We start from the raw sequence: 115,343 nt of genomic DNA, 5'->3' as shown, positions 1-115,343 counted from the left end.
GCAGGTATAGAGAGTCTGGTAAGCACTCAGCTTATCCTCGCTCATCTCCTTACCCCAGAAACGTTTACGGTTCAGACGAACGTACCAGTTAGAGAGGTCATCGTTTACGAATGCATCGATGAGACGGCCTGCGCGGGTTGGATCATAGCCAGCCAACTCTCTGTCAACGCCCTTGATGAGGGTATTGAGTGAAGAGAGAATCCAGCGGTCAATCTCTGGGCGCTTCTCAAATGGCACCTGAGCAGCCTCAGCATCGAAACCATCTACATTAGCGTAGAGGGCGAAGAAGCTGTAGGTATTATATAAGGTACCGAAGAACTTGCGACGGGTCTCATCCACACCGTTAGGGTCGAACTTGAGGTTGTCCCAAGGCTCGCTGTTGGTCATCATATAGAAACGAACAGGGTCGGCACCATACTTGTCAATCATCTCGAATGGGTTAGTCACGTTACCCACGTGCTTACTCATCTTGTTACCCTTGGCATCGAGAACGAGACCAGAAGAGATTACGTTCTTGAAGGCTACGCTATCAAATACCATGGTAGCGATGGCGTGCAGAGTGAAGAACCATCCACGGGTCTGATCCACGCCCTCGTTAATGAAGTCGGCTGGATAGAACTTAGGAGGAATAGCATATCCCTCGTAGGTGCTGTGGATGAGTGCATCGCGGTCTGCCTCTGTGCCACGTACCATCTCACCCTCGAATGGGTAGTGGAGCTGGGCGTAAGGCATTGAACCTGAATCGAACCAAACATCGATGAGGTCGCTCTCACGATACATTGGCTTGCCCTCCTCGTTAACCAATACAATCTTGTCAACGTATGGACGGTGGAGGTCAATCTTATCATAGTTCTCCTGACTGTAGTCGCCAGGCACGAAACCATTCTCCTTCAATGGGTTGCTCTGCATGATGCCTGCAGCCACAGACTTCTCGATTTCAGCATAGAGTTCCTCAAGGCTGCCGATACACTTCTCGCCACGGTTCTCGTCACGCCAGATTGGCAATGGAGTACCCCAGAAGCGGGAACGTGAAAGGTTCCAGTCGTTCAGATTCTCGAGCCAGTTGCCGAAACGGCCTGTACCGGTGCTCTCAGGCTGCCAGTTGATGGTCTTGTTGAGTTCTACCATGCGCTCCTTGCGGGCAGTATCCTTGATAAACCAGCTATCCAATGGATAATAGAGGATAGGCTTGTCGGTACGCCAGCAGTGAGGATAGTTGTGCACGTGCTTCTCGCTCTTGAAAGCCTTGCCCTCCTGCTTCAACTCGTAGCAGAGTACGATGTTCAGGTCTTCAGCCTTCTCAGAAGCCTTCTTGTCCCAGACACCATCCACATTAAACTGTGGGTCGTAAGCATTCTTCACGTAGTCGCCTGCGTGATGAGCGTATGCCTCCTTGTTGACGCAAGCGTTCACAAAGTTGGCATCGAGGTCTTCGATGAGATAGAACTTACCCTGCAGGTCAACCATTGGACGGGTCTCGCCCTTCTTATTAATAAGGTATAGAGCTGGGATGTTGGCATCCTTAGCCACCTTGGCATCATCGGCACCGAATGTAGGAGCAATGTGCACGATACCTGTACCGTCATCGGTAGTAACGTAGTCGCCGAGGATTACGCGGAAAGCCTCGCTATCCATCTCTACGAACTGATCGCGACCATCCTCAGAAGCGAACACCTTCTCAGGATGAGCAGCAGCATATTCTGTTACGAAAGCCGGCGCGAAGAGATCAACCTTCTCGCATGGCTTCACCCAAGGAAGGAGCTGCTCGTAGTGCATGCCTTCGAGGTCTGTACCCTTCATGTGGTCGATAATGCGCCATGGGCACTGCTTCTTCTCCTTGTCGAATGGCAGGAGATCGCCTTCCTTGCACTCCTGGTCTGCCTTCAGATATGAACCTACCAAAGCCTCAGCCATCACGAGTGTCATAGGCTCGCCATTGTAGAGGTTGTAGGTCTCGATGGCTACATAGTCAATCTTAGGACCCACACAGAGAGCCACGTTTGATGGCAAAGTCCAAGGTGTAGTGGTCCATGCGATGAAGTATGGCTTGCCCCACTTGGTCCACTCAGCCTTAGGATCCTTGATGAGGAACTGGGCTGTGGTTGTGAGGTCCTTAACATCGCGATAGCAGCCAGGCTGGTTCAACTCGTGAGAGCTCAAGCCTGTACCTGCACCTGGAGAGTATGGCTGGATGGTGTAACCCTTGTAGAGCAACCCCTTGTTGTAGAGCTGCTTGAGGAGCCACCAGAGAGTCTCGATATACTTGTTATCGTAAGTGATATAAGGATGATCGAGATCTACGAAGTAACCCATCTTCTCGGTCAACTCGCGCCACTCAGCGGTGAACTTCATCACGTTCTCGCGGCACTTGTGGTTGTAATCCTCAGTAGAGATATACTTCTCTGAAGCCTTGTTGTCGATATCCTTCTTGGTGATGCCGAGTTCCTTCTCGACACCGAGTTCAACAGGGAGTCCGTGGGTATCCCATCCCGCCTTGCGGTGAACCTGGAAACCCTTCATGGTCTTGTATCTGTTGAATGTATCCTTGATACTACGTGCCAACACGTGGTGAATACCCGGGTGGCCATTAGCTGATGGAGGTCCCTCGAAGAAGATAAACTGAGGGCAGCCTTCACGCTCGTCGATAGACTTGTGGAAGATATCATTCTTCTCCCACGCTGCGAGTACGTCATTGTTGGTCTGTGTCAGATTCAGACCATTATGCTCGGCAAATTTCTTAGCCATATTATCTTATATTTTTATAATGTTTTTACTTTTGGGCGCAAAGTTACAAAAAAAAAAGGTTTTACCCAAAATCTTTAATATATTTTCTACTTATATATACAAAAAAGACTCCTAAATGGCTGAAAATTTGTTCTATTCAAGCCATTTAGGAGTACTTAAACCTAAAATAAATGAAATATGATAAACTAAATGTTTCTAAAAGTAATGGCGGCTAACCATTGGCTACTTGATAACAAACTTCTTGCCATTGCAGATGTACATACCTGGAGCCAGAACGTATTCTGCATCAGAAACATTATTCACTTCGGCAACCTTCTGACCGTTGATAGAGTAAATCTTCAACTTAGCAGGAGCCTTCTTGCTACCTACCTGGTTGATACCTGTTGAGATAGACTCGTTGGTCTTACCGTCACGGTTATAAACTGCACCGTTTTCGAATTTCAAGTCCTTTGTCTGCTGACCACTGCCGTTGTTGAAGATGATCATAGTAGGAGCAGTTGTCAAATCGCCATCATACTTCCACATCCAAACATCAAGACCATTCTTCTTCATGTTAGTCTTGGTACAGCTTACACCTGGCCAGTTACCACCGGTAAAGTTGTCTGTATCATTCCAAGCCCAGCAATCTACCTGACTCCAGTCTGAAGGAGCGAGGAAGTAAGCGAAGATACCTGTTGGAGTAGGAATAACTACCTCTTTAATCTTGTTGAAGGTTGCAGAACCAGTCTTGGTTTCGTTATCTGCATTGGTTGCACTCCAAGTTACAGTCTTGCTCTCGCCTTCCATCATGTCAGCACCGAGTGTGAATGTAGCAGCCTTACCAGGGGTAAGAGCCACCTGCTCACCATTACCGATCTTGTACCAACCGCTCTTGGCATTGTTGCTCAATGTGGCTGTTACAGTGACAGTTTTCTCGAAGTCACCACCGTTAGGGCTGAAAGTAACCTTGGCTGCAGTATTGACAGGAGCGTCAATCTTCTGAGCATTTGCACCGCCGTCATACTTCAGGTAGATATCACCTGTGATACCAGAGATTTCACCAGACTGTGCACCGCTATTATTATTCAAGATGACATTGAAGTTATCTACGCCATCAAAAGCGTAAGTCCAGTACTTTTCGCCATTGATTTCTTCAGACTCTGTCATCTTTGTACCAGGCCAATCGCCTGTCAATTTCTTAACAGAAGAACCTTTTGACCAAGCATAGATAAAAGGAGCATTTTCTGCCTGTACGTAAACCATGATAGTAGCATTAGGGTCCACCTTCTTGAAGGTCAAGCTACCGCTCTTTACTTTACCGTCCTGGGCCTCTGCGCTCCACTCAATAGTCTTGGTGTCGCCAAAGTTCATACCTTCGCCTATGGTAAGGTTCTCACTCACACCAGGAGTCAAGTTCACCTTATCCTGACCTTGTATCTGATACCAACCAGACTTAGCGTCTTCAGAGAGAGTAACTGTCAGGTTAATAGTCTCAGTACGGAATGATCCACCTGCCTGTGAGAATAAAACGCTTGCTGGCTGAATAGGGCCCTGCTCGTTCCAAATTGTACCAGCCTCTTCATTACCATCATAAGCCTGACCGTCCAGAGACTTAGCTGTAGTATCGTAGATGAAAGCACCATCCTCACCGATCTTGCCATCCTTCCAGTCCTTTACGAGAACACGGAGCTGACCCTGAGTAGAAGGAGCTTCTACTTCAATAGTAGAACCTGTATATGTCTTACCAGTTACCACGTCGGTATAAGTACCAGCTGGGCAATCTGTGAAGGTAGCACCACCATTGAGGGCTACGAGCGCATAGCAATCCTTAGTAGCACGCTTGAAAGCGATACCATTCTTACCTGTTGCCTTACAACCGTCTGTTGTCCACTGACCCTTACGGAGAGCAGGCACAGCCTGACGGATCTTGTTCAAACGGATGAGGTGCTGAGCTACATCGTGATTCAAAGAAGCAGCTACGTTACCTGTAGCCTTATACTCACCGAAGTCTGTTGCTGTTACATCACCTGTGATATAACCACCGAAGTAAGCACGACCAGTTTCTGAAAGAGGACCGTTAGGACCTGGGTCGATTCTTACACCACGACGGAAACCAACCTCAGAACCATAGTAGATACATGGAATACCACGGAAGGTAAACAAGAGAGAGAGGTTCTCAGCCCACTGAGCATCTGTACCACCGAAACGGTTGAGATCGTTTGGGCCTGGACTGTAGTCATGGCTGTCAATATATACTACATTGTATGTAGCGTCATTATAGAGTTCGTCTTCCGCTGAAAGACGGAATGCATCTTTAGCTGTATTGTAGCTATAGTGCATTGGGAAGTCGATGACATTAAAACCACTTGCCTCAGAATAGTCTGGCTCATGCCATGCACCATTGATCATCTTAGCATTTTCGCTCTTCTTGTCACCAAATGTTTCCTTACCGCAGAGTGCCTGAGGACCGATAGGTCCAGAACCCTCTGGCAATACCTGACTGTCCCAGAAGCTTTGGCTTCCATCCCACTGGTTCATCAAAGACTCATCAGACTTCCATGTATAGAAGTAGCAAGAAAGATTGGCCTGACCTCTGTAGGTTGCTTCGTGACCACGGGTACAAACCTCACCATACATAAAGAAAGGAGCCTTGTTCAATCGCTTATTCTCGTACTGCTTACCGAGGGCAGCAAACTGTGGAACGAACTGATGGTTGAAAGTGAGTCGTGAGATGTGACCGGAGGTATCGATACGGAAACCATCCACACCCATCTTGATGAACTGACCATAGCAATCTACGAGATACTTAGCTACCTCGTCGTTCTCTGTATTGAGGTCAACACAGTCACCAGCAATCTGACCCCACCAACGGGATGGATCATCCCAACCGAACTGACCGTAATGGTGCCAGTAGTTGTGAATATCACGGTTCTGACCATCCATATTCTTCATCATGGTAAGACGACGGTGGTATTGATCTTTTGGAAGGATGGTCAGGTAGTCACTACCCAAAGTTTCTGTAGGGGTCATACAAGCATCGATGTAAGCTTGGTTGCGAAGTTGTGTGTCACGATCGAACAGCTTGCAGAGCTTCTCCTCACCGAAGTTACCGGTATGGTTGAGCACGATATCGAGGATAATCTTGATACCCTTGGCATGAGCCTTATCGATGAGTTCCTGGAACATCACGTCACCACTCTTACCATCACTGCTCTGATAGCGGCAGTCAACATGCTGGAAATCCATAGCATGATAGCCGTGGTAGTCATAACCGGATGCGTTCTGTACGACAGGAGTAATCCAGATGGCAGTGAAACCAAGCGCCTTGATATAGTCGAGCTTATCAATGACACCCTGGAAGTCACCTCGCCAGCAAGGGTCTTTTGTTTCAATCTGCGCTGCCTGGTTGTCCCAGCAGAGCACATTGTTTTTAGGATCTCCATCGTAAAAACGGGTGGTGATCATGAAATAGATACTTTCGTCTCGGAAGTCAGTACGATCGTTGGTAAACGTTTCCGTTGCCATCGTCTGCAAGGAGACCAACATGAGCATAAGAACCGCCCATAATTTTGCGGCAAGTTTTTTCATAATGAAATTGTTAAGTTTAAAATTGAATAGTTGAATAATTACACCGCAAAATTACGAATTCTTTTTATAAATACTATAAGATAATTCACTTTTCTATTGTTTCTTCTGTGCAATCGATTTCGCAACAACAAAGAAAAAGAGGCTGAATTTCGCAAAACGAATATTTGCAAAATTCAGCCTCATTCAGAGGATATTATGTACATAAACTGCTAACCACACGGGGACAAACTCACACTACCCGCTTACAGAGCAGGCGAAGTGCTTGTTTAAGTCCCAAAGTAGCGGTAAGTTTATTTGATAACAAACTTCTTGCCATTGCAGATATACATACCTGGAGCCAGAACGTATTCTGCATCAGAAACCTTGTTCACTTCGGCTACCTTCACACCATTGATAGAGTAAATCTTCAACTTAGCAGGAGCCTTCTTGCTACCTACCTGGTTGATGCCTGTTGAGACAGACTCATTGGTCTTACCGGCAAGGTTATAAACTGCACCGTTTTCGAATTTCAAATCCTTTGTCTGCTGACCACCGCCGTTGTTGAAGATGATCATGGTAGGAGCAGTTGTCAAATCGCCATCATACTTCCACATCCAGACATCCAGACCATTCTTCTTCACACCGGTCTTGGTACATGCTACACCTGGCCAGTTACCACCGGTAAAGTTGTCTGTATTATTCCAAGCCCAGCTATCGACCTGATTCCAATCTGAAGGAGCGAGGAAGTAAGCGAAGATACCTGTTGGAGTAGGAATTACAACCTCTTTAATCTTGTTGAAGGTTGAAGAACCTGTCTTAGTTGTACCATCAGCATTGGTTGCACTCCAAGTTACAGTCTTGCTCTCGCCTTCCATCATGTCAGCACCGAGTGTGAATGTAGCAGCCTTACCAGGAGTAAGAGCCACCTGCTCGCCATCACCGATCTTATACCAACCGCTCTTGGCATTGCTGCTCAGCGTTGCAGTTACAGTGATTGACTTCTCAAATTCACCACCGTTAGGGCTGAAAGCCACCTTAGCAGCAGCTGTCGAATTTGCTGGAGCAGAAATCTTCTTGGCACTTGTACCACCATCATACTCCAAGTAGGTATCACCTGTAATACCAGTGATGTCACCAGACTGAGCACCGCTACCATTACTCAATACTATATTGAAGCTCTCAACGTTATCGACATCATAAGTCCAGTATTTAGCACCATCAATCTCCTCAGGACCGTTCATCACCTTACCAGGCCATGCACCTGTCAAATTCTTACCGCCAGTACCTGTTGTCCAAGCATGGATGTAAGGAGCCTTGTCTGCCTTTACATATACGGTGATAGCTGCGTTAGGATCTACCTTGGTATAAGTAACCTTACCAGTCTTCTCGCCTTCAGAGCTTGTAGCGCTCCAAGTCACAGTCTTGGTCTGATTGAAGTTCATGTCGTCACCGATAGTGAAGGTAGCAGGCTTACCAGGGGTCAAAGCTACCTTGTCCTGTCCCTCAATCTGGTACCAACCAGACAAAGCATCTTCTGAGAGTTCAGCAGTAACTGTTACCGTATTGGTGCGGAAACTTCCACCAGCTGGAGAAAGAGAAACGCTTACTGGCTGAAGAGGAGCCTCGTCAACCCAAGTTGTACCAGCTTCCTGATTGCCATCATAGTCCTGACCACTCTTATGCTGAGCAGCAGTACCGTAGATGAAAGCACCATCATCAATGAGCTTTCCGCCCTTCCAGTCTTTCACGAGTACGCGAACCTGACCCTGATTACTAGGAGCATCAACGGTGATAGTAGGACCTGTGTAAGTCTTGCCTGTTACCAAGTCTGTATAAGTACCAGCTGGGCAACCTGTGAAAGTAGCACCACCATTGAGGGCTACGAGTGCATAGCTGTCCTTGTAAGCACGCTTGAAAGCGATACCGCCGTTAGCAGCACAACCCTCGTCTGTCCACTGACCCTTACGGAGAGCAGGAACAGCCTGACGAATCTTGTTCAGACGGATGAGGTGCTGAGCCAAATCATGATTCAATGTAGCTTCCACATTACCAGAAGCCTTGTATTCACCGAAGTCTGATGCTTCTACATCACCTGTGATATAACCACCGAAGTAAGCACGACCAGTGTTAGAAAGAGGACCATTAGGACCTTTGTCAATCACAGAACCACGACGGAAACCTACCTCAGAACCATAATAGAGACATGGGATTCCACGGAAGGTAAACATCAGAGAGAGATTCTCAGCCCACTGAGCATCACTACCAGAGAAACGGATACCATCACTTGGCTGAGGACCGTAGTCATGACTGTCTACATATACTACATTGAAAGTAGCATCATTGTATTTCATATCACCAGACTTAGCCAAGCCGTATGCACTTCCTGCATTAGAGAAGTTGTAGTGCAATGGGAAGTCGATTACATTGAAACCGCTTGACTGAGAATAGTCTGGCTCATGCCATGCACCATTCAGCATAAAGGTATTATTGCTTTCAGGAGAATCAGCATTATCTTTCTCGCAGAGAGGCATCAGCTTAGCATCATAACCTGTACCACTGTCATAGATTTCCTGAGTATCCCAGTATGACTGGCTGCCATCAAAGCCATCCATCAGTTCCTTTGGAGCCTTCCATGTATAATAATAAGGTGAAAGATTGTCTTGACCACGGTACTGCACACTACCAAAACGGGCACAAACCTCACCATACATGAAGAATGGAGCCTTGTTCAATCGCTTGTCCTCGTACTGCTTACCGAGGGCAGCAAACTGAGGAATGAACTGCTTGCAGAAGGTAAGACGTGAGATGTGACCGGATGTATCAATACGGAAACCATCGACACCCATCTTGATGAAATTGCCATAGCATTTGACAAGATAATCAGCCACTGTATTATTCTCAGTATTGAGGTCCACACAGTCGCCTGCAATCTGAGCCCACCAACGATTAGGTAAGTCCCAGTTGAAGTTACCGAAATGGTGCCAGTAGTTGTGAGTATCATGATTCTGACCATCGGTATTCTTCATCATGGCAAGACGACGCTGATACTGATAACCAGGCTGAAGACCTGGATAGTCACTACCCAATGTTTCCAAATTAGGAATCATACAAGCATTGATGTCTGCCTGGTTACGAAGACGAGTATCACGGTCGAACTCCTTGCAAAAATGCTCCTCACCGAAGTTACCGGTGTGGTTGAGCACGATATCGAGGATAATCTTGATACCCTTGGCGTGAGCTTTGTCGATGAGTTCCTGGAACATCACGTCACCACTCTTTTTGCCGTCACCGCTCTGATAACGGCAATCTACCTTGGAGAAATCCGAAGCATGATAGCCGTGGTAGTCATAACCGGATGCATTCTGTACGACAGGAGTAATCCAGATGGCAGTGAAACCTAACGCCTTGATGTAGTCGAGCTTGTCGATGACACCCTGGAAGTCACCTCGCCAACAAGGGTCCTTGGTACTCTTCTGTGCTTCCTGGTTGTCCCAGCAGAGCACATTGTTACTTGGATCACCATCGTAGAAACGAGTGGTCATCATGAAATAGATACTTTCGTCTCGGAAGTCAGTACGATTCGATGTAAACACATCGGTAGCCATCGACTGCAAGGAGACCAACATGAGCATAAGAACCGCCCATAATTTTGCGGCAAGTTTTTTCATAATGAAATTGTTAAGTTTAAAATTGAATAGTTGAATAATTACACCGCAAAATTACGAATTCTTTTTATTAATACTATAAAACAATTCATTTTTCTATTGTTTTTCCTGTGCAATCGATTTCGCAACAACAAAGAAAAAGAGGCTGAATTTCACAAAACGAATATTTGCAAAAATCAGCCTCTTTCAGAGGATATTATGTACATAAACTGCTAACCGTATGGGGACAAACTCACACTACCCGCTTACAGAGCAGGCGAAGTGCTTGTTTTAGTCCCAAAGTAGCGGTAATTTATTTGATAACAAACTTCTTGCCATTACAGATATACATACCTGGAGCCAGAACGTATTCTGCATCAGAAACCTTGTTTACTTCGGCTACCTTCACACCATTGATAGAGTAAATCTTCAACTTAGCAGGAGCCTTCTTGCTACCTACCTGGTTGATGCCTGTCGAGACAGTCTCATTGGTCTTACCGGCAAGGTTATAAACTGCACCGTTTTCGAATTCCAAATCCTTTGTCTGCTGACCATTACCGCCGTTGTTGAAGATGATCATAGTAGGAGCAGTTGTCAAATCGCCATCATACTTCCACATCCAGACATCCAAACCATTCTTCTTCACACCGGTCTTGGTACATGCTACACCTGGCCATTTACCACCGGTAAAGTTCACGTTCTCAGAATCATTCCAAGCCCAACAGTCTACCTGACTCCAGTCTGAAGGAGCGAGGAAGTAAGCGAAGATACCTGTTGGAGTAGGAATAACTACCTCTTTAATCTTGTTGAAGGTTGCAGAACCAGTCTTAGCCTTATCCTCTTCATTAGTTGCACTCCAAGTTACAGTCTTGCTCTCGCCTTCCATCATGTCAGCACCGAGAGTGAAGGTAACTGGCTTGCCAGGAGTAAGAGCTACCTGATCGCCATTACCAATCTTATACCAACCGCTCTTAGCATTGCTGCTCAGCGTTGCAGTTACAGTGATTGACTTCTCAAATTCACCACCGTTAGGGCTGAAAGCCACCTTAGCAGCAGCTGTCGAATTTGCTGGAGCAGAAATCTTCTTGGCACTTTTACCACCGTCATACTCCAAGTAGATATCACTTGTAATACCAGTGATGTCACCAGACTGATCACCGCTACCATTATTCAATATTACATTGAAGCTCTCAACGTTATCGAAATCATAAGTCCAGTATTTAGCACCATCAATCTCCTCAGGACCTTTCATTACCTTACCAGGCCATGAACCTGTCAAATTCTTACCGCCAACACCTGTTGTCCAAGCATGGATGTAAGGAGCCTTGTCTGCCTTTACATATACGGTGATAGCTGCGTTAGGATCTACCTTGGTATATGTAACCTTACCAGTCTTCTCCTTGCCTTCAGAGCTTGTTACACTCCAAGTCACTGTCTTGGTGTCATTGAAGTTCATGTCTTCACCGATAGTGAAGGTAACAGGCTTACCAGGGGTCAAATCTACCTTGTCTTGTCCCTCTATCTGATACCAAGCAGACGTAGCATCTTCTGAGACCTCAGCGGTAACAGTTACCGTATTGGTACGGAAAGTACCACCAGCTGGAGAAAGAGAAACGCTTACAGGCATAAGAGGAGCCTCGTCAACCCAAGTTGTACCAGCCTCTTCATTACCATCATAGGTCTGGTCACCCAGAGACTTGGCTGTTGTATCGTAGATGAAAGCACCATCATCAATGAGCTTGCCACCAGTCCAGTCTTTCACGAGTACGCGAACCTGACCCTGATTATTAGGAGCATCAACAGTGATAGTAGAACCTGTGTAAGTCTTGCCTGTTACCAAGTCTGTATAAGTACCAGCTGGGCAATCTGTGAAAGTAGCACCACCATTGAGGGCTACGAGTGCATAACTGTCCTTATAAGCACGCTTGAAGGCGATACCACCATTGGCAGGAGTACAACCATCGCTAGTCCACTGACCCTTACGGAGAGCAGGAACAGCCTGACGAATCTTGTTCAGACGGATGAGGTGCTGAGCCACATCATGATTCAATGAGGCAGCCGCATTACCTGTTGCTGTGTAGTCACCGAAATCTTTGGCTTTTACATCACCTGTGATATAACCACCGAAGTAAGCACGACCAGTTTCAGAAAGAGGACCATTAGGACCTCTGTCAATCACAACATCGCGACGGAAACCTACCTCAGAACCATAATAGAGACATGGGATTCCACGGAAGGTGAACATCAGAGAGAGATTCTCTGCCCACTGAGCGTCTGAGCCGCCAAAACGAGACCCTGACCCAGGACCATAGTCGTGACTGTCTACATATACCACATTATAGGTAGCGTCATTATATTTCATATCACCAGACTTAGCCAAGCCGTATGCGGTGGCTGCATTACCGAAGTTGTAGTGCAATGGGAAGTCGATCACATTGAAACCGCTTGACTGAGAATAGTCTGGCTCATGCCATGCGCCATTCAGCATAAAGGTATTGTTGCTTTCTGGAGAATTCGCATTATCTTTCTCGCAGAGAGGCATCAGCTTATCATCATAACCAGAACCTGTGTCATAAATTTCCTGAGTGTCCCAGTATGACTGGCTGCCATCAAACTGATCCATCAAGTTCTGTGGAGCCTTCCATGTATAATAAAAAGGTGAAAGGTTGTCCTGACCACGGTACTGCACACCACTGTAACGGGAACAAACCTCACCATACATGAAGAATGGAGCCTTGTTCAATCGCTTGTCCTCATACTTCTTACCGAGGGCAGCAAACTGAGGAATGAACTGCTTGCAGAAGGTTAGACGTGAGATGTGGCCGGATGTATCAATACGGAAACCATCGACACCCATCTTGATGAAATTGCCATAGCATTTGACAAGATATTCAGCCACTGTATTATTCTCAGTATTGAAGTCCACACAGTCACCTGCAATCTGAGCCCACCAGCGATTAGGAAAGTCCCAGTTGAAGCTACCCAAATGGTGCCAGTAGTTGTGTGAATCATGATTCTGACCATCGGTATTCTTCATCAGGGCAAGACGACGCTGATACTGTGCCGCAGGCAAAAGACTTGGATAGTCACTACCCAATATTTCTGGATTAGGAATCATACAAGCATTGATGTCTGCCTGGTTACGAAGACGTGTATCACGGTCGAACTCCTTGCAAAAATGCTCCTCACCGAAGTTACCGGAGTGGTTGAGCACGATATCGAGGATAATCTTGATACCCTTGGCGTGAGCCTTGTCGATGAGTTCCTGGAACATCACGTCACCGCTCTTTTTGCCATCACCGCTCTGATAACGGCAATCTACCTTGGAGAAATCCGAAGCATGATAGCCGTGGTAGTCATAACCGGATGCATTCTGTACGACAGGAGTGATCCAGATGGCAGTGAAACCTAACGCCTTGATGTAGTCGAGCTTGTCGATGACACCCTGGAAGTCACCTCGCCAACAAGGGTCCTTGGTACTCATCTGTGCTTCCTGGTTATCCCAGCAAAGCACATTGTTTTTAGGATCTCCATCGTAGAAACGCGTGGTGATCATGAAGTAAATACTTTCGTCTCGGAAGTCAGTACGATTCGATGTAAACACATCGGTAGCCATCGTCTGCATAGAGACCAACATGAGCATAAGAACCGCCCATAATTTTGCGGCAAGTTTTTTCATAATGAAATTGTTAAGTTTAAAATTGAATAGTTGATAATTACACCACAAAATTACGAATTCTTTTTATATATACTATAAAACAATTCACTTTTCTATTGTTTTTTCTGTGCAATCGATTTCGCAACAACAAAGAAAAAGAGGCTGAATTTCGCAAAACGAATATTTGCAAAAATCAGCCTCATTCAGAGGATATTATGTACATAAACTGCTAACCGCACGGGGACAAACTCACACTACCCGCTTACAGAGCAGGCGAAGTGCTTATTTAAGTCCCAAAGTAGCGGTAAGTTTATTTGATAACAAACTTCTTGCCATTGCAGATATACATACCTGGAGCCAGAACGTATTCTGCATCAGAAACCTTGTTTACTTCGGCAACCTTCACACCATTGATAGAGTAAATCTTCAACTTAGCAGGAGCCTTCTTGCTACCTACCTGGTTGATGCCTGTTGAGACAGACTCATTGGTCTTACCGGCAAGGTTATAAACTGCACCGTTTTCGAATTCCAAATCCTTTGTCTGCGTACCACTGCCATTGCTGAAGATGATCATAGTAGGAGCAGTTGTCAAATCGCCATCATACTTCCACATCCAGACATCCAAACCATTCTTCTTCACACCGATCTTGGTACAAGCTACACCTGGCCAGTTACCACCAGTAAAGTTGTCTGTATTATTCCAAGCCCAGCAGACAACCTGACTCCAGTCTGCAGGAGCGAGGAAGTAAGCGAAGATACCTGTTGGAGTAGGAATAACTACCTCTTTGATCTTGTTGAAGGTAGCAGTACCAGTCTTAGCCTTATCCTCTGCATTAGTTGCGCTCCAAGTTACAGTCTTGCTTTCGCCTTCCATCATGTCAGCACCGAGGGTGAAGGTTACTGGCTTACCAGGAGTAAGAGCTACCTGATCGCCATCGCCAATCTTATACCAACCGCTCTTGGCATTGTCGCTGAGGGTTGCTGTTACAGTAATAGTCTTCTCGAAGTCACCACCGTTAGGACTCAAAGTAACCTTGGCTGTTGTGTTGACAGGAGCATCGAGCGTCTTGACATTTGAACCACCGTCATACTCCAAGTAGATATCGCCTGTGATACCAGTGATGTCACTTGACTGCTTGTCATTACCATTATTCAGAACCACATTGAAGCTCTCTACTCCATCGAAAGTCTTGTACCAGTAGTTGACACCACCAATCTCTTCAGGACCATCCATGGTATTACCGTGCCATGCACCTGTCAACTCCTTTTTTGGAGTACCAGGAACCCAAGCATAGATAGTTGGAGCATTGTCTGCCTTTACATATACGGTGATAGATGCGTTAGGATCCACCTTGGTGAAGGATACAGAACCATTCTTCTCACTCTTGTCGTTCTTAGCATACCATGTTACAGTCTTGGTCTGCTTGAAGTTCATACCTTCACCGATAGTGAATGTCTTGGTCTCGCCAGGAGCCAACTCTACCTTGTCCTGACCTTCTACCTGGAACCAGCCTTCAGTAGCCTTACCGCTAAGGCTTACCTCTACAGTAACAGTATTGGTGCGGAAAGTACCACCATTCTGAGAGAACTTCAAACCAAACTCATTAGTCTGTGGCTCAACCCATGTTGTACCATCTTCCTCATGACCATCATAAGCCTGATCAGCCTCTGACTTAGACTTAGGAGCCTCATTATAGATGAAAGGACCATCCTCACCTATCTGACCGCCCTTCCAGTCCTTCACGAGAACACGGAGCTGACCCTGAGTAGCAGGAGCATCAACGGTGATAGTAGAACCTGTGTAAGTCTTGCCTGTTACCACGTCGGTATAAGTACCATCAGGGCAATCTGTGAATGTTGCACCACCATTGATGGCTACGAGTGCATAGCTGTCATTCTTATAAGCACGCTTGAAGGCGATACCGCCATCAGCAGGAGTACAACCATCGTCGGTCCACTGACCCTTACGCAAAGCAGGAACAGCCTGACGGATCTTGTTCAGACGGATGAGGTGCTGAGCGACATCATGATTCAATGTAGCAGCCACATTGCCTGTTGCCTTGTAGTCACCGAAATCCTTGGCTTCGACATCACCAGTGAGGTAACCACCGAAGTAAGCACGACCAGTTTCAGAAAGAGGACCGTGAGGACCTCTGTCAATCGGAGCACCGCGACGGAAACCAACCTCAGAACCATAATAGAGACATGGAATACCACGGAAGGTAAACATCAGAGAGAGATTCTCTGCCCACTGAGCATCATCACCAGAGAAACGGAATTGGTCGTTGGTTTGCTGAGGACCGTAGTCGTGGCTATCAACATATACCACATTATAGGTAGCATCATTATATCTCTTGTCACCTGACTTTGCCAAACCGTATGCGGCGGCAGCATTACCGAAGTTGTAGTGCAATGGGAAGTCGATCACATGGAAACCACTTGCCTGAGAATAGTCTGGCTCATGCCACTTACCATTCACCATAAAGGTATTGTCACTTGTTGGTGTTGGGGCATTGTCTGACTCACAGAGAGCCATCTGATGGTCATCCACACCTGTACCGCCATTGGCTTTATCAAAGAGTACCTGTGTATCCCAGTATTTCTGGCTACCATCCCATTTGTCGAGCAAGTCCTTTGGAGCCTCCCATGTGTAATAATAGCAAGAGAGGTTATCCTGACCACGGTATGTGACATCACTGTAACGGGCGCAAACCTCACCATACATGAAGAATGGAGCCTGGTTCAATCGCTTGTTCTTATACTTCTCACCAAGAGCTGTAAACTGAGGAATAAACTGCTTGCAGAAGGTAAGACGTGAGATATGACCGGAAGTATCGATACGGAATCCATCGACACCCATCTTGATGAAGCTGCCATAGCACTTTACGAGATAATCTGCTACGTAGTCGTTCTCGGTATTCAGGTCAACGCAGTCACCTGCAATCTGAGCCCACCAGCGATTAGGATAATCCCAGTTGAAGTCACCAAAGTGGTGCCAGTAGTTGTGAACATCCTGGTTCTTGCCACGGATATTCTTCATCAAGGCAAGACGACGCTGATACTGCTCATAAGCGACACTTGTAAGGTAGTCGGAACCCAACTTCTCCTCATTAGGAATCATACAAGCATCAATCAGTGCCTGAGTTGCCAAGTCGGTATCACGGTCAAACTCCTTGCAGAGTGTCTGCTCACCGAAGTTACCAGTGTGGTTGAGCACGACGTCGAGGATGATCTTGATACCCTTTTTATGTGCCTTATCAATGAGTTCCTGGAACATGGCGTCACCGTCCTTGCTACCATCGCTGCTCTGATAACGGCAGTCAACATGCTGGAAATCCATGGCATGATAACCATGGTAGTCGTAACCGGATGCGTTCTGCACTACTGGTGTAATCCAGATAGCTGTAAAACCCAATGCCTTGATGTAGTCGAGCTTGTCGATGACACCCTGGAAGTCGCCTCGCCAGCAAGGGTCTTTTGTTTTGATCTGCTCTGACTGGTTATCCCAGCAGAGCACATTGTTTCCTGTGTCACCATCGTAGAAACGCGTGGTCATCATAAAATAGATACTTTCGTCTCGGAAATCAGTACGATTGCTAGTAAACGTGTCTGTAGCCATCGTCTGCATGGAGACCAACATGAGCATTAAAACTGCCCATAATTTTGCGGCAAGTTTCTTCATAATGAAATTGTTAAGTTAAAATTGAATAGTTGAATTATCTTCCGCAAAATTACAAACTATTTCTATCCGCGCAACAAGATATTTCACTTTTCTGCTGATATTTTTGTGCAATCGATTTCACAAATATTAAGAAAAAGGGGCTGAATTCTGTAAACCAAATATTTACAAAATCCAGCCCCTTTAAGAGTATATAATTAATATAACGGGCGCGCCAGAAAATAGAAAGAATATTGTACTTTTGGCTTGTCCGAAATCAATTTCAGAGGTTTTCAGCCTCTTGCAGCCAGATGGCAGATGCAGCATCACTAGGCATACGCCAGTCGCCACGAGGACTGAGGCTTACGCTACCTACTTTCGGGCCGTCTGGCAAACAGCTGCGCTTGAACTGCTGATTGAAGAAACGGCGCACGAAGGTCTTCAGCCACTTCTTAATGGTTTCCTCATCATAGCTGTCAGGATCATTATCACTGATCTTTACACGCTCCAGTTCGGAATCAATAAATGCCTTCTTTGCCAACATGTAAATCTTGGAAGGGCGGAAACCGAAACGCAGGAAATAGTAGAGGAAGAAATCATGCAGTTCGTATGGTCCCACCAAATCTTCCGTCTTCTGCTTGATATTTCCATTCTCATCTGCCGGAATCAACTCTGGACTGATAGGAGTATCGATGATATCACGAAGAGTGATGCGGCTCTGTTCGTCTACCCCACTCTCTGCTACATGATTTACGAGATGTCGGATCAGGGTCTTAGGAATGCTGGCATTCACGCCATACATGCTCATGTGGTCACCATTATAGGTAGCCCATCCTAATGCCAACTCTGAAAGGTCGCCGGTACCGATAACCATACCACCCATCTTATTGGCTAAATCCATCAGAATCTGGGTACGTTCACGAGCCTGGGAATTCTCGTAAGTCACATCATGCACACTAGCATCCTGACCGATGTCCTCAAAGTGCTGGGTTACAGCCTTGGCGATGCTGATTTCCTTAATGGTAATACCAAGACTCTGCATCAGCGAGATAGCATTATTGTAGGTTCTGTCTGTGGTTCCGAATCCCGGCATAGTGACACCTACAATACCCTTTCGGTTCATTTTGAGTTTATCAAAAGCTTTTACACAAACGAGTAAGGCCAGCGTAGAATCCAAACCGCCGCTAATACCGATTACTACGGTCTTGGCATGGGTATGAACGATACGCTTGGCTAGCCCCATGAGTTGGATATTGAAAATTTCCTCGCAAGAGGCATTCATATCGCTGCTGGTAGGAATAAACGGATGAGGATTCACCTCACGTTCCAACACAAAATCGCGTTCATTTTCGGTAGGATCGGCTTCGATATTACGGATATTGAACTGACCGCCGAGAACAGAATACTTAATATTGCGCTGGGCATTTACATAAGTAGAATTCGTACGACGCTCAGAGCGGAGTTTCTCTACATCTATCTGTGAGATAACCATCTGCGGTTCAATAGAGAAACGTTCACTCTGTGAAAGTAAAACTCCATTCTCATAAATCAGGGCATTTCCACCATAAACCACATCCTGCGTACTCTCACCGAATCCGCAGGAACTGTAGATATATCCGGTCATGGTACGGGCACTCTGCTGGCTGAGCAGACTCTTCAGATAATGATGTTTTCCGATGAGTTCGTCGCTTGCAGAAAGATTGAAAATCAGGTCTGCTCCTGCTAGCGCCAGTTTGTTGCTAGGAGGAGCCGGAGCCCATACATCTTCGCAGATTTCCACACCAAACTGTACGCCATCGAAAGTTTGAAAAATCTGAACATCAGGCGTCAGTTTCACCTTATGTCCGGCATAACGGACTTCGCAATCTCTCAGGTCCTGAGCTGAGGCAAACCAGCGTTTCTCATAAAACTCGCTGTAGTTTGGAAGATATGTCTTCGGTACAATACCGAGAATCTGTCCATGCTGGATAACGATACCACAATTGAGCAACAAGTCGCCCGCTATCACCGGCGCACCCACGATAGAGATGATATCGAGTTTGCGTGTGAAATCGAGCAACATCATCACCGCCTGCTCAGATGATTCGAGAAGCATCTGCTGACGGAAGAGATCCTGACAGGAATAGCCCGTAACAGAGAGTTCCGGAAATGTAATGATCTCTACACCCTTTCCCTCAGCCAGCGCAATCTGTTCCTCTATCTGCTGGGTATTGAAAATGACATCACCCACCTTTACGGCAGGGATGGCACTAGCTACCTTAATAAATCCGTACTTCATAATAAATTACTTTATTGTTACCTGTGTCGCACCATAGCCATACTCCTGGAAAGAAGCATCCTGATAGGTGCAACTCTTATAGCGATAGTTCAACTCATGAATGAGAGTCTGGCGCAACACACCTTCGCCCTTTCCATGAATAAAGATAATTTTCTGTCCCTTCTTTTTCTTATATTCCTCCATGGTCTTCTTGAAGATATCCATCTGATAATGAAGAATATCTGCAGAATTCATTCCAGCAGTTGTTTCAAGCACTTCATCCGCATGAAGATCTATCACAAGGGTTCCATCATCCTTCTTGCTCTTCTTCTTGCTGGTGTTGGCAACAACCTTCTCATCCTTATACATCTGCTCTTTCAGACGCTTGGAATCGATAACCAGCGGACGGGCTATTTCATCGTTCTCTACAATCGTAAAGAGATAGGCTGGAGTCTCGAAGAAATCGTTCTCCTCGAAAAGATGAAGCTTGTAGAATTTCACAGGATCGAGGCGGAACTGAACATCTGTTGCCGGCTTCAGAAGGAATGGCTTGTCCTTCTTGTAAGCTATCATTTGGATGGCGATATGCTCCATCTCGTTCAGAGCCTCACGACCGAATTCCTCGATGAAGAGTTTGGTGTTCGGTTCTATTTCTCCCTCTGCTTTCAGAGTCCATGCATTTCCCTCAGCCACGAGATAGGTATAGCGGAGATAGTAGTTGCTGTCATTCACCATATAGGTCTCGAAACGGGTATTGGTTACGTCCTTGATGTTGATAGGTACAAAGGCGAGATAAGCACTGAGTTTGTTGCCACCCGTATGTTCCTGAACCGGTTTCACAAAGGTTATCTCACGGTCGGCAGCATCATATTCCTCTACATCCATATCCACGTCATCGTGATCATTCAAGATGGCCTTGATACTCCGGCTGTCCTGATGCAGTTCGGTATTGGCATGCTCCTCAGCCTTCTGCTGCGCATCCATTTTAGCCGAAATCATCTTGCCCATGGAGTATTCATCCTGCTCCACCACAACTACCTCGTTGATAGGCATCGGAATCTCAAAACCATCCTCATCCTCAACGAGCACAATATTTTTACCTTGGAAGCCGGCAACCTTTCCGCCACCCACTTCGCTCAAGAATCTGACTTTATCTCCTTTTTTCATAATCTATTAATAATTTGTAATTGCAAAGATACAAAAGATATTGCAAAACAGGGCTTATTTTAATATTTTTAATGCTACAGATAAAAATAATCCTGTAAAAGATGCACCATGTTAGATATTTTTCCGTATCTTTGCAAAGAAAAAGAAATAGTAACGAACCCTTTAAACTGAAAAGTTATGATTACATTTCCTTGCGCCAAGATCAATCTTGGTTTAAATATAGTTATTAAGCGGAAAGATGGATACCACAATCTTGAAACGGTGTTCTACCCTATTCCGCTGACCGATGCACTTGAAATCAAGCTCATGGGCGATGAATTCCCTAGTGATGTTCCTTGTGATCTGAAGATTACAGGTAACGCAGTGGATTGCGACGAACAGAACAATCTCGTTGTAAAGGCTTATAATCTCCTGGCTGCCGACTTCAGGATTCCACGCATCCATGCTCACCTGGTGAAGCGTATTCCTTCGCAGGCAGGTTTGGGTGGCGGTTCTGCCGATGCAGCCTTCATGATCCGTTTGCTTGACGAGCGTTTCCGCCTCAATATCGGTAATCCGGAGATGGAAAGATATGCTGCCAAACTGGGCGCAGACTGTGCCTACTTCATTTCTGCTGACCCCGAAGATGGTGACACTGCATGCTATGCAGAAGGTATAGGCGAAGAACTGATGCCGGTAAGTGGTCCTGGCGATAATCTGCGGGGCTATCATCTGGTTGTGGTGAAGCGCGATGACATTGCCGTCAGCACCAAAGAGGCTTATGCAGCCATCACCCCACAGGCTCCAGCCAAATGTTGCCGCGACATTGTACGCCAGCCTATCGAGACTTGGAAAGAGGAACTTGTCAACGATTTTGAGGCACCTATCTTCAAGATGCACCCGGAACTGGCAGAAATCAAACAGAAGCTGTACAACCTGGGTGCCGTATATGCAGCGATGAGTGGTAGCGGAAGTGCCATCTTCGGTATCTTCAAGCATAAACCTGCAAATATAGAGGAACAGTTCGAAGGAATGTTCTGTAAAATAATGAAACTTTAATTTAGTTAATAGTTTACTCAAATTATAATGAACGAAGAAACACATCAGAAACTGATGACTATCAAGCGAAGCTTCCGCTTGCTGATGAACGGTCCGGGATCGCAATCTATGCGCGATAAGGGACTGGGATATAAACTGAATTGGGGCGTACCATTCTATGAACTGAAAAAGATGGCTGAGGAATATGGTAAAGACTATGACCTCGCCATCGAACTGTGGAAGGAAGATATCCGGGAATGCAAGATTCTGGCTACACTCATCATGCCTGCCGATAAGATGCTTCCGGAAATCACAGATTTATGGATGGAACAGGTACAGAGTCAGGAGATGGCAGAGATGCTTGCCTTCAACCTTTTGCAGCACGTAGATTATGCGCCTGTCATCGCCTACCAGTGGATAGCAAGTGATAAGCCGCTCTATGAGATTGCCGGTTTCCAGCTCCTTGCCCGTCTTTTTGCCAATGGGAAAGAGCCTAACGAGCGTGGCATCAACGAATTCCTGGATCAGGCTGCCGCAGCATTGCAGGGTGACAACATGGGAATAAAACATGCTGCCTCTAATGCGGTTCTCCGTTTCTGCGACTTCGGTGAAGATTTCGAGAAAATTGCAAGAGGCGCACTCAAGGGTATATACGAGATTTAACGCTTCTGCAGATGCGGTCAGAAACAGGCCACGACCCTGCTGAAATTACGTCCCGACGTAGCATGGTGCTGCGTCCCGACACACAAAAAAATACGTCCCGATGCAGCAAATGCTACGTCGGGACGTATTTTTATGGCTATTTTCGTCATTACATGAAATACTTCTGATATTCGTTTTCGAAATTCGGAGTGAAAACACCCTTGCCGATGTTTTCACTGATTTCATCCTTGGTCCAGAATCTGCCACCGGCCAATTCTTCCTGGCTCGGTTTCACCTCGCCATCATATACACAGCGATGTACATAAACCAGTTCCTTTTCCCGCTGACTCTCAAAGACATAATGCCCAAGAGATTCCGGTTCAAAATCGGTGATACCCAATTCTTCCCTTACCTCGCGATGCAAAGCCTGACTCACACTTTCGCCTAAATCTACATGACCGCCGCAGGCTGTATCCCATTTATCCGGCTGGATATCCTTCCAGGCTGGACGATGCTGCAGATACAGATCACCCCGGCTGTTGAATACATGCAGATGAACAACCGGATGCAATATCTTGCTTCCGTCATGGGCATGACCGCGGGTAACAGCGCCCAGAATGTTGCCCATTTCATCTACTATCGGAAATTCCTCGTTCTTATTATCTATCATCGTTTCTCTTATTACAAAGTTCCGTATTCATCAGAGTAGCGCAACATCTGGTCAACATAGCTCTCCTCGTAATCCAATACCACGTCTGTAATTTCGCCTTCTTCATCCATCTCCAGCGTCATCTTCGGATTGATGAATCCCTTGTATGGAGCGAGATTCAGTTTCTTGTATCTTGCCAGGATCTCGCGATGCAATTCCGGATCAATATTCACGGCATACTTCTCTACCAACAGGCGGGCAGCCTCGAAATCGCCCTCACTCTTGATGCGCTGAATTTCAGCAAGCAACTCGCCGAAGAGATGGCGGAGCTTGGCATAATCATTAATCTTCACATAAGTCTTCGTCGTAATGATATTGCCCTCACTGTCCTTCAAAGCATCCTCGGCAGAAGCATAGTTCATATCCATCTTCACCAGTTCCACAGCACCCTCGGCATGCTCCATCACCCACCAGGCTATCAGCGCACGGTTGCGCATGTGGGCTTCCTCTATCTTGTCGCCTTCCTTGATGCGGATGGTCTGGGTGAGCAGACCGTTCATCAGATAACCGTAATACTGAGCCTTGTATGCCTCATCATTCGGAGTCAGACCCAGTTCTACCAATTTATGGTCGGCTACATAATAGAGTCCGAAAAGATCGGCTCTCGCCTCTTCTATCGTACTGCCATACGCCTTCAGTGCATCAGGGTCGGTACCAGGCAAAAGCTGTCCGCTACCATGTCCCAGACACTCATGCAGGTCGGTATGCAGATCATCTGTAATATCCTCGTACTGATTCATCAGACTGATGGTATCCTCGTCGATAACGAATTCATCGCGGAAACCATTGCCTTGAGCTGCCTTGTTATATGCCTCGGTCAGGTTACCGATGGTCACACTCTTAGAACCATATTCCTGACGGATCCAGTTGGCATTCGGAAGATTGATGCCGATGGCAGAAGCAGGATATTCCTCGCCACCCAACATCGCAGCACAGATGACATTGGCTGTAACACCCTTCACCTCCGGCTTGCGGAAACGTGGGTCTACAGGTGAATGGTCCTCAAACCACTGGGCATTCTGACTGATGGTCTGGGTGCGCTTCGTTGCTTCAAGATCCTTATATTCTACGATGCCTTCCCAAGTACCTTTCAGTCCGAGCGGATCGCCATACACTTCGATAAATCCGTTGATGAAATCAATCATTCCCTCGTGCTGCTGCACCCAAGCAATGCTGTAACGGTCGAAATCCTTGAGATCGCCTGTACGGTAATACTTCACCAGGAGATCGATAAGATGTTTCTGTTCCTCATTTTCTGCATATTTCTGAGCACGGAGCAACCAGGAAACAATCTCCTTGATAGCTGCACCATAGAGGCCGTCTTCTGTCCATTTCAGCTCCACCAGTTCACCATTTCGCTTGGTCAGTTTAGAGTTCAGTCCATACGAAGGTGCCTGTTCGTTGCCCTCTTCCTTCATCCTGGCATAGAAACGTTCAACTTCTGCCTGAGAAACATTCTCATAGAAATTGCAGGCTGAAGTCTGTACCAGATCCTCGCCATCCGTCTGATTCACGCGCTTAGGCATAACTTCCGGATTGAAGATGACAGGCACCAGAATGCCCAACAGGTCTTCCTTGCTCTGTCCCTTGGAAAGAGGCAGGTATTCATCGGCTACAGCCCCAACCATCTCATAGAAAGATTCCTCTGAAAATCCTGGCACAAACTTTTCACATCCATAGTGATGATGGATGCCGCTGGCAAACCAGACACGCTTCAGGTAAACTTCGAAAGCCTTGAAATCTTCGCTTTCGCGATTACCCTCGTAATGAAGGTATACAGCCTCCAGGGTTTTACGGATGCGCAGGTTGTATTTGCCCTGCTGGTCGAAGGTGATATCACGTCCCAAGAGGGTTGCCTTCGACAAGCAATAAATATAAATTTTCTGTGTGAGCGACAGGTTTTCGAAACCCTTCAGCTCATAACGGAGCATCTGGATATCGGCAAATCGCTCTTGAGTGTTTACATTACATTTTGCCATTTTTATCTGTATTTACCATGCAAAAGTAATACATTTTTTCCACATACCAAACTTTTCCTCCTGTTTTTCGCTCTTTGCAAAGTTTTTTACTTGAAATATGCACTTTTTCTTGGAGAAAACTTTTATTTATGCAGATTATTCATTACCTTTGCATGAAAATCAAAACAAAAACATGCCGGTAAAGGCAGAAATCATAAAACGGCAATCATGCAGATAAACGAGATATTAAAAAGCTATTTTGGATACGATTCCTTCCGCCCCAACCAGGAGGCGATTATCAGAGAGGTAATGCAGGGACACGACTGTCTGGTTCTCATGCCGACAGGTGGTGGAAAGAGTCTGTGCTACCAGGTTCCCGCATTAGCGATGGAAGGTACCGCTGTGGTCATTTCACCGCTCATCAGTCTGATGCACGACCAGGTGGAGGCGCTCAAGGCAAACGGTATCCCGGCAGAAGCACTGAACAGCGGAAACGACACGACCGATGAACTCATCATCCGCCGCCGATGCGAGAAGGGAGAACTGAAACTCCTTTATGTTTCGCCCGAAAAACTCATCAGCGAGATACCTTATTTATTCAGCAACATCAAGATTTCGCTCTTTGCCGTTGACGAGGCCCACTGCATCAGCCAGTGGGGACACGATTTCCGTCCGGAGTATTCGCAACTCGGTATGCTGCACGAAAATTTCCGCAATGTCCCGGTGATGGCGCTCACAGCCACAGCCGACAAGATAACGCGCGAAGATATCATACGCCAGCTTCATCTCAATGGGCAGACGTTCGTAAGCAGTTTCGACCGCCCCAACCTCTCCCTCACCGTAAGACAGGAGAGTACCAAAAAGGCAAAGCTCCAATACATCACCCGCTTCATCAGTAATCATCCGGAAGAAGCGGGCATCATCTACTGTCTCTCCCGCAAGAACACCGAAATGGTAGCTCAGGAACTTATCGATCTGGGTATCAATGCCGCAGCCTATCACGCCGGAATGACTGCCCAGACCAGAGCATCAGTACAGGAGCGGTTCAAGATGGACCAGATTCAGGTGGTATGTGCTACCATCGCTTTCGGAATGGGCATCGACAAGAGTAATGTGCGCTGGGTAATCCACTATAATATGCCTAAAAGCATTGAGAGTTTCTATCAGGAAATAGGTAGAGCCGGTAGAGATGGAGCACCATCAGATACCGTGCTGTTCTATTCGATGGCCGACATCATCACCCTCCGTTCTTTCTGTGAAGAAAGCGGACAGCGTGATGTGAACATGGAGAAACTGCGCCGCATGGAGGAATATGCCGAATCGAGAGTATGCCGACGACGCATTCTGCTGAATTATTTTGGCGAGACATCATCCTGCAACTGCGGCAACTGTGATGTTTGCAAGAATCCTCCACGCACCTTCGACGGCACCATCAGAGCCCAGAAAGCCCTGAGTGCCGTGGTCCGTTCGGGTGAGCATATTGCAGTAGGTACCTGCATCGAGATTCTGAGAGGCATGCATTCTTCTGCCGTTGTGAAAAACAAATACAACGAGATGAAAACCTTCGGTGTGGGCAGGGATACAACATCTAAGGACTGGAATGCTTATCTGCTGCAGATGCTACAGATGGGATTCTTCGAGATTGCCTACAACAACCACAACTACATGAAGGTTACCGATTTAGGCTGGAAGGTACTGAAGGGAGAACATCATGTTTCGCTGGCTTATATAGAAGAAGACGATAAAGCCACCCGCCCAAAGAAAACGGTACGCAACAGGAAGGGCGCCATCGCCCAGCCGGGAAATCTCATTCCTGAGGTGCATGCCGAACGTGTCATCTTCCAGGAAGACTCGAAAGGCGTGGAAGACAAAGGGCTCTTTGAACACCTCAGAAAGATACGCAAGAACCTTGCCGACGAACAGGGTTATCCTCCATATATCGTACTCAGCGACAAGAGCCTTCATGAACTTGCAAGGATGAAACCTACCACCAAGAATGCCATGAGCCTGATCAGTGGTATCGGAGAATTCAAGCTCAATAAATATGGCGATACCTTCATCAAGGCTATCAGGAAATATACAGGACTATAACAGAAAATTTCTGCATTTTCAGCTTGTCTTGCCTCAAGATACAATCCTGTCTTAAGATACAATCTTCCATTCTAAGCTGTTCACCTCGTCCTTCACCGAGAAGTTCAAGCCTATCTTCACCACCTTCTTGCCGCTCATCTTGTAGGCATCGGCATAGTGCTTTGCCTCTATCTGGGCGAGAGCCTCCTCAGCACTCTTGTTGAATTTCAGTTCCATCACGTAGATGGTGTCGGCGGTCTCCATCGTGATATCGATTCTACCCATCGACGTATGCGGTTCCACTAGGATGCTATAGTTGGTGAGCAGGGCAAACATGATGTAGAGCGTCTGCTGCCAATGCCCCTCGTAGTTGGTATTGTCGCAGTAAGGCACAGTCTCCAGAAAGTCGTTCAGCAGGCAGAAGGCTGCATCCATATCCCCCTTCTTCACCAATACCGACATCTTGGCGATGGTCGTGTTAGCCTTCGCCGACTTGTCCGTCAGATAATGAGGCAAAAGGCTTCCATACAGCCCCACCCTTATCTCCTGGTTAGGCAATGCTAACTGATACAATTTTGTAGGCTTGTCATATCCCTTGATGGTGACGTATCCACTCTGATAAAGCAAAGGTATGATGGTGGTCATCGTTTCGGTGGCGGCATCAAAGTCCTTCTTGCCCACCTCTATGGTCTCGCCAAGGTCTGCAGGCAAGAAATCATACTTTCTCATCATATTGATGAGATAGGTAGGAGTACCCGATCCGAACCAGTAATCATCCACTCTGCCATCAGCAAAGCAATTGAGCAGACTGTAAGGATTGAAGACATCAGGCGATGGCCAGCAGAAGTGATAGCCATCATAATGATCTTTGAGTTCCTGTATGGTCTCCTCCCTGCTCAGTTTCAGATGCTCGGCAAGAGCGTCGATGTCATCACTCATCTGTGTAAGCATTTCCTCTTTGGTGATGCCGCAGATGCCGGCATAAGGTTCGTCCATGCTCACATTTTTGATATTATTCAGCTCGCTGAAGATGCTGAGCTGTGAGAACTTCGTGATGCCCGTAAGGAAGACGAAGCGCAGCAATGGCTCGCAATCTTTCAAGGGACTGTAGAAATTGCGCATCGTATTGCGCAAAACATCGAGTTTTTCCTTCTCGTGAGCCACATCCAGCAGCGGTGCATCATATTCATCGATGAGCACCACCGCCTGCTTGCCTGTCTGTGCAGTAACTGATTTTATCAAGTTGAGCAAACGGACGTTCGGATCTGGAGAATCACAATCTACTCCAAACCTATCCTCATTTTCCTTTAATATATATAAGAGGTATCGATCCAGCTGTTCCTTCTCCATATGTTTGCCTCCAGCCAAACTGAAGTGCAGCACAGGATACTCGTTCCACTCCTTCTCCAGCTTCTCGACGGCAAGTCCCTCGAAGAGATCCTTTTTGCCCTCAAAATAACTCTTGAAGGTGGAAACCAGCAGCGACTTGCCGAAACGGCGTGGTCGGCTCAGGAAGAAATACGTTCCATCGGTATGTGTCATACGATAGATGTATTCCGTCTTATCTACATAGAACATATCCTCCTTGCGGATCCGTTCAAATGTCTGAATTCCTATAGGATATAATTTTCTTGCCATAATCAAACGCTGTCTAATGAATTGCAAATATACATCAAATCCCCGAAACAACCAAGCATTTCTACGATTTTAACAAAAAAATAATCCCGACCCAGAGATTCCTTTTTGAATCTCCGAGCCGGGAATAGCATAGTTTTAAATATAGAGGATTAAATATCCATTTCCGCCCTCCTGGTGTGTAGGATGACATCCAGCACCAGGTGGAACACTATCCATACAGCGATGTCGATGGCCAGGATATACGTGATGTTCACGTGGCCGATCATCAGGAAGTTGAGCAGGATGAACATCAGCGAGAGCACGCAGATAGCCACCATTACCTGTCTCACCCTCAGTCCGCATCTCAGCAGCTTATGATGGATATGGCTCTTGTCGGGCAAGAACGGATTCTTCTTGTTTCTCAGTCTGTGGGCCACCACTCTCACCACGTCGAGCAGCGGCACCAGCATCGTGGTAAAGGCAAACACCATGTTGTAGTCAGACACCACATGTGGGCTCACATCCACCGTGCTCAGGTGAATCATCAGGAAACTGATGATGTAGCCCAGCGACAGCGAACCCGAATCGCCCATAAAGAGCTTCCTGCCCCTCATGGCATTTCCAAACACGTTGTAGAACCAGAAAGGGATGATCACACCCAGCGCCGCAATGCAGAGCAGGGCGAAGGAAAACAGATGGAGCCAGATGTGCAGCCCCGCCAGCGCCACCAGCGAGATGCCGCAGAGTCCGGAAGCCAGTCCGTCGATGCCGTCAATCAGGTTGATGGCATTGGTTACGTACACCACGATGAGCACGGTGAAAGGCATGCCCACCCAGGGCGACAGCTGATAGATTCCGAAGAGTCCGTCGAGCGACTTGATCCACACACCCGAAGCCACGAGCAGCGATGCCGCCACAATCTGCACCAGGAACTTCTTCTTGTACCCCACTCCAATCAGGTCGTCGGCGAGTCCCACCAGGAACAGCATCATGCTACCCACCAGCAGTGCCAAAAACTCATAAGGCACCTCCCCGTGCATCGATCCGCTGCTCAGTCCCATCAGATGGTATATCAGCACCAGACCGCCCATGGTAATCAGCATCACTGGGAAGAACGAGAGTCCGCCCAGTCGCGGAATCGGCGCATGATGCACCTTTCTCTTATCCGGCATATCAAAGAGTTTCTTCTTATGCGAGATAAGGAGGATGTTAGGCAGCACAAGCATGGCGATGGTGACAGACACAACAAGTGCTACTAGCAGGAAAATATAAATTGGTTGAATCATCATAATTCTATAAATTATTAAATGTTGATAGAACAAATACTTGTTATCTTCTTAATAGTCTCGTATATATTAGAGATCTTAGAGAATTTGGAATGATGCGGGCAGTAAATCTGATGCACACATTCATTACGAAACGAGGAAAAGAGATAAAACCCATTTTCAGAATATGATACTGCGTGATAGCCTCGTCACAAGCATATTTCCATCCTCCTCTTCTCTTGAATGTTTCCGGTTCATACCTGAACCAGAGAAGACTTTCCTGCATATTATAGACTTGACATCCAGCCATCAGCATCTTAATCCAGAGGAAATAATCCTCTGGGAAATATTGAGTTTGATAACCATCCACCTTTAGCACCTCAGACTTTCGATACATTACAGTAGGATGATTCACCGGACACCGCTTCTTTGCGTATTCCATTACCTCCTTGGGATGTTCAGGCACCTTTCTCACACTCTCTATCTGATGAATATCAGTGATGAATTCATCTATCCAAGAGCCTATCATACCGATTTCAGGATGAGCCTGCATAAAAGCAAACTGTTTCTCCATACGATGCGGCTTGGCAATATCATCGGTATCCATACGTGCCACAAGCTCATGCTTGCAATAGGTAAGACCATCATTCAGTGCGAATCCAAGTCCTCGGTTCTTTTCGAATCTTACTACATGGAGCTGAGGATACCGCTCCTCATACTCCTTCACTACATTCTCCAAAGCATCTCCTAGCCTGCCATCTTCTACCAGAACCACATCATCAGATACAAGAGTCTGATTAAAGATGGAATCTAACGATACCCTTAAATACTCCGGCTTCTCCTTATAATACAAGGAGAGTAAAACTGAATATTGTGTATCCATAATTAAACTATATCCGCTTCCAACTTGTACAGATCGGATCGACTTTGAGATCTATATTCATCCACTTTTTGGGAGCTATTACAATTTTATCTTCATTAGTATTCAACCACGCTCCCCACCATGAGAAAGAAGAGTTAGCTATAATATTATATTTACATCCACTCATCAATTGCATATCGATATAACTATTACTACCTGTGTTCCAATCTACATAGATTACTTGAACATCATTCAACAAACTCTGCAAATGATTTCGACACCACTCGGTATCATTAGAAAATACTAAGAAGACATCAGGTGCCACCACGTCCTTCAAATATTGAATCGCTTTATGGTAATAATCCAATTCGCAGATATCCTTATAATAAGGATGATTGAGATAATCTCCTCTCCTCACATGAATAGAAGCACTATTACTTTTTTGAACAACTTTCCAAATCTCTAAATTTTTATCTTTCAAAATTGGAAAAGTAAAAGCCTTTAATATCACACTTCTTATATCTTTAAAATATTCCTCATGTTGCCAATATCCGTCATAAAAACAATCATGTTGAATATCAAAAATATCTTGTTTTAAATCCATATTTTTGGGTTCTATACACATTGTTTTTCTCCTTGGCAAAAAACATTTCCCAATTTGCCAACAGCGATAATTTAAGTATGGATATGAAACACGAACTAAATCCTTCCAATTAGCAAATTCACAATCTACCTGAAAAATTTTATCCAATTCAAAGCCATTATGTAATGGATAACCTTTAAAACATGACCTATCAACTTTTACAACTTCATTTTTAAACTTTTCTCGCAATGCGAGATAAAGAGCATACTGGAACATTTGATTACCTAATCCACCCAATATATTTACGATTTTCATTTTTTGCTTATAATTTGCCAAGAAGAACTTTGGCTGTGATTTTATTTTTCTTCAAACCTTCTACGATGCAGAACGTCAGAAACAAGCATAACACAAAACTAAGACCGACAATAACAGCATCGCTTCCTGTAGGCAATAGTTTTCTCACCCCATATACGACCCATCCATTGATGGTAATATGACAAGTATAGTAACCTAGCGATACCATACCTATCTCACATAGGAACCCATTCAATCTACATGCAGCATTCAAAAACTTGGGAGCCATCCCCAACAAGAACAAGATAGCCAGCAACGCAGTCACACCTCGATACGCATATTGCAACAAGGAACTCGCTATATGCGGTATGGCAGGTATCCACATTGGCAATTCGTGCATATTCCATGACCAGGCTAGCAGAGTCCAACATATCAACAACGGTCCAAGCACCACCCCATTTCCAATCTGCAACCTCGGAAAAAGGTGGATACAATAGCCCATAGTATAAAACACGAAATAGTAAGCGATAAACTGAAAGCCGAACATACGGATTTCCATTCCTACCATGATGCCCAGAAGCAGCAAGCTTGATAGTGCTATCATCACCAGTTCATCAATATTTAATTTCGATGCTAACCATTGGCTGAAGATAAAGATTAAATTGATAAAAAACAACACCCATAAGAACCAGAACGAAGTATCTGGATAGAGTACCATATTCACCACTCTTATCAAGGTATAATCACCTGATATTCCATACTTTGTAGCCGACCATGCCACATACGGCATCATCAGTTGAAGGAATCGTCTAGAGCACAGCGATTTGCCCCCCCCCATATCTATGCACCCGACAGGCGAAATAGCCACTTACCGCCATGAAAGCTGGCATGTGAAAGGAATAAATCATGTTCCATAAATGGTTGTGAAAACACCCATCTGGCATTACCGATTGCATGGCATGCCCGAAAACTACAAGTATCATGAGCCATCCCTTGAGAGAATCGGCCCATAGCAAACGTTTGCTTTGTATCATTTTTCAAAGATTCTGTTAATATTTTCCTTGTTTAACACCTTGTCTATGTCATATTTGCATACATCCTTTTGAACAGCCATAGACATAGACGGTATTCTTGAAGGGTTTTCTATGAATCCAAGCATTGCTGATTTCAAACTATCGACATCTTTTGGCTTTACGAGCACACCTAATGCAGGGTTTGAAATAACATCTGGATTGGCATGGAAATCTGAAGCTATCACAGGAAGACCAGCCTTGAACGCATCAATCAACACACCAGGAAATCCCTCACCCTCAAAATATGTAGGGAAGACCATCACGTCATATTCAGAAAGTTGTTCCAATCCCTCTTTCGACTTTAAGTTTAAGAAGCCACCATACGAAATGTTATCACAAGCTAAGGTATCAAAATATCCCTGTGAATATGTATTTGTTTGCGAGCCGTAAAAAGTCACTGAAAATTTCTTGCCATATTCTTCATACAATTTTCTTGAAGCATCTATGAGCAAGCCAACACCTTTCTCCTCTATCAAACGTCCTAGAAAGACGAACTTAATGCCCCCAGTTGGGCGATTTCTTTTCGCAGGCAACTCTCCTATCGGCTTAAAGTTAGGCAAGACTTCTACATTGCTCAGCCCCACATTGTTAAGCTGAACCTTCATGTAATGTCCCTGTACTAAAATCTTATGAAATGATTTTAATACAGGGACATTATTCAAATGCCCCTCTACTTTTTTTCCCAAGTCTCCTCCAATAACAAAGTAAATGACTTGTCTATGAACATGCAAGATTTTCAAGATCTTGCCTAACCACAAAGCACCACGCCCAGAGATAGACAACACGCATTTACACTTATAAAGAATTACATAAACTAGGGCAGACAACAAACAGACAATAGAACTCTTGTTCCAAGTATCAAAGAACCTCACGTCATAATACTTTTTAAGATGTGCCAACAACAATTGATTTTTGACTTGCGCCCCACCACCAGTAGGAGGTTCTCCATATTGAATGGAAGCAATAAAAAGCAACTTTTCCATCAAGATTTGATTAATAAATAACTATATTTGATTTTCTCTTTACGAACTAATGCCAGAATAGTCAAAGAAACGACATAGACCAAAGAAAACAGTAACATACTTGCAAACAGATTATAAGCAAGAATCATAAAAACAGAGGTCAGTATTTCCATGCAAATTACAAACCTATCCAATTTAACGTTCAAATAACGATATAGATAAAACTGACACAAATAACTTCTCAACATGATACTAACCAACATACCCACAACAAGCATATTAATACAATTCACCACATTCGAAGACAGATAATAAAAGAAAACAGCAAACAGCACTGAAGCCAAATTGATTTTCAACAATACAATTTGCTTTCTGAACGTCTTGAAATAGGTACCAAAAACCAATACCATCCGCGTCTCAAAAAGAGCTATAGGACATAAAATCATCAAATAGCTCAGGCTGTCCACATACTTTGGTATCCAAGTCTTTATTATCAATGACAGAGGAACGAAGCCGATAAAGCAAACCATCGCAAAGAGTCCTATAACAAAAGTTAGCATATCCAGCAGCTGCCTTTGTCTATCCTTTTCCATACTGCAAAGGTATGGGAACAAAACTAACCCTATCTGTGAAATGAATGTCAAAACGAACATAGACAAAGATACTGCAAACGATATCTTGGCAAAAACAGAAATACCCCAATTATGCTCTACAAAGAAACGACCAGAGCCTATGATGAAGGTACTCAACAAATTGGAAATTGTCAACGATATTCCCACTATCATATTTCCACATGTAGCACGTAGATTATTTCTGGCAAACAAATTGGATGTGACTGTGAAATCGAAGACTCCCCCAAAGCAAGTGGAAACAAATGCTAGGGCTATGAAACGGGCACAAAGATAAGAGAAAATAACATTGACAAATGAATCTTTGTTAAAGAGAACCAGAAACACAAACAAAAGCCCCAAGAAGGTCACCTTGTCTATTACAACAGTCTTGGAATAATAACGCATTTTATCGGTTGCCATCAAGACAAACGACAACAACTTATATACATTCTCAACAATGATATAAACACCGAGGAAATAAAAAACAACCTGATAAGCGCCTTTCAGAAACAGGTACGAATATAGAGCAACCAATAAGGCTATGACCATTTGAAGAAACGACACCAACAGCAATTGGGGATAATACTGTTTCCTGTTGATTTCGGAAAACTTCTTACCGCCCAAAGCCAAATATATACCATCACTAAAGCCGAAATGAAGAAGCCCTACATAACTACTACACAAGAAGAAATATTGCCAATAACCAAAATGTTCGATTCCTAAAATTTTTGGAAGCAATAAAGATGTAACTAGCCCACAACACAAGGATACAACTTGTGAAAACACGGCATAAGCAGAAGTCTTAAGGAAACTTTTTTTATTTGAATTCATAAACTTAACATTCTATTCAACCAACTTGCCATTTTATACTTCTCAACGATAGCGTCACTTAATTTTACATAAGGAGATTGAATAAAAGCCTTAAAACCAGATTCATCATCCTTACCTAGAATAAAAATATTATGAGAATTGTAAAAATCGTAATTGACAATATGTTGGTTGTTGGTGACTAATTTCTTCTCATAAAACATAGATTCAAAAGCTCTCAAAGAAATTCCTTCTTGTCCTTCCTGAAGAATCTCAATAACAGAATTGCTTGCTTGAACATTTTTGCATACTACATTATAATCAATATGCCAAGAATATCTTCTGCTAAACAAAGCCTTACGGTTATTAACTAAAATAATTCTCGACTGTAATCGGTTCTTCCTATATAAACTTGCAACTTTATAAAGCATTTCTCTTCTCCCCTTATCTTGCCCTATGAAAAGCCCATCCCATTTAGTTGTTAATACGTTTTCTGTTAATACGTTTTTGAAATAAAATGAACCTACATAAATGAATCCAGCACAAGCAGCATCTTTTTTTGAAAAAGTCGCTTTAATCCACCTTTCACTTAATCTAGAATGAGCTTTAGACTCGCAGAGTGGATTCCAAGAATAAAATATTAATCTTGCAGTTGGACTACAAACTCTTTCTATACGTCTAGCTACCTCGTCATAATTCTTTCGTGTGTCAAATAGAATGATAACATCCATTTGTTGGATCACATTTTCCAAATTAGGATTATCTTCCAAATATAATTTATGTGTAAACAAGCTAAGAAGTCTCTTCCATATAGGTGGAGGTAAGAAACTCGAAACGCAACTCACCTGACTGCTGTGCGTATATTTAGCAAAGCTAAAATCTACTAACAATACATGCTGTTTCATTATTCGTGCTTTAATCGATTTAAACGTTCTTGATAATAAATATTCTTTCTATGGTTTAACTCATCATAAGAAATATCATCAAAAATTGAGTAATATGGGTAATATCTTTGGTAAAAATAATAACCATGGGAAGTAGAACTTACCCAGTCTGATACATCTCTTGCCTGATTTTTTACGACACCAAATATAAAATTAGCATATAAGGCAAAAATTAATATTTTCTTCGCTCCATAGTGGTTCCAGATAAAATCACCCAATAATATTAAATAATATATCTGAAAGTAATTTGCAAAACGAGTGGAAAAAATAGGTAGAAAAAGTCCTAAAGTCTGTGTCAGTAAATAAAACTTTGCTCCTACAATAACTGTCGCAGACATATTGCTATTAGCTGTCTCATACTGTTTCACTATATAAGCTACTAATAACACAATCAAACAAGACCTAATACTACCAAAAATAGTTGCCCTTTTCATTTGAGAATATTCCTCAAAAGAATCTGAAAAAAATGGCAAGAAACTTCCTACAATATGTTTAAGCAAAAAACTACTGAAAATAAAACCAACAATCAACAGAATTAGAAGTTGTTTATAATTAATAGTTGATGCAGAATACCTATACACAAAAGGGATTACCAATAACACTATGCCAGACTTGTGAAAAGACAGAGCAAACAAGCTCCAAGAGAAATATTGCAACCATCTCTTTTCTTTATAATGATTCATTGCCAGTAAGCCACAACTAAGACTGAGTGACTCTCTGAGAATCTCACAGTTGAAATAAAGCAATGTCGCAACAACATAGAAGAAAATTACCGTAAAACGATACTGACAATACTTACTAACTATGTAAAATATGACACCATTAACTAATATTGCATGAAATATTTGGAATGAATAGAAATTAAAATTGATGGTTTTACAAAAACTGTTGGTTATATACCACATAGGAGCATACTTGGCGTGCAAAAAGTCAAATTTAGAAAGTCCTTCCAGAAAAGGAATCTTTTTCCACATATCCATATAACCGATTGTATCGCCACCAACATAATTTCTCAGTCCCAAGAACAACACGACCACAATATAAAGAAAAAAGTAATATCCTTTATATGTATTCCCTCTCTCATAACTGTTCCCGTAATTCCACAATTTATAATCACAAGCATATACGGGAAATAGAAACAATAATATAAGAATTAAATAAATCATTTGCTACTTTATCAAACGGTTTTCCTATCCTTAAATCCTTTGTGGGAAATAATTCGAGCAGGAACACCTGCCAATACGACATTCTCTTCATCAAAAGACTTAGTAACTACAGCATTAGCACCAACTATAGTATGGTTTCCAAGATGAACTCCTATTAAGATTTTTGCGCCAGCTCCAAGGTAACAATGTTGCCCCCCCAGACCTTATCGGAGACATTAACACCATTCTGAATGACACAATTATCTCCAAAACGAACGGTACCATTCACTACTATAGCACCATAATGAGGAATATATAAACCTTTGCCAAAGGTGTTAGGAGGTATAGAGATTCCAGTTAAAACACTAAGATTCCTAAACTTGTAACGATACCATAAGAGTAATATTTTGGACAATTTTCCTTGTCTACAATTGGTAAGATATTCTATCTTCCTCATATACTTTAAGTAACGCCATGTCTTATTAAAAAACAAAGACAAACCGGAAATATGGTTTGCCCTTCTATCCGCATCTAAATATATTTTTAAATCTTGTTTTGAAGCAATCATAAAAATCACGTAATTAGTGTTCAATGAATATATTTATTTTAACTATATTTTCTCACATAATATCTCTTGTACCACTGTGCAAACGCCCTAAGTCCCTCTCTAAGCGACGTATCTGGCTTATACCCAAAGTCTTGCTCCAATGGTGTAGTATTAGCGTAGGTTACAGGCACATCGCCTGGCTGCATTGCCACCAGCTCCTTATGCGCCTCGAAGTCATAATCCTTAGGAAGCACACCAGCACGAATCAACTCTTCCTGTAAAATCGTAACGAAATCTAAAAGATTCTCTGGGTGACTGTTACCTATATTATATACCTTGTATGGAGGGATAGGCAGACCATCCTCACCATTCTGTTTCTCCGGCGCATGCTGCATCACTCTTACAATACCCTCTACAATATCATCAATATAGGTGAAATCACGCTTGCAATTACCATAATTGAAAATCTTGATAGTTTCACCTTTTACCAGTTTATTCGTAAAACAGAAATATGCCATGTCTGGACGACCAGCAGGACCATAAACGGTGAAGAAACGCAAACCAGTGCTTGGGATATTATAAAGCTTAGAGTAAGCATGAGCCATCAACTCGTTACTCTTTTTAGTCGCAGCATAAAGACTTACAGGATTATCTACCTTGTCATCAGTAGAATAAGGAACTTTTTTGTTGCTTCCATAAACTGATGAAGAAGAAGCATAAACCAGATGCTCTACCTCGTGATGGCGGCAAGCCTCCAGGATGTTATAGAATCCTATGAGATTGCTCTGAATATAAGCATCAGGATTCGTAATACTATAACGTACGCCTGCCTGAGCTGCAAGATTCACCACTACAGAAATCTTGTTTTTTGAGAAGATTTCCTCTACAGCTTCCTTGTTGGCAATGGAGTCATGAACGAATGTCCAATCCTTACCTAAAGCTTCAATCTCCTTCAATCGCTCATACTTGATGTTCACATCATAATAATCCGTAATGCTATCAATACCGATTACCTTGATGTTCTTAGCATCATTAAAAAGGCGCATTACAAGATTGCTGCCGATGAATCCGGCAGTACCTGTCACCAAGATGGTCTTACCATCTAGACTAATATTATAATCTACCATAACTAGTCTCTTCTAAATATATCTCGTGTATATACCTTATCTTGTACATCATCCAAACAAGCATCATAGCGGTTGGCAATGATGGCTTGGCTCTGTGCCTTGAATGCTGCCATATCATTTACTACTTTGCTTCCAAAGAAGGTACTGCCATCTTCCAAAGTTGGCTCGTAGATGATAACCTCAGCACCCTTTGCCTTGATTCGCTTCATAATGCCCTGTATGGCAGACTGGCGGAAGTTATCGCTGTTACTCTTCATCGTCAGGCGATAAACTCCTATCACACAGTTGTGCTCCTTGCTTGCATCATAGCTACTATTCTCATTATAATAGCCAGCCTTTCTGAGCACGGCATCTGCAATATAGTCTTTTCTTGTACGGTTACTCTCAACAATTGCTTCTATCAGATTCTCAGGAACATCGGCATAGTTTGCCAGAAGCTGCTTGGTATCCTTTGGTAGGCAATAACCACCATAGCCGAAACTTGGGTTGTTGTAATGGGTTCCAATACGTGGGTCAAGACCTATGCCATCAATGATTGCCTTGGTATCCAAGCCCTTGACTTCGGCGTATGTATCCAATTCATTGAAATAGCTTACTCTTAATGCAAGATAGGTGTTGGCGAATAGCTTCACGGCTTCCGCCTCCTTCATGCCCATGAATAGAGTATCGATATTCTCCTTAATGGCTCCTTCCTGAAGCAAAGCGGCAAAAGTCTTAGCTGCTTCTTTCAACTTTTCTACATCAGTAACCTTCAAGATTGCCTCATTTTCTTCTGAGAACTCAGGACGATCTATCAGCTTAGGATAACCTACGATGATGCGGCTTGGATAGAGATTATCATAGAGTGCCTTGCTCTCTCGGAGGAACTCCGGGGAGAAAAGAAGATTGAATTGCTTCACTCCCTTCTGGGCATACTTCTGATATAGGCTTCGAGTGTAACCTACAGGGATGGTACTCTTGATTACCATCACTGCATCGGGATTAACCTCCAGCACCAAGTCGATAACTTCTTCTACATGAGTGGTATCGAAGAAGTTCTTCACTGGGTCGTAGTTCGTTGGTGCTGCAATAACTACGAAGTCTGCATCTTTATAAGCAGACTTGCCATCCAATGTGGCAGTGAGATGCAGAGGTTTCTCTGCCAGATATTTTTCGATATACTCATCTTGTATCGGAGATATATGATGATTCAATTTATCTACTTTCTCGGGAATTACATCTACTGCTGTTACCTCATGGTGTTGGGATAAAAGCGTAGCAATACTGAGTCCTACGTAACCGGTTCCGGCTACGGCAATTTTTAATTGATTAAAATTACGCATTGTTTTAAGTTTTTGAATAATAAGCATCCTGAGCCTCTTTCGGTGGGTCAGTTTCCGAAAGAGAACTACAGGATGCGTTGCGGGTGATTATGTAGCGCCCACACTACTAAGCTACTTCTCGTTATATATATTTTTTGTTATTTCTAACAATATAATTGGTTCGTATCGGAAATGAAGGACATAGAGTCCTTACCAGATAAGAATTGTCTTTAGGGTATTCTTACCTGGATATTGATTGAGTAAAAAATAGTCTGAATTTGATATTATAAGAGATTTTTCGACTCCCCTGTCCCCCTCTTGCAAAGAGGGGGTCCTTATCCCACTCCCAAGCCCTTCAATAGTCTTTACGACCCCTTCGGTTCCCCTTGTAGGGGACAGAAACCCTTAGCATAAGGGCAAGGGATGTAGCTGGCGATGCTATAGCTCTGCCAGAGTTTTGGTCAGCCAGCGGAGCCTGTGCCCGCAAGGGGCTGGCTGAGAGTGCTTACGCAACAGAGTTGCGATTGTTTAACGCCTAATCGGCGAGTGTTTGTCGGCTAGCGCATTGTAGGGTTCTCATACGAAAGATTCTGTTTTATTGCTCTTTGATGATGAATACTATATGAGAATTGTACTAATGCTATTTGATACCAAATACACCAAAGAATTCGGTTACCGTATAAACAGGAACCGAAGAATCTTTGAAATCTTTCTTGTTGCGAGTTACAATACAATCTGCCTCCGCCCAAATTGCAGAGGCATTTTGAGTCGCATCCTCATAATCTTTCCAATCAGAAGAAAGCATATCAACAACTACCTGCCCACGTAGGTCTACAACGTCTACAAATGAAGCCACTTTAATAAGGCATTCCTCAATGTCATTATGCTTAAATTTATGACCTATATACACAGCATTGACAATAGACAAAGCAGATGTCATTAGTTCATATTCTTCCATATAACCATGAGCAAAAAGCTTCTTGGCCTCTTCGACAAAACCCTGGCGATTGCAAACAAAATCCACCAAGACATTTGTATCTACATAAACTTTCATAGGCTATACTTCTCTTCTGTCAAAATATCCAAACCGTCAGCATCTGCTGGAACTGGCGTTCCTCCCTTCACCATCATCGTATCCATAAGAGCCATAGCCTGATTAAGTTTGGCTGTTCTATCAGTCTTCTTAACCTTGCTTACGATTTGCCATTTCATTCTTTCTGCCAACTCTGTAAAGAATGACAAATCCGACTGAGGGATGTAATAGCTTGTGCCATTTGATAATATTGCGGTACTCATAATTTTATCTCCTATTTATTTTAACTTGCTGCAAATATAAGGGAAATATCTGAAATTGCCAAAGAATTTCTGGTTTTTAACATTGTCCCACTGATTGCACAGATGAACACAGATTTTCTGAGACCTGTCCGGTCTTGAATAAAGTCACGCAGATAGCGCAGATGATGCAGATTTTCCTTCTACTATTCTTATCCGCAGATGAGACCTATTCGGTCAGATTTTCACAGACTTTTACGATCACTACTTCTCGTTTGTATGTTTGGGTGGGTGTGAAGGGGGTGTATAAGAACTTTTGTATATACATCGTGCGCAAAAGATAAAGAGAAAGGGTATCAGATAGTTATGCCTTCTTTTTAACACTCTTTTCACGCTAAAGTTCATATACCCCCTTCACACTTCACAGTTTGTTTGCTAATCTAAAAATCGCTCATTTCGGCGACAATGGTTCCAGCAACCCGTCAATCAGACGAAGCAGCTCGTCTCTGTGAGCCTCGCCAACCAACGACTCCATCCAACGTATCGCGCCCCAGTAGTCGTCGATGGAAACATCGCGGTCCATCGCCTCCAGACTCTTGGTGTACGCATCAGACAGCCGGAACTCCTTGCGGATGGCTGACTTGGTGGAAGCCCAATGCTTCTCCTCCTCAGTAAGACCACCCTCAAAACGGTCTTCCTTCAGTTCTTCACGCATAGCCCAGAACACGTTGTGGACTAAAAGATTAAAACACTTGTGGACAGAAATCATGTCCGTCTGTAGTCGTAGGAATCCTTGATTCCCATGACTTCACTTTTGATTTTTTTGAAAAACATACTGAAAATTTTATGTTATGTTCCAAAATCGGAACTTTTTGTTTTCAATGCCAAATTTTATGCTTAGCTTTGCGGCGGAATCTGTATGATTCAATTTTACATCAACTTCTAATCATTGGCTTAAAAATGACAACAAAAGAACAACAACAAAGACAGGAAATGGTATTACCATCTTTCTTCTATGCTATCGCCTCCAGCGAAAGCAGACAACTCATCAGTCTTGATGAACTGCAGCGAATCATCACCCTCGACGCCATGACCCAGGCTCGTACCGAAGACTACCGCAAGAACATGCGCATCAGCAGCGAGCTCGCTCATCAAACCAAGGTGATGATGCCAGGCATCACTACCTCCGTGCTCATGGACGGACGGGGCAAGGAACTGCGCAACGTGGTGAAGACCACCCAGATGATCGCCGTGGACATCGACAAGATTCCTGCAGAAAAGATGAAGGAGGTCGTACAGAAGGCGGACGCCGACCCTCACACCATGATGAGGTTCATCACCGTGAGCCAACGGGGCCTGCGCATCATCTCCAGATACCTGCCCATAGATGACGACGAGGTGACCGCACTGGAACTTTTCGATGTGATCATACGCAAGGCGATGAGCTATTACAGTAAGTTGCTAGGCGTGCCTGCCGACGAGCAATGCGTAGACATCACCCGGATGTGCGGACTCGCCCACGACCCTACCGCCTACTTCCATTGGGACGCAGAGCCTTTCGGCTTGAACACCCATGACCTGAAGGCGCTCTATACCAAGAAGGCCAACGAGGCGAAATATGCCAAACGTGCCAGCAAGCGCAAGCGAAACAGCCAGAAGATGGTGGCACTGGGCAAGGGGGTTCCCTCGATGGACGAGGCAGCGCAGCACATACTGAACCTACTCGACACGTGGGGCTACAAGTTTGAGAGCGGTGCCCACAACGAGTATGTGCTCCACTTCGGCAAGGTGTGCGTGCGCTATGGCATAGACAAGGAAGAGGCAATGACCTACGCCAAGAGCAACTTCAGCTCCGACTATCCCGATGCTGACAGCGTGATGAAATCATGCTACAAGCACACCGAGAAGCTAGGCACCTGGCACTTCTACCGCAAAGGCGAGGGCTTCTCGGGTAAGCCGACTGTCAAGGTAATCAAGCAGTGGCTCTCGATGAGATACGAGTTTCACCACAATGAGGTGACAGGATTCCACGAGGTGCTGAGCCGCGATATAATCAAAGGCAAATACCATAAGTGGACCCGCATCGACGACAACATAGAGAACACCATCTGGACCCAGATGGACGAGATGGGACTCGAAGTGACCGCCATCAAGCTGCACGCCATCATCAACAGCGACTTCAGCGAGCCTTGGGATCCCTTCGACGAATATCTCAGGAGTCTGCCCAAATGGGACGGAAAGACCGACTACATCGACGAGCTTGCCAACCGGGTAACCATCAACTATTGTCCTGGCTACCACCACTCACAGGAAGAGTTCAGATACTTCTTCAAGAAATGGCTCGTATCGATGGTGGTGGCATGGGTATCGCCGAGAGTGGTGAGCCAGACCATCCTGATATTCATCGGGAGGGGTGGCATCAACAAAACCACATTCTTCTATTATATCCTGCCACCATGCCTGCGCCAGTACTTCATCAACGAGTCAACCGCCAACTATACCGACAAGGACTTCATGGAGGCTTTCTCAAGCAAGGCACTCATATGCCTCGACGAGCTGGAGTCTACCTTCGGCAAGGGGCTGAGCGCCCTCAAGAGCAACGTCACCAAGCTGGTGTTCTCCATCCGCCGCCCCTACGACAAGTATCGTTCAGAACTGCTGCACCGTGGTGCCCTCTGTGGCACCAGCAACAGCATACAGATCATCACCGACGAGGAGAACCGCCGCTACTCACCATGGTTCGTAGACAATATCGAGAGCCCTAGGGAGACACCCATCGACTACCAGCACGTCTATGCCCAGGCTGTAGCTCTGGGACAAGAGGTAACCAATCGGGTGAAGAACCAGGAAGAGGGATGGGTATACTGGCTCACCACCGTCGACATAGACGTAATGAGGGAGCACAACGGCATGTTCATGGTTTCCAACTTCATGGAAGACCAGATACTGCGCTTCTACAAGGTGCCGAAATCAGACACCGACCCTCAATATGTAAAGTTCCGCTATTCATCGGAAATCATGGAGCGCATAGGCGGAAGTCCCGCCCTGAGCCGCAACATGAGTCACCAGAACCTGAGCGCCGTGATGCAGCGACTGGGCTTCAAGAAGGTACACCGCGCCAAAGGTAACGGATGGCTCGTGATAGAGAAGAATCCGGGAGAAATCAACACCGAGGCGATCTGCAGTCCAAACGAATGCGCAGAAACGTACTTGAAACCATACAGAACCATAGCTACGGATAGCCAGAATGGTTCTGACCAACAATAAGCAGCATTCTGGCAAGTGCTAACCAGCATTGCCAGCAACGCTAAGTATCATCAAGAGAAACGCTAAGTATTATTACCGCGATTCATAAAAGTCAAATCTATATGAAAATCAAGATATACAAAAAATTCGAGCTTGCCAAGCTCTACTTTCCGGAGCAGTCGAAACACGTGGCACTAAACCACCTGATGCGAATGGTAAACCACTGTCCGCCTCTGCTTGAAGCCTTGCGAAGAGAGGGCTACGAACGGTTGGCGAAGACCTTCACCATGCGCCAGACGCTGCTCATCTATGAGTATCTGGGCGAGCCATAATACTGAGTTTTCCAGTTTTATGCCCCATCGTATCCCTATCTCACCCCTATCGTACAGAAGCCTCTTATGAAAGTCGTATCTTTGCAACCGTAAACAAGAAACAAGCACTGCGCAGCGCTTTAATACATGAAACACGAACCATAAAACAATTTATTAGCCTTATGATTGAGTACGATTTAAAGAAGAACAACAACAAGAAGAACGTGAAGGCTTATGGCAAGTACTACGCCAAGCCCCACATTAGTGAAACTGTAGATCTCGATGAGCTCGCCGACCACATGCATGGTCACAACTCTCCATTCTCAGCCGGGACCATCAAGGGCATCCTCATCGATGCCGTGACCCACATCAAGGAGCTCCTGCTCATGGGCAAGAATGTAAAGCTCGACAACCTCGCCATCTTCTACATCAGCATCAAGAACAAGATGGGTGCAGAGAACGCCGACGACTTCAACGTATCTAAGAACATCGAAGGAGTAAGAATGAAAGCCCGCGCCACGGGCGACTTCCGCTCTGTGAATCTCAACCTCGACGCCAACTTGAAGAAGTATGGTGCTAAGAAAAAGAAGTCTTCGACCACCACCGATTCCGAAACGACTACGCCATCGGGAGATACTGGGAAGAGCGACTCTGGCTCTGGTTCCAACACTAACCCAGGCAGCGATTCGGAATCCGACGGACTTGAGTAACCGGGATAGCATATCCCCGTTATCTCTTAACGGGGATTGCAAATCCCCTTAACATGTTTTTTTTAATATATTGACCGAAAATGACACAAGATCGATTTCCGATGACAATTGGCGGCGAGGAGGTGCTCAATGAGCATCTCCTGCTCGCCTACACAGAGAACGGCGAGATGATGGACTCACCTCTGAGCGTCCGTTTTCTCGTAATTCATTGCTCGGCAACACGTGCCGACCGTAACTACACCGACAAGCAACTGATGCGCGACCACAAGAAGCGTGGATTCCGCACCGTGGGCTACCACTTCTATGTCCACAAGGACGGAAGCATCACGCAGTTCAGAAAGCTGCTGGAGGTGGGCTCACATGCCCGCCCATACAACCGCTGCTCCATCGGCATCTGCTACGAGGGCGGGCTGGATGACGAGGGGCGTCCTGCCGACACCCTTACCCGGGCCCAGTATGACACAATGTGGAATCTGCTGCGCAAGCTCAAGATTACGTTCCCACAGGCTAAGATAGTGGGTCATCGTGACTTGCCGGGCACCACCCCGAAGGCATGCCCTTGCTTCGATGCAGCGAAAAAATTTCCACTTTAATGCTTCATGTTAAATGTTGAATTTTTAATTTGAACTATGAAAAAAGAAACCATCAAGAAGGTGATCAATTTCATCATCACCGTACTTACCGCCGTAGCTAGCGCATTCTGCGTACAGAGCTGTCAGTAAATTCTCAGTAACTAAACCTTAAGTTCTAATTCTACCAGTATTGCCAGAAGATGCCCAGGCGGTGCAAGTCGCTGCCCACGAAGTCGTACATATCGTTCTTCATGAGCCACTTGCATCGTTTCTGCACCTTCTTGCCATACTGTCCATCTATCGAGAACACATTTCGCTGGAACTTTATGCCCATCAACTTGAGCTTCTCGTAATCGCACTTCTCCATATAGAGGTAGCGCTCAGGATGGGCAAGCACGGGCGTGTAGCCATTGTTCTTGATGCGCTCCAGGAGGGCATGAAAATTCATCGGGGCAGAGAAGATGCTCGTCTCCACCAACAGGAGCTTGCCATCCTCGCCCAGCGGCAACAGGTCGTTTGCCTTCAGGCGCTTTTCGAAGAGCGCATCTAGCATATTTTCGGCTGCGAGATGCAGCCGGAGCATTTTTCTGTCAGCAGGGTTTCGCTCGGCGAAGTCCTGCTGATATTGTTTTTGGAAGTTCGCAAATACTTGGCGCAAATGGGTGGTCTCGTTGGGTACGTCTTCCATAATATGAGGCGTAAGCCAGACATCCCTCATGCCTGCGCCTTCGTAAAGGCACAACATTTCCAACGACTTCTTTACCTCTTGAAATCCGTCGTCCACACCGGGCAGGATGTGGCAGTGCCAGTCGATGCCACCGGGGAGTCTCTCTGATGGTGCTTTCTTGCTTGCCGTCGGATTGCAAATCCAACGGAACGCCTCACGGAATATATTCATATTTTCCTATTTTTTTATCCAATTTTCTACTTTCCTATTTTTGCCCCCATTCTTGTCGGAGCCGTAGTGGTAGCCGTAGCCATAGTGGTAGCCATAGCGATAGTAGTGGCCGTAGCGGCCGCCCTGAGCCTTGGTTCCGTTCAGAACGAGCGACATATTCTTGAATTTCTTGTCCTTGTAGAGCTGCTCAATATCGCCCAGCATACTGCGCTGCATCAAGCCCGAGCGTACCACGAAGATGGTGCGGTCGGCAACTTTCTCTATAATCTGGGTATCTGCCACGATTTCCACTGGTGGACAGTCGATGAACACATAATCGTACTCACCCCTCATCTGCTTGATCATCTTCTCCAGACGGTCGGTGAAGAGGAGCTCCGTAGGGTTAGGCGGCATGGTACCGATAGGCAGCACGTCGAATTCCTTCACCAGTCCATGCTCCTCGCCATGGCAGATGATGCCCTCCAGGTCATCAGTCCTGCCGTTGAGATAGTCGCTGAGTCCCTCGCCAGGGCTGTCCACGAGCATGGATGTGGAACCATGGCGGAGGTCACCATCGATGACGAGCACTCGTTTCTTCTTGATGGCGAGCGACATGGCGATGTTGCCTGCCAGGTGACTCTTGCCCGAGCCTGAGTTGAAAGACGTAAGGATGATGACGTTCTGCTCGGGATGGGTGCCTATCATAAACTCCATGTTTGTGCGCAGCACGCGGAACGCCTCGTTCACGATGTCGCGCTTGCCTGCCTCCACCACAATCTGTCGCGTCTCCTTCGGCTTCTTCCAGAACTGGATGCGCTGCAGAAGAGTTGGTCTGTTCTTGCGACTGATGCTGTATGGTATTTCACCGAGGAATGGTATGGTGATGTTCTTGAGGTCGTTTCTGCCCCTCACCGTCGTGTTCATGTTCTCACGGATAAAGATGACTACCACAGGTATCAGGACTCCGAGAACGAAAGCCACGAGAATGATGTTGCGGCGCACAGGCTGCACTGGTTTGATGTCGCCCGTAGGAGGGGTGATGATGCGCGTGTTGTAGGCGGTGAAAGCCTTGGAAAGCTCGTTTTCCTCTCTCTTCTGCAAGAGGAAGAGGTAGAGCGCCTCCTTCACCTTCTGCTGGCGACCCACTGTTTGCAGGTACTTTGCCTGGCTAGGGTTGCTGGCTATCTGGCTGGTGGTCTGCGCCTCGCTTGCCTGCAGGTTGCCAAGCTGCGAGTTGAGTGTCACCACGAAGTTGTCGATACTGGTTACGATGCTATGGCGCATGGAGGCGAGGCTCTGGTCATAGTCAGCCACCAATGGGTTCTGCTCGCTGGAGTTAGCCACCAGGTTGTTGCGCTCCAGCTGCTGCTTGTTGTATTCGGTAATCTGCTGCTCGATGCCCGGGCTGTCGATGCCGATATTGGCTGGCAGGAGCTGGTTCTTGCCCACCTTGCCCGTCAGGAAGTTGCGCAGGTAGCGTGCCATGGAGAGGCGTGAGTTCAGCTCGAGTATCTGCTTGTCTACGTCGCCGCTCTTCTGCATGTATTGCTGTGCGGCGGTCTCTACGTCGGGCAGCAGATTGCGGCTCTTGAACGAGGAGATGTCCTTGTCTACGTCGCCCAGTTCTCGCTCGATGACGCCCAGGCGCTCGGTGATGAAATGGGAGGTGGAGACGGTCATCTGGTTCTTGTCCTCCATCCAGTTCTTGCGGTATACGGAGATGATGGTGTTCAGCACGTCCTCGGCGCGCTGGGTGAGCTGGTCCTTATAGGTCAGGTCGATAACTGTTGCCTTCTCCTCGCTGATGCTTGCCGAGAGCGATGCCTTGATATGGTCGGTCATGGCATAGAGGTTGGTGCGAGTCACATGCAGTTTCCTGCTCTCATGTCCATTGACGAAGGCTGAATAGCCCGATGCCTGGTCTACGCATACATAGCCCATCGCCGTGCGGACGGTCTGGCCCAGCTTGCCCTGTACCTCCTCGTCCGATTCCACTTGGTTTCCAGCCTTGTCGGTGCCACTCACATGTACGATAGAAAACAGGTTGCCATGCTTTACCTCTACATCCAAATTGGCGCTCTGCATATCGTTCAAGCTATAGAAATGAACGGTTACAGGCAGCGTTCTGCCATAGAGAGCCACAGGATGGAAGGTACCGTCTTCACTGTAGTTTACGTCGAGTTTGAGCTGCTTGCCTGCCTCCAGCAAGACGGCTGGCGACTGGATGGCAATCAACTCGTTGTTGACGTTCGACTTGCCTCCCGAGAGTCCCATGTCGGAGAACATACTGGCCACATCGCTGTTGATGCTCTGGCTCTTGCCGTCTTCCTTGATGAGGATGGATGCAGTGCGCTGATAGACACACGGCGTGGAGAGGAGGTAATAAGTGGCTATGCCTAGGGTGACGACGAGCGAGATGACAAACCATCGCCAGCGCACAAGGCACAGATACATTAAGTCTTGCAGACGAATGAAGTCTTCTGCCTGCTGGGGGCGACGACCCAGAGCATTCTGCATCGTCGCTTGATTATTCTGAATCATTGAATTTGAATGTTGAATGTTGAATGTTGAGTGTTGAATGTTGAGTGTTCACTCTACTCTTACATTATTTCTTGATAAGTACTGCCACGCTGGTGGCAAGTGAGGCAAGGCTAATCCAGAAGCCCGTGCTCCTGACATTGTTGCCATTGACCGTGCTCTGGCGAGCCTTGGTCTTGTTGGGGCTGATGTAAACCACGTCGTTCTGCTGCAGGTAATATACCGGACTGTTGAACACGCTGTTTCCCGAGCAGAGATTGATCTTGTATATCTTCTGGTGGCCGTTTTCCTGGCGCAACACCATCACGTCTTCACGGGTGCCATAGATGGTCAGGTCGCCCGCCTTGCTAAGGGCATCGAGAATAGTCACTTTCTCGTCCTCGATTTCATACTGTCCAGGGTGTGCCACCTCACCCATCACCGAATAGTGGAGATTTGTCAGGCTGACGGTCACCACGGGATCCTTCACCAAGTTGCGCTCCACCAGAACTTTCTTGATTTCCTCGGCAATCTGCTCTCGGGTACGACCTGCCACATGCAGGGTGCCCAGCACAGGAAAGTCGATGTTGCCCTTGCTGTCTACCGTATAATAATAGGCATCCTTGGCGATGGTCGACGTAGAGTAGCTGGTGGCGGTTCCCGTAAGATTGAAGAGCTGTGTGATCTGTGGATCCTTGCTCTTCACGCCGATGTAGAGTTTATCTGTTGGCTTGGCGGTGATCACCGCACTTTTCAGATTAACCAGCGTATCAGGATTTTGGTTAAAATCCTGGAAATACGCTATTTGTTTTGGGGTTCCACAAGCTGACAGGACAAGAAGTCCCGTGCAAATAGCTCCAGAAAGCAATGATTTACGATATTTCATATTATTTATATTTTTTCTAGAAAACATCTTGGTATATAAGTGGTGGCGACGGCACAGATTCCCTCTATCGACACGATGAGCCGATGGTCGCCATTGATGCGCTTGATTTCGCCCTCCAGACCTTTGAACCTGCCGTCGATGACCCTGACACGTTCACCTTTCTTCCAGTTGAAGGCTCCATCCTCGAAATATTCCAGCCCCTTCTGATCGCCCGACGAAACCATCATGAACATCTGCATCTGTCGCTTGGGAATGGCGATGGGCTGTGGGTCGAAGTCCACCAGCTGGCGATATAGCCTTGCCTTGCCACACAGTTCCCGCTCCAGGCATAGCGCCTGTCGCTTGTTGCTGCGCATGAAGAAAAGCGAGGGTATGAGTGGGCGCTCCACCACAATCTTCTTGCCTTGGCTGTTTACATGTCTCTCTTTTACGAAGGGGGCGTAATATTCCATCACATCGCCCATCATATCTTCGGGGAATGTGTTTTTCATCTGGTCAGGATCCTTAAGCACGTTGTTGAACAGGTTGAACAAGTCTCGGCAAAGCGCCACTTTGTTCATGAACACGCGCATGGCATACCATGATGCCTCTGTCTTGGCTAGTTCGCCAAGAGTCTCGGCTTGTATGCTTAGAGAATGATTGATATCTTTTATTGAATTGTCCATTCTTTCATTTTAAGTATTCTTATACAGACACATTTTCTCTTCCCCCTTATGTCGAAACGAGTCGTCACAAGCAGCAAGGAGATTGAGACAGTATACTTCTCGTAAAGCTTCTGTCGTTCGGAGCAACCCTGATCCAGGCGATGCTGTACCCGCAATCCCATTTGGGTAACTAAGCCTCATATTTCCTGGTTTAGTTCTCAAACGCGCCGCAAAGTTAACAAAAAAAAAAAAAAACGAAAGAATGTTAGTACAACTTTAGCTAAAATTAGTTTTTTAAGCTACTTTCTTAATATTCGTTAATTTTACTGTTTTATTTGCATACAAAACATAAAATCGGGATAAATCTCTTTCAATAAGTGATTTACCCCGATTAAACATTATACAGATGGAAGGAAACTTAGTTGTTTACGCTACCTCCCACAATATCAAGCAATTCATTGGTAATGGCCTGTTGACGACTCTTGTTGTACTGCAAGTTGAGTTCGCGCAAGAGTTCATCGGCATTATCCGTAGCGGTCTGCATGGCCACCATTCTGGCAGCATGCTCACTCGCCTGGCTATCCAGCAACGCTGTATAAATCATCAGACGAAGCTGCTTAGGAATCAAGACTCCCAAAACAGTCTCCAAGTCTGGTTCTACAATGAAGTCATCATTCAGAGGTTTTGCCTCAGAACTCTGGCGTCCGTCAGCTTCAGCCTGCTTTTGGCGCAGATATTCCTGAGCCTTTGCCGTAGCCACATTAGAGGTAAGGTCACGATCGTTGTCCACTCCTATCGACTCAGTGCTGAGGTCAATAGGCAAGAAAGTCTTGCGGGTCAGAATCTGTGAACCGGCACTCTTAAAGTGATGATAAATCATCTCCACCTTATCGAGCTCACCAGCAGCATACTGCTTGGCAAGTGAATGGGCGATATCTGCACAGGCGCTGGCATGAGGATGATCGGCAAGATCATTAAAATTACCGCCAATCTTCAAACCCAGTTTCTGTGCCTTCTCTGCCACTTTTCGTCCGATAGGATATACCGTGATGTCGTCAATGCCTTGAGCCTTATACTCGTCCACCGCATGCATCATCATCTTGATAACGTTGGAATTGAATCCACCACACAAGCTGCTGTTAGAACTGTATACCACAAGAGCTACACGCTTGGTTTCCTTGTGCTCCAACTGCAACGGATGGTCGACATTCGGAGTACTTACCAGGAAACTCTTGAGGATATGTTCCAGCATATTTCCATAAGGCAGCATATTCTGGATAGCTACCTGAGCATGATGCAACTTACTGGAAGCCACCATCTTCATCGCACTCGTAATCTTACGGGTACTGTTAACGCTGGCTATGCGAGTTTTAATCTCTTTTAATGACGGCATAGGCTATTACGCTTTATATTGTCCTGCAACATTAGCCATGGTCTCCTCGACTGCCTTAATGGCATCGTCGGTGAGTTTACCATCGCCCAAAGTCTCAATCACATCAGCGTGCTGGCTGCGCATTGCATCGAGGAACAGATCCTGACAGTCGCGAACCTTATCCATTGGCACGTCGTGCATCAATCCGTGAACACCACAATAGAGAATAGCTACCTGCTCGCCTACCGGCATTGGGCGGTACTGAGGCTGAACCAGCAACTGGTCGTTCTTACGGCCACGGTCCAGAGTCATCGCTGTTACGGCATCCATATCGCTAGAGAACTTAGAGAAGGCCTCCAGCTCACGATACTGAGCCATATCAATCTTCAGTGTACCAGCCACCTTCTTCATACTCTTGATCTGGGCAGAACCACCTACACGAGATACGGAGATACCTACGTTGATAGCTGGACGGAAGCCCTGGTTGAAGAGGTCGGTCTCAAGGAAGATCTGACCGTCGGTGATGGAAATCACGTTGGTTGGGATGTATGCTGATACGTCACCAGCCTGTGTTTCGATGATAGGGAGGGCTGTCAAAGAACCACCACCCTTAACGTGACCCTTCATGCACTCTGGAAGGTCGTTCATCTGCTCGGCTACCTCCTGCTGGTCGTTGATACGAGCGGCACGCTCCAACAGACGAGAGTGGAGATAGAAGACATCACCAGGGTAAGCCTCACGTCCGGATGGACGGCGGAGGATCAGAGATACCTCACGGTAAGCCACAGCCTGCTTACTCAAGTCATCGTATACGACGAGAGCTGAGTAACCACGGTCGCGGAAGTACTCACCGATAGCTGCACCGGCAAATGGTGCGTAATACTGCATGGCTGCAGGATCGGCAGCGGTAGCACTTACGATGATGGTATATGGCAGGGCGCCATGCTCCTTGAGGTTCTGTACCAATGCTGCAACGGTAGATGCTTTCTGACCGATAGCTACATAGATACAATATACTGGCTTGCCAGCCTCATAGAAACTCTTCTGGTTGATGATGGTATCCACTGCGATGGCAGTCTTACCGGTCTGACGGTCACCGATGATCAACTCACGCTGTCCACGACCGATAGGAATCATAGAGTCTACCGCCTTCAAACCAGTCTGAAGAGGTTCCTTTACTGGCTGACGATAGATTACACCAGGTGCCTTACGATCCAAAGGCATCTCGAAAGAATCGGTGAGGTCGATGTCACCCAGACCATCAATAGCCTGACCCAGAGGGTTTACGACACGTCCGAGGAAGTTGTCGTTTACGCGGATAGAAGCGATACGGTGTGTACGCTTCACGCTCTGTCCCTCCTTGATGCCAGCTGTAGGACCTAAGAGGACACAACCTACATTGTCTTCCTCCAAGTTCATGACGATAGCCATGGTTCCGTTCTCAAACTCAAGAAGCTCATTAGCCTCGGCATTGCGCAGACCATAGATACGAGCCACGCCATCGCTGACGGTAAGCACAGTACCCACCTCGTCAAACTGCTGAGAGCCATTAACCTCCTGGAGCTGCTGCTGAAGAACCTCAGACACCTCACTTGGTTTAATTTTATCTGACATTGTTTATTTACTTTAATTATTTTTACTTTTTGAGCTGTGTCAGAATGTTGTTGAGCTTAGTCTTTACGCTCGCATCCATTCTGTAAGTATCATACTCAAGGATGAAACCGCCAATCAGTTCAGGGTTCACCTCGGTCTTGAACTCCACAGTACCTTTCGTTCTCTGCTCCACCATCTTGCGCATCTTATCCTCAGTAGAGGCGTCAACGGCAGTGGCGGTGATCAGCTTACCGCGGATGATGTTCTTCTGTTTCCTGTAAAGAGTGATATACGAAGCAGCCATGAATTGCAGGGTGCTCTCCCTATCCTCTTTCAAGACGAGAGCGATAAACTTCTTGCTCAGTTCCGTAGGCTCCTTGCCCAGGGCTGTAATGAGAAGTGCCTCTTTCTTGTCTTTGGAAAGCATAGGGTTGTCTATCGTAAATCTCAGTTCAGGCACGTCGATGTAGCTCTTAAAGAGCGTCTGCATCTCCTGGTAGACCTGATCTTCGAGCTTCATGCCGAGTGCAGCCTTGATGAGGGCACGGGCATAACGCACCGATATTACACCTATATCCATAAGCTTTACTATTTGTTGTCAGAAGAAACCTCGTCCAGCAGTCGATTTATCATATCCATCTGTGCCTTGTCGTCAGAGAGCTTAGCCTTGAGCACCTTCTCTGCAATCTGAACAGAGAGTTCGGCTACCTGGCCTCGGATTTCACGAATGGCGTTCTGCTTCTCGGTCTCAATCTGCTTCTTGGCATCAGAGAGGAGACGTGCGCCTTCTTCGCGAGCTTTATCCTGTGCTTTCTCTACAATGGCATCGCGGGTTTCGGCAGCCTCCTTGAGGAGGGCAGCCTGCTTCTCGCGAGCTTCCTGCAAGATGGATTCACCTTCTTTTTGGATATTGGCAAGCTTCTCGTTGGCTTCGTGAGCCTTCTTCAGACTATCATCAATGAAAGCCTTGCGCTCGTCCACCATCTTAATGATGGCTGGGAATCCAGCCTTCCAAAGAATGATGAAGACGATGATGAAGACCAGCGTCATCCAGAAGAGCAAACCGCTATCAGGAATTAATAAATCCATATATACTGGTTAAAGTTTTACTTAAACGTTTTATTTTAACTAACTCTAGAATCATCTCTATCATGCCCCGGAAAGACATCAGGCTGATGCCTGAGACTTCCTTTTATCGGGGCAGATGATAGTGACAGATGAGATGATTACATAACGATTGCCAGGATGGCGATGATGACAGCGAAGAACGCAACACCCTCAACCAACGCAGCTGCAATAATCATAGAAGAACGGAGGTCGCCCATCTTCTCTGGCTGACGAGCCATAGCGTCCATAGCCTGGCCACCAATGCGACCGATACCAATACCTGCGCCAATAGCGGCCAAACCTGCACCTACTGCGGCACCCAACTTTGCAATCTCTGCTGCTAATAAAAGTGATAACATAATCTTAATAATTTAAGTTGTTAATATTTTCTTTGTTTATTATCTGAATGAAATTAGATCCGTAATCTATAAGCTATAAACTACTTCACTACCTCTGGCTCAGCCTCATGAGACTTTACATGAGCCAGCGAGATGAATACTGCACTCAGCATGGTGAATACCAATGCCTGAATGTAGCTTACCAATACTTCGAGGAGCATCATAAAGGCGCTCATCGCAACACTTACTATTGTCATACCCGTACCTGCCACATAGTTGGCGATAGCATTCTCACTGATGTTGAACATAATGAAAATGATAGCCGCAAACGAAAGTGCGATGGCGTGACCCGCCATCATGTTGGCGAAGAGTCGGATAATCAGAGCCAGCGGTTTCGTAAAGATTCCGAAGAGCTCGATGAATGGCATCAGTGGCACAGGGACCTTCAACCAGGTTGGTACCTCCGGCCAGAAGATATCCTTCCAGTATTCCTTGGTACCGGTGAAGTTGGTGATCAGGAATGTCGTTACACCGAAGAATACGGTGCAGGCGATATTACCCGTCAGGTTACCACCACCTGGAGGGAATGGTACGATACCCATGATGTTCGCCACGAAGATAAAGAAGAAGCAAGTAAGCAACCATGGTGCGTACTTTGGCGCCTCCTTACCGAGCGTAGCCTTGATTACATCGGTATATACCGACATGATGAACATGTGCATCAGTCCCACAAATCCCTTTGGTGCAGGGTCATCCACCTTGTGCTTCCTGCACCAGCGGGCTGGTATCAGGACACAGAGCAACAGGATGATAGCATCAATGAAGAGCACGCAAACGGTCTTCGTGATGGAGATGTCAAGCGGACGAACCTCCTGGCCTCCCACCTTCTCTACTATCTTGTTGGGATTCGCCTGCGCATCAGCGTTCTTGATCACCAGGTTGAAAGGTCCAGGACGGTCTCCATTGGCATCCTTCTCTTCCGAGAATTCGCTGCTGCAGAACACGTGCCAGCCCGAAGTGGTGTTAACGATGATTGGCAGATGAATCACTACGGGATGGTCTCCCACCTTGGTGATATGCCATTCATAAGAATCCTTGATATGACCCCACAATATCTCTTTCACATCGATGTTCTCCTTAGCCGATACCTGCAGAGGTGCCAGCGTAAAGAGCAGCATCGCCATCAAGAGGAATTGCTTGAGATGTTTCATATTCTTTAATTCTTACTTTTGTTTATTAATTATTTGTTTCAGAACCGCTTATGAAAGACGGTTCTTTTTCTCTACCCGAGCGAAGTAGATGCAGTCGAACACGAGAAGTACGACATAGAAAAGGGCGAAGATGGCGGTAAAGCCCAGAATGTTCTGCTTGTCGCATACCAGCACATAGATGAGGAATACCAATGTACCAGCCATCAGTTTCAAGACCAGTGCCGCCAGATAGAACTTGGCGAGATTGGCTGGCGATGACTTTGCAACAGCCTTCCATGCTTCACCATAAGCAGTACTTGCAACGAGTGAGAATATCGCACTCACTACCAACGGGTTAACTACCTGGGGTATCATATCATCGCATTGAGCAGACAATCTGCAGGCAAAGAGCACGGCAAGAGCCACTGCTGCTGTAAGCCACAAAGAAATCTGCTTATACTTGATACTCGCCTGTCTGATAGTCTGCAAGCGCAACTTTTCGTCTTTTTCCATTATCTAATAATTAATCACTTATCTAAACTTCTACGCAAAGGCTTACTTCGTTTTTCTTACATTCCACGAATCCGCCCTTGATGTTCATTACCTGCTTGCCTTCCCTGGTGGTGTATTCCACCTTGCCCACTTCGAGCGAAGAGATGATAGGCGCGTGATCCTTGAGAATCTCGAACGAGCCGAGGGTTCCCGGAACCAGTACGCTCTCTACCTCACCCTGGAAGACTACTTTCTCAGGAGATACTATCTTTAGCTGTAACATAAGCCGTGGATTTAAAGATTACGCCTGTGCTGCTGCGAGCAACTGCTTAGCCTTCTCCTTGGCATCCTCGATAGTACCTACGTTGAGGAAAGCCTGCTCTGGCAGGTCATCTACCTCACCGTCGAGGATGGCGTTGAAGCCCTTGATAGTCTCTTCGATAGGAACCATCACACCCTTCAAACCGGTAAACTGCTCTGCTACGGTGAATGGCTGACTCAGGAAACGCTGTACACGGCGTGCACGGTTCACGGTCAACTTATCTTCATCAGAGAGCTCATCCATACCGAGGATGGCAATGATATCCTGCAACTCGTTATAACGCTGCAACAACTGCTTTACTCGCTGTGCACAATCGTAGTGCGCCTTGCCCACAATCAGCGGGTCGAGGATACGAGAGGTAGAACCCAGCGGGTCTACGGCAGGATAGATACCGAGAGATGCAATCTTACGGGAAAGCTCAGTGGTAGCATCCAGGTGAGTAAAGGTGGTAGCTGGAGCAGGGTCGGTCAAGTCATCGGCAGGCACATAAACGGCCTGTACAGAGGTGATGGAACCATTCTTGGTAGAAGTGATTCGCTCCTGCATGGCACCCATCTCAGAAGCCAGCGTTGGCTGATAACCTACGGCTGATGGCATACGACCCAACAGCGCAGATACCTCAGAACCAGCCTGGGTGAAACGGAAGATGTTATCGATGAAGAACATGATATCTGCTGCCTCACCATTCTTACCTCCGTGATCACGGAACTCCTCAGCTACGGTCAAACCAGAGAGAGCTACAGAAGCACGTGCCCCAGGTGGCTCATTCATCTGACCATATACCAAGGTAGCCTGACTCTTGGCAAGTTCCTCAGGATCGACAAGTGAGAGATCCCACTTACCTTCTTCCATCGCTTTACGGAACTTCTCGCCATACTTGATAACGCCAGACTCGAGCATGTCTCGAATCAAGTCGTTACCCTCACGGGTACGCTCACCTACTCCGGCAAATACAGAGTAGCCGTTGTGTCCCTTGGCAATGTTGTTGATCAACTCCATGATAAGCACCGTCTTACCTACACCGGCACCACCGAAAAGACCAATCTTACCACCCTTCATGTAAGGTTCGAGCAGGTCGATCACCTTAATACCGGTAGCAAGCATCTCCTTGTGAGTAGAAAGTTCGTCAAACTTCGGAGCCTCACGGTGGATAGGATAAGCACCCTTCATGTCCAATTCATTCATACCATCAATAGGCTGTCCGATGACATTCATCATACGGCCCTTGATCTGCTCTCCGGCTGGCATCTGGATTGGGTTACCTGTAGGGATAACCTCCAAACCGCGCTGCAAACCGTCAGTATTATCCATAGCGACACAGCGAACTGTATCCTCACCGATGTGCTGCTGCACCTCGATGACAAGCTCGCGGCCGTCTGGACGTTTTACCTTCAGAGCTTCATAAATTTTAGGAAGCACCTTCTCTGGATTCTCGCCCTTTGTATCGAAGTAAACGTCGATAACAGGACCGATAATCTGAGAGATACGTCCGTTAATTTGTGACATAAGCTTATTAGTTTAAATGTTATATATATTTATATTATTCTTGGCTGCAAAAGTAACAACAATTTATGGAAACCACAAATTAATTAAAAGTTTTATTCGGCTTTTATACCTTATTAAACCATTTTTAGTTCCCTTTAAACCATTTTCCCATGCAAAAGCAAGAAGTCAGGAGTCCAAACTCCCTTCTTCTTACTCCAATCTCTATATATTAGATACTCAACTCGTCCAAAACCTTGATCAGTTTACGGTCGAATGGCTTATCTGAGCGGATGGCTTCAGAAAGCGGAACGTATACCACCTCGTTGTTGCGTACACCAATCATCACATTGCGCTGTCCCTGCATGATAGCCTCGATGGCACCACAACCGGTACGGCTCGCAAGAATACGGTCACGGGCTGACGGACGGCCGCCACGCTGCAAGTGACCCAGGATAGATACACGTACATCAAACTCAGGGAACTCCTTGCGCACACGGTCGGCATAATAAAGAGCACCGCACTTAGGACTCTCTGACACGATGACGATACAACTCTTCTTAGACTTACGGATACCACGCTCCATGAATTGAGCCAACTGGTCTACGTCGGTAGAATCCTCTGGAATGATAGCTGCCTCTGCTCCACTGGCGATAGCTGAATTCTGCGCCAGGAAGCCGGCATCACGGCCCATCACCTCGATAAAGAAGATACGCTCGTGACTCTGCGCAGTATCACGGATGCGGTCTACACATTCTACGATGGTATTCATCGTAGTATCATAACCGATTGTATTGTCTGTACCATAAAGGTCATTATCAATTGTTCCTGGCAATCCGATGCAGCATATATCAAACTCACGTGCGAAATTCATCGCACCTGTCAGCGAACCGTTACCGCCAATCACGACAAGCGCATCTATTTCCTCTTTCTGAATCGTTTCAAATGCCTTCTGACGACCTTCCTCGGTCATGAATTCCTTAGAACGGGCTGTCTTCAGCATCGTACCACCAGTACCGATGATACCGCTTACGTTCTCTGTAGAAAAGGTTTTAATTTCATCATTGATGAGACCATCGTAACCACGATAGATACCTTTCACAGTGAAACCGTTGTAGATAGCCGAACGGGTAACCGCACGGATAGCAGCATTCATACCTGGAGCATCTCCTCCAGATGTTAAAATTCCAATAGTCTTAATCTTTGCCATAACTATACCTTATTATATTATATATATTTTTAATGTTAGTTTATTATCCTATCAGGATGATGGTTTTCATCCATTACCCCTACATATACAGTAGGTATCCAAGGGTATCCCCCTTGCTTTGTTTGGGTTTATCGATTTAAATAATTAGGTTTGCGGCACCAGCCACCAGAATATGGGAGAGCCAAAGGATAGCAAGTCCGATGACGCCACCCATCAAAGCTTTCCAGCCAATATTGCGGAAATACCACCCCATGTGCATACGTTCCATCTTCATCAGGGCAAGACCGCTGATTGTACCGATACCAAGAACGTTACCACCAGCCATTACGCAATATGCAATCATCTGCCAGTAGATACCATTGGTTTGATAATCAGTAAGCATGCTGAATGAAGGATCATTCACATTTGCCAGATCATGAAGGGAGAAAAAGTTCATGGCTGTAGCAAAGTTGTCAAGTACAGTACTGATGATACCAGCCAAGACGCCATGCAACAGCACGCCAGGACGCTTATCATCCATACCGACAGAGTTGAGAAGAGTAGCAAAATCGTCAAAAGCGCCGGTCTCCTTCACCACTCCGATGGCAAGCATGATACCCATCACGAAAAGAATCATCTGGATAACTCCGTATTGGAAGACTCTAGGGGTGCGACGGTCAGCCATCGCATCCATATTCATGAGTTTACGGTTGAATATCTCGTTCACAATCCAAAGTACGCCCAATACGCAGAGCGCACCGAGGAAAGGACTCAATTTCGTAATATTATGGAAGGTAGGGATAAACCACAATCCACCGATACCCACAAAGAGCATCAGCAAGCGCTGCCATACATTGAGACGGGTATCATCACCGCGGTATGGCATAGCAATCCATTCTGTCTCTACTCTTTCAGGCAGCATGCGCTGCATCATCAACAACGGAATGAGCCAGGCTGCAAGACATGGCAACAGAAGCGACAGGAAATAATGAGTAGCCGTTACAGCACCCATATTCCACATCACCAGTCCTTCCGGATTTCCGATAACGGTAAGAGCTCCGCCACAGTTGGCAGAAAGAAGAATGGCACCTCCATACACCATGCGCTGACGACGGTTTGGAATTACCCCATGCATCATCGTAAGCATCATCACTGTTGTAGTAAGATTATCGAGATTTGCCGAGATAACAAAGGTCACGGCAGCGAGAATCCATAGCATTTTCTTGGCGCTTCGGGTACGTAACAACTGGCGTATGAAATCGAAGCAACCATTGTTATTGAGAATTTCAACTATCGTCATAGTAGCAAGCAGGAAAAGTACGATTTCTGCTGCTCTACCCACATAAGGAAGGAAGATGTTACGGGCAATAAAATACTTCACCGTTGTACTGGTGGATTCTATCTCGTTCCACATTCCGAGATTCAGATAGCGCGAATAATCAGAAGAGTGTTCACTGGTCACGAAGTCCATACCGAAACAGATATAGAGAACCCATCCTACCGTTCCAGCAAAGATGGCTACGGCAGCACGGTTCACCTTGGTAATATTCTCGGTTGCAATGAGAATATATGCCAGTATCAGTATGGCAAGGATGACTAGTGTCATATCATTTATTTTATTATATTCATTACATTTTGAACGCAAAGGTAACAATTATTTTGTTATCGCCAACATTTCGGTGTCTTTTTTTAATGAATTTAACTCATTTTCATACAAATGAAAATTTCGCCCGGTTTTTTCTTTCGCCATTATTTTTCTTCCCTCTTCATTTTCATCATAGAATCAGATGAAAACACGGATAACAGAGAAGAACATCACAGGAAGAAATATCGAGGATGAAGTTATCAGAGCATTTAAAAGGTTATGCGTATATATATATTATGTATTTCCCCAAAGGAACCCACCAAAAATAGGTAACTACTCAGCACCCCTATGGGCATGAGTAATCGTCTTACTGTTGTACTACAGCAAGAATTGCATTGAATTTAGAATTTCCGTTCTTCATAGCAGTTTCAGCAATGGAGTGCAACTTGGCAAAATCATCGGCACCGCTGTCTGTTCGGAAGCAACCGCTGACTTTCTGCTTTATCTTGATTTTCCTAACTCCCCGCTCACTGGCATTGTTCTCGTAAGGCACACTTGGATTGGAGAGAAAGGTAAATAGGTAGTCTTTGACTTTAAGGATACCCCTCTTGAATTTCTCAAACTCGTTATCTAAATGCGTGAGGCTTTCACCCAAGAGGTTCTTCATCTTTGTCTTCAGTACCTTTATCTTTCTAGAGGTAATGTTGTCCTCTCTTCTGAGATTTATAGAGTGTTCTATCAGATGGATGAATCTCCGTGACCAGTTCTGGTTTGGATCCAGTTCGTTCAGATACTCTGCATTCCTAAGAAGATGAGCCAGGCAGACCTGATGGTCCTTAACATTCATCTTGAAGTAGCTCTGATGTCTGTCAGTCACAAGTGTCGAATAGGGAAGTCCCTTTGGAAACCTGGAATCTATGGCCTTCTGACCTCGCGATTCTGACTGGAACACGTATGTAAGCAGGTCGTTCTGGAATATCCAGTTCCAATGCAGATGCTTTCCTACCGTAGCACCAGTTTCATCGGCTCCTACGACAGACGCTGTTTCCAGCCTCTTGCGTATTTCCTCATATGCACAGTCTGCCTTGCCGCTATTCTCTTTGAGTATGTTCTGCACTGTACCCTCACTTATATTCTGGCCGGACAGGTCGGATATAAGTTCTGCAATCCTTTTGAACGGAATACACTGCACTACATTAAGGTATGTCACCAGTGCACGGAGGTTGTCACCATACTTGATACGACAGTTGGGAGCTTCGCAGTTGTTTACGCAACCGCATTCACAGACCTTCTCGTAATACTGTTCCTCGCAGGTCTCTACGACCACCTTGATATCAACAATTTGTGTCTTACGGATCTTCTGGCATGGTATATCAATCAAGAGCCGACCACAGCATTTACAATAGACTGGTTCGTGCTTTACAATTACGTCTGGTTCTGCTATAGTCTGCAGTGTGTGACCCTTGTGGCCAGGCTGTCCACCGCTCGGCTTTCCGCTTGGCTTGCGAAGAGACTTTGTCCTGCGCAGCTCACGGGAAGCGATACTTTCTTGGGATGGAGGGATACTGCTGTTACTGCTGTTTTTCTCGGGCTTTCCTGGTGTACTTGATGTATCGTCATCAGCTCCCTCGAGTTCCTTGATGCGCTCTTTAGCAACGGCAAGTTCTGCCTTTGTGGAAGCAAGTTCTGTCTTTAGATTATGTATCTCCACGTCCTTCTGGTTAATGACACGGTTGAGGCGTCCGATCTCCTCAGTCTTCTCGGAGTCGGACTTCTCAAGTTTGCGCAGACGCTGGTTTATCTGGCGCAAAACAACATCTATGTCAGTACAGTCGCTTGCCATTTTTTTGGTGCAAAGATAAGCATTTTTCTCCACATGGCAAAATCACGATTTACATCCATTAACGCAGACTTTTGACTTACGGGGAATGCAAAAACGCATCTCCTGGCAGATAATCTGTTGAAAGGCGATAATAGACAAAGGAGACATGTTGGAGGCATCATCGGAAAAGAACTCGTTAAATGAACTGTTTTAAACAGCCTACGTCCTCATCGACTCAATCATTAAAAAGTTTGTAATGATGAAGAAAATAAGCAAAATCAAGTTTATGCTTTATTAACGAGAAGTTTTCTATAGGGGTGCTGAGTAGTTACAAAAATAGTGATTTTAGTTAAATATTACTAACAAAAAGAAGAAAATCAAGAGTAAATGCCTGTAACTCAAAGAAAATGAGTAATTTTGCGCCCGATTTATACAATTCACATAAAGTCAAACTTTATTAATTTTAATTTTTTAATTATTTTTTATGTCAGATTTAAAGAACGTAAAGCCATTGGACGACTTCAATTGGGATGAGTTTGAGAATGGCACAAGCGCAAACGTCAGCAAAACAGACCTCGAGAAGGCCTATGACGAAACTCTTAACAAGGTAACAGAACACCAGGTTGTAGAGGGTACAGTAATCTCTGTAGACAAGAAAGAGGTTATCGTAAACATCGGTTACAAGAGCGATGGTATTATCCCTGCTTCTGAATTCCGTTACAACCCAGACCTCAAGGTAGGCGACAAGGTTGAGGTTTATGTAGAGAACCAGGAGGACGTAAAGGGCCAGTTGGTACTCTCTCACAAGAAGGCTCGCCTCAGCAAGTCTTGGGAGCGTGTTAATGCAGCTCTCGAGAACGAGGAAGTTATCCAGGGTTACATCAAGTGCCGTACTAAGGGCGGTATGATCGTTGACGTTTTCGGTATCGAAGCTTTCTTGCCAGGAAGCCAGATCGACGTTCACCCTATACGCGACTACGACGTATTCGTAGGCAAGACAATGGAGTTCAAGGTTGTAAAGATCAACCAGGAGTTCCGCAATGTCGTTGTATCTCACAAGGCTCTCATCGAGCAGGAGCTCGAGCAGCAGCGTAAGGAGATCATCGGCAAGCTCGAGAAGGGTCAGATCCTCGAGGGTACCGTTAAGAACATCACTACTTACGGTGTATTCGTTGACCTCGGCGGTGTTGACGGTTTGATCCACATCACAGACCTCTCTTGGGGCCGCGTAAGCGATCCACACGAGGTTGTATCTCTCGACCAGAAGATCAACGTTGTTATCCTCGACTTCGATGAGGAGAAGAAGCGTATCGCTCTCGGTTTGAAGCAGCTCACTCCACATCCATGGGATGCTCTCGATGAGAACCTCAAGGTAGGTGATCACGTGAAGGGTAAGGTAGTGGTTATGGCTGACTATGGTGCATTCGTTGAGATTGCTCCAGGTGTAGAGGGCTTGATCCACGTATCTGAAATGTCTTGGAGCCAGCACTTGCGTTCTGCTCAGGACTTCATGAAGGTAGGTGACGAGGTAGAGGCAGTTATCCTGACTCTCGACCGCGCTGAGCGCAAGATGAGCCTTGGTATCAAGCAGCTCAAGGAAGATCCATGGGAGGCTATCGAGACTAAGTATCCTGTTGGCAGCAAGCACACAGCTAAGGTTCGCAACTTCACTAACTTCGGTATCTTCGTAGAGCTCGAGGAAGGTGTTGATGGTTTGATCCACATCTCTGACCTCTCTTGGACTAAGAAGGTTAAGCACCCATCTGAGTTCACTTCTGTAGGCGCTTCTATCGACGTAGTAGTTCTCGAAATCGATAAGGAGAACCGTCGCTTGAGCCTCGGCCACAAGCAGTTGGAGAAGAACCCATGGGATGAGTATGAGGCAATCTACACTCCAGGTTCTGTTCACCAGGGTACTATCACTGAGTTGATGGACAAGGGTGCTGTTGTAGCTCTAGCTGAGGGTGGTGAAGGTTTCGCTACTCCTAAGCACCTCACTAAGGAGGACGGCACAATGGCTAAGAAGGGCGAGACTCTCGACTTCAAGGTTATCGAGTTCGTTAAGGAGACAAAGCGCATCATCCTCTCTCACTCTCGTACATTCGAGGAGGGTAACGAGCCAGTTGCTAAGCCAGCTCACAAGCGTGCAAACGGCGGTCGCAAGAACAACAACGAGACAGCTATGATCAACAACGTTGCTGCTAGCACATCACTCGGTGATATCGATGCCCTCGCTAAGTTGAAGGCTCAGATGGAGGGCAAGGCTTAATCTTAAACAGATCAGGCATTTGCTATTCATTAGCTAAATAACATTCAGGGGACTGAAATTTCAGTAATGAGATTTCAGTCCCCTTTTTTATTATGTGTTTTTAAAAAAAACTATCAAGTGATACCTACCAACTCCAGTAACTCTACTCCATTAATTCATGTTCTAAAACCGCTAATTCATGGCATTTTTCTAGCAAAACATGTCGAAAAGCACAAAAACATTTGGTAGTTTCAAGTTTTCTGTTTATCTTTGCAACCGATAAAGCAATAATTTATATGAGCTAGAGAAATCATTCTCTCAAGAATTATCTGAAAAGAAAGAGAAACGATTCTCCAGATTACAAAAGGAAAAGAAAGTTCAAGATATGAAACAGTCAAGATTTATAGTAGCTGCTCTATCAATGAGTTGCATCACTACCCTCTCCTCTTGCTTCAAGGAAGAACCGCTCAATGCCGAATGCGACATCGAGCAGGCATACATACATGCAGACAACAAGATTTTATTGAACTTATTGTTTACTAATCCATCTGATACATTGGTCAATGTGCAGAGTGATAAGACAAACATCGAGTTCACGATGACGCAATTCGCAAACCTCAAAAAGCAGGCGCCTATGTTTCGACTTACTAAAGGAGCCACAATCCAGCCGGAAAGCGGAAGCGTACACGATTTCTCCAATGGTCCTGTTACATACGTGGTTACATCGGAAAACAAGCAGTGGAACCGCACCTATCAGGTAAGCATCAAGAAGGAACAGGCCCCAATGCCAAACGAGATAGAATTCGAATTTGAAAACGCATACCTCAGCAAGGGATACTACAACTGGCAGGAAAATTGGAATGGAGATCTTCTCGACATCTGGGCAACCGGAAACTCAGGATACAAAATTAGCAATTCTTCTGCTAAACCCGAGGAATATCCTACCGTGATGATAAAAGACGGCTATAAGGGCAAAGGCGTGAAGCTCACTACTAAGCGCACCAGCAAGCTCGCAGACATAGTACACAAGCCTATCGCTGCCGGCAACCTTTTCATCGGACAGTTTGATGCCACCGATGCACTGAACGATGCTATGAAGGCAACAAAGTTCGGTCGCCCAATCAGTTTTAGTGCCAAACCGGTAAAGTTGGAAGGCTGGTATAAGTATCAGGCTGGCGAAAAATTCACCGATAAGGATATGAACGAGCTGAATCGTCATGACTACGGCACCATCTATGCTGTACTCTATAAGAACATCGACGAAAGGGGAAATGCCGTATTGCTCTACGGAGATAATGTACAGACTAGCAAACAGATAGTGGCACTTGCTCTGGTAGGTGAAACCCATGATGACAACGGAAAAGTTGCCATTGGAAATACGCCGGAATGGCATCACTTCAGCGTAGATTTCGATTATCAATCCTACGGAAAAAAAATCGACCCCGTTAAGTTAAAAAATCGAGGCTATAGTCTTGCCATCGTCTGTTCATCCAGCTCTGATGGAGCCAACTTCCTGGGAGCTATAGGCAGTACCCTCTGGGTGGATAGTTTCAAACTGATATGCAAATAAGAAAAGGAGGAAACAACAATATGAAAAAAACAACAATATTTGCACTCCTGCTGGCATGCGGAACCACATCATGGGCAGGAGAATATGGAAGTGCTTGGAACAAATATCTTCACGGCTACCAATATCAGGCTCGCGTGGCGTATAATATAGGAGGCACAGCCCCTATCGGTCTTCCTGCTACCATCCGTACACTGCACAGCTATACCCTGCAACCTAACTTCAGTCTGGGTATTGATGCTTATCACCCACTTTCAGGCAAATGGGGATTCGTTGGAGGACTCCACTTCGAAAACAAGGGCATGAAGATTGATGCAGGCGTAAAAAACTATTATATGAGAATAGTACGTGGCGGCGATGAGCTGAAAGGTATATTTACAGGCAACGTGGTTACGAAGGTAGACATGAGTCTTATCACAGTACCATTGCAGGCAACATACGACATTTGCGACAACCTCCGTTTCAAGTTGGGTCCGTATGTTAGCTATGTAACATCAAAGAAGTTTGAGGGCTGGGCATACGATGGTTACTTGCGCCGCCAAGAGGAAGGTCATCCTAAGGGCGATCCTACTGGACAGAAGGTAAAGTTGGGTCATGATGAAGGCGAGCGTGGTGATTACGATTTCAGCGATGACATGCGCAACTGGCAGGTGGGCATAGATTTCGGAATTGACTGGCGCTTGAACAACCGTTGGGGCCTCTGTGCTGATCTGAGCTGGGGCTTAAATGGTATCTTTAAGAAAGATTTCGAGACCATCGAGCAGACGATGTATCCTATCTACGGCAGCGTAGGTATCACGTATCAGCTGAAGTAATATATAATATAATGTACGCGTACATTATTATATAAATAAATAGAAACAATACAATAATTATTTATTAATACACAAAAAATAGAAGAAAAATGAAAAAGTTTATTTATTTAATGGCCATGGTTTGCACCCTTGGCTTCTTCACTGCTTGTAGCAGCGATGATGATGACAATGACAAAGACTACTTTGTACGCAACGAGAAGATTGAAGGAACCTGGGGACTGCAGGAAGTAGAGAAAATAGAACTGGGCGGTGGCAAAGGTGAATTCTACAACGGTTCAGTAAAAATCACTTGGGATTGTCCAGCAGATACCAAGCTTAACATAGACTTTGGTGGTGGATTAGTAATGCCAATGGATGTAAAAGAACAGATTTTGCCATTGATGAACAACATGGCAAACGAATATCTTCCACAGATTTTGAAGAACGTCACCTTCACAAAGGATGGTAAGATTAACGCCACCTACAGTGAACTTCCTGATGAGGGAGAAACTTCTGATTGGAAGACAGCAGACGGATATGCCAGCTATTCAGTAGCCAATGACAATCTTATCTATGTGACTATCGATGCAAATAAGGCAACAGAGGACATTGATGATGCTGCAGAGAAAGCCCAGATTCAGGGTATCCTCCAGCAGTATAACAAGATTCCTGTAAACATCCGTTGGAACGGTACCAAGCCATATTTCTTTGTAGACAAGGCATTTGTTCAGCCTATGCTTGCAAATTTGGTTGCAATGCTCGAGAAGGTTCCTCCCACAGATATGGATGCAGACGATTTGCAATCATTCAACATGCTCAAGGGCATTATGGTCCAGCTTCCAGAAATCATGAACAAGACTACAACATTCGAGTTGGGTCTTGAATTGATCAAGTAAAAATAAGTATAAATGAGGGTGCGTCACAAGATAATGGCGCACCCTTTTTGTTGATATACACCATGCTTATACTACCTACCATTAGCGGGAGGAAATAAAAGAATGTTACAATATAGTGGAATTCAGACGAATAAGATTAAATATACCTAAATCTAAATTGTCATTTCTATATTCGTACAACTAAAAGGCTTGTAGTCGTACAACTAAAAGGTGTATAGTCGTACGACTAAAAGGTATATAGTCGTACAACTAAAAGGTGTATTGTCGTACAACTAAAAGGTGTATTGTCGTACAACTAAAAGGTGTATTGTCGTACAACTAAAGGGGGTAATGTGGTACAACTAAAAGGGGTTATCACTAGGCTCGGCAGAGCTGCCGACTGCAGTCAGCAGAGCTGCTGACTAGGCTCAGCAGCTCTGCCGAGCCTAGTGGGAATCTTCTAGAAGCAGTCTTCTTATACCTTAGAACCAATCTCCTTTCACTTCATATTCTATATCTTTGAACCCAATTAAACGTCTGATTTCGCTTACTCAGTAATATCGTTCCGCTAGCTCAGCAGTCTTATTTCGCTTGTCCAGCAGTCTCATTTCGCTTGCTCAGTCGTATTATCTTGCCTATTCATGTCTAATATGGTAGCGCTTTAGACGTTCTTACAAGCGAGAACGTCTGAATATTTATGGTACAAAAAAAGATTGCATCAGCGGAAATACTTCCAACCAATGCAATCTTCAGTTTTCTTTAATCTAGAGGCTAAACACTTTCTTACGAGAAAAATTCACGGAAGAAAAGAGCCTAGCGTCGGATTTACTTCACCTTTGCAACGATAGCCTTGAAAGCCTCAGGGTTGTTTACAGCGAGGTCAGCGAGAACCTTACGGTTAATCTCGATACCAGCCTTGTGAAGAGCACCCATCAACTGGCTGTAGCTCATACCATCGAGGCGAGCAGCAGCGTTGATACGCTGGATCCACAATGCGCGGAATGTGCGCTTCTTGTTACGACGATCGCGATAAGCGTAGGTAAGACCCTTCTCCCAAGTGTTCTTAGCTACTGTCCATACATTCTTGCGAGCTCCATAGTAACCCTTAGTGAGCTTCAAGATTCTTGTTCTTTTTGCTTTTGATGCAACGTGATTTACTGATCTTGGCATAATTTTTTTTCTTTAAAAGTTCGACTAAAAAGTTAATAATTAACGGAGGCAGAGCAAGTCGCGAACCTGCTTCAAGTTTGAACGGTCTACGAGAGTCTCACCAAGGAGATTTCTCTTCTGCTTCTTTGTCTTCTTAGTCAAGATGTGACTGTGAAAAGCGTGATGACGCTTAATCTTACCTGTACCGGTGAAACGGAATCTCTTCTTTGCGCCGGAATTAGTCTTTACTTTTGGCATTTTTACTTTTAATTTTAAATTGTTATTTATTATAGCGATGGCAACGCATATACCAGGGCGTTACGCATCTTTTTTTCTTAATCCTCTGTTCCTTCTGCGAGTTTCTTCAGGGCATCGCCGCCTTTAGCATTGGCGAGCAAGCCATTCTTCTCAGCATTAGCAGCGCGCTCTGCATCTGCAGCAGCCTTAGCTTCAGCCTCTCGCTTCTCACGGTCCATCTTCTGCTGGCTCTTCTTTGCAGTACCAGCCTTCTTAGGACTCATGTAGAGGAACATCTTCTTACCTTCAAGCTTTGGCATCTGCTCCACCTTTCCGTACTCTTCCAAATCATTGGCGAAACGGAGAAGAAGAACCTCACCCTGCTCCTTGAAGAGAATAGAGCGACCACGGAAGAAAACGTATGCACGAACCTTGTTACCCTCGTTAAGGAACTCCTTAGCGTGCTTGAGCTTGAACTGATAGTCGTGCTCATCGGTCTGAGGTCCGAAACGGATTTCCTTGGTCTCCACCTTTACCTGCTTCTGCTTCATTTCCTTTGCATGCTTCTTCTGCTGGTAAAGGAATTTAGAATAGTCAACTATACGGCAAACTGGTGGTTGCGCATTAGGAGATATCTCGACCAAGTCAAGCTCTTGCTGACGTGCCAACTCCAACGCCTTACGTGCTGGCATCACTTCTGCTCCACCATCACTCACTACTCTCACGTCGCGTGCACGAATCTGTTCGTTTACGCGGTACTGATTTTTCATTTTGTCATTTTTCATTAACTATTCGATATATTCTTTTTTGTCTTTTTGATTAAACGGCTGCAAAGTTACGATTATTTTGTGAAACCACCAAGGATTTCCCGCAGATTTTTCATTTTTAACCTTATATTTTATTAAAAATCACACAGTTTTCGTTTTTTGTCCCACAGATTTCACAGATTTACACAGATTTAAATCTTTGCTTCAATAATCTGTGTAAATCTGTGAAATCTGTGGGACTAAAAGAAAACAATCTGCGGGACTAAAGAAGATCAATCGATGGAAGTATATCCATTGACTTTACGGAAGATTGATTTTCGTATATCTGTGGTGGAAAAATTGACCAATATTCCAAGATGCTTCTTCGCCACACGCAAATACGTAAGCAATTGCTTATGAAAGACATCTTTCATTTCTGCCACAGACTTCAGTTCGACTATGACTTTATCTTCTACAAGAATATCCAGACGGAAATCTACAGGCAAAACCTTACCATCATACATGACATCCAACTTTACCTGATTCTCTACCCTAAGTCCATCTTTGCGCAACTGATAGCACAGAGCTGCTTCATAAACCGACTCAAGTAAACCTGGTCCCAATTCATTATAAACCTTATAAATAGCTCCAATGATCTTATAAGATATCTCATTTTCTGTCATAACCAAACGATTTTAAAATCCTCCTTAACAAAAAAAATCTCCCACAGACGTCACAGTTGTTACAGATATTCAACAGAACACACAAAAATCTGTGTAAATCTGTGAAATCTGTGGGACTAAACCCTCAACACAAAAAATCTGTGGGACAGAGCCCTCAACAGAAAAAATCTGTGTAAATCTGTGAAATCTGCGGGAGATTAGAAAATATCAATCTGCGGGATTACTCCTCAGCTGCCTTCAGCTGCTCTGCAACCTCGGCATTGATGCGCTGAGCGAACTCTTCCATGCTCATGGTAGCCTGTTCGCCACCACCCTGCTTACGCATAGATACCAAGCCCTCGGCACTCTCCTTCTCACCTACGATGACCATGTAAGGAACACGCTTCAACTCGTTGTCGCGAATCTTGCGGCCAATCTTCTCGTTACGGTCATCAACCAAAGCACGAACGCCCTGCTTGTCAAGATACTGACGTACCTTCTGAGCATAATCGTTGAACTTCTCAGAGATAGGAAGAATTGCAACCTGGTCTGGAGTCAACCACAATGGGAAGTGACCGGCGGTATGCTCAATGAGAACGGCTGTGAATCGCTCCAGTGAACCGAACGGTGCACGGTGAATCATCACAGGAGTCTTCTTAGAGTTATCCTCAGCGGTATATTCCAGCTTGAAGCGCTCAGGCAAGTTGTAATCCACCTGGATGGTACCCAACTGCCAACGACGACCGATGGCATCCTTTACCATGAAGTCGAGCTTAGGACCATAGAAGGCTGCCTCGCCAACCTCCTCGCGTGTCTCAAGACCCTTCTCCTTGCATGCCTCACGGATAGCGTTCTCGCTCTCTTCCCAAATCTCATCAGAACCGATATACTTCTCTGTATCCTTAGGATCGTGGAGAGAAATCTGTGCCTCGTAGTTCTCGAAACCGAAGATCTTGAATACCTTCAAGATTACGTCGATTACATTCTCGAACTCAGACTTCACCTGATCTGAACGAACGAAGATGTGAGCATCATCCTGAGTAAATGTACGAACACGAGTCAAACCATGGAGCTCACCGCTCTTCTCATAGCGGAATACGGTACCGAACTCAGCGATACGCAAAGGAAGATCCTTGTAAGAACGAGGCTTACGAGCGTAGACCTCGCAGTGGTGAGGACAGTTCATTGGCTTGAGCATATACTCCTCATCCTCCTCAGGAGTCTGGATAGGCTGGAATGCATCCTTGCCATAGTGAGCATAGTGACCAGATGTTACATAGAGACTCTTGCCACCGATACCTGGGCAGATAACCTCCTGGTAGTTGTAAGGCTTCAGGAGAGAACGAAGCAACTCCTGCAAACGCAGACGGAGCTGTGTACCCTTTGGCAACCAGATAGGAAGACCCTTTCCTACACGCTCAGAGAACATGAAGAGTTCCATCTCCTTACCAATCTTACGGTGGTCACGCTTCTTAGCCTCTTCGAGAATTACCAAGTACTCGTCGAGCATCTTCTTCTTAGGGAAGCTGATACCGTAGATACGGGTCATCTGCTCGCGCTTGGCATCACCGCGCCAGAAAGCACCTGCCACACTTGTAATCTTCACTGCCTTGATAAGGCCAGTATTCATCAAATGAGGACCACGGCAAAGATCGGTGAAATTGCCCTGGGTATATGTGGTGATGGTACCATCCTCCAAATCCTGCTCAATATGCTCGCACTTGTAAGTCTGACCGTCAGCCTTGAACTCAGCGAGAGCATCAGCCTTAGCCACCTCCTTGCGAACCACAGGTTCGTTCTTCTTGGCAAGTTCCATCATCTTAGCCTCAATCTTGGCGAAATCATTCTCTGAGATCACCTGACCCTCGGCTGGCATCACGTCGTAGAAGAAACCACTCTCTACGGCTGGACCGAAACCGAACTGGATGCCTGGGTAAAGCTCCTGAAGAGCCTCAGCCAACAAGTGGGCAGATGTATGCCAAAATGTGTGCTTACCCTGCTCATCCTCAAACTTGTAGAGTTCTACGTTAGCATCCTCATTGATAGGACGGTTCAACTCTACTGTCTCACCATTAACACCGCAAGATACAACGTTGCGAGCGAGAGCCGGTGAGATGCTCTCGGCGATTTGTAAGCCAGTTACGCCCTGTTCATACTCACGAACAGATCCGTCTGGGAATGTGATTTTTACCATAACAACTTAGTATTTTTATTAAATCGCCTGCAAAAGTACGATTTCTTTTTGTAACAAGCGAATAAAAATGCATTTATTTTGCTAAACTTTGCTAATACCTCTTTATATTAAGGGCTTTTAAGACCGAAAATGCTGAGATATTGAAGTTTTCATCTGCTTTTCTACCAACATTTCGTAACACTTTGTAAAATTCAGATACATTTTTAGCCAATAAGTTTTGGAGAAACAAATATTTTCATTATCTTTGCATCCGATAACGTGACAAAATGTAAAGAAACAAAGAAAATGGCAAAAACAAAGATTCTCATCATCTATACTGGTGGTACCATCGGTATGGGAATGGACCCGATGACAGGTGTACTGGAACCTCTTGATTTCAATCACCTCGTTTCTTCCATGCCCGAATTCAAGCTCATTCAGGCAGAAATCGATGTGCGAAAATTCGACCCACCTATCGATTCCAGCGACATGGATCCTATGCGCTGGGCAGAAATCGTAAGCATGATATCCAACAACTACAACAACTATGACGGATTCGTAATCCTTCATGGCACTGATACAATGGCTTACACTTCATCTGCCTTGTCCTTCATGCTTGAGAATCTGACCAAACCTGTAATATTGACGGGTAGCCAGTTGCCTATCGGTGAATTGCGAACCGACGGCAAAGAGAATCTGATGACAGCCATAGAGATAGCTTCTGCCAAGAATGCTGAAGGACGCCCTATGGTGCCCGAGGTATGCATCTTCTTCAACGGCAAGCTGATTCGCGGTAACCGTGCCATCAAGATCAATGCCGAGGGATTTCATGCTTTCGATTCATTCAACTACCCTCACCTCTGCGATGTAGGAATCAATTTCCAATATCACGACCATCACATTCTTACGCCGGATTACAGAAAGCCAATGGTTCCACATCTGAAGCTCGATCCGAACGTCATCGTGTTCAGTCTCTTCCCGGGTATCCAGGATAACATTGTGCGCCACGTGATGGAATCACCAGACCTCCGCGGCATCGTGATGCGTACTTTCGGTTCAGGCAATGCTCCTCACACGCCATGGATCATGCGTCTTCTGGATCAGGCTGCCCATCGCGGAGTAAACATCGTGAACATCAGCCAATGTCTTACGGGCAGTGTAGAGATGGAACGCTACGGAGCCGGCTTCCAGTTGAAAGCTGCTCATGTGATAAGCGGATACGATTCTACGGTAGAGGCTATGGTCACCAAGATGATGTATCTGCAGGGAAGATATGCAGATAACAAAAAGGTAAGAGAAAAACTGACAGAATCTCTGGCGGGCGAAATCTCTATATAGTATAAGGTGAAATCTTCATCCATATAATGAAGCAATAAAGTAAATGACAAACTTGCGATAGTGTACACGATTAAGCTACAGATTGATAGTCTGTCATTTACTCGCTCATTATGAGGTATTTAGCGAAAACAAACAAAAATATTCTACTAAAACTGAATAGTATTGCAGGAAATATGCAGGAAACTTTTAAAGAAGGTTAAATATCGACAGATTTTTAGCCAAAAAACTTGTTGCATATCATTTTTTGTGTAACTTTGCAGCGTAGAAAAAAAAGTAAAAGATCAGTATCCTTATTAGATACCAATCCGTAATATAAATTAATAAATCAACAAAACCTACAAATTATGAACATTAACAAGGTAAAGGAGTATGGTGAGTTCGTAGAAATTGCGGCTCCTGTAGAAAGAACAACAGCTGAAGAGTATCCAACAGTATTAGGCGGAGAAATTTGGTACAACTAAGAACTTCCTGCTAAGGATTCCTATCCTTTGTATCAGATAGTTTTCCTTTAGCAGAACAGAAGCAAAAGGCTATTTTATTTGATTCAGAACATCTTATAATTTTTAGCAGACACATTAATAGCTCAATGATAAAGGCTCAATCCTCGAATAAAATCGGGAACTGAGCCTTTATTGTGTTTATATCTTACCATCGAGATATACGGAATCGGAAATTAGTGCTTACCACAGCAACCGCCCTCTCCGTGATGATGCTCGTGCTTGATGCCACCCTCTACAGCCTGATGCTGGTCGCGGAGCAGATCGTTCACGGTCTTCACTGGGTTGAATGTACCGAGAGGAACCTCTACGAATACTGTATTCCAGTCACTCATCGCACCATTCCAGAGACCTGGCAACTCGAGTGCCTTCAAATCCTTACCATTCTTACTCTTGCTGGAGATGAAACCGGTAGATGGGTCAACAAACTTAGGAAGATCGAAGGCATTGCCCTGATAATCCTTGGTAGCGCAGACGAGATCTACTGGGTTGAAGTGTGTTCCCTCGGTAAACATCTTCATATACTCCTCGTTATTCTTGTCAATCTGAGAGCTCTCCAAAATCTGAAGACTTACGGTACCATCCTGGTTATAAGTAAGGAATGGACCACCACCAGGCTCGCCTACGTTCTTAACGACACCGCAGACACGCATAGGACGGTTCAACTTCTTACGCAGATAGATAACCAGTTCGGCATCCTCCAGCTCCTTGATATCAGCCTTACGGCAGCAGAGGTCGCGCTGAACGAAGCGGATAATCTCCTCCAGCTTCTCATGGTTGTACTGACCGGAATCTAAAACCTTCAGATAATTGAAAGCCTGCTTCTGCAGAGTAACCAATACACCTGCAATCACCTGCTTCCAGGTAACAGTCTCAGCCTTCAGGCGATCAGGTACCACATTGTCAATATTCTTGATGAATACCACATCAGCATCAATCTCGTTGAGGTTCTCGATGAGTGCGCCATGACCGCCCGGACGGAACAGCAAAGAGCCATCCTCGTTACGGAAAGGAGTATTGTCTGGATTGGCAGCGATGGTATCGGTGCTAGGCTTCTGCTCTGAGAATGAGATGTTATACTTGATGCCGTAACGCTGTGCATACTTATCTACCTTCTCGGCTACCATCTGCTTGAAGAGTTCCAGGTGGTCGTGAGAAACGGTGAAATGAACGTTTGCCTCGCCGTTGCTGCTAGCATAGAGCGCAGCCTCAACCAGGTGCTCCTCCATTGGGGTACGAACCTCATCCTCATACTCGTGGAACTGGAGCAATCCCTTAGGCAACTGTCCGTAGTTCAATCCCTCTGGCTTGAGGAGATTAGCCACAACAGCCTTGTAATCACCCTTTTTGATAAGGCACATGATACCCTTCTCGTTGTTTACATGGCACTTATCGCAGAGTGCCTTGCGGAAAGCAAACTTCTTGATATTCTCGAAGAATTGTTTTTCGAAGTCAGTAGTAGGAACATCGTATGGAGCATCGAGGAATGCAAACATGTTCTTGAACATGCGGCTTGCCGCACCTGAAGCAGGTACGAACTTCACAATCTTGTGACCCTCAGCCTTGTAATCGTTCCACGCCTTCTCGTAGTTCTCTACCTCCTGAGCTGTAGGAGCCATGATACCCTTACCGATGGCAGCCGCACCCTCGAGTTTGAGGAATGGGAAGCCATTCTTGATTTGTTCCAACTGGTGTTCAATCTGCTGCTCGGAGATACCGCGCGCAGAGATTTGGTTTAGATCTTGCTGATTCATAATACCATATTTATGTTAAATTTACACTATATGTGCTACAAAGATAATAGTTTTTTCTGATAATCAGAAATATTTCCGCTTTTTTTTGTACCTTTGCATTGAAAATTTAACGAAGTAGGCGTTTTTTAACGCCGAATCGCCATTGTTTGTCAAATTTAAAATAGAATATTGCAACATGGTTAGTAAATTATCAAAAGAGCACGACAGAAGGTCGGGGCTATCACATTACCTCTATGGGGTATCTACATTATTTTTAAGTGGTGTAGGAATTGGCGGTTTATCGCCATTAGTAACAAACCAAGAATTGAACATATACAATTTACTTTGTTTGTTCATTGGAACGCTATCTGCAATTATCATTGCATATTGCGCTAATAGAATTATGAAGTATAACGATAAATAATATTATTATGGATGGATTAATGTTTATTTTTTCGCTGGGGCTAATTATTAGCAGCAGCTTTGCCATCTGGCTCAATACCAAATCTGGTCAGAAATGGATAGACGAGTTATAACAACTCAATAATATATCATCAGCAGGAGGGAACGACAATGAACGAAACACCTTTTAAATTCACATCCGAAGAAAAGGAACAGACACTCCAAATCCTGGAGCGCCTGAGAACCGCCGTGGGCGACACATTCAAACCAGGCGATGAGCAGCATCTGCGTGAAGACATACAGCATGCCTTCATCAACCATCAGATTAAGCGCAATGTCTTCGGAATGAATCCAATACTCGCTGCCCTGCAAACCGCAGAAATCGCAGTAAACGAGATAGGTCTGAAACGAGATGGCATCATCGCCATCCTGATGCAGACCAGCGTCATCGATGGCTATCAGACCATCGAAGAGATACAGAAGAAATACGGAGATAGCGTAGCCCACATTATCAGTGGTCTGCTTCGCATCCACGATTTATATAAGCGCAACCCTATCATAGAGAGCGAGAACTTCAGAAATCTGCTTATCTCATTCTCTGAGGATATGCGCGTCATCCTCATCATGATTGCCGACCGCGTGAACGTGATGCGACAGATTCGTGATACCGAACAGAAAGAGGCAAAGCATGAAGTAAGCGAAGAGGCAAGCTACCTCTATGCCCCACTCGCCCACAAACTGGGACTCTACAAACTGAAGAGCGAACTGGAAGACCTCAGTCTGAAGTATCTAGAGCACGACGCCTACTATATGATAAAGGACAAACTGAACGCCACTAAGGCTTCGCGCGATGCCTATATCGCCCGCTTCATCCAGCCAATCCAGGAGAAGCTCGATGCTGCCGGTCTGAAATATCATATGAAGGGCCGCACCAAGAGTATCCACTCTATTTGGCAGAAGATGAAAAAACAGAAGTGCGCCTTCGAGGGTGTATACGATCTCTTTGCCATCCGTATTATCCTCGATGCACCAAGAGAGAAAGAGTATATGCAGTGCTGGCAGACCTTTGCCCTCATCACCGACATGTATCAGCCAAACCCAAAGCGTATGCGCGACTGGCTCAGCGTGCCTAAGAGCAACGGTTATGAAAGTCTGCATACCACAGTACTGGGTCCTGAAAACAAATGGGTAGAAGTACAGATCAGAACCGAGCGCATGGACGATATTGCAGAGCACGGACTCGCTGCCCACTGGCGCTACAAGGGTATCAAGCAGGGAGAAGGCGGTATCGACGAATGGCTTGCCAATATCCGTGCTGCCCTGGAAAGCAACGATGATCTGCAGCTGATGGACCAGTTTACCACCGACCTGAAGGAAGACGAAGTATACGTGTTCACTCCAAAAGGCGACCTGCTGAACTTCCAGAAGGGAGCTACGGTACTCGACTTTGCCTACTATATCCACTCCCGCATCGGCAATACCTGTGTGGGCGGAAAGATTAACGGAAGAGCCGTCACCTTCCGACAGGAACTCCATTCGGGAGATCAGGTAGAAATCCTCACACAGAGCAACCAGAAGCCACGCCGCGAATGGCTCAACATCGTGCAGACATCCAAGGCTAAGGCCAAGATTCGTCTAGCGCTGAAGGAAACCCAGAAGAAGGACGGCCTCTATGCCAAGGAACTTCTGGAGCGCCGATTCAAGAACAGGAAACTGGATATTGATGAGAGCATCATGGCGCGCATCATCAAGAAAATGGGATATAAGGAGAACTCAGACTTCTATAAGGATGTTGCCGAGGAGAAAATCGACGTGAACAGCATCATCGAAAGATACATAGAGGAGCGCGACCACGACCTGAACCTCGCCAATACCAACAAGCCTGCAGAAAGTGCAGAGAATTTCGAGTTTGAGAATCCTACTGAGGAACTGATGAAGCAGAGCGACGATGTGCTGGTTATCGATGAGCACCTCAAGGGCATCGATTTCGAACTGGCTCATTGCTGCCACCCTATCTACGGCGACCCAATCTTCGGATTCGTTACCATCAGTAAGGGTATCAAGGTACATCGCATGGATTGTCCTAACGCCAAGGAACTGCGCCGCCGTTTCGGTTACCGCATCGTGAAGGCGAAATGGAGCGGCAAGGGAACATCCAAGTATGCCATCACGCTCCGCATCATCGGAAACGACGATATCGGTATCGTGAGCAACATCACCAACATCATTTCCAAGGAAGACAAACTCATCATGCGAGGCATCAACATCTCTTCCAAGGATGGTCTCTTCTCTGGCAATGTTACCGTGATGATTGATGATGCCGGCAAAACTGATGCACTCATCAAGAAACTGAGCGCCGTGAAGGGCGTTAAGCAGGTAACGAGAATATAAAACCGGAATACAGAAATAGATAAAAAAAAATCCCGCAGAGAAAATCTGCGGGATTTTTTTATTTCGACTTATTCAAGCGCTTGATCACAGAATAAGCATCATACAAACCAAGTTCTCCTGCCTTTGAAAGATCCTGGATGGCAGTCTGCTTATTGCCACTCTTGGCTCGTGCTATACCTCTATTATAATAAGCCTCTGCAAGGCGGTTATCAATTCTCAAGGCAATGGTATAATCATCTATTGCCTTTGAAAGTTCGTTTCTACCTGCATGAAGATTACCTCTATTATAATAGATGTAAGCATTGTTGCTGTTCTGGCGGATGGCATCACTGAAATCAGCCTCGGCAGAATGGATGTTCAGAACACCCTTGCCCTCAGCCTTGTTAAATTCATCCATCTCAGCCTGGCAGACAGCACGCTGCCAGTAAGCCAAAGAGTTCTTGTCATCGAGCGAGATATAATAGGTGAAATCACTGATGGCAGCCTCAAAATCACGAAGTACACTATGAGCGATGGCCCTGCGCATCAGGAGACGTTTTCTGGTTTCATTATCGCTCGCCACACTCAACTCCGCCGAAAGTTTATCAATCATCGAGAATATCTTCATAGAACCATTCTCATCGAGCTGCTCCTTACTGCAAACGATATAAACCTTGTCTGCCTTGGTATGCTGATTGAGCGCATCAACCTCCTTGTCATAAGCCTGAACTCCATTTACATTCTGATTGTTTGGGAAATAAGAGAGCTGATACATCGGCAGGAAGGCGGTTTCTACCTGACGGTTCTGAACCTTACCACGATATTCACTCTTATAGTTGTGTTCATACTTCGGTTCGTCATCTACTACCAACGAAGCAAACTTATTCGGGTCAACCTCAGAGCGCTTACGCATCTCCTTCTTGGTCTTTGCGCTCCATCTCGGCTGGATTCCGATATGCTTGTTCATCTGTGCCTTGAAGATACGGAATTCATCCATCTCTGCCTTGGCTGTCATGCCCAGGCGTCGGTAACAGCTGGCACGGTTAGACAAACCGGTCCAGAAGTTAGGGAACTGGCTGATAACCTTAGTATAATCCCTGATGGCTGCTCTCAGATTACCGGTCTTGTCATGCAATAGAGCTCGGTTGAAGATAGCCATGAAGTTTTGGGGTTCCATCTTGATAATGAAGTCGAAATCGGTGATAGCCCGGTTATCATCACCCAACTGTACACGCATCAGTCCTCTATTATAATGAGCCAGGAAATTGTTCGGATCCAGCTCAAGGGCATTGTCATAATCGCTCATCGCCCCCCTGAGGTTATTCAGATTGATACGCGCCAAAGCACGGTTGATGTAACTGTTCACATTGTTAGGTTTGAAATGCAGACTCTTGGTCAGCGCCTCATCAGCCGTTTTCCATTCCTTTCTAGCCAGCGCCATATAGGCACGCGTAGTCCAGGCATCCCCATCATACGGATTGAGCTGCAGACTCTTGTCTAGCCATTTCTCAGCCTGCACGGTATCTTTCTGATGCAGATACACTTCAGCCTTGAGCGAATAAGCATTCGACCAGTCTTTCCATTTTCCCACGATGGTATCCAGTTCCTGCTGCGCCGCCTCATACCTTTTGTTTTCCATCTGGCAGATAGCCCGGTTGAACCAGTAATTTCGGTTGCGCGGTTCCAGTCTGATAGCCTCATTATAGTCAGCTATCGCATCATCAAACCTGTTTTGTCTGATGCGACAGATGGCTCTCAAGTCATAAATATCATTGATATAGGGATTGAGATGCAACGCCTCGCTGGCATCACTTTCGGCACCCGTAAAGTCATCCAGATTAAATTTTGCCACACTGCGGTAATACCAAGGCTCATACAGATAAGGCTTGGCACCGATAGCCAGATTAAAATACTTGATTGAAAGGACGAAATCCTCATAATACAATGCACTCCGACCGGCCGTAACAAGTCGGTCTACACGATATTGGGCAGAAGTCGACATGGCGCCCATTACCATAAAAAGAACTAAGAGAATCTTCTTCATCTGTTCGTAACTCTCTGAAATAAAACCTATTGAATGTAGAATAAAAAAATATAGTAAGCCCAATCGTCACGATTACCATGAAGCTTACTATATTTTCGGAAGAACTATCGACGTATCTTAGTACGATAGGCAGCACGGAAATTGCCCTTGATGATACTCTTGAGCTTTCCTGCTATCATGTTCTTGCGAAGAGGAGACACACGGTCAACAAACATTGTACCCTCCAAATGGTCGAATTCATGCTGCATCACGCGAGCCAGATATCCCCCTATCCACTCATCATGTTCATTAAAATCCTCATCCATATACTTTACATGGATGCGTGTAGGACGAACCACCTTCTCATTGATACCAGGAATAGAAAGACATCCCTCTTCAGAAGAGTCGGTATTTTCCTCATCGCGCTCTAGGATATGGGCATTGATGAAAGCATGACGGAATCCTTTATACTCAGGGAAATCCTCGCTGAGCACATCCAGGTCGATAACAACGAGGCGGATAGGCAAGCCAATCTGAGGTGCAGCCAGTCCGATGCCGTTGCTGGAATCAAGGGTTTCATACATATTATTAATCAACACCTTGAGATCTGGATAATCAGGTGTAATATCTTCAGCCACTTTTCTCAGCACTGGCTGACCATAAATATAAATCGGTAAAATCATTATCTTCTTGATTGCAAATAATCCTGTAATATGATGGTAGCACTTATCTCGTCTACCAATCCTTTATTTTCTTTTCTCACTTTCTTCTTTACACCTCCATCTATCATGGCTCTATGTGCCAGGACTGATGTAAATCTCTCGTCATAATATTCAATTGGAATTTCAGGATGAGCCTTTCGCCAACGGTTGTAGAAGTTTTCTACTCTTGCCAGGTTTTCACTTGGCTGCCCGTTAGGTTGCATCGGTTTTCCGATAACAATGCGCTCCACCTGTTCTTTCTGAATATAAGTTTCGATATAAGTGAAAAGTTCATGTGTAGAAACTGTGGCCAACCCATTGGCAATAATCTGCAATGGGTCGGTCACAGCCAGTCCGGTACGTTTTTTACCGTAATCTATTGATAAAATTCGCATTAATCTACGGATATCTTATCCTTATATAATATCAGATTACTTCTTAAGGAGTAACCAAGCATCAGGATACTTACCAGCGCGAAGCTGATTGCGGCTCTTGACAGCAGCAGCCTTATCAGCAAATGTAGAAGCTACCACGCGATACATGTTACGCTCTGTGTTCAGGGCAATCTGAGCATCGTAGCCAGCGCTCTTCAATGTACTAGCCAATCCCTCAGCGTTAGCCTTGAGAGAGAAAGAACCCACTACTACGCTATAGCTTGACAAGCCAGAACCAGAGATGAGAGACACATCCTCAGAACGAACAGTAGCATTATCAACCTCTGTCTGCTCATCAGAAGGAGCCTGAGTCTCGAGAGGAGCTACAACTGGTTCCTGAGCAACAGGAGCCTGAGCAGCCTGCTGTTCCTGCTGCTGCGCCTTCTCATATGCCTTCTTATATGCACTTTCCTTAGATGTACCACAACTTGCGAGCGCCAAAACTGCGCACATTCCCATGCTTAATACTGTAATTTTCTTCATAATTCTTATTCGTTTTATTGTTTATTATTGTTGTTCATTCAATATAAATTTCGCGTTATGCGTTTTTTACTCTGCGAAAATACAAAAAAATGCCCGAAAAACGAAGAATATGCCGCCTAAAGTTTGTTAAATAAGGCTATTAAAACATTTTTAATGAAAAATTAAGGCTAAAAGGCTTGTTTTTTAAAGAGAATTTAGTATATTTGCATTGTCAAATGAAAATGACAAGAAGATAATCGTTTAACGTTTAAAATTTATAGCATATGAAAACATTAGGTTACATTGGTGCTTTCCTCGGCGGTGCTATCGCTGGTACAGCACTCGGTTTGATTTTCGCTCCTGAGAAGGGTGAGGATACACGTAGTAAGATTGCAGGTGCAGTAGACGATTTCTGCAAGAAGCACGACATCAAGTTGAGCCGTAAGGACGTTGATGATCTGGTTGACGATATCAAGGACGCAGCTCCTGAGGTTTAATCATCACCTATCATGATGTTCTCTAACGATAAAAATGTAGAAACTATCGGGCAGCTCATTGAGGTGCTTAAACATTACATCGGGCTTCAGAGCGAATTTCTGAAGCTCGATGTTGTGGATAAGGTGGTACGCCTGCTTACGGTCATTACCATGACCTTGGTACTTCTGGGCTTACTTACGCTTACCCTCATTTACCTATCCTTTGGCGCTGCTTTTGCATTGGCAGACTTAATAGGTAGTCTGACTTTCGGATTCTGCATTGTTGCTGCAGTATACCTATTTATATTAATATTATTTGTAATTTTCCGCCATAAGTGGATCGAGAGACCATTGGTCAGATTTCTGGCCAGCCTCTTAATGGAAAAATAACCTCCTTTTCGCAACATGACAAATCATTCAGAAATCACAGAATATAATTCCTTAAACGATATCCGACTCAAAAAAGAGGCGATACGCAAGGAAATTGATGCCGATGATGCCAAGATTCAGACTTTATGGAACTCGCTTTTCACAAAACCTGAAATCCTGTCACGCAATGCGAGTCCTAGCAAGCGACTGCAGAGTTTGCTGCAGGTGGGAGCAGGAGCATTCGACGGTGCACTGTTGGCTTGGAAACTTTACCGGAGATTCAAACCTCGGAAGAGATGAATCATATACCGTTTTGGGGAAAGGAAAGATGCCTTGGAAAAAGGCATTTTTTAGTCACCCAAAAGGGGATAAAAACAAAAAAGGGTCGCCGCTGCGACCCCAATACCTTGTTAACCTTAAATCTAATACTATGAAAAACACACATGCAAATATAGAAATAATCTATGATACTCGCAAATTTTTCTTAGCAAAAGATCTATTATTTTAATTTAATTAACTTTAATCAACCGGTTTTTAAACCTTTTTCAATAAAAGTTCATCTATTTTCTACATATATCTCCATTCCATCGAAGCCAAATTCAAAGCCTTCGGGCAGCCTTTTATTCGCTTCATCGTGAAAACCTATCTGATGAGTCACATGGATAAAACAAGTATGTTTTGCTCCTATCCTGCGCGACACCTCAATAGCATCAGATACAAGCTGATGGCTGTGATGTGTTTTCTCAAATCTGAGTGCGTTAATTACGAGTGTTTCCACACCTTCCAAATAAGCATATTCTTCATCACCCATAGATTTCATATCAGTAATATAGGCAAACTTACCAAACCGATAGCCGAGAATAGGCATCTTATCGTGCATCACACGGATAGGAACAAACTCAATGCCACCTATCTGATAATGCTCATGCGGATGAATGGTATGCAATTTGAGTTTCGGAGCTCCCGGATAGAGTTTTTCTGCATTCTTCGGAAAGCAGTAAGGCATCGTATGAGGCAGCCCCGCAGTAACGATTTCATCGCCGTAGATATTGATATCACCAAAGATACAGAAAGGGCGCAAATCATCAATACCACCAACATGGTCGTAATGGATATGCGTAACCAGCACACCATCTATCTTCCTGAAAGGCACACGCAACAACTGCTGTCGGATATCAGGTCCGGCATCTATCAGAATACGGGTATTCTCCGTTTCTATCATTGCCGCACTACGCAATCTTTTATCATGCGGATCGGTACTTCGGCACACTTCACAGTTACACCCCAACGAAGGAACACCGCCCGATGTGCCTGTACCTAATAAAGTTACCTTCATTAATTATCAAATATTTTTCTGAAAACAACCGAATTCTTCACTTCACATTCACTTCCGGATGAATCTCTATACCAAACTTCTGCTTCACATCCTCCTGGATGGTCTTACAGAGTTTTACGATTTCCTCGCCCGTAGCACCGCCACGATTCACTAGCACCAGTGCCTGCTTATCATGCACACCGGCCCGTCCCAGACTCTTTCCCTTCCAGCCACACTGATCAATCATCCAGCCAGCCGGAATCTTTTCATGGGAATCATCGATGGTATAATGAGGCATACCCGGATAAAGAGCAGCCAGTTCTTCGTACTTAGCCTTCTCTACAATAGGATTCATAAAGAAACTGCCTGCATTTCCCAGCACTTTAGGATCAGGCAATTTTGCCTCTCTAATTTCTATGATGACATCACGAAGTTGCTGGGCTGTAGGCTCAGCAATATGCTTAGCCTCGAGCGCAGAACGGATATTACCATAATCCAGATCCGGACGGAAGGTCTTCTGCAAACGGTAAATCACATGCGTTACAAGATACTTATCCTTCCACTCATGCTTAAATTTACTCTGACGGTAACTATACTCGCAGTCAGCATTATCAAACACCACTACTCTGCCCGTGGCTATCTCAACCGCTTCCACCTTATATATAATATCCTTGGCTTCCACACCATAGGCACCGATATTCTGAATCGCGCTGGCACCTACTTCACCCGGAATAATACTCAGATTTTCAGCTCCATGATAGCCATGCTCTACGGCATAAGCTACTACATCATCAAACACCTCGCCACTACCACAGGAAAGGAATACCCAATCCGGATTGCACAAAGCATCATCCCCCTCTGCAGCTGCCAAAGTCTTGTTGTCTAGAACCTCAATACCCATAATAGCCGAATGGAGCACTGTACCTGCATAATCACCGGTCAGCAAGAGATTGCTACCACCGCCCAGAATGAGCAGCGGCTGATCTGCCTCTGTCAGCAAGCCCACTATCTGTCGGGCTTCCTCAACCGATTCATACTCCAGAAATCTGCTGCATTTGGCATCGATGCCAAACGTATTGTGAGCCAAAAGGCTGTAGTTACGAATATCCTTCATATCTGGTTAAAACTATTACTACTAACTAAAAAGCTACATATTCAGTTTGATCAGTTCCCATTTTCCTCCAATCTTTTTGAAAGTAAGAGAGGTTTCCATACCATTGGCAATACCACGAATCACGAAAATTTTCCGGTTGCTCTCGGTATATTTCTGACCATAGATTATATTGTAAATCATGCCGTGAGGCAGTTGAGGCGCAAAGGCAGGCCATGTTTCCGGGTCTATATCGCCTGTCATCGTACTGAAATCATCATCAGGATCAGGACCGGTAAACTTCACCGGATTATGGATGTGGCGAGCCTGGAAAGCGGTATCAGTAGCAAAATGGCCGTAAAACTTCAGGAAACTGGCATTATTATTCTGATACATAGGCACGTAGCAGATGCTAGTCATCATCCACTGACCATTGATGCGATTAAACACAAACTGCTGAACTGTCTTTCTACTATAGAACACCTTTTCTATTACTACATGATCGATAGTAGTATCCTTCATCAATTTCATCTGTTTCTGATTATCAAAAATCAGCGTGTAATAATCCTGGCGCATGAAGAAATGCTCCATCTTCCAATGTTTTTTTTCTATCTTCTTGGTCAGTTTCTTACCGTGATATACCGGCAGCGGGAAGACAATACGACTTTTCTGCAACTTTCTGTTAGCTGCAAAATTAAACACAAAATCATCAAAAAGCTCGTCAGCCGCCTTTGGCATCGGAGTCTCCTCTATCAGCTGTTCTGTAGAGTCCATCGCTTGGGTGTCGGCAATCACCGAGTCGGATGAAGCCGAATCAATGGCAGGCGCAGGCTTCTTGTCTGTGCATCCCACAGACGTGAAACAAACGATGGTAAGCACCGCCATTAACACCGTTAATAAACAGAGTTTTTTCATAAACCTATTAAATTTCTCAAATTTTCCATGCAAAAGTACAACTTTCTTTTGAATTATTTCATCTTTTAAGCAAAAAATGTTATCTTTGCAGTCAAAAAAGATAAAAATATAGATATGTTATTAGAAAAAATAGACGAACTCTTGAAAGAAGTGAGCACTTTGACTGCCCAAAACGCAGAAGAAGTAGAGCAGCTTCGAATCAAGTATCTGAGCAAGAAGGGCGAGATTAACGCCCTTATGGCCGACTTCCGCACAGTGCCAGCCGACCAGAAGAAAGAGGTTGGTGTAAAAATCAACGAACTGAAGAACGCAGCCCTTGAGAAGATCAACGGACTGAAGGAGCAGATGGAAGAAGCCGAGGCATCAAGCGATGATATCGACTTGACCCGTACCGCCTACCCTGTAGCACTCGGTACTCGCCATCCACTCACCGTAGTGAAGAATCAGATTATCGACATTTTCGCTCGCATGGGCTTTACCCTTTTCCAGGGTCCTGAGGTAGATGACGACAAGCACGTATTTACGATGCTCAACTTTGCAGCCGACCACCCAGCCCGCGATATGCAGGACACCTTCTTTATAGAGAAGACCAACAGCGACGATGTTACCAAGAATGTGCTTCTCCGCAGCCATACTTCTGGCGACGAGGCTCACTATATGGAAACTCATGAGCCACCTATCCGTGTGCTCTGCCCAGGCCGCGTTTACCGTAACGAAGCTATCAGCGCCCGCGCTCACTGTTTCTTCCATCAGGTAGAAGGTCTCTATGTAGATAAGAACGTAAGTTTCACCGACCTCAAGCAGGTGCTCCTTACCTTTGCCCGTGAGATGTTTGGTGCAGATACCAAGATTCGTCTCCGTCCTAGCTACTTCCCATTCACAGAACCTAGTGCCGAGATGGATATCTCCTGCAACATCTGTGGCGGTAAGGGTTGTAACTTCTGCAAGCATACTGGATGGGTTGAGATTTTAGGTTGCGGTATGGTTGACCCTCATGATCTCGAGGCTTGTGGTATCGACAGCAATGTCTATACGGGTTATGCCTTCGGTATGGGTGTTGAGCGTATCACCAACTTGAAATATCGCGTGAGCGACCTTCGTCTCTTCTCTGAGAACGATACTCGTTTCTTGCGCGAGTTTGAGTCTGCTAAGTAAAAGATACTCAACATATAAATTAATTAATGACTATGAAGAAAAATTTAACTAAACCTGTCATCGCAGTCCTGCTGGGCACCTTGACATTCAGTTCTTGCATCGGCTCATTTGGCCTGACAAATTCCGTACTTGACTGGAACAAGAGAGCAACAGACAACAAGTTTGTAAACGAGATTATCTTCGTGCTTATCACTCCAGCTTACGCAGTATGTTCATTTGCAGACCTTCTCGTTATCAACTCTATCGAGTTCTGGACAGGCGACAAGGTGATTGGCCAGGTAGGAACTACTAAGGACGTAATGGGTAAGGATGGTCGTATGTATGCCATCAAGACATTGAAGAATGGCTATGAGATTACCGACCCAGATGGTGAGAAATCATACTTTGTGTTCGACAAGAAGCACAAGAGTTGGTCATACAGCAAGGATGGCGATATCCGTGAGCTTTTCAGCTTCAACGAGGATGGCAGCATCCAGGCTTGCTTGCCAAGTGGCGAGAAGATCAACGTCCCAGCAGATGCCAATGGTTTATACCAGGTTCGCATGGCTATGAATGATGGTTTGTTCTATGCATTCAACAAGTAAATAATCATAACAATTCCAGCCCGATAAAAGTGCACTTTTATCGGGCTTTTTTTATAATCTCCTTTCTCTTTTCCTAAGCAAGTTCATATTTCTACGTTTCCAACCAAACTCTCCTTAAAATGCCCAAATGTAAAAAAGTGTTTAAAGAAAGCAAAGAAGTGCCTTCACCACCCTTCACCCGTAACTCTCTGACCATCAAAAGAATCGCCAAAAAGGTGAAGGGTGAAGGTTTGAAAACTCTTTTTTATATATACGCGTGAAGGGTTAGGGTAAAAACCGAAAAAAAGACCCTAGGGTCAAAAATCGGAAAAACCCTAAAAAAGAATATAATATAAAGTTTAAAATATACCCTTCACCCTTCACCTCCCAAAAATCACATCAAAATTCTGTTCTGTATGCAACAGAAAATCATCTGCAGGAATCTGTGCCGGGACATATAATCAGGAGACAATTCTCTTTCGGAAAGATCATTTTATCCTTCGGAGATATTTTCCTATTTATCGGAGATATTATTTTATCCTTCGGAGATAATTTTCTATTCTTCGGAAATATTTCTTCGAATTTCAAGATAAGGCATAAAAATATAATTTTCGCCAACTTTATTTCCCGAATCCACACAATTGTCACAAATCGCATAGCTATGAAACAGAAAAGAATGTATCTTTGCAGCATCAATCATAAAGGTTGATGTAGATATGGTCTCGTCATGACTGCCAAATCGGGCTGACGCAAATGCATTACAACCAGTGACATTCATCAAAACTTGCAACCATCTACAATATTTTTCAGTTTTTCTCGTTAATAAAAGTATGAAAAATAGATTATTGATACTCACAATATGCCTCATCGCAACCATAAAGATGATGGCGCAGGAGTTTACCCTTCACGGCAAAGTGGTAGACGAGAACAACCAGCCACTGGAGTTTGCCATCGTTTCGGTGGCTAGCCAGGGAAAGACTGCCGTTACTTCGCTCAAGGGAGACTATAGCCTCAAACTGCATTCAGCAGACAGCGTGGTAGTCAAATTCTCATATATCGGCTTTAAGACAAAAACAAAAGTGCTGAGAAGACCGCGAGGAAAACAAACCCTGCAGGTGGTACTTCGCGAAGCATCCACCACCCTCGATGAGGTGAATATCAAGGGAGAGAAAATACAGTCGGACCAGATACAGGAACTGAAGACTAAGGACATGAAGATGACGCCATCTGCCAACGGAAATGGGGTGGAAAGTCTGGTTCAGCAACAGGCTGGCGTGAGTACCCACAACGAACTCTCTTCGCAATACAATGTGCGTGGCGGAGCCTTCGATGAGAACTCCGTATACATCAACAACGTAGAAGTATTCCGCCCATTCCTGGTTCGCAGCGGACAGCAGGAAGGCCTCTCCGTCATCAACCCTTATATGGTAGATAAAATCGGTTTCTCAACCGGAGGATATGCTGCCAAATACGGAGACAAGATGAGTTCGGCTCTCGACATCACCTACAAAACCCTGAAAGCAAAAAGCAAGAAGCCGGTGGTTGAAGGAAGTCTGGCTGCCAGTCTGCTGGGTGCTGACGCATACATCGGTCTGGGAACCCAGAAACTTTCATGGCTCAACAGCGTGCGCTACAAAACTACCTCTTACCTGCTCGGTTCGATGGAAACCAAAGGCGAATACAAGCCAAACTATCTTGACTATCAGACCTATCTGAGTTACCAGCCCAACAAACGCTGGAAGCTTGACTTCATAGGCTACATCTCTGATAATCACTACAACTTCGAACCGGAAGACCGAGAAACGAAGTTCGGAACAATGGAAAACGTAAAGAGCTTCAGAGTATATTTTGACGGTCAGGAAAAAGACCGTTTCCTCACCTACTTCGGTACACTCGGCATTACCCGCCAGTTTACCGCCAACACCAGTCTCTCGCTTCTGGGCAGTGCTTTCTATACCAAGGAACAGGAGAAATATGACATTCAGGGACAATACTGGCTTGACGAAACCGAGACTTCAGAAAACTTGGGAGTAGGTACCTATTTCGAACATGCCCGAAACTATCTCACAGCCCGCGTGATGAGTGCCAAACTGATGCTCAAACACAAGGTGAAGAAACATCAGATGGAAGCCGCAGTAAGTCTGAAGCGTGAACATATCGAGGAGAATTCTGTAGAATATGAGATGCGTGATTCTGCAGGATACAGTATTCCTCACAATGGCAAAGACCTCTATATGGTTTATTCACTGAAGGCTCGCAACGAACTGAATGCCAACCGAATGGAAGCTTATATCCAGGACACCTACCGTTTTTCGGGAGGAACAGCCGACAGTACCGGGAACGGACAGACACATTACACCCTGAACTATGGTATCAGAATGAGTCATTGGAATTTCAACAGAGAAACCATCGTGAGTCCTCGTCTGTCGCTCGCCATCATACCAGCCAACCACGAGAATACAACTCTCCGTTTTGCGGCAGGTCTGTATTATCAGGCTCCATTCTTCAAGGAATTGAGAGATACATCTACGGTGAACGGCATAACCATCGCATCGCTGAACAAGAAAATCAAGAGCCAGCGAAGCATCCACTTCATCGCCGGCTACGACTATAGGTTCAAGCTAGGAGACCAACGCTATAAATTCTCTGCCGAAGCCTATTACAAGGCTTTGAGTAATCTGGTTCCTTATTCGGTTAGTAACGTGAAGGTAGTTTATTACGGACAGAACGAATGCAGCGGTCATGCGGCAGGACTCGACTTCAAGCTCTACGGAGAATTTGTTCCGGGTACCGATTCCTGGCTCAGTCTTTCGCTCATGGATACAAAGATGAAACTGGGTGGCAAGAGCATCCCTTTGCCTACCGACCAGCGTTATGCGGTAAACCTCTTCTTCACCGATTATTTCCCAGGCAGCAAGAAGTGGCGCATGTCTTTGAAACTCGCCTTTGCCGATGGTCTTCCTTTTGCAGCACCCCACAGAGAGCTGGAGACCAACAGTTTCCGTGCCACCGCCTATCGCCGTGCAGATATCGGTATGAGTTATCAGCTGCTCGACAACAGCCGCCGGGAGAAGAAGACCTTCCTGAAGAATGTGATGCTGGGGGTAGATTGCCTCAACCTCTTCGGCATAGACAACGTAAACAGCTATTACTGGGTGACAGATGTAACCAGCCAGCAATACGCCGTACCTAATTATCTTACCGGCAGACAGCTCAATGCCCGCATTCTTTTGGAATTTTAGGACCAAATAATAGTGATTTTTCACATTATTCTAAATATTTAACCGTAGATAGTTCGCTATCTGCGGTTTTTTTCGTATCTTTGCGCCCGAATTATGCGATGACGGTTCGTCCGTTCATTCCATGGATTCAGGAAACCATTCTATAAAGAATAAAGAAATAATACATAATAATCAATTATGAGCAAACAAGTAGAAAAGATTAAGGAGCTGATCGCTAAGCGCGAACAGGCTCGTCTTGGCGGTGGCGAGAAGGCCATCGAGAAGCAGCATGCACGTGGCAAATATACCGCTCGTGAGCGTATCGAAATGTTGGTAGATGCCGGCAGTTTCGAGGAGTATGATATGTTCAAGTTGCATCGTTGCACTAACTTTGGCATGGAGAAGAAGCAGTACCTCGGTGATGGTGTTGTAGCTGGTAGCGCTACTATAGCCGGCCGTCTGGTTTACGTATATGCTCAGGACTTCACCGTAAATGGTGGTTCACTCTCTGAGACTATGGCACAGAAGATCTGCAAGGTAATGGATATGGCTATGACTATGGGTGCACCTGTTATCTGTATGAACGACTCAGGTGGTGCTCGTATTCAGGAAGGTATCTGCGCCCTCGCTGGTTACGGTGAGATTTTCGAGCGCAACATCCTCGCTTCTGGTGTCATTCCACAGATTTCTGCTATCATGGGCCCTTGCGCCGGTGGTGCCGTTTACTCTCCAGGTTTGACCGACTTCATCATCATGAAGGAGCAGACTTCTTACATGTTCCTGACTGGTCCTAAGGTTGTCAAGACCGTAACTGGTGAGGACATCGATGCAGAGCACCTCGGTGGTGCATCTGTTCACGCAACCAAGAGTGGTGTTACCCACTTCGCTGCTAAGACAGAGGAAGAGGCTATCGAGATGATCAAGAGCCTGCTCTCTTACATCCCTAGCAACAATACAGAAGAGGCTCCACGCGTAGAGTGCACAGACCCAATCGACCGCATGGACGATACTCTGAACGAGATTATCCCAGACGATCCAAACCAGGCATACGATATGTATAAGGTAATCGGTGCTGTAACCGATAACGGAGAGTTCTTCGAGGTTCAGCCTAAGTTCGCCAAGAACATCATCACTGGTTTCGCCCGTTTCAATGGTCAGAGCGTTGGTATCGTAGCCAACCAGCCAGCAGCTTACGCAGGTGTACTCGATGTAAACGCTAGCCGCAAGGCAGCCCGCTTCGTTCGTTTCTGCGATGCCTTCAATATTCCTATCGTATCTCTCGTAGACGTACCAGGATTCTTGCCAGGTACAGGTCAGGAGTACAACGCTGTCATCCTCCACGGTGCACAGTTGCTCTACGCTTACGGCGAGGCTACCGTGCCAAAGATTACTATCACATTGCGTAAGAGCTACGGTGGTAGCCACATCGTGATGGGTTGCAAGCAGTTGCGTGCCGACTTGAACTTCGCTTGGCCATCTTCAGAGATTGCTGTAATGGGTGCCAGCGGTGCCGTTGCCGTTCTCTGTGGTAAGGAAGCTAAGGCTAAGAAGGAAGCTGGCGAGGATGTAAAGGCATTCCTGGCTGAGAAGGAGCAGGAGTATACTGACAAGTTTGCTAATCCATATCAGGCAGCTCAGTATGGTTACATCGATGATGTCATCGAGCCACGTAACACCCGTTTCCGCATCTGCCGTGGTTTGGCTCAGCTCGCTACCAAGCGTCAGAACTTGCCAGCTAAGAAGCATGGCTGTATGCCAATGTAATATAGAAATGTTGAATGTTGAGTGTAGAATGTTGAGTTATATACAGACTCAACATAACAGAAGGGCGCAAGCCTAATTCAACACTCAACAATCAACACTCAAAATTAAAGTAAAAACGAATGGATAAGAATATTTATGCTGCGATTGCCATGGCTCTCTATGAGTACCAGGGCAATAACGTACACGACAAGGAGCCTGGCATCATCACTATCAAGCCACGTCAGACGATGTGGAACGCCAAGTTCTTGAGTTTAACAGCTAAACCATAATGTAATAGAAATGAAAGAGTTTAAATATACAATTGACGGAAAAGAATACAAGGTTCAGATTGACGCTGTTGAGGGTAACATCGCAAGCGTGAACGTGAATGGCGAAGCTTACAAGGTTGAGATGGAACAGGAGGCTGAGCCAGAGAAGAAGAAGGTTGTGCTCGGTCAGCCAGCTGCTGCATCTGATGATGCTGAGGCTACTCCAGCTGCCAACGTAAATACAGCCAATGCTGTAAAGGCTCCTCTCCCTGGTACTATCACCAGCATCGAGGTAGCTGTTGGTCAGGAAGTAAAGGCAGGTGATACTGTTGTCGTTCTCGAGGCTATGAAGATGCAGAACAACATCGAGGCTGAGAAGGATGGTAAGGTTACTGCTATCTGCGTTAAGCCTGGTCAGGCTGTGCTCGAAGAGGATGCACTTGTAGTAATCGAGTAAATCAAGAATTTGAGAATTATACTTCCGGATTCGGGATTATAATTCGGGTTCTTATAAAGAATATCAAAGGTCGCAAGCTGTTAATTGTTTGCGACCTTTTTCTATACTGCTGTATGAGCATAAACTGCTATACAAAGTAATTTTTTACTAAAGAAAAAAGACATAAAGTACTATAAAATGATAGATTTAACAGAAGAACAGATAGAAAGATACAGCCGCCACATCCTCCTTCAGGATGTAGGCCTCGAGGGGCAGGAAAAGCTCCTCAATGCCAAGGTGCTCATCATTGGTGCCGGAGGATTGGGTTCCCCAGTTGCCCTCTACCTCGCTGCGGCTGGCGTGGGACATATCGGTATCGTGGATGCCGATGTGGTTGACCTCAGCAACCTGCAACGACAGGTCATCCACCAGACCAAGGACTTGAACACCCCTAAGGTGGAAAGCGCCAAGGAGAAGATGATTGCCATCAATCCTGATGTGGAGGTAACAACCTACCATACCTTCCTCGCCTCAGACAATGCCGAGGAAATCATCAAGCCATGGGATTTCGTCATTGATTGCACCGACAACTTCCCGGTGAAGTTCCTCATCAATGATGCCTGTGTGCGACTGGGCAAGGCATTCTCGCATGGCGGCATCCTGAGATTCCAGGGGCAGACCTTCACCCATCTTCCAGGCACGGCTTGTTACCGTTGTTTCTTCAAGGAACCACCTCCAGCAGGCGCTGTTCCTACCAGTAGCCAGGCAGGAGTCCTTGGTGCCATCGCTGGTATGCTCGGAACCATCCAGGCTGCCGAGGCGTTGAAGTACTTCCTCGGTGTGGGCGAACTGCTCACCGACCGATTGCTCACCTTCGATGCCAAGACGATGAACTTCCGCACCATCAAGGTAAAGAAGCGTGCATCCTGCGAAATCTGCGGCGACCACCCTACCATCGATCATCTCATCGACTATGAGCAGGCTGCGTGTGATTTGAAACACCACTAAGATTTAGTGATTATTTTCGAATAAACACATATAACAAAAAGCAAAGTCACAATACCCAGCTCTATCAGCTAGATATTGTGACTTTTTTTTTCAGAACCACCCCAAAGCCCAACAATGAACAAAAACCTTGATTATAAGATACTTTATAAAACATTTCTCCCATTTTTCTTGCATGATTCAGATAATAATCGTAAATTTGCAGCAGATAAAATACGCAAGCTTATGAAAGAGAAAAGATATACATTGCCAGAAGAGCAGAAAGATGCAGCTTTCGCAGCAGAGCCTGCACCAGCCTATCACGGAAATGCCGCCATAGCACTTCCCGAGGTTGAATGTGCAGAAGAAGATATTGACTGGAACAAGATTCCTGTTGGCTGGCATCCGGCTAATGAAGAAGAAGCCGTGGCTAGGATTGAAGCTATTGAGGAAGAGTATGAAAGGACAGGCAACGCTACAGATTTTGATGATTTTATAGAAGAACTTAAATCTGAAGGATTATGGCTCATATAAAATTACTAGACCCTTTCAAGAAGGAACTTCGAGATATGCTGATTTATACACTAGCAGAATTTGGAGTTACTTCGGTAAACCGGTTTAATAAAGAGCTTGATGACATCAAGCATCGCCTGATGCTTCATCCTCTTTCTTCACCCAGAGAGCCAATGCTTAAGCGATTCCACCGTCCTTACCATAGTGCTATCATCAAGGAGAATTGGAAGATTATCTATCGCTACGACGAAGCCAACGACCTCGTCATTTTCGTAGATTTATGGGATATGAGAAGAAGCCCTAGATATCTGATTAGACAATTCAAAAGAAAACTATAAAGGAAAGAGCTTATGAAGGAGAAAAGATATACATTACAAGAAGAGCAGCCGATTCCAGTTGGCTGGCATCCGGTCAATGAAGAAGAAGCCGTGGCTAGAATTGAAGCTATTGAGGAAGAGTATGAGAATGGGCAATATATTGATGCTGAAGGATTTGAAAAAGAACTAACGGCACAATACCCGTGGCTAGAAGATTGGAAGCGTTCTATCAGTATAGAAGATTTTAGAAAGAACTGCAAGAAGAAGCTGAAATCACTGTTCTTGACAAAGAATGGAATTTAACTTATAATGCACTTCGAGGATAAAGATTCTTTCTGATTTTTTGCAGATGGTTCAAGAACGGGCTGAAAGCCCAAAAGCTCTTAGCCCAGGGCAGCGCCCTGGGTACACTCGCAGTCAGCAATGCGCCCTGCAAGGGCAAAAGCTTCGTATAACACTCTATATTAGAACACATAGAAATAGCGTTTAAGGTCACAATTTGTGACCTTAAACTATTGGTTTTCAACTGTTTTATTTATTTTTCTTCCCCCTTATCACCTCCAACACCTTTCCGAGATGATAAGTTACCAAGCCATCCTCATAGGTGGTGTCCAATACCTGAACCACGGCACTATCCCTATCCGAATGATAACCCACATAAAACCTTATCGCATCGAAACGACGGAGATAACGCTTGCCATCAGCCTCATCAATATAAGTATATTTGTTAAGCGTGGTCTGCTTCAACGAACGGTACTCCTCGGTCTTCACACCAGATACAATCTCCTCGAAATATACCTTCTCAATAATCAGCGTCAAAACCTTCAAACCCGACAGATTTAACTGCGATGGCTTTTTCTCTATTCGCTGCTCCAGACATTGCTGTTCTTTGTTGTAGGCAAAGTAGATGATAGTGCCATTCATGATTTTCTGAATGATACTGTCGATGATTTCCAGCGGAACCTGATACCATTCCGTAGCCTCATGCATCTCTCCCTTATCATCAGCCACCTTAAAACGGAAGTTCACCGTCTGCAACACCTGATGCACCAGGTCCTCAAACTTCTGGGAGTGCATGTTCACTATCTTGTAAGTGCTTACAATTTCTACAGGTGCCATCAGATAAGTAGGCTCGTGCTCGGCATTTGCCACACGTTCCTCTACCCGATTCGTAGAGAAACCTATTTTATAGAGATTCTTGATGTTACGAATTTCCGGATTCTCAGATTTCGAACGAAGCACGTAGATATACCCCGTCACCTGGTCTTCCTGCTTCACATCCTCAGGATTGAAGAAATGAGCATCCGTCTCCTCCAGAGTTTCGGTGATGGCATAGCCACTTGCCACCACACTCTTGCGAAGCGTCTGGAGATAGATATCCGACTCCGTACCATTTTCATAGATACAGCGGGTTCTGCCATCGGGCAAACCATTAGTACCCTTTTTCTTCTCAATAATCTCATATAACAAAACCATCTGACCATCTACAAGATAATAGCGTCCAGCCAATAAGCTCATCGTCTTCGAGATTCTCTGTAACTGTCGCTTCCCGGTCTTCAAATCCTGATGCACCTGTTCGAAGAGCGGCTTAAACTGTGCGAAATTCTCACACCGTTTTCTTTGTGCCACATGGTCGGGCGCATCCTTCTTCTGAGCCATCACGCCTTTCATGTCGGCAGGCACATCGAAGAGTTTTGCCTCCTGATAGGAAACATCCATCAAAGGGTCGCTGAATATATCTTCTAATTCTTTATCAATATCCATATCACTATATATATAATAAGGTGAAAAACTATAGCCTATCCCAACAGTTGATACTCATCATACTGTCTTAGGCTATCTGTTGCCTTGGTTCGCAGAGCCTTGAACGATGCAGCAAGCAACTTTTCTTTCAAGCCACCATCTGCTGTGGGTTCGCTACCATGCTCTGCCACCCACTTGTTGATTTCAAGCAATTTCTGTGCCAGCCTGTCATCGGGCGTCGGTGCCTTCGGTTTCGGACGTACATCCGCCAACAAGGGGTCATCAAATATCTCTAATAATTCTTCTGGCCAATCCATTTATGTTAATGTTAAATGTTGAATGTTACTTTTCCGGCTCATACTCCAATCCCATCATTTTTCGAATCTTCAGGTTCTTGAGTTTCTGGAATGCAGCAGCCAGTTCCCTTACCTTCGGGTCAGGGTCGTTGATGTCTGGGCGCAGACCGTCATGATCTGCCACCCATTGCTTATAGGGTCCCTTGAACAGCATCATCGCCTGTTCGATGGTCATATCGAATTTCTGTTCAGCCATCGTGTCCTGGATAATCTTCAGGGTCTGCTTATCCACATTCTTCGACAACACTTCGTAAGCACGCTGGAAAGGGTTGATGGAATCAATCAGATTGATGCTCAACTGGTCGATGTTAATCATTCGGTTTGCCAGTTTGATGAGACGATTGCCTTCCGACTCCTTCTCCTCATCGTTTGCCGAAGCATCGAAGTCGATAGGATTTCCCTTATCATCCACCACTTCGCCACCCTTGACAAGGGTATCAAGCAGCAGGCGCTGACGAACTTCTTCCACTTCGTCCTCGCTCAAATCCGGATACTTTTCACGAATCACTTTCGGAATGAGCGTTTTGGTGATGGTTTCAGCCGTAGTACTTCCGCTGATGGCTTTCACCACCAGTTCGTCTTGCAAGATAGAAGCCTTCAAATCATCCAACTGATCCTCTATAATCATCTTCGTCTTCTCGCTCGACAAAGGTTTCAAGCCCTCTATCACCAGGGTACGGGCATCCAGAGGATTGCCCTCATCGTTATCCACATCCTTCACCGTCTTGAAATGCCAACTTGGTGCCATCACCTGCTCCATCAGAAGCGATGCAGTAATGGCTTTCAGAAAGTCGTTCACCGCCACCTTCACATCGGGCTGATTGGCATCTGGCATTCCTATCATGTTTACAAACTTAGCCGTCTCCTTGCCTTCGCAATCACGGGTGCATCTTCCGATAATCTGCACCACTTCGGTCAGCGAGCCACGAACACCGATGGTCAGACATTCCTCACACCATTGCCAGTCGAAACCTTCCTTGGCAGTACCCAGAGCGATGATAATATCTACATCATCACGCTTCTTTATCCGCTGCAAATATCCCTGCACCAGGTTGCGAGTCTCGGCGTGGTCTTCCACCAGATCGGCAACCTTCAGCAGTCTGCCGTCCTTTGTTCTGATGTGATAGATGCCGCCATTGTTGTAATCCCGTTCCTCTACCTTACCGATAATCTTGATGATTTCATCCACCTCCGTGTATTTACCCAAACCGCTGGATGCTCGGGAGTTGACACTCGGAATATGGATAATGGTCTTCTTGGTAGTATCCAGCACCTCGGCGATATGGTCGAGATAACTGCCGTGATAGAAGTGATAGCCCAGGACAAGGTTCTTGAGATAGCGATAACCGTTGAGTTGCTGATAATAGTTGTAGGTTACCGGGAAGAAACGGGCCTCATCCTCTGCCCTCAATACCGGAACGCCATCGCCTCGGAAGTAACTGCCCGTCATGGCAACAATGTGACCGGTGGAATTATTCATCACCCGGCGCACAATATCGCCCAATCCGCTGTTCACATCAGCACTTGTATGATGAAACTCATCTATCGCCAAGAGGCAATCGTTAAACTCCTCATCACTTATTTCCTTCATGCCGTTTCTTAGTGTGGCATGGGCGCAAACCAGGATATTGTTTTTATTTTGATGGAAGAATTTCTTAAAGCGTACAGCCTTCTCTTTCTCGTCTTCAGTATCGCAAAGATTATACTGTTGCGCCACCCTCCAATCGGCGAAGAAGCCATACTTCATCAGGTCGGTGTTTTGGAAAGAGCGGCCGATACTCTTTTCTGGTACAGCCACTACTACCTTCTTGATGCCCTGATTCTTCAGCTTATCCAGGGCGATGAACATCAAGGCGCGACTCTTGCCAGATGCCGGTGGCGCCTTGATAAGCAGAAAGCGATGGTTGCGGGCTTCGTAAGCCTTGGCTTGCATCTCTCTCATACCGAGTTCATTGGTATTACTCGATTTACCCGTTTGCTGATACTTGATATCAACGATATTATCATTTATCTTGTTCATAAGCCTTTCTAATTATTACTTGTTAGCTGTCATTTTCTCGTAGAGTTTGAAGAGGCATTCCAATCGAGCCTCATCATTTGGGAACGGAGCGCCAGGATAGCAGCTTTCTACGATGGCATCCAGTTCCTCATGTGCAGTACGCAAATCCTCCGGCATCTTTTCCGGGTCGTAAAGATCTGCAAGCGTCTTCTCTGGATAGTTTTCACGAGCCAGAAGCACATTCGTTGCCGCCTCTTCTATCTCAGACTTCTTGGTGTCGGAGATGGATGGGAAGGGGAAAGTGTTGTATGATAAAGAACTAGAATATCTTAAACGCATTTCCATCTTACCTGCTAACGTATTGTTCCATAACATATGAATATAAGAAGTTATAATTCCAAATATCCAAATTTCACAATCATAGATAGCAAAACCTGCATTAGACACGATTGTATCCTTGTCCAAATAACCAATTGGTATGTACTTACGAGTTTCTGAAGAGGTTAAAGGAACGAATAAACATTCCTGACAGGAAAATCTATCCTCACTATATTTATAAGGATATTTAGCCATTCGTTGAGTTGGTATTTTCTTACTTTTTGCTCTTTCATTACGAACGTTCTCTAAACGTTTTGCTATTTCTGGAATAGAGTAAGCGAGAGACACATCTTCTTCACATATATACAAACAATATCTTATTTGCCCTTTTATAAATTCTGCAGCACCAACAAATCTCTTTACAATTCGATTGGCTTGCGGATATTGTTTTATAAGACTATCTCTTTCTGATTCGTCAAACATATAATTATTAAAATCATTTGTTTTAGAACCACTTATCATCTCAGGGAAACCTGAAATCGATTTACTTAGTGGCTTCATATATAATATTTTTGTAGTACTTAAATAAGGATTAATAAAAGGTACCACCTTCATATTATCTGCATTGTATAATATCCTTTCTTTTATATTATTGATATTTTGCAACCCTATTATAATACATGTCACACCAGCATTATGTTTTGCATTATTAGCCCACTTAAATGAAGAATATGCAAATGAAATCTCCACTCCTGTATTAAAAAGAATAGGCCATAATATAGCAACCTGTTCACCTTGAGTAATTGAATTTGTTGATACAAATGCGCATTTTGATTTAGCACATTTGCAATACAAAGATCCCAAGAAGAACCAATTACATATATAATCTAGTTTCTTCCAACCATTATTATCTCCAAAGACATACTTCATATCATTCTTTTGAGATACATCTTGCAAACTACTCCCCAAATACGGTGGATTTCCAAATACAAACACTTCTTCATCCTTGGTATGTGGACATACTACCTCCCAATCCATTCTACAGGCATTACCACATTTTATCTGGTTGATATTATGCAAAGGCAAGGCAGCAACATTCACACCGAAATCGGCGTGAAACTTGTTGTTCATCTGATGCTCGGCAAGCCAAAGCGAAAGCATGGCTACCTCGTGAGGAAAGTCGAGAAGTTCAATTCCAAAGAACTGTTTCAAACGGATGCACGAACCATCAATAAAGTCGAGCATCTGCTCAGGCGTACATTTCTTGCGGAGATGCAGAATATCCATTTCGAGCAAGCGCAACTGCTTATAAGTGATAATCAGGAAATTACCACTACCACAAGCTGGGTCAAAGAACTTCATCTTGCTCATTCTTACCATCAACTTATTGCAACCATTAATGATTGGTTTGCACTCGTCAATAAACTGATTTTGAGACAAGGCACTCATATCAAGCAGGTTCTTCTTCTGTTCGTAAAACTCTTCCAGTTTCTTATATTCCCCTCTCAAATCATCCATAAAGAGCGGATTGATTACCTTCATGATATTAGGCACACTGGTGTAGTGCATACCCTCCTTGGCACGCACATCAGGATTCACCACCGCCTGAATCATACTACCGAAAATATCCGGATTGATGTCCTTCCAATCCAAGTCTCCGCATTCGATGATTATCTTTCTAGCCTTATAACCCATCTTTGGGATAGGAATGTCAGAGGCAAAAAGACCGCCATTCACATAAGGAAACTGATTGATTTCCTTGGTAAGTTCTTCCGAACGCTCCTTGTTTGGCACATTCATCACCTGGAATGCCTGACCTAGCATCTCGCCGAGATCGGAACCATCTTCCTTGGTAAATTGCTTGATAAAGTTGGTAAAGAGATTTTCGGCAAAGATACCTGTGTCTTCGGCAAAGAAGCAGAAGAGCAGGCGGGTAATGAAGATGTTAAGGTCGTGCAAGTCGTCATCACTATTATATTCGTTATAAGCACGAATCTCATCATGCAATTTGGCAAGTTTCTCAGCAGCCTTCACATCGGCAGAGTTTTCTGCCGTAGTGTGTACTCGCTCTACGTTCATCAAAGGATAGAAGAAGCCAAAGTCGCTGTGCATCTTGACGAGTTTCTGCTCGTAAGTATCATTCTCACGAGTATCATAAGCAAGGAGGGTTTCACCATCGCTCACCGCAATAATCTTTGGTGCAGCCTTCTTTACCTGAGCATCGGTCTTCAATGCCTCCAACCTGGTGGTAAGATGCAAAGTATCTACAGCCTGATAGCAGAACAAGCCTTTGATAAGCAAGCCGTCGAATGTCTTCAAGACACCCTTTCCTTCCTTGTATCTCGACACATCCTTTTCGCTTTTACCAAAAGCCTTCAGTATCTCATAGCCAACCTCAGAGGCTGGCACCACTTTAGTTTTAAACGATTCCAATCGGGATTCGATTTCCTTATAGCTGAGTTGCAGTTTCTTTGCCATAACTTCCATTACCGATGGGAGCATAGCAAAGCCTTGCCATCCTATTACTCCACCGATTCCCGAAAGCAGAAACCATCTGATTTTAAAAGATTATTTTGATTCTAGTCCAGCCTCATCGCAAGATAAGGTATAGGATAACCGATTAGCTATCAAAAAGGAAGGCGTAGGGAATCTATCACTCGCATTACCCTTGCTCTTCGAGGATTCGCGGTCCTATGGTGTCAAGGATAAGAAGCAACAGATGCCTACGCCAAGCGGGTATATATATGATAGCACAGAGCGTACCCCTCCTGACGAAGGGGCACACCTATGCCATGTGTATATACACAGTGGGTAGACGCCCACTGCTGTCTCCCTCTGAACACCATATTAAATTTTGCGAATTTCGAAGAGTCAGAAGAAAACGTAGAGAACGTCTTTCTTAATTATGATAGGCCAAGCCATGGACTTTTACCTAGCCGGCGACTCATCGCCAGCCATCCACAGCAAGACAACTGCAAAAGTACGAAAAAGAATTGGGTTCACAAAATTTTGGGTCTTTTTTCTTGCATATCTCATTTACTTTTCTTATCTTTGCCACCAAATTAATAACAATAACATTAAAAAGGAGGTTATTATGCAAGCAACAAAGAACAATACAAAGGAGGAAACCATCAGAAAGTTCAAACAACTCCTAAAACATAAAGAGGAGATGCGCGAAAGAGCAAAACAATATGATGGCATTGACATTTATGCTAAATTTGCAAACGCATGAAAGAATTGTCTCTACATCACATTAACAGCAAATCACCTTATCGAGTTGTCTGCTCAGATAAGGGTGATTATCTGTTTGCAACAGACAAGGGGATTAACTATACCATTTCTTTTACGGAAGAGTTTCCTCTTGGCGGTTGTATGAGCTATCAATTTTGCATACACAATGACAATAAAATCCATGGCTCATACGATAATAAAATAAGCACAACGATTATTGCCATCATTGAGGAGTTCTTCCTTCAAAACTTGAATGTCTTACTATATATTTGCGACACAAGTGACAACCGTGAAGAAGTTAGAAATCGTTTGTTTATAAGATGGTTCAAGGAATATGCAGACCCACAAAAGTATACCATCCAGTCTGCTAACACAACCATTGAAGGTCAAGGATTCTACTCTTCTATCATTGTAGAAAACAGAAATCCACTATTAGATGAAATCAAAGCTGATTTCGAAAAGTCGGCAAATGACTTAAAAGAAAAATAGTTTCTTGCAAATCCCAATAAAATTGGTTATAACGCAGCATATATTCAAGGCTTTTGCCCTTACAGGGCGCAAGAGGGCAACACCCTAATACCCAGGGTGTTGCCCTGGGCTAGGAGTTTCTGCCCTTTACCTTTCCGCTACGCGCCGGTGACCGTTGGTTCAGGGCGTGTGGTGGCTAGGAGCTTTTGGGTCTTCAGCCCGTGCTTGAACCACATGAGAAACTTGACTCACCTTCGGCAAATGCCCTTCAATTATATAAAATGAAGCTACTTTTTGTGATTTTTCTTTTCAAAAAGTTTGTTTTATCAAAGAATCTTTGTATCTTTGCAGCAACAGAACTCGTTTGCATCCCATTAGAACTGCAAGCGAGTCATTTTTTATATAAAGAAAAATCTTTTTTCTCTAAACTAATATCACTATTACCACACTTTCTGATAACGCTCTGGTATTTAGCGTTTTAAGCGTGGCAATAAGGGCATTTTTTATTATCACCTATTGCCACCTATTGCCACACTCCTGTTTTTTATTCTTTTCTCTTTACCCAAACCTTATGGCTGCCGCGGCCAAGTGAATCTATCGGTGAAGATTTATCACAGGTCAGCTCCTTCAGTTCCATAGAGGCGGCAGTACGGCTCAGGTTGTTGATGGAGGCATAATCACCTAGGGTGAGGACTCCGTTCTTCTCTATCACCTCCAGGGCACGGGCAATGCGTTCTTCCCTGGAATACAGCTGCTTACGGATAACCTTTACGCCACCCAGATCACGCTCCAGATCACGGTCGGTTTCACGCTTCACATCCTTGATAAACTCAGGGGACGCCTTGAAGTTGATGTCCTTCACGCCCACCTTGCGGTACGTCATCTTATCATCTGGATTCAGAATTTCCCTAGGCTTCTCATCCTCGAAAGCGAGGGAGAGGGAGAAGGTGCCGAAACCTTCCAGATTCACGTTGTACCCCATGGAGAGCATATCTGTCAGCATATCAACCACATCGGTCAATACAGCCTCCGTGGTACTTTCCGAAATACCGCGATGGTAATTCTGCATCATCTTGACGAACTCTTTTCGGGATAGTGTCCGGTTGGTCACCATCTTGGGATAAACTCTGCGCTTGCCATCATAGCGCATATCCCCCATTTCCTGCAATTTGTACTTAGCCATATCAGTTTCCTTTCCTATTTTAGTTTATTAGTATTTCTTATTGCAGCAGCCTTTACATCCTATAGTATTTATTGTTATACTTAAGAAGAAAAGACCACAAACCTAGGAAGAAAAGTATTTAATCCTAGGAGAAATCTCCGTTCATAGACACTGAACCGACATTCAAAGTCTATAAACCGCCGTTCAAAGACACTGAACGGACATTCAATGTTTATGAACGAAGATTTCTACTATGCAAAGATACAACTTTATCAGATATAAAACAAGACTTTTCCTGAATATCTTTACTTTTCCGGCCATAATTCTTCGTTTTTTGAGCTTATTTCTTTGCGTATCCCAAATAATTGTGTTAACTTTGTAGTCAGATTGCAAGCCAAAAGCCAAAGGATTGCAAGCAAAAGACAAAGAAAAAGACTAAGATTAGACATTCTTATGAGTATGAAGATATTAGCAACCAGCGACTGGCATCTGGGCAACCTGTTTCACGGCAACGACCGTCTGCCGGAACACAAGCATTTCCTGAAATGGCTCCTGGAGCAGATAGCTGGACAAAAACCCGATGCTCTCCTCATAGCAGGAGACATCTTTGATAACGGAAATCCATCGGCAGCGGCACAGACCGTTTATTACGAGTTTCTTGCCGATGCTACCCAACTGTGCCCGAACATGCAGGTCATCATTACCGCCGGCAACCACGATTCCGCCAGCCGACTGGAGGCTCCACGTCCGCTGCTCACCCGATACCACGTGGAAATAAGAGGAAACGTAAGGAAAATCTGGCAGCAGGGAGAAAGCGGGGACGATGATAAAACCGGCGGACATTGGATCTATTCCTTCGATGACCTCATCATCCCCGTAACCAACGAGGAAGGAGAAGAAGTCATCATCCTCGCCGTTCCTTTCCTAAGAAGCGATGTGGTGCAGAACGCCAGCTACTCGCAGGGTGTCAACGACTTTCTGAGAGAACTGACGGCTGAGGCTCGAAAGAAATACCCGGGCAGGAAGTGCATCATGATGGCACACATGTACGCCAAGGGTTCGGATATCGCCAAAAAGGATGCGAGCGAGAAAATCATCATCGGCGGACAGGAGGAAGTGGACCTGGAAGGATGGAACGACCATCCCGACTATATGACTTGCGGACACATCCACAAACGGCAACATATCTGGAACACCGACTGGGCAAGATATACGGGAAGTATCCTCCCAATGTCGTTTGCCGAGAAAGACTACACCCACGGCATCGACCTCATCACCATAGAACACGGAGAAGAGGAGGAAGGAAAGGAAACCGGCAAGAGCAAGGAATGGAAAGTAGATTTTCTGGAATACAAGCCTCAGCACGCCCTCCGCATCCTGCCCGAAAATGAGGAAGAGCTGACCTTCAAGAAATGGCAGAAGCTCATCAATTCTGAACTTTCAGAGAGAACAGACGGCGAACTGAGCGACCACTTTGACTACGTGATGCTGAAGGTAAAACAGGAGAAACTGACCAGCGATGACATCAAGGAACTGGAGAAACTAGTCAACGAAAAGGATGCCGTGCTCTGCAAAATCCAGCGCATCATCCCACAACTGGACCTCTCCACCATCCAGGGTTCCCAGCACATCACCAGCATAGAAGACATCATCAACCGTCCTCCGCTCGACACGCTGAAAGAAGCCTTCGCCATCAGACACAACGCTCCGATGAACGAAAGACAGGAGAAAATGTTATCCGATTTATTAACGACATCATCATTATGAAATTCCTACAACTCGAAATACTCAACCTCGCTTCGCTTGACAAACAGGGAGGCGAGGTCATCAACTTTGAAGAAGGTGCCTTAGGCGAGAGTACCATCTTCAGCATCGTAGGTCCGACGGGAAGTGGCAAGTCTACCCTACTCGACGCCATCTGCCTTGCCCTCTACAACCGCGCCCCTCGCTATCCCAGGAAGAAAGGCGACAAGAACCAGAACATCGAGATATTCGGAGCTGCCGATGCCAGCGAAAGTAACCGTCTGGCTCCTACCGACAGCCGAAACATCCTGACACGTGGCAAGAAAGAGGGCTACAGCAAACTCACCTTCCTTGCCAACAACGGCAGCATCTACCGCGCAGAATGGCACGTCAGATTCCAGAGAGTGCGCTACGAGAACGCCAAGACTGCGCTTTATAAAATCACGAGAAACGGCGAAGAGATAACGGAGGAAACTGCCGACTGGAACGAACTGCCGAACATCATCGGACTCGACTACGACCAGTTTCTCCGTACCGTACTCATCGCCCAAGGCTCGTTTGCCAACTTCCTGACGGCGAAGGAAAACGAGCGGTACGAACTCCTGGAAAAACTCATCGGATGCGAGGAAACTTATACGAACATCGCTACTGAAATCAAGAAGGCGAAAGACCAGGCGACGGATGCCTACAACCAGATGGCTGCATCGGTGGAAGCCGTAAAACAGAACCTGCTGAACGATGAAGAACTCGCCCAACTGAAGGAGGAAATCGCCCGGTTGGAAAAGGCAGAGAAGGAACTCAACAGCCAGTTGCAAGCCATCTCGAAAGACCTGCAATGGTTTGAGGAAAACGATAAGCAAATCAAGCAAATCGCTATCTACCAGACTGATATGCAGCAAGCAGCAGATGCCATTAAAGCGATACAAGCCCAGATTCTCCGTCTGCAGTTGCACGATGAAGTACAGCCAGCCGTCAACCTGCTGCAGGAAGTAGAACGACAGACGCAAAGCATCCACGAGCAGGAAGAAAACATCCAGAAAGCGGAAGGAAACATCAAAAGTCAAGAGTCTGCCATCAGCGAAAGCGAGAAAACTCTCACCAGTCTGAAGGAAGCAGTAAGCAAGGCACAGGAACAGCTGGAAAAGGCGCTGCCGGTCATCGCTGAAGCAAGGGCGCTGAAAACAAAAATGGAAGCGGCAATGCCGAATCTGAAAGAAAAGAAAGAGGCATTGGAGTTGGCGCAGAAAGAGAATCTAACTGCCCTGAAAGACGTGGAGGAAAACGCCCGAAACATCCAAAAATGGGAAGCAGAAACGGAGAAAGCGAACCTTGCCCTCAAAACGACAAAGGAAGAGATTGCCAAGCAGAAACAGGTTCTGCACGAAGCGACGCAAGCCGCTGAACAGGCTTGGGAGAAGGAAAGAAATAAGACTGCCGGACAGAACATAGAGGAACTGCAGAACAGCAAGACTGTAGCCGACAGGAAACTGCAGGACGTCCAGCAAGCCATCAAGGTTGTGGCTCATCTTGATACTGCCACAGCAGAAAAGCAGAAGAATGAGGAGCGCATCCTGTTCTTGGGCAAAAGAAATGCGAAGATAGATGAAGCGCTGGGCAAGTTGACCATCGAGGCTCTGACCCAAGAGACCCTGACGCTGAGAAATGCCTATACCCTCATGGTGAGCGAGAAATGGGAGATTCATCGTGCCAACCTGACCGAAGGCAAACCTTGTCCGCTCTGTGGCAGCACGACCCATCCTTATCATACCGACAACAGACAGTTTGAGGAAGCCACCACAGAACTCTCGCAACTTCTGAAAGTCAAGGAAGATCTGCTGAAACTGCAGCAGAAAGAGGAGAAGAATCTTTCCGGCGAGAGAAAACAGAACGACGGCGAAGTACAGACGCTCCAGAAACAACAGGAAAAGCTCTCGGAAGAAATCGCAACTTACGAAGAGGATTGGAAGGCGCTCATCGCCCAGTATCCAAAGATTCCAAAGGCTGAGGCAGAACTGAAATCGCTCTTGCCTATCTATGAAAACAAGGCGAAAGATGCGAGCAGCAAACTGAGCCTCTTTAACAAGATTCAGAAAGAGATAGAACGGCTGACCCAACTCAAGGACAAGGCTGTGAAGGATGAAGCTGCGTATGAAAGCAAGGCTTCTACTATACAGAACAAAACCCAAGAAAACACTTCAACCTGCACCACAAAACTGGCTGAGCAAAAAGCACTTACCATCAACCTCGTCTCGCAGCAAAAGAGTAAGGAGGAGGCTTACGGGAAGGCCCATCAGACATGGAATAGTGCCAAGAAGGAAATGGAGGAATGGCAGGAGAAATATAAGCAGATTCTGAATGGAGAAGAACCAGATGCGGCTGAACAAAGACTGACAGCTGCAAAGGATGAGGCAACGAAAGCAGCAGATAACCAAAACGAGAACATCAACAAACTGAAGGCAGAACTCGCCAACAGTAAAGGTTCGCATCAAACCATGCTGTCTCAGAACAAGACGATGAAAGAGAATCTGCAAGAGAAGGAAAAGGAACTCGACCTTTGGATTGAGGAATACAACAAGCAGCTTGAAGAAAAGAGCATCGAAGGAAAAGACTCCGAAGAGGAAGGCATCGAGGAAAGAAGTATCGAACCAAGCCTTATCGACCGAAATATCATCCGGGAGATGCTTCACTCTGCCGAAGATTGGAATGCCATCCGACGGGAAAAGGACGAAAAGGAGAAAGCCGTGGCTTCAACTACCGCCCTTTACCAGAGCGCAGAAAAGGCACATCAGCAGCACTTGGAACATCAGCCTGCCCAAACCCGTGATGCTCTCTTAGCCATTCAGCAGGAGTATCAGGAGAGAAGCCAGCGCAACGAACTGATTGCTGCCAAAGCCAGGATGCAGAACCATCAGGAAGCCGTGAAGCTGTTGGGTGACAAGGCTGGGGCCCTGCAACTCGTAACACAGGAAAAAGATGACTGGACAGCCATCACGGATGCCATCGGAGCAGACGGCAAGACGCTGCGCAAGATAGCCCAATGCTATACGCTCAGTTTCCTGATAGCGCACGCCAACCAGGAAATCAGAAAGTTCAACAGCCGTTACGAACTGCAGCAGGTAAAGCATTCGCTGGGCATCCGAGTCATCGATCACGACCGTGCCGACGATATCCGAGACACCACCTCCCTATCAGGTGGCGAAACCTTTATCGTGAGTCTGGGTCTCGCCTTGGGTCTGTCGGCATTATCCTCCCGCAACATCTCCTTCGAGAACCTGTTCATCGATGAAGGCTTCGGAACCCTCGACCCCGATACCCTAGCCACCGTCATCGACTCCCTCGCCATGCTGCAAAGTTCGCAAGGCAAGAAGGTGGGCGTCATCAGTCATACCGACACGATGAGCGAGCGCATCACCACCCAGATAAGGATTATCAAGAATGGCAACTCCGGCAGCAGCCATATCGAGATCTATCCGTAACCCATCGCAATTACACCTTAAATTATATAGTAATAAAACAAAAGAAAGGGTGTGCCATAAGTCCATGACACACCCTTTCTTTTGTTTCCATTGAATATTAAACCCTGTTTCCCTCTTTAGGGAAAACCACGGTTGGCTTGAAGGTCTTAGCCTCCTCAAAGTCCATCAGGGCATAAGCGATGATGATGACGGTATCGCCCACCTGCACCTTGCGGGCTGCAGCACCGTTCAGGCAGATACAACCGCTGCCACGCTCACCCTTGATAATATAGGTCTCCAAGCGCTCACCATTGTTGTTATCTACAATCTGAACCTTCTCGCCTGCTATCAGATTAGCAGCGTCCATCAAGTCCTCATCGATGGTGATGCTACCCATATAATTCAGGTTAGCCTCAGTTACGGTCACACAATGGAGCTTACTCTTCAATACTTCTATCTGCATTGTTCTGTTATTACTTGATCTGTTACGGATTAAACTTAATAAAGAATATCTATCGAGGAATTATCCCTTATACTTGATATGGTCGATGAGACGGATAGGAGTCTTACCGCAATAAACGGTGATGCAACCTACCACGTATGCACTATCCTCCCATGAAGAAACATCCTGCAGGCTGTCGCCATCCACAATCTGGAAATACTCTACCTCCAGACCCTCTACAGCATTGATGTCGGCAACTACCTTATCGTGAGTTTCCTGTACGGTATGAGTCTTGGCATACTCCACACTCTCCTTCAGAGCCTTATAGATGTTTGGCGCAATGGCACGCTCATCAGGAGCCAGCAAAGTATTACGGCTGCTCTTAGCCAAACCATCCTCATCACGGACAATAGGGCACTCAACAATCTGCACATCGCTGTTGATGTACTTCACGAGCTGCTTGATGACAGCAATCTGCTGCCAATCCTTCTCACCGAAATAAGCACGGGTTGGTCGAACGATATAGAAAAGACGGCTCACTACCTGACATACACCATTGAAATGACCCGGGCGCTTGGCACCCTCCATCACGGTTGAAACAGGTGGAAACTCAAAGTGGCGTGTATCTGGTGTAGGATACATCTCCTTCACCGATGGTGCAAACACATAGTCAGCACCACAAGCCTCCAAGAGCTTGCAGTCAGCATCGAGGGTACGAGGATAGCGATCCAAGTCACCCTGATCATTAAACTGTGTAGGATTCAAGAACACAGAAACTACAGTCACGCCATTTTCCTTTACACTGCGCTTAACAAGAGAGGCGTGACCCTCATGCAGCGCACCCATAGTTGGCACAAGGCCGATTTCCTTTCCCTCCTTACGACACATGAAGAGTTCGTTCTGGAGGTCAACAATCTTATTGAATACTTTCATCGTCATAATCTGTTTTCGGGTGCAAAATAACAACTTTTTTCTCAAATGAGAAAGAAAAAACCTAAAAATATGCGAATTATTGCCGAAAATAATGAATTTCGGAGAAAAAATGCCCCTATTTGAAGTTTTTTTTGTACCTTTGCACGTAATTCGTAAGAATAAAATTTAAATTTTATGGCAAAAAAAGTATTATTTATCAATCAGGAGATCGACCCATACGTAGCCGAGTCTCACATGTCAATCATGGGACGCGAACTGCCTCAGAAGATGCAGGAAGCAGGTTTTGAGATCCGCACCTTCATGCCTAAGTGGGGCACCATCAACGAGCGTCGCGGACAATTGCACGAGGTCATTCGCCTGTCTGGTATGAACCTTATCATCGATGATACAGACCATCCGCTGATCATCAAGGTTGCATCTATACCAACAACACGACAGCAGATTTATTTCATCGATAATGACGACTATTTCAAGAGCCGCCAGATGGGCACCGATGAAAACGGAAAAGAATATGCCGACAACGGAGAAAGAGCTATCTTCTTTGCACGTGGTGTATTGGAAACCGTAAAGAAGCTCCGCTGGCAGCCTGATGTGATCGTCTGCCAGGGTTGGGCTAGCGCAGTAGTGCCATTCTATGTAAAGACAGCCTACAGCGAAGAGCCTTCATTTGCAGAATCAAAGGTGATTACCGCTCTCTATACCAACGAACTCAAGGGTGAACTGGGTACCAACTTCAAACGTTGCGTTGCCTTCCGCGATGCCAAGTCTGAACTGCTTGACAGTTATCAGGACGACTTCGACTTCATTGAGCTCGGCAAACTCGCCATCGACTATAGCGACGGTGTGGTAGAAGGTGAAGAAGAAGCTACCCAGATTCTCGTTGATTATGCGAAGGAGAAGAACAAGCCTGTATTGGCTTATCCGGGAGAAGATATCCAGGAGCCATACGCAGACTTCATCAACAAGGTTTGTCCTGACGCAGAATAAAATTCCGACAACAGAGACACATACATTAAAGGATAATGAAAATTTTAAGACTCTTAACAGTATTAGTAATAGCAGCGCTTACTTTCGCTGCATGTGATGATACCACCGAGGGAATCGGTGGTAGCATCACTAATAAGATAGACAACATTAACATTTCTAACTCAGCGTTCAATGTTACCACAAAGTCTATAGTAGCAGATTCCGTATTGAGCCGCAACAACACGGGGCTCATCGGAAAGATGAAAGACCCGGAAACCGGCAACTATGTAAAGGGCGACTACATGACCCAGTTGAGCGTATTGCCTACTTTCTCTGTAGATACACTCGATTACATCAAGCAGGCAAACAAAGGTTCTATCGAAGCAGACTCATGCTACCTCCTGGTTTCATACAACGCCAGCTATGGTGATACTATCGCCCCAATGAAGGTGACAGCCTATGAGATGACAAAGCCGATGGCAGAAGATAAGGAGTATTACTCTAATTATGATGCCTTCAAGGAAGGCTGGGTAAACGAAAACAACCAGCATTGGAGCAGTAATTACAACTTGAGCAATACATCAGATGTCAAGAACTTCAAGATTTACTTGAATAAGAAGTACAAGAAAGATGGTAAGACATACAAGAACTATGGTTCTTACATCATGCAAACATACGCAGAACATCCTGAGTACTTCAAGACCAACTACAAGTTCCTGCACAACGTCTGCCCTGGCTTCTATATCAAGAATGTAGGCGGTACGGGCAACATGGCTAAGATCTGGAATACAGAGCTTATCTTCTACTGGACCCGCCACAAGACCATCAAGGCAAAGGACGGCGTTACAGACAGTACAGCTGTAAGCATCGGATACAACCGTTTCGATGGTACAGAAGAGGTATTGCAGCTCAACAAGATTGAGAACGATACCGAGAACTTGAAGAAGTTGGCAAGTAAGGATCAGGAGAAATGTACTTATCTCAAGTCACCGGCAGGTATCTTCACCGAGGTTA

At 45.3% G+C, this 115,343-nt stretch carries 95 protein-coding genes (2 of these 95 only partly in view); 33 read left to right on the top strand and 62 right to left on the bottom strand.

Annotated features, from left to right (window positions below):
* The 7 genes from ileS to KUA46_RS03055 form a co-directional block, all read right to left on the bottom strand.
* A protein-coding gene (ileS, locus tag KUA46_RS03085; RefSeq protein ID WP_218487074.1) for an isoleucine--tRNA ligase crosses the window boundary here: on the bottom strand, positions 1 to 2,745 show its 5' portion. The gene continues 867 nt to the left of window position 1, outside the view; the window shows 2,745 of its 3,612 coding nt (coding positions 1-2,745); the start codon lies at positions 2,743 to 2,745; its stop codon lies beyond the left edge, outside the window.
* Between the two features lie 222 nt (positions 2,746 to 2,967).
* Positions 2,968 to 6,312 (bottom strand): alpha-amylase family glycosyl hydrolase, encoded by a 3,345-nt coding sequence (locus KUA46_RS03080; RefSeq protein WP_256625036.1) that lies wholly within the window; start codon positions 6,310 to 6,312, stop codon positions 2,968 to 2,970.
* 290 nt (positions 6,313 to 6,602) lie between these two features.
* Positions 6,603 to 9,959: an alpha-amylase family glycosyl hydrolase gene (locus KUA46_RS03075; RefSeq protein ID WP_256625037.1), complete on the bottom strand. Its 3,357-nt coding sequence runs from the start codon at positions 9,957 to 9,959 to the stop codon at positions 6,603 to 6,605.
* 289 nt (positions 9,960 to 10,248) lie between these two features.
* A complete protein-coding gene (locus KUA46_RS03070) occupies positions 10,249 to 13,614 on the bottom strand; it encodes an alpha-amylase family glycosyl hydrolase (protein ID WP_256625038.1) in 3,366 nt (1,121 codons plus the stop codon).
* Between the two features lie 289 nt (positions 13,615 to 13,903).
* A complete protein-coding gene (locus KUA46_RS03065) occupies positions 13,904 to 17,275 on the bottom strand; it encodes an alpha-amylase family glycosyl hydrolase (protein WP_256625039.1) in 3,372 nt (1,123 codons plus the stop codon).
* 259 nt (positions 17,276 to 17,534) lie between these two features.
* Positions 17,535 to 19,529, bottom strand: coding sequence for an NAD(+) synthase (locus KUA46_RS03060; protein ID WP_022121951.1), 1,995 nt, complete (start codon positions 19,527 to 19,529; stop codon positions 17,535 to 17,537).
* A gap of 6 nt (positions 19,530 to 19,535) precedes the next feature.
* Complete coding sequence (locus KUA46_RS03055; protein ID WP_119228975.1) at positions 19,536 to 20,675, bottom strand: DUF2027 domain-containing protein; 1,140 nt, start codon at positions 20,673 to 20,675, stop codon at positions 19,536 to 19,538.
* 177 nt (positions 20,676 to 20,852) lie between these two features.
* On the opposite strand from KUA46_RS03055, the gene ispE reads away from it, so the two are divergent.
* Both ispE and KUA46_RS03045 read left to right on the top strand, forming a co-directional pair.
* A complete protein-coding gene (gene ispE / locus KUA46_RS03050) occupies positions 20,853 to 21,713 on the top strand; it encodes a 4-(cytidine 5'-diphospho)-2-C-methyl-D-erythritol kinase (protein WP_218487076.1) in 861 nt (286 codons plus the stop codon).
* Positions 21,714 to 21,740: 27 nt separating this feature from the next.
* Complete coding sequence (locus tag KUA46_RS03045; protein WP_118141462.1) at positions 21,741 to 22,355, top strand: DNA alkylation repair protein; 615 nt, start codon at positions 21,741 to 21,743, stop codon at positions 22,353 to 22,355.
* Positions 22,356 to 22,503: 148 nt separating this feature from the next.
* Here the strand turns inward: KUA46_RS03045 and KUA46_RS03040 are convergent, their stop codons facing one another.
* Together KUA46_RS03040 and KUA46_RS03035 are read right to left on the bottom strand one after the other, a co-directional pair.
* Complete coding sequence (locus KUA46_RS03040) at positions 22,504 to 23,004, bottom strand: NUDIX hydrolase (protein ID WP_006846843.1); 501 nt, start codon at positions 23,002 to 23,004, stop codon at positions 22,504 to 22,506.
* A gap of 11 nt (positions 23,005 to 23,015) precedes the next feature.
* Complete coding sequence (locus KUA46_RS03035) at positions 23,016 to 25,022, bottom strand: dipeptidyl-peptidase 3 family protein (protein WP_006846844.1); 2,007 nt, start codon at positions 25,020 to 25,022, stop codon at positions 23,016 to 23,018.
* A 207-nt stretch (positions 25,023 to 25,229) separates the two neighbouring features.
* On the opposite strand from KUA46_RS03035, the gene recQ reads away from it, so the two are divergent.
* Positions 25,230 to 27,092: a DNA helicase RecQ gene (gene recQ / locus KUA46_RS03030; RefSeq protein ID WP_153073455.1), complete on the top strand. Its 1,863-nt coding sequence runs from the start codon at positions 25,230 to 25,232 to the stop codon at positions 27,090 to 27,092.
* Positions 27,093 to 27,143: 51 nt separating this feature from the next.
* Here the strand turns inward: recQ and KUA46_RS03025 are convergent, their stop codons facing one another.
* The 17 genes from KUA46_RS03025 to KUA46_RS02945 form a co-directional block, all read right to left on the bottom strand.
* The gene (locus KUA46_RS03025; protein WP_218487077.1) at positions 27,144 to 28,709 is read right to left on the bottom strand and encodes an ATP-binding protein; all 1,566 of its coding nucleotides are present in this window, start codon (positions 28,707 to 28,709) and stop codon (positions 27,144 to 27,146) included.
* Between the two features lie 149 nt (positions 28,710 to 28,858).
* Positions 28,859 to 29,977 (bottom strand): MraY family glycosyltransferase, encoded by a 1,119-nt coding sequence (locus KUA46_RS03020; protein WP_218487078.1) that lies wholly within the window; start codon positions 29,975 to 29,977, stop codon positions 28,859 to 28,861.
* A gap of 40 nt (positions 29,978 to 30,017) precedes the next feature.
* The gene (locus KUA46_RS03015; RefSeq protein ID WP_153137908.1) at positions 30,018 to 30,836 is read right to left on the bottom strand and encodes a glycosyltransferase; all 819 of its coding nucleotides are present in this window, start codon (positions 30,834 to 30,836) and stop codon (positions 30,018 to 30,020) included.
* A gap of 7 nt (positions 30,837 to 30,843) precedes the next feature.
* The gene (locus tag KUA46_RS03010) at positions 30,844 to 31,713 is read right to left on the bottom strand and encodes an alpha-1,2-fucosyltransferase (protein WP_153137911.1); all 870 of its coding nucleotides are present in this window, start codon (positions 31,711 to 31,713) and stop codon (positions 30,844 to 30,846) included.
* 7 nt (positions 31,714 to 31,720) lie between these two features.
* Complete coding sequence (locus KUA46_RS03005) at positions 31,721 to 32,410, bottom strand: hypothetical protein (protein WP_218487079.1); 690 nt, start codon at positions 32,408 to 32,410, stop codon at positions 31,721 to 31,723.
* 91 nt (positions 32,411 to 32,501) lie between these two features.
* Entirely contained in the window at positions 32,502 to 32,648 is a 147-nt protein-coding gene (locus KUA46_RS03000) for a hypothetical protein (protein ID WP_434725814.1), read from the bottom strand.
* Positions 32,649 to 32,722: 74 nt separating this feature from the next.
* Complete coding sequence (locus KUA46_RS02995) at positions 32,723 to 33,748, bottom strand: glycosyltransferase family 4 protein (protein WP_153137915.1); 1,026 nt, start codon at positions 33,746 to 33,748, stop codon at positions 32,723 to 32,725.
* Positions 33,748 to 35,169, bottom strand: coding sequence for a lipopolysaccharide biosynthesis protein (locus tag KUA46_RS02990; RefSeq protein ID WP_153137917.1), 1,422 nt, complete (start codon positions 35,167 to 35,169; stop codon positions 33,748 to 33,750). Before KUA46_RS02990 ends, KUA46_RS02995 begins: the two co-directional genes overlap by 1 nt.
* Entirely contained in the window at positions 35,166 to 36,050 is an 885-nt protein-coding gene (locus KUA46_RS02985) for a hypothetical protein (protein ID WP_118416160.1), read from the bottom strand. Before KUA46_RS02985 ends, KUA46_RS02990 begins: the two co-directional genes overlap by 4 nt.
* A complete protein-coding gene (locus tag KUA46_RS02980) occupies positions 36,050 to 37,255 on the bottom strand; it encodes an EpsG family protein (protein ID WP_218487081.1) in 1,206 nt (401 codons plus the stop codon). Before KUA46_RS02980 ends, KUA46_RS02985 begins: the two co-directional genes overlap by 1 nt.
* Positions 37,256 to 37,266: 11 nt before the next feature.
* On the bottom strand, positions 37,267 to 37,410 hold the full coding sequence (locus KUA46_RS02975; protein WP_264906774.1) for a hypothetical protein: 144 nt from the start codon (positions 37,408 to 37,410) through the stop codon (positions 37,267 to 37,269).
* Entirely contained in the window at positions 37,410 to 37,802 is a 393-nt protein-coding gene (locus tag KUA46_RS02970; RefSeq protein WP_153139697.1) for a serine acetyltransferase, read from the bottom strand. The genes KUA46_RS02975 and KUA46_RS02970 overlap by 1 nt, the downstream gene beginning before the upstream one ends.
* A gap of 38 nt (positions 37,803 to 37,840) precedes the next feature.
* Positions 37,841 to 38,908 (bottom strand): NAD-dependent epimerase/dehydratase family protein, encoded by a 1,068-nt coding sequence (locus tag KUA46_RS02965; RefSeq protein WP_153139695.1) that lies wholly within the window; start codon positions 38,906 to 38,908, stop codon positions 37,841 to 37,843.
* Between the two features lie 2 nt (positions 38,909 to 38,910).
* On the bottom strand, positions 38,911 to 40,230 hold the full coding sequence (locus tag KUA46_RS02960) for a nucleotide sugar dehydrogenase (RefSeq protein ID WP_153139693.1): 1,320 nt from the start codon (positions 40,228 to 40,230) through the stop codon (positions 38,911 to 38,913).
* A 619-nt stretch (positions 40,231 to 40,849) separates the two neighbouring features.
* Positions 40,850 to 41,263 carry a type II toxin-antitoxin system VapC family toxin gene (locus KUA46_RS02955; RefSeq protein ID WP_153139691.1) on the bottom strand — a complete coding sequence of 138 codons (414 nt, stop codon included), beginning with the start codon at positions 41,261 to 41,263 and terminating at the stop codon, positions 40,850 to 40,852.
* Positions 41,260 to 41,505 carry a hypothetical protein gene (locus KUA46_RS02950; RefSeq protein WP_117692841.1) on the bottom strand — a complete coding sequence of 82 codons (246 nt, stop codon included), beginning with the start codon at positions 41,503 to 41,505 and terminating at the stop codon, positions 41,260 to 41,262. Before KUA46_RS02950 ends, KUA46_RS02955 begins: the two co-directional genes overlap by 4 nt.
* A gap of 427 nt (positions 41,506 to 41,932) precedes the next feature.
* Positions 41,933 to 42,196 carry a hypothetical protein gene (locus KUA46_RS02945; protein WP_118079067.1) on the bottom strand — a complete coding sequence of 88 codons (264 nt, stop codon included), beginning with the start codon at positions 42,194 to 42,196 and terminating at the stop codon, positions 41,933 to 41,935.
* 245 nt (positions 42,197 to 42,441) lie between these two features.
* On the opposite strand from KUA46_RS02945, the gene KUA46_RS02940 reads away from it, so the two are divergent.
* The 5 genes from KUA46_RS02940 (at position 42,442) to KUA46_RS02920 (ending at position 46,470) form a co-directional block, all read left to right on the top strand.
* Positions 42,442 to 44,748 carry a BT4734/BF3469 family protein gene (locus KUA46_RS02940; RefSeq protein WP_218487082.1) on the top strand — a complete coding sequence of 769 codons (2,307 nt, stop codon included), beginning with the start codon at positions 42,442 to 42,444 and terminating at the stop codon, positions 44,746 to 44,748.
* Between the two features lie 101 nt (positions 44,749 to 44,849).
* Complete coding sequence (locus tag KUA46_RS02935) at positions 44,850 to 45,059, top strand: DUF4248 domain-containing protein (RefSeq protein ID WP_117692838.1); 210 nt, start codon at positions 44,850 to 44,852, stop codon at positions 45,057 to 45,059.
* Positions 45,060 to 45,220: 161 nt separating this feature from the next.
* Positions 45,221 to 45,748, top strand: a complete 528-nt coding sequence (locus tag KUA46_RS02930; RefSeq protein WP_153137106.1) for a DNA-binding protein — start codon at positions 45,221 to 45,223, stop codon at positions 45,746 to 45,748.
* Between the two features lie 80 nt (positions 45,749 to 45,828).
* Positions 45,829 to 46,341 (top strand): N-acetylmuramoyl-L-alanine amidase, encoded by a 513-nt coding sequence (locus KUA46_RS02925; protein WP_153137104.1) that lies wholly within the window; start codon positions 45,829 to 45,831, stop codon positions 46,339 to 46,341.
* A 36-nt stretch (positions 46,342 to 46,377) separates the two neighbouring features.
* Positions 46,378 to 46,470, top strand: coding sequence for a smalltalk protein (locus KUA46_RS02920; protein WP_153073356.1), 93 nt, complete (start codon positions 46,378 to 46,380; stop codon positions 46,468 to 46,470).
* 31 nt (positions 46,471 to 46,501) lie between these two features.
* Here the strand turns inward: KUA46_RS02920 and KUA46_RS02915 are convergent, their stop codons facing one another.
* From KUA46_RS02915 to tnpC, 16 genes are all read right to left on the bottom strand, one after another.
* On the bottom strand, positions 46,502 to 47,218 hold the full coding sequence (locus KUA46_RS02915) for a tyrosine-protein phosphatase (RefSeq protein ID WP_228114864.1): 717 nt from the start codon (positions 47,216 to 47,218) through the stop codon (positions 46,502 to 46,504).
* 6 nt (positions 47,219 to 47,224) lie between these two features.
* On the bottom strand, positions 47,225 to 49,738 hold the full coding sequence (locus KUA46_RS02910) for a GumC family protein (protein WP_256625040.1): 2,514 nt from the start codon (positions 49,736 to 49,738) through the stop codon (positions 47,225 to 47,227).
* Positions 49,739 to 49,802: 64 nt separating this feature from the next.
* Positions 49,803 to 50,600 (bottom strand): polysaccharide biosynthesis/export family protein, encoded by a 798-nt coding sequence (locus KUA46_RS02905; protein ID WP_218487083.1) that lies wholly within the window; start codon positions 50,598 to 50,600, stop codon positions 49,803 to 49,805.
* Between the two features lie 5 nt (positions 50,601 to 50,605).
* On the bottom strand, positions 50,606 to 51,265 hold the full coding sequence (locus tag KUA46_RS02900) for a UpxY family transcription antiterminator (protein ID WP_153137723.1): 660 nt from the start codon (positions 51,263 to 51,265) through the stop codon (positions 50,606 to 50,608).
* A 397-nt stretch (positions 51,266 to 51,662) separates the two neighbouring features.
* Positions 51,663 to 52,637 carry a F0F1 ATP synthase subunit gamma gene (locus KUA46_RS02895; RefSeq protein ID WP_153093380.1) on the bottom strand — a complete coding sequence of 325 codons (975 nt, stop codon included), beginning with the start codon at positions 52,635 to 52,637 and terminating at the stop codon, positions 51,663 to 51,665.
* 6 nt (positions 52,638 to 52,643) lie between these two features.
* On the bottom strand, positions 52,644 to 54,230 hold the full coding sequence (gene atpA, locus KUA46_RS02890) for a F0F1 ATP synthase subunit alpha (RefSeq protein WP_118079073.1): 1,587 nt from the start codon (positions 54,228 to 54,230) through the stop codon (positions 52,644 to 52,646).
* Between the two features lie 22 nt (positions 54,231 to 54,252).
* A complete protein-coding gene (locus tag KUA46_RS02885) occupies positions 54,253 to 54,789 on the bottom strand; it encodes a F0F1 ATP synthase subunit delta (RefSeq protein ID WP_022121944.1) in 537 nt (178 codons plus the stop codon).
* Positions 54,790 to 54,797: 8 nt separating this feature from the next.
* Entirely contained in the window at positions 54,798 to 55,298 is a 501-nt protein-coding gene (atpF, locus tag KUA46_RS02880) for a F0F1 ATP synthase subunit B (protein ID WP_218487084.1), read from the bottom strand.
* A gap of 137 nt (positions 55,299 to 55,435) precedes the next feature.
* On the bottom strand, positions 55,436 to 55,675 hold the full coding sequence (atpE, locus tag KUA46_RS02875) for an ATP synthase F0 subunit C (RefSeq protein WP_006846851.1): 240 nt from the start codon (positions 55,673 to 55,675) through the stop codon (positions 55,436 to 55,438).
* Between the two features lie 80 nt (positions 55,676 to 55,755).
* Positions 55,756 to 56,865 carry a F0F1 ATP synthase subunit A gene (locus KUA46_RS02870; RefSeq protein WP_022121943.1) on the bottom strand — a complete coding sequence of 370 codons (1,110 nt, stop codon included), beginning with the start codon at positions 56,863 to 56,865 and terminating at the stop codon, positions 55,756 to 55,758.
* Positions 56,866 to 56,913: 48 nt separating this feature from the next.
* Complete coding sequence (locus KUA46_RS02865) at positions 56,914 to 57,357, bottom strand: hypothetical protein (protein ID WP_218487085.1); 444 nt, start codon at positions 57,355 to 57,357, stop codon at positions 56,914 to 56,916.
* A gap of 22 nt (positions 57,358 to 57,379) precedes the next feature.
* Positions 57,380 to 57,619: an ATP synthase F1 subunit epsilon gene (atpC, locus tag KUA46_RS02860; RefSeq protein WP_153085474.1), complete on the bottom strand. Its 240-nt coding sequence runs from the start codon at positions 57,617 to 57,619 to the stop codon at positions 57,380 to 57,382.
* Positions 57,620 to 57,637: 18 nt separating this feature from the next.
* Positions 57,638 to 59,164 (bottom strand): F0F1 ATP synthase subunit beta, encoded by a 1,527-nt coding sequence (gene atpD / locus KUA46_RS02855; protein WP_006846855.1) that lies wholly within the window; start codon positions 59,162 to 59,164, stop codon positions 57,638 to 57,640.
* 208 nt (positions 59,165 to 59,372) lie between these two features.
* Complete coding sequence (gene pfkA / locus KUA46_RS02850; RefSeq protein ID WP_006846856.1) at positions 59,373 to 60,350, bottom strand: 6-phosphofructokinase; 978 nt, start codon at positions 60,348 to 60,350, stop codon at positions 59,373 to 59,375.
* 136 nt (positions 60,351 to 60,486) lie between these two features.
* On the bottom strand, positions 60,487 to 61,935 hold the full coding sequence (locus KUA46_RS02845; protein WP_217746250.1) for an SLC13 family permease: 1,449 nt from the start codon (positions 61,933 to 61,935) through the stop codon (positions 60,487 to 60,489).
* Positions 61,936 to 62,281: 346 nt separating this feature from the next.
* Positions 62,282 to 63,757: an IS66 family transposase gene (gene tnpC / locus KUA46_RS02840; RefSeq protein ID WP_434725783.1), complete on the bottom strand. Its 1,476-nt coding sequence runs from the start codon at positions 63,755 to 63,757 to the stop codon at positions 62,282 to 62,284.
* A 463-nt stretch (positions 63,758 to 64,220) separates the two neighbouring features.
* On the opposite strand from tnpC, the gene rpsA reads away from it, so the two are divergent.
* The 4 genes from rpsA (at position 64,221) to KUA46_RS02820 (ending at position 69,241) form a co-directional block, all read left to right on the top strand.
* Positions 64,221 to 66,005 carry a 30S ribosomal protein S1 gene (rpsA, locus tag KUA46_RS02835; protein ID WP_022121938.1) on the top strand — a complete coding sequence of 595 codons (1,785 nt, stop codon included), beginning with the start codon at positions 64,221 to 64,223 and terminating at the stop codon, positions 66,003 to 66,005.
* A 364-nt stretch (positions 66,006 to 66,369) separates the two neighbouring features.
* Positions 66,370 to 67,554: a PCMD domain-containing protein gene (locus tag KUA46_RS02830; RefSeq protein ID WP_218487027.1), complete on the top strand. Its 1,185-nt coding sequence runs from the start codon at positions 66,370 to 66,372 to the stop codon at positions 67,552 to 67,554.
* Between the two features lie 20 nt (positions 67,555 to 67,574).
* Positions 67,575 to 68,366, top strand: a complete 792-nt coding sequence (locus KUA46_RS02825) for a porin family protein (RefSeq protein ID WP_218487028.1) — start codon at positions 67,575 to 67,577, stop codon at positions 68,364 to 68,366.
* An 89-nt stretch (positions 68,367 to 68,455) separates the two neighbouring features.
* Positions 68,456 to 69,241, top strand: coding sequence for a hypothetical protein (locus tag KUA46_RS02820; RefSeq protein WP_153089293.1), 786 nt, complete (start codon positions 68,456 to 68,458; stop codon positions 69,239 to 69,241).
* Between the two features lie 804 nt (positions 69,242 to 70,045).
* On the opposite strand, the gene rplT is transcribed toward KUA46_RS02820, so the two are convergent.
* The 5 genes from rplT to thrS all read right to left on the bottom strand — a co-directional run bounded on the left by rplT (position 70,046) and on the right by thrS (position 74,208).
* Positions 70,046 to 70,390 (bottom strand): 50S ribosomal protein L20, encoded by a 345-nt coding sequence (rplT, locus tag KUA46_RS02815; protein ID WP_006846863.1) that lies wholly within the window; start codon positions 70,388 to 70,390, stop codon positions 70,046 to 70,048.
* A gap of 39 nt (positions 70,391 to 70,429) precedes the next feature.
* On the bottom strand, positions 70,430 to 70,627 hold the full coding sequence (gene rpmI / locus KUA46_RS02810; RefSeq protein WP_006846865.1) for a 50S ribosomal protein L35: 198 nt from the start codon (positions 70,625 to 70,627) through the stop codon (positions 70,430 to 70,432).
* Between the two features lie 77 nt (positions 70,628 to 70,704).
* Positions 70,705 to 71,391 (bottom strand): translation initiation factor IF-3, encoded by a 687-nt coding sequence (infC, locus tag KUA46_RS02805; protein WP_119237830.1) that lies wholly within the window; start codon positions 71,389 to 71,391, stop codon positions 70,705 to 70,707.
* A 254-nt stretch (positions 71,392 to 71,645) separates the two neighbouring features.
* Positions 71,646 to 72,035 carry a GxxExxY protein gene (locus tag KUA46_RS02800; protein ID WP_006846867.1) on the bottom strand — a complete coding sequence of 130 codons (390 nt, stop codon included), beginning with the start codon at positions 72,033 to 72,035 and terminating at the stop codon, positions 71,646 to 71,648.
* A 220-nt stretch (positions 72,036 to 72,255) separates the two neighbouring features.
* Positions 72,256 to 74,208 (bottom strand): threonine--tRNA ligase, encoded by a 1,953-nt coding sequence (gene thrS, locus KUA46_RS02795; RefSeq protein WP_153117996.1) that lies wholly within the window; start codon positions 74,206 to 74,208, stop codon positions 72,256 to 72,258.
* Between the two features lie 285 nt (positions 74,209 to 74,493).
* Here thrS and KUA46_RS02790 point away from each other — a divergent pair, with 285 nt between their 5' ends.
* A complete protein-coding gene (locus KUA46_RS02790; protein ID WP_218487029.1) occupies positions 74,494 to 75,525 on the top strand; it encodes an asparaginase in 1,032 nt (343 codons plus the stop codon).
* A gap of 673 nt (positions 75,526 to 76,198) precedes the next feature.
* On the opposite strand, the gene KUA46_RS02785 is transcribed toward KUA46_RS02790, so the two are convergent.
* The gene (locus tag KUA46_RS02785) at positions 76,199 to 77,776 is read right to left on the bottom strand and encodes a DUF4301 family protein (protein ID WP_218434629.1); all 1,578 of its coding nucleotides are present in this window, start codon (positions 77,774 to 77,776) and stop codon (positions 76,199 to 76,201) included.
* A 552-nt stretch (positions 77,777 to 78,328) separates the two neighbouring features.
* Here KUA46_RS02785 and KUA46_RS02780 point away from each other — a divergent pair.
* Positions 78,329 to 80,548 (top strand): RelA/SpoT family protein, encoded by a 2,220-nt coding sequence (locus tag KUA46_RS02780; RefSeq protein WP_118189910.1) that lies wholly within the window; start codon positions 78,329 to 78,331, stop codon positions 80,546 to 80,548.
* Positions 80,549 to 80,606: 58 nt separating this feature from the next.
* Here the strand turns inward: KUA46_RS02780 and KUA46_RS02775 are convergent, their stop codons facing one another.
* From KUA46_RS02775 to KUA46_RS02760, 4 genes are all read right to left on the bottom strand, one after another.
* On the bottom strand, positions 80,607 to 82,571 hold the full coding sequence (locus tag KUA46_RS02775; RefSeq protein ID WP_218487030.1) for a tetratricopeptide repeat protein: 1,965 nt from the start codon (positions 82,569 to 82,571) through the stop codon (positions 80,607 to 80,609).
* A 104-nt stretch (positions 82,572 to 82,675) separates the two neighbouring features.
* Positions 82,676 to 83,233, bottom strand: a complete 558-nt coding sequence (gene def / locus KUA46_RS02770) for a peptide deformylase (protein ID WP_022121616.1) — start codon at positions 83,231 to 83,233, stop codon at positions 82,676 to 82,678.
* Positions 83,233 to 83,646, bottom strand: a complete 414-nt coding sequence (gene ruvX, locus KUA46_RS02765) for a Holliday junction resolvase RuvX (RefSeq protein WP_006846875.1) — start codon at positions 83,644 to 83,646, stop codon at positions 83,233 to 83,235. Before ruvX ends, def begins: the two co-directional genes overlap by 1 nt.
* 36 nt (positions 83,647 to 83,682) lie before the next feature.
* Positions 83,683 to 84,168, bottom strand: a complete 486-nt coding sequence (locus KUA46_RS02760; RefSeq protein WP_006846876.1) for an SPOR domain-containing protein — start codon at positions 84,166 to 84,168, stop codon at positions 83,683 to 83,685.
* Positions 84,169 to 84,431: 263 nt separating this feature from the next.
* On the opposite strand from KUA46_RS02760, the gene KUA46_RS02755 reads away from it, so the two are divergent.
* Genes KUA46_RS02755 through KUA46_RS02745 form a run of 3 tightly spaced genes read left to right on the top strand, consistent with a single transcriptional unit; the run spans position 84,432 to position 85,292 of the window.
* Positions 84,432 to 84,644 (top strand): YtxH domain-containing protein, encoded by a 213-nt coding sequence (locus KUA46_RS02755; protein WP_006846877.1) that lies wholly within the window; start codon positions 84,432 to 84,434, stop codon positions 84,642 to 84,644.
* Between the two features lie 15 nt (positions 84,645 to 84,659).
* Entirely contained in the window at positions 84,660 to 85,013 is a 354-nt protein-coding gene (locus tag KUA46_RS02750) for a phage holin family protein (protein WP_153093392.1), read from the top strand.
* A 15-nt stretch (positions 85,014 to 85,028) separates the two neighbouring features.
* Complete coding sequence (locus tag KUA46_RS02745; protein ID WP_022121618.1) at positions 85,029 to 85,292, top strand: hypothetical protein; 264 nt, start codon at positions 85,029 to 85,031, stop codon at positions 85,290 to 85,292.
* Between the two features lie 256 nt (positions 85,293 to 85,548).
* On the opposite strand, the gene KUA46_RS02740 is transcribed toward KUA46_RS02745, so the two are convergent.
* Genes KUA46_RS02740 through KUA46_RS02730 form a run of 3 tightly spaced genes read right to left on the bottom strand, consistent with a single transcriptional unit; the run spans position 85,549 to position 88,312 of the window.
* Positions 85,549 to 86,328, bottom strand: coding sequence for an MBL fold metallo-hydrolase (locus KUA46_RS02740; protein ID WP_218487031.1), 780 nt, complete (start codon positions 86,326 to 86,328; stop codon positions 85,549 to 85,551).
* Positions 86,329 to 86,365: 37 nt separating this feature from the next.
* Positions 86,366 to 87,421, bottom strand: a complete 1,056-nt coding sequence (gene murB / locus KUA46_RS02735) for a UDP-N-acetylmuramate dehydrogenase (protein ID WP_218487032.1) — start codon at positions 87,419 to 87,421, stop codon at positions 86,366 to 86,368.
* A 33-nt stretch (positions 87,422 to 87,454) separates the two neighbouring features.
* Entirely contained in the window at positions 87,455 to 88,312 is an 858-nt protein-coding gene (locus tag KUA46_RS02730) for a DUF4348 domain-containing protein (protein WP_119238297.1), read from the bottom strand.
* Positions 88,313 to 88,426: 114 nt separating this feature from the next.
* Between KUA46_RS02730 and pheS the strand changes: the two genes are divergently transcribed.
* The 10 genes from pheS to KUA46_RS02680 all read left to right on the top strand — a co-directional run bounded on the left by pheS (position 88,427) and on the right by KUA46_RS02680 (position 97,816).
* Positions 88,427 to 89,467 carry a phenylalanine--tRNA ligase subunit alpha gene (gene pheS, locus KUA46_RS02725; protein WP_118079092.1) on the top strand — a complete coding sequence of 347 codons (1,041 nt, stop codon included), beginning with the start codon at positions 88,427 to 88,429 and terminating at the stop codon, positions 89,465 to 89,467.
* Positions 89,468 to 89,499: 32 nt separating this feature from the next.
* Positions 89,500 to 90,051: a DUF3332 domain-containing protein gene (locus tag KUA46_RS02720; RefSeq protein ID WP_337428164.1), complete on the top strand. Its 552-nt coding sequence runs from the start codon at positions 89,500 to 89,502 to the stop codon at positions 90,049 to 90,051.
* A gap of 809 nt (positions 90,052 to 90,860) precedes the next feature.
* Positions 90,861 to 93,272, top strand: coding sequence for a TonB-dependent receptor (locus tag KUA46_RS02715; protein ID WP_218487033.1), 2,412 nt, complete (start codon positions 90,861 to 90,863; stop codon positions 93,270 to 93,272).
* A 177-nt stretch (positions 93,273 to 93,449) separates the two neighbouring features.
* Positions 93,450 to 95,015, top strand: coding sequence for a carboxyl transferase domain-containing protein (locus KUA46_RS02710; protein ID WP_153093362.1), 1,566 nt, complete (start codon positions 93,450 to 93,452; stop codon positions 95,013 to 95,015).
* 119 nt (positions 95,016 to 95,134) lie between these two features.
* Positions 95,135 to 95,284, top strand: a complete 150-nt coding sequence (locus KUA46_RS02705; protein ID WP_176425588.1) for a hypothetical protein — start codon at positions 95,135 to 95,137, stop codon at positions 95,282 to 95,284.
* A 10-nt stretch (positions 95,285 to 95,294) separates the two neighbouring features.
* Complete coding sequence (locus tag KUA46_RS02700) at positions 95,295 to 95,720, top strand: biotin/lipoyl-containing protein (RefSeq protein WP_022120280.1); 426 nt, start codon at positions 95,295 to 95,297, stop codon at positions 95,718 to 95,720.
* A 177-nt stretch (positions 95,721 to 95,897) separates the two neighbouring features.
* A complete protein-coding gene (locus tag KUA46_RS02695) occupies positions 95,898 to 96,707 on the top strand; it encodes a HesA/MoeB/ThiF family protein (protein ID WP_153082033.1) in 810 nt (269 codons plus the stop codon).
* Between the two features lie 114 nt (positions 96,708 to 96,821).
* Positions 96,822 to 97,217, top strand: a complete 396-nt coding sequence (locus tag KUA46_RS02690) for a hypothetical protein (protein ID WP_218487034.1) — start codon at positions 96,822 to 96,824, stop codon at positions 97,215 to 97,217.
* Complete coding sequence (locus tag KUA46_RS02685) at positions 97,205 to 97,534, top strand: type II toxin-antitoxin system RelE/ParE family toxin (protein ID WP_218487035.1); 330 nt, start codon at positions 97,205 to 97,207, stop codon at positions 97,532 to 97,534. The genes KUA46_RS02690 and KUA46_RS02685 overlap by 13 nt, the downstream gene beginning before the upstream one ends.
* 12 nt (positions 97,535 to 97,546) lie before the next feature.
* Positions 97,547 to 97,816: a hypothetical protein gene (locus KUA46_RS02680; protein ID WP_119238516.1), complete on the top strand. Its 270-nt coding sequence runs from the start codon at positions 97,547 to 97,549 to the stop codon at positions 97,814 to 97,816.
* A 228-nt stretch (positions 97,817 to 98,044) separates the two neighbouring features.
* Here KUA46_RS02680 and KUA46_RS02675 read toward each other — a convergent pair whose 3' ends face one another.
* The 4 genes from KUA46_RS02675 to KUA46_RS02660 are packed head-to-tail and all read right to left on the bottom strand — an operon-like array spanning position 98,045 to position 104,407.
* A complete protein-coding gene (locus tag KUA46_RS02675) occupies positions 98,045 to 99,277 on the bottom strand; it encodes a GIY-YIG nuclease family protein (RefSeq protein WP_218487036.1) in 1,233 nt (410 codons plus the stop codon).
* Positions 99,278 to 99,312: 35 nt separating this feature from the next.
* A complete protein-coding gene (locus tag KUA46_RS02670; protein ID WP_218487037.1) occupies positions 99,313 to 99,573 on the bottom strand; it encodes a hypothetical protein in 261 nt (86 codons plus the stop codon).
* 25 nt (positions 99,574 to 99,598) lie between these two features.
* Positions 99,599 to 101,632: a DEAD/DEAH box helicase gene (locus KUA46_RS02665; RefSeq protein ID WP_218487038.1), complete on the bottom strand. Its 2,034-nt coding sequence runs from the start codon at positions 101,630 to 101,632 to the stop codon at positions 99,599 to 99,601.
* Between the two features lie 15 nt (positions 101,633 to 101,647).
* On the bottom strand, positions 101,648 to 104,407 hold the full coding sequence (locus tag KUA46_RS02660; protein ID WP_218487039.1) for a class I SAM-dependent DNA methyltransferase: 2,760 nt from the start codon (positions 104,405 to 104,407) through the stop codon (positions 101,648 to 101,650).
* A 616-nt stretch (positions 104,408 to 105,023) separates the two neighbouring features.
* Between KUA46_RS02660 and KUA46_RS02655 the strand changes: the two genes are divergently transcribed.
* Positions 105,024 to 105,161, top strand: coding sequence for a hypothetical protein (locus tag KUA46_RS02655; RefSeq protein ID WP_218487040.1), 138 nt, complete (start codon positions 105,024 to 105,026; stop codon positions 105,159 to 105,161).
* Positions 105,158 to 105,649, top strand: coding sequence for a DUF6169 family protein (locus KUA46_RS02650; RefSeq protein WP_218487041.1), 492 nt, complete (start codon positions 105,158 to 105,160; stop codon positions 105,647 to 105,649). Before KUA46_RS02655 ends, KUA46_RS02650 begins: the two co-directional genes overlap by 4 nt.
* Positions 105,650 to 106,172: 523 nt before the next feature.
* Here KUA46_RS02650 and KUA46_RS02645 read toward each other — a convergent pair.
* A complete protein-coding gene (locus KUA46_RS02645) occupies positions 106,173 to 106,811 on the bottom strand; it encodes an HU family DNA-binding protein (protein WP_218487042.1) in 639 nt (212 codons plus the stop codon).
* 438 nt (positions 106,812 to 107,249) lie between these two features.
* Between KUA46_RS02645 and KUA46_RS02640 the strand changes: the two genes are divergently transcribed.
* Positions 107,250 to 108,557: an exonuclease SbcCD subunit D gene (locus KUA46_RS02640; RefSeq protein ID WP_218487043.1), complete on the top strand. Its 1,308-nt coding sequence runs from the start codon at positions 107,250 to 107,252 to the stop codon at positions 108,555 to 108,557.
* Complete coding sequence (locus tag KUA46_RS02635) at positions 108,554 to 112,009, top strand: AAA family ATPase (protein ID WP_218487044.1); 3,456 nt, start codon at positions 108,554 to 108,556, stop codon at positions 112,007 to 112,009. Before KUA46_RS02640 ends, KUA46_RS02635 begins: the two co-directional genes overlap by 4 nt.
* Before the next feature lie 97 nt (positions 112,010 to 112,106).
* On the opposite strand, the gene panD is transcribed toward KUA46_RS02635, so the two are convergent.
* Positions 112,107 to 112,451, bottom strand: coding sequence for an aspartate 1-decarboxylase (gene panD, locus KUA46_RS02630; RefSeq protein WP_089545082.1), 345 nt, complete (start codon positions 112,449 to 112,451; stop codon positions 112,107 to 112,109).
* A 60-nt stretch (positions 112,452 to 112,511) separates the two neighbouring features.
* Complete coding sequence (panC, locus tag KUA46_RS02625; protein WP_022120920.1) at positions 112,512 to 113,363, bottom strand: pantoate--beta-alanine ligase; 852 nt, start codon at positions 113,361 to 113,363, stop codon at positions 112,512 to 112,514.
* A 174-nt stretch (positions 113,364 to 113,537) separates the two neighbouring features.
* On the opposite strand from panC, the gene KUA46_RS02620 reads away from it, so the two are divergent.
* Both KUA46_RS02620 and KUA46_RS02615 read left to right on the top strand, forming a co-directional pair.
* Positions 113,538 to 114,350, top strand: a complete 813-nt coding sequence (locus KUA46_RS02620) for a glycogen/starch synthase (protein WP_022120921.1) — start codon at positions 113,538 to 113,540, stop codon at positions 114,348 to 114,350.
* Between the two features lie 35 nt (positions 114,351 to 114,385).
* On the top strand, positions 114,386 to 115,343 hold the 5' portion of the coding sequence (locus tag KUA46_RS02615; RefSeq protein ID WP_153093356.1) for a DUF4270 domain-containing protein. Its footprint extends 530 nt past the window's final position; the window shows 958 of its 1,488 coding nt (coding positions 1-958); its start codon is at positions 114,386 to 114,388; its stop codon lies beyond the right edge, outside the window.

This window comes from Segatella copri (genome assembly GCF_019249765.2).
GTDB classification, from domain to species: Bacteria; Bacteroidota; Bacteroidia; order Bacteroidales; family Bacteroidaceae; genus Prevotella; species Prevotella copri_K.
Note: the sequence above shows the minus strand (reverse complement) of the source record. Positions and strands in the feature narration are given on the sequence as shown.

What these genes read in the sequence shown, in the direction of transcription:
- KUA46_RS03080 (WP_256625036.1), bottom strand. Translation starts at nt 6,312, where the DNA reads ATGAAAAAACTTGCCGCAAAATTATGGGCGGTTCTTATGCTCATGTTG.
- KUA46_RS03075 (WP_256625037.1), bottom strand. Translation starts at nt 9,959, where the DNA reads ATGAAAAAACTTGCCGCAAAATTATGGGCGGTTCTTATGCTCATGTTG.
- KUA46_RS03070 (WP_256625038.1), bottom strand. Translation starts at nt 13,614, where the DNA reads ATGAAAAAACTTGCCGCAAAATTATGGGCGGTTCTTATGCTCATGTTG.
- KUA46_RS03065 (WP_256625039.1), bottom strand. Translation starts at nt 17,275, where the DNA reads ATGAAGAAACTTGCCGCAAAATTATGGGCAGTTTTAATGCTCATGTTG.
- KUA46_RS03060 (WP_022121951.1), bottom strand. Translation starts at nt 19,529, where the DNA reads ATGAAGTACGGATTTATTAAGGTAGCTAGTGCCATCCCTGCCGTAAAG.
- KUA46_RS03055 (WP_119228975.1), bottom strand. Translation starts at nt 20,675, where the DNA reads ATGAAAAAAGGAGATAAAGTCAGATTCTTGAGCGAAGTGGGTGGCGGA.
- ispE (WP_218487076.1), top strand. Translation starts at nt 20,853, where the DNA reads ATGATTACATTTCCTTGCGCCAAGATCAATCTTGGTTTAAATATAGTT.
- KUA46_RS03045 (WP_118141462.1), top strand. Translation starts at nt 21,741, where the DNA reads ATGAACGAAGAAACACATCAGAAACTGATGACTATCAAGCGAAGCTTC.
- KUA46_RS03040 (WP_006846843.1), bottom strand. Translation starts at nt 23,004, where the DNA reads ATGATAGATAATAAGAACGAGGAATTTCCGATAGTAGATGAAATGGGC.
- KUA46_RS03035 (WP_006846844.1), bottom strand. Translation starts at nt 25,022, where the DNA reads ATGGCAAAATGTAATGTAAACACTCAAGAGCGATTTGCCGATATCCAG.
- recQ (WP_153073455.1), top strand. Translation starts at nt 25,230, where the DNA reads ATGCAGATAAACGAGATATTAAAAAGCTATTTTGGATACGATTCCTTC.
- KUA46_RS03025 (WP_218487077.1), bottom strand. Translation starts at nt 28,709, where the DNA reads ATGGCAAGAAAATTATATCCTATAGGAATTCAGACATTTGAACGGATC.
- KUA46_RS03020 (WP_218487078.1), bottom strand. Translation starts at nt 29,977, where the DNA reads ATGATGATTCAACCAATTTATATTTTCCTGCTAGTAGCACTTGTTGTG.
- KUA46_RS03015 (WP_153137908.1), bottom strand. Translation starts at nt 30,836, where the DNA reads ATGGATACACAATATTCAGTTTTACTCTCCTTGTATTATAAGGAGAAG.
- KUA46_RS03010 (WP_153137911.1), bottom strand. Translation starts at nt 31,713, where the DNA reads ATGAAAATCGTAAATATATTGGGTGGATTAGGTAATCAAATGTTCCAG.
- KUA46_RS03005 (WP_218487079.1), bottom strand. Translation starts at nt 32,410, where the DNA reads ATGGTACTCTATCCAGATACTTCGTTCTGGTTCTTATGGGTGTTGTTT.
- KUA46_RS03000 (WP_434725814.1), bottom strand. Translation starts at nt 32,648, where the DNA reads ATGCAATCGGTAATGCCAGATGGGTGTTTTCACAACCATTTATGGAAC.
- KUA46_RS02995 (WP_153137915.1), bottom strand. Translation starts at nt 33,748, where the DNA reads ATGGAAAAGTTGCTTTTTATTGCTTCCATTCAATATGGAGAACCTCCT.
- KUA46_RS02990 (WP_153137917.1), bottom strand. Translation starts at nt 35,169, where the DNA reads ATGAATTCAAATAAAAAAAGTTTCCTTAAGACTTCTGCTTATGCCGTG.
- KUA46_RS02985 (WP_118416160.1), bottom strand. Translation starts at nt 36,050, where the DNA reads ATGAAACAGCATGTATTGTTAGTAGATTTTAGCTTTGCTAAATATACG.
- KUA46_RS02980 (WP_218487081.1), bottom strand. Translation starts at nt 37,255, where the DNA reads ATGATTTATTTAATTCTTATATTATTGTTTCTATTTCCCGTATATGCT.
- KUA46_RS02970 (WP_153139697.1), bottom strand. Translation starts at nt 37,802, where the DNA reads ATGATTGCTTCAAAACAAGATTTAAAAATATATTTAGATGCGGATAGA.
- KUA46_RS02965 (WP_153139695.1), bottom strand. Translation starts at nt 38,908, where the DNA reads ATGGTAGATTATAATATTAGTCTAGATGGTAAGACCATCTTGGTGACA.
- KUA46_RS02960 (WP_153139693.1), bottom strand. Translation starts at nt 40,230, where the DNA reads ATGCGTAATTTTAATCAATTAAAAATTGCCGTAGCCGGAACCGGTTAC.
- KUA46_RS02955 (WP_153139691.1), bottom strand. Translation starts at nt 41,263, where the DNA reads ATGAAAGTTTATGTAGATACAAATGTCTTGGTGGATTTTGTTTGCAAT.
- KUA46_RS02950 (WP_117692841.1), bottom strand. Translation starts at nt 41,505, where the DNA reads ATGAGTACCGCAATATTATCAAATGGCACAAGCTATTACATCCCTCAG.
- KUA46_RS02945 (WP_118079067.1), bottom strand. Translation starts at nt 42,196, where the DNA reads ATGCGTGAAGAACTGAAGGAAGACCGTTTTGAGGGTGGTCTTACTGAG.
- KUA46_RS02940 (WP_218487082.1), top strand. Translation starts at nt 42,442, where the DNA reads ATGACAACAAAAGAACAACAACAAAGACAGGAAATGGTATTACCATCT.
- KUA46_RS02935 (WP_117692838.1), top strand. Translation starts at nt 44,850, where the DNA reads ATGAAAATCAAGATATACAAAAAATTCGAGCTTGCCAAGCTCTACTTT.
- KUA46_RS02930 (WP_153137106.1), top strand. Translation starts at nt 45,221, where the DNA reads ATGATTGAGTACGATTTAAAGAAGAACAACAACAAGAAGAACGTGAAG.
- KUA46_RS02925 (WP_153137104.1), top strand. Translation starts at nt 45,829, where the DNA reads ATGACACAAGATCGATTTCCGATGACAATTGGCGGCGAGGAGGTGCTC.
- KUA46_RS02920 (WP_153073356.1), top strand. Translation starts at nt 46,378, where the DNA reads ATGAAAAAAGAAACCATCAAGAAGGTGATCAATTTCATCATCACCGTA.
- KUA46_RS02915 (WP_228114864.1), bottom strand. Translation starts at nt 47,218, where the DNA reads ATGAATATATTCCGTGAGGCGTTCCGTTGGATTTGCAATCCGACGGCA.
- KUA46_RS02910 (WP_256625040.1), bottom strand. Translation starts at nt 49,738, where the DNA reads ATGATTCAGAATAATCAAGCGACGATGCAGAATGCTCTGGGTCGTCGC.
- KUA46_RS02905 (WP_218487083.1), bottom strand. Translation starts at nt 50,600, where the DNA reads ATGAAATATCGTAAATCATTGCTTTCTGGAGCTATTTGCACGGGACTT.
- KUA46_RS02900 (WP_153137723.1), bottom strand. Translation starts at nt 51,265, where the DNA reads ATGGACAATTCAATAAAAGATATCAATCATTCTCTAAGCATACAAGCC.
- KUA46_RS02895 (WP_153093380.1), bottom strand. Translation starts at nt 52,637, where the DNA reads ATGCCGTCATTAAAAGAGATTAAAACTCGCATAGCCAGCGTTAACAGT.
- atpA (WP_118079073.1), bottom strand. Translation starts at nt 54,230, where the DNA reads ATGTCAGATAAAATTAAACCAAGTGAGGTGTCTGAGGTTCTTCAGCAG.
- KUA46_RS02885 (WP_022121944.1), bottom strand. Translation starts at nt 54,789, where the DNA reads ATGGATATAGGTGTAATATCGGTGCGTTATGCCCGTGCCCTCATCAAG.
- atpF (WP_218487084.1), bottom strand. Translation starts at nt 55,298, where the DNA reads ATGGATTTATTAATTCCTGATAGCGGTTTGCTCTTCTGGATGACGCTG.
- atpE (WP_006846851.1), bottom strand. Translation starts at nt 55,675, where the DNA reads ATGTTATCACTTTTATTAGCAGCAGAGATTGCAAAGTTGGGTGCCGCA.
- KUA46_RS02870 (WP_022121943.1), bottom strand. Translation starts at nt 56,865, where the DNA reads ATGAAACATCTCAAGCAATTCCTCTTGATGGCGATGCTGCTCTTTACG.
- KUA46_RS02865 (WP_218487085.1), bottom strand. Translation starts at nt 57,357, where the DNA reads ATGGAAAAAGACGAAAAGTTGCGCTTGCAGACTATCAGACAGGCGAGT.
- atpC (WP_153085474.1), bottom strand. Translation starts at nt 57,619, where the DNA reads ATGTTACAGCTAAAGATAGTATCTCCTGAGAAAGTAGTCTTCCAGGGT.
- atpD (WP_006846855.1), bottom strand. Translation starts at nt 59,164, where the DNA reads ATGTCACAAATTAACGGACGTATCTCTCAGATTATCGGTCCTGTTATC.
- pfkA (WP_006846856.1), bottom strand. Translation starts at nt 60,350, where the DNA reads ATGGCAAAGATTAAGACTATTGGAATTTTAACATCTGGAGGAGATGCT.
- KUA46_RS02845 (WP_217746250.1), bottom strand. Translation starts at nt 61,935, where the DNA reads ATGACACTAGTCATCCTTGCCATACTGATACTGGCATATATTCTCATT.
- tnpC (WP_434725783.1), bottom strand. Translation starts at nt 63,757, where the DNA reads ATGGCAAGCGACTGTACTGACATAGATGTTGTTTTGCGCCAGATAAAC.
- rpsA (WP_022121938.1), top strand. Translation starts at nt 64,221, where the DNA reads ATGTCAGATTTAAAGAACGTAAAGCCATTGGACGACTTCAATTGGGAT.
- KUA46_RS02830 (WP_218487027.1), top strand. Translation starts at nt 66,370, where the DNA reads ATGAAACAGTCAAGATTTATAGTAGCTGCTCTATCAATGAGTTGCATC.
- KUA46_RS02825 (WP_218487028.1), top strand. Translation starts at nt 67,575, where the DNA reads ATGAAAAAAACAACAATATTTGCACTCCTGCTGGCATGCGGAACCACA.
- KUA46_RS02820 (WP_153089293.1), top strand. Translation starts at nt 68,456, where the DNA reads ATGAAAAAGTTTATTTATTTAATGGCCATGGTTTGCACCCTTGGCTTC.
- rplT (WP_006846863.1), bottom strand. Translation starts at nt 70,390, where the DNA reads ATGCCAAGATCAGTAAATCACGTTGCATCAAAAGCAAAAAGAACAAGA.
- rpmI (WP_006846865.1), bottom strand. Translation starts at nt 70,627, where the DNA reads ATGCCAAAAGTAAAGACTAATTCCGGCGCAAAGAAGAGATTCCGTTTC.
- infC (WP_119237830.1), bottom strand. Translation starts at nt 71,391, where the DNA reads ATGAAAAATGACAAAATGAAAAATCAGTACCGCGTAAACGAACAGATT.
- KUA46_RS02800 (WP_006846867.1), bottom strand. Translation starts at nt 72,035, where the DNA reads ATGACAGAAAATGAGATATCTTATAAGATCATTGGAGCTATTTATAAG.
- thrS (WP_153117996.1), bottom strand. Translation starts at nt 74,208, where the DNA reads ATGGTAAAAATCACATTCCCAGACGGATCTGTTCGTGAGTATGAACAG.
- KUA46_RS02790 (WP_218487029.1), top strand. Translation starts at nt 74,494, where the DNA reads ATGGCAAAAACAAAGATTCTCATCATCTATACTGGTGGTACCATCGGT.
- KUA46_RS02785 (WP_218434629.1), bottom strand. Translation starts at nt 77,776, where the DNA reads ATGAATCAGCAAGATCTAAACCAAATCTCTGCGCGCGGTATCTCCGAG.
- KUA46_RS02780 (WP_118189910.1), top strand. Translation starts at nt 78,329, where the DNA reads ATGAACGAAACACCTTTTAAATTCACATCCGAAGAAAAGGAACAGACA.
- KUA46_RS02775 (WP_218487030.1), bottom strand. Translation starts at nt 82,571, where the DNA reads ATGAAGAAGATTCTCTTAGTTCTTTTTATGGTAATGGGCGCCATGTCG.
- def (WP_022121616.1), bottom strand. Translation starts at nt 83,233, where the DNA reads ATGATTTTACCGATTTATATTTATGGTCAGCCAGTGCTGAGAAAAGTG.
- ruvX (WP_006846875.1), bottom strand. Translation starts at nt 83,646, where the DNA reads ATGCGAATTTTATCAATAGATTACGGTAAAAAACGTACCGGACTGGCT.
- KUA46_RS02760 (WP_006846876.1), bottom strand. Translation starts at nt 84,168, where the DNA reads ATGAAGAAAATTACAGTATTAAGCATGGGAATGTGCGCAGTTTTGGCG.
- KUA46_RS02755 (WP_006846877.1), top strand. Translation starts at nt 84,432, where the DNA reads ATGAAAACATTAGGTTACATTGGTGCTTTCCTCGGCGGTGCTATCGCT.
- KUA46_RS02750 (WP_153093392.1), top strand. Translation starts at nt 84,660, where the DNA reads ATGTTCTCTAACGATAAAAATGTAGAAACTATCGGGCAGCTCATTGAG.
- KUA46_RS02745 (WP_022121618.1), top strand. Translation starts at nt 85,029, where the DNA reads ATGACAAATCATTCAGAAATCACAGAATATAATTCCTTAAACGATATC.
- KUA46_RS02740 (WP_218487031.1), bottom strand. Translation starts at nt 86,328, where the DNA reads ATGAAGGTAACTTTATTAGGTACAGGCACATCGGGCGGTGTTCCTTCG.
- murB (WP_218487032.1), bottom strand. Translation starts at nt 87,421, where the DNA reads ATGAAGGATATTCGTAACTACAGCCTTTTGGCTCACAATACGTTTGGC.
- KUA46_RS02730 (WP_119238297.1), bottom strand. Translation starts at nt 88,312, where the DNA reads ATGAAAAAACTCTGTTTATTAACGGTGTTAATGGCGGTGCTTACCATC.
- pheS (WP_118079092.1), top strand. Translation starts at nt 88,427, where the DNA reads ATGTTATTAGAAAAAATAGACGAACTCTTGAAAGAAGTGAGCACTTTG.
- KUA46_RS02720 (WP_337428164.1), top strand. Translation starts at nt 89,500, where the DNA reads ATGAAGAAAAATTTAACTAAACCTGTCATCGCAGTCCTGCTGGGCACC.
- KUA46_RS02715 (WP_218487033.1), top strand. Translation starts at nt 90,861, where the DNA reads ATGAAAAATAGATTATTGATACTCACAATATGCCTCATCGCAACCATA.
- KUA46_RS02710 (WP_153093362.1), top strand. Translation starts at nt 93,450, where the DNA reads ATGAGCAAACAAGTAGAAAAGATTAAGGAGCTGATCGCTAAGCGCGAA.
- KUA46_RS02705 (WP_176425588.1), top strand. Translation starts at nt 95,135, where the DNA reads ATGGATAAGAATATTTATGCTGCGATTGCCATGGCTCTCTATGAGTAC.
- KUA46_RS02700 (WP_022120280.1), top strand. Translation starts at nt 95,295, where the DNA reads ATGAAAGAGTTTAAATATACAATTGACGGAAAAGAATACAAGGTTCAG.
- KUA46_RS02695 (WP_153082033.1), top strand. Translation starts at nt 95,898, where the DNA reads ATGATAGATTTAACAGAAGAACAGATAGAAAGATACAGCCGCCACATC.
- KUA46_RS02690 (WP_218487034.1), top strand. Translation starts at nt 96,822, where the DNA reads ATGAACAAAAACCTTGATTATAAGATACTTTATAAAACATTTCTCCCA.
- KUA46_RS02685 (WP_218487035.1), top strand. Translation starts at nt 97,205, where the DNA reads ATGGCTCATATAAAATTACTAGACCCTTTCAAGAAGGAACTTCGAGAT.
- KUA46_RS02680 (WP_119238516.1), top strand. Translation starts at nt 97,547, where the DNA reads ATGAAGGAGAAAAGATATACATTACAAGAAGAGCAGCCGATTCCAGTT.
- KUA46_RS02675 (WP_218487036.1), bottom strand. Translation starts at nt 99,277, where the DNA reads ATGGATATTGATAAAGAATTAGAAGATATATTCAGCGACCCTTTGATG.
- KUA46_RS02670 (WP_218487037.1), bottom strand. Translation starts at nt 99,573, where the DNA reads ATGGATTGGCCAGAAGAATTATTAGAGATATTTGATGACCCCTTGTTG.
- KUA46_RS02665 (WP_218487038.1), bottom strand. Translation starts at nt 101,632, where the DNA reads ATGAACAAGATAAATGATAATATCGTTGATATCAAGTATCAGCAAACG.
- KUA46_RS02660 (WP_218487039.1), bottom strand. Translation starts at nt 104,407, where the DNA reads ATGGCAAAGAAACTGCAACTCAGCTATAAGGAAATCGAATCCCGATTG.
- KUA46_RS02655 (WP_218487040.1), top strand. Translation starts at nt 105,024, where the DNA reads ATGCAAGCAACAAAGAACAATACAAAGGAGGAAACCATCAGAAAGTTC.
- KUA46_RS02650 (WP_218487041.1), top strand. Translation starts at nt 105,158, where the DNA reads ATGAAAGAATTGTCTCTACATCACATTAACAGCAAATCACCTTATCGA.
- KUA46_RS02645 (WP_218487042.1), bottom strand. Translation starts at nt 106,811, where the DNA reads ATGGCTAAGTACAAATTGCAGGAAATGGGGGATATGCGCTATGATGGC.
- KUA46_RS02640 (WP_218487043.1), top strand. Translation starts at nt 107,250, where the DNA reads ATGAAGATATTAGCAACCAGCGACTGGCATCTGGGCAACCTGTTTCAC.
- KUA46_RS02635 (WP_218487044.1), top strand. Translation starts at nt 108,554, where the DNA reads ATGAAATTCCTACAACTCGAAATACTCAACCTCGCTTCGCTTGACAAA.
- panD (WP_089545082.1), bottom strand. Translation starts at nt 112,451, where the DNA reads ATGCAGATAGAAGTATTGAAGAGTAAGCTCCATTGTGTGACCGTAACT.
- panC (WP_022120920.1), bottom strand. Translation starts at nt 113,363, where the DNA reads ATGAAAGTATTCAATAAGATTGTTGACCTCCAGAACGAACTCTTCATG.
- KUA46_RS02620 (WP_022120921.1), top strand. Translation starts at nt 113,538, where the DNA reads ATGGCAAAAAAAGTATTATTTATCAATCAGGAGATCGACCCATACGTA.